Raw genomic sequence first — 113,937 nt, 5'->3', positions numbered from 1 at the left:
TGGGTTAATTGGGGTTATAGCGGTTCCTATTTATAAGCTATGTACACGACAGAAATCTTAACAGCCAGTGGAACTGTTCAAACTTGTCCTGAATGTTGAGCAGGACGTGGCAGATGAAGTCGAAGCCATGACGGAAGAAAGTCTTGAGGGGTCTGCCGATAGTTTTTTAAAAGGGATGGGCTGTTGATGAGTTCGCGACATGGAGGCTATATAGAGGGTTAGAGAAAATAAAGAGGTGAGTATGGATAGACGCATGAAGAAGGTAGTGCTGTGGGTAATAATAACAACAGCAGTAGTAGGATTAGCTGCTTACGTAATAATAAACATAATAGCTGAGATTGGTGAATCTGTGGGCTGGGTTCCTATAGTTGTTGGGATAGGGGTGATAACCGGTATAGTTATTTGGAGGAAGGTGGTGAAAAGGAAAAGACGCCGTGAAAAATTAATGAATAAATATAGGGATGAAGAACTAGTAAAAGAACTTATGAATGGAAGTTTCTGGAAAGGTCAGACATATGATCAGCTAATAGATTCTCTTGGAAATCCAGGGGAAGTAGAAGAAAGAATTGAAGAAGGAATTATAAAAACTAAAAAGAAGGAGATATGGAAATATGATAAACAAGGTGGCAACAAATACGGTTTGAGTATTACATTGGAAAATGGTGTTGTAGTGAGGTGGGATAAAAAGACATAGTATAGCCTAGGTTTTGACCCTGATGAGGCGCTGACCTTTGGCCGGGCAGTGGCCGGCCTTAACTCCTACTCCAAAGCAAGCGGCTCGGATTATTCGAGCCTGCTCCCGAGGAGGTCAAGGAAAAGTGCCGCCGGATGCACAAAGAAGAAGCCATCAAGATTGATCTATTAAACCCGCCAAGCAGACCCATGAAGGCATCCGGGCGTTGAGCAAAGATAAGCCGATCAATCTGGAGAGCGTACAGCGGTATCTGGAAAAAAAGTTCGACGATGCGCTTGATGATGCCTATAAGGCTATGAGGGATTTCGCCAGGTCGATGGACACCACCCGTCTTGCCGAGGTGGCCTATAAGCTCTATGAGAAGTTCCGCCCGGATATCCCAGAGGGCAAAAAGGGCTGGGGCGCGGAAGGCACATTGAGCATCGACGAAATAAAGCTTTGGGGGTGTACAAATAACTGTGTAACTGGTGATCTGTAATTAACAACAAGGAGAAAGCACTGATGACCAGTATTGAAAAAAAGACCGATGAGTTGCTGGATGAACTTCTGAAGGAGTGCAATAGCCCGAAAGAGGTTCTGGGCGAGCATGGGTTATTGAAGCAGCTGAGCAAGCGCTTGGTGGAGCGGGTTTTGGAGGCTGAGCTGACTGAGCACCTAGGGTACGCGCCCCATGCTCAGGAAGGTCGGGGCAGTGGCAACAGCCGCAACGGCAAGAGCAAGAAGCGGGTTCAGAGCGAGGCGGGGCAATTGGAAATCGAGGTGCCACGGGACCGCAATGGGAATTTTGAGCCGCAATTGGTCAAGAAACGTCAGCGTCGGCTGGAGGGCTTTGATGAGAAGGTGCTAGCGCTGTATGCCCGGGGGCTCTCGACCCGAGAGATTGAGGCGCAGCTGGAAGAGCTCTATGGGGTGGAGGTCTCCCCGGCGCTGATTTCCCAGGTGACCGATGCGGTGTTGGAGGAGGTGCGGGCCTGGCAAAGCCGGCCCCTATCGGCCGTCTATCCCATCCTATATTTTGATGCCTTGTTTGTGAAATCACGCCAGGAGGGCATGGTGAAAACGAAAGCAGTGTACTTAGCCCTGGGGGTCAATCTAGAGGGAGAGAAAGAGCTGTTAGGGATGTGGATGAGTGAAAACGAAGGGGCTAAATTCTGGCTGTCGGTATTCAATGAGCTGAAAAACCGGGGGGTCGAGGATTGCTTTATTGCCTGCGTGGACGGGCTCAAGGGCCTGCCTGAGGCCATCGAGGCGGTGTTTCCACAGGCCCAGGTTCAGCTGTGCATCGTGCACAAGGTGCGCGGCTCGCTGAAGTATGTCCCCTGGAAACAGCGCCGGGCCGTGGCGGCCGACCTGCGGGCCATCTATGGCGCCGCGACCCTGGCCGAGGCCGAACAGGCCCTAGAGCGCTTCTCAGCGCGTTGGGATGAGACATATCCGGCCATCAGCCCCAGCTGGCGGGCCGATTGGTCACGGCTGACGGTCTTCTTTGATTACCCACCCCAGATCCGGCGAGCCATTTATACCACCAACGCCATCGAATCCTTGAACTATTCACTACGAAAAGTCTTGAAAAACCGGGGCGCTTTCCCCACGGATGAAGCCATTTTCAAGGTGCTCTATCTGGCCCTGAACAATATCACCAAAAAATGGACTCAACCCATTCGGGACTGGAAGGCCGCCCTCAATCAATTCGTCATCCTCTTCGCTGAGCGGATGCCCAAGTGAAAATTAGTTACACAAAAAACTTGACACCCTCGCATGAACTCTTGAATAGTCTCGCACTCAGAAAGCGAGGCTGCGCCATTTTCAATTGCCGTGCGTACTGGTAAGTGTATTTAGGCGCGCCGGACTTATCCCCGCTAGAGGTCACCACCACATCCTTGACGCCCACATCCACCCCAATCGCATTCTTGCGGGTAGGCAGCGCCGTAATCTCCACCTCGCAGGCCATGCTGACGAAATAACGGCCAGCGGGGTCTTTACTCACTGTCACCATTTTAGGGATACCGCCCACATTCCGAGACCACTTGATCTTCAGTGCCCCAAGCTTGGGCAGTTTCAACCGTTGGTTTTCGGCGTTGAAGTTCTTCGCCACATGGCGTTGATCGAGTTGATAGCGTACCGATTGAGTCTGATGACGCTTCTTAAATCGTGGGTATTTCGCTCGACCGGCAAAGAAATGCTTAAAGGCTGTATCTTGGTCTCGCAATTTCTGGGTATGGCAACCGGCGGTGGCTTCACTCAGCCAGGGGCACGCCGTCTTTTTAAGTACCGTCAATTGGCGACTGAGGCTTATCGTATTCAGCGACTCGCCATCCTCTTTATACGCCTTCGTTCGGGCCTCCAACGCCCAATTCCACACATAGCGAGCATGGCCGAATTCAATAGCCAATTGCCGCTTTTGCTGGGGCGTTGGGTAAAACCTGAATTTGTAGGCCCGTTGCGTTACCATATCCCAATCGTAATACAACAGGGCTTTAACAGCAATGGCAAGGGAATATTTAAATGTACGGGTTGATGCCGATCTCAAAAAGCAACTTCAAAAGTTGGCTAAGAGGGAAAACCGAACGCTATCAAACTTGGTTGAAACCGTGCTGGGCAACTACGCGAAACGCAAGTCATCCTGACCCTCGCGCTCGCGGCTCCGCAAGCTGCGCACTCTCGCTGGGGGGGCGTCGCACTTCCTTGTGCTCCTTCAATGCATTCTGAAAATGGACCCCCATTCGATGGCAGAAAAGATGAGGAAAGGCTCGCCGATTAACAAACAAACTTCCCTGCTCCCCCAGGAACGCATTGATTGGTTGACCAAGCCCATTGCCCGATTCTTGCGCATCGAGTCCATGGCGGGTTTGGTGCTTCTACTGTTTACCCTGTCGGCGTTGGTGCTATCCAACTCCTTATGGAGCCATCCTTTCCTAGAGGTTTGGGAAACGCCGGTGGGTCTTCAGATCGGCCCATTGGAATTCACCCGTTCGCTGCGTGAATGGATCAACGACGCTTTAATGACCCTGTTCTTTTTTCTTGTCGCCCTGGAACTCAAACGGGAACTGGTGTTTGGCGAATTGCGCAATCCACGTCTGGCCGCGCTGTCTATTATGGCGGCCTTGGGTGGTATGCTCGTGCCTGCTCTCTTCTACTTGATGCTCCAGTTAGGCCAACCCGGCCAGAATGGTTGGGGCACGGTGATGGCCACCGACACCGCCTTTGTCATCGGTTGTCTGGCGCTGTTAGGGTCGCGCATTCCCCAGAGTCTGCGAGTGTTCATGCTGTCCCTGGCCATTATTGACGATATCGGCGCTATTCTGGTGGTAGCTATTGGCTACAGTAGTCACATCAGTTGGAAGGCGCTCGCTCTAGCTGCCATGGGTATCGTTATCGTGCGCGCCATAGCGCTGCTCGGCGTCCGTAGCATGGCGATCTATTTTATAGGGGGAGGGTTGATCTGGATCGCAGTGGATATCTCCGGGATCCATGCCACCGTGACCGGCATCATCCTCGGCTTAATGGCGCCGACCCGCAGATGGGTGAGCGACGAGCGTTTGCATGCCATTTTGGATCGCGTGGAGGCGTATCCACCCGGCGATCACTGGAGTGGTGACTCTGAGGATCGCAAGGCATTACGAATGGCGGAGGTTGCGGCGCGTGAAGCGCTGTCGCCAGTTGAGCGGCTTGAGATGATATTGCACCCCTGGGTTGGATTCGTGATCATGCCGCTTTTTGCATTTGCCAATGCTGGAGTGCCCCTCGCTTTCGCCGGGTTGGAAAACGCCGTCACCCTGGCTGTATTTGTGGGATTCGCGCTGGGCAAACCGCTAGGAGTCTTGATCTTCAGTTGGCTGGCTGTGCACACGGGCATGGCGATACGTCCTCCGGATCTCAACTGGGTGTTGCTGACTGCCGGTGGCCTCCTCGCAGGCATCGGCTTCACGATGGCGCTGTTTATTGCCAACCTGGCTTTCAGCCCCAGTCTCATCAACGCCGCCAAAATAGGCATTTTGTCCGCCTCGGTTTTTTCTGCGCTGGCGGGTATTGTGCTGTTGAGCACCTGGTCTGCTCGTAGAAAGTAGCCTCACTAAGATAGAATAGAAACGAGCAGAGAGTGAGGTGAATGATGGCAAAACAAAAGTACACCCCGGAGCTCAAGCAAGGAGCGGTTGAGCGGATTCCCGCTAGCACTGGATTGAGGCGTCATTGTTCACGGGGCCATGGCGCGCCATTTCCTTCTATTCGGCCTTGAGGTAGAAAGATTATCCCTACGCGCCATGGTATGAATAAACTTCCAATGAAAGCCTAACCCTATTAGTACCGCCAGGTGAAATAACTCGTGTGGCCCCAAGATCTCACGAAGAAAAAGCGGCTGCCCAGCAAATTCTAAAATGGCGCCTACGGTGTAGGCCAAGCCTCCAACGAGTAATGGCTTGATGAAGGCGCTGCCTTTTCGATACCAGAGTATCCCTACAGAGACCGCTCCAAGCCACCCGAGGCCCAAAAACAAGGCTAGCCCCCACCCTTCTGGAAAGGAAGTAAAAAACATATTTTTAAGGGTTAGGGCCGTTATCGCGATCAGCCACACCAGCAGCAGCCACCCCCAGCGCATAACCCCTTGGAACAACATTTGGTGGATAGGAGTCATTGTGCCCACGATTAAAATAAATATTGCCGAATGATCAAGTCGCTGCAAAATGCTCCCTTTGGGAGATAGCCCATGATAGATCCCACTTACAGAGAGCATAAACACACTGGCCAAAGCGAAAACCCCCAATGCCATCAATTTCGGAAGATTTCCCCAGCCTAATCTCAATAGAGGAAAGGACAATAACAAAAACACGCCAGCGCCCAGCAGATGGCTTAAAGCACTAAAGGGTTCATTGAACCCGGAGATTAAATCGGTCTCATTCATGCGTTTTACCTGAGGAAGCTCTGAATAACGAATGCTGCTTTGCCTCCTAGACTTTAATGAAGTTCCTGGAGATAAACGGCAGGTGACCCGCGGCAATGTGAAGTGGCTAGACTATCTTAAGCACCCTTATAGAAGGAAGGAGCGTACAAAAGATTATAAACCCAGCTTATAGCTGTAGTATAAACGATAGTATAAACGATAAAATTTTTATAAAGAGGAATACCCCCAATGAGTCTAGACGAAGACAACGTAACAAGGGCTACAGAGGTCGCAAAGGCTGAGGAACTTCTACCAGCCTGGTTTATTGAGAGGATGATGAACGACACGTGGTTTTTTGGCGTTCTGCTGGATACCGGGCAGATGCTAGGAATTGAGCACATTAATAAGGTAAGGCAGGCTGCCAACGGTGATGTATGGATTGACGTTGAGATGCTTGAACATAGGCAGTTCCGCGTCGAATATTTGCCTGATTCCTGGAAGGGGGTTAAGCTTCTCTGCTCGCCAACCTCCAGGACAGACACTTCAATAAATACGCGCCATATTGTGGCCGTCTTCGATCTAGCAGACACCTCGATCTGGCAAATACCTAAAGAAGAGAGTCAGTGATCGGCGAACCCAAGGCAGGGAAGTCGTGATAAAGTTACAGGACTATAAACGATGGAACCCCAGCTGGGAAACTGGGGCTTTATCCAGGGCTAACGCATGAAATTTTGAGAAGCGGCGTTATTCAATCGGTTACACAAGATCACCAATTTTGAGGTAGGCTGACAATCAACTAACTTGGTTAGCTTTTTTGTTTTATGAGAATTAGTGAGCAGCGGTGAGTTTTCCCTGCATAATCCACCCTAAAAGAATTTTCCAACGGCTTCCGAGGTCTCATTTAAACGAGAAATGCTATTTCCTTCACTGCTCGAAAGGAGCGGCGGTGGATAGGACAGGGACCTAACTTTTCCAGGGCAGCCAAATGGGCCCGGGTCGGATAGCCTTTGTGAGTGCCAAAACCATAACCGGGATAACGTTTCTCCAATGCAACCATCTCCGCATCCCGGGCCACTTTGGCCACGATGGAGGCGGCGGCGATAGCCATAACCTTTTGGTCTCCCTTGACCACGGCCCGCACCGGGCAGGCGGCAGGGGGACAGTGCTTGCCATCCACGAGAACCAGGGAGGGGGCCTCTGAAAGGGCCGCAACGGCCCGCTCCATGGCTAGCAGGCTGGCCCAAAAGATATTGAGCTGTTCGATCTCTTCTACTTCAGCCCGCCCTAAGGCCCAGGCCACAGCCTGGGCTTGAATGAGTGCGGCTAAACGCTCCCGCGCCAGAGGCGTCAACTGCTTGGAGTCCTTCACTCCGGCGATGGGGTGCCCCGGATCCAGAATCACCGCCGCGGCGACAACCGGACCGGCTAAGGGACCCCGGCCCACCTCGTCCACGCCAGCAATCCATCCTTGGACTTCCCTTTGAAGAGTCCCTTTGTCTCCCATTTCGCTCCCTGCAAAAGAGTCAAGTGACATATTCCACCACTTCCAGGCCAAAACCCGCCAGTCCGTGCATCCGCCGGGGGGCGCCCATGACCTGCATCTTTCGTATCCCCAAATCGGTCAGAATCTGGGCGCCGACTCCATAGGTCCGCAAGTCGCTGGAGGGCTCCTGCCGGGGCAGGCGCACCCCTTGATCCTCCAACTGATAGTCTTGAATGCGCTGCATCAGATCCCTAGGAGACTCCTGCCGGCGGAGGATCACCACCACCCCGGTACCCGCCTGCGCAATGCGATTCATGGCATCATTCAGGGGCCAGCCGCAATCGCCACGCCGTACTTGGAGAATATCGCAAAGGGTATCGGCCATGTGAACCCGCACCAAGGTGGGCTCTTCCGGATGGAGTTCCCCCTTGACCAAGGCCAGATGGAGTTGCTGATCCACTAGATCCTGGTAGGCCAAAAGACGGAACAGCCCCTGTTCCGTGGGCAAGGCGCACTCCGCCACCCGGGCCACAGACCGCTCATGCTCCAGACGATAACGAATCAGATCGGCAATAGTGCCCAATTTCAAGCCGTGGCGCTCGGCAAAGACTTCCAGATCCGGGCGACGGGCCATGGTCCCATCTTCATTGAGGATTTCAACAATCACCGCCGCCGGTTCAAGACCCGCCAGTCGCGCCAAATCACAGCCCGCCTCGGTGTGGCCAGCCCGGGTGAGCACGCCCCCCGGCCGGGCCATGAGGGGAAAAATATGGCCCGGTTGGATCAGATCCTCGGGTCTAGCCTCCGGGGCCACCGCCACTTGCACGGTCCGGGCTCGATCCGCGGCGGAAATACCTGTAGTGACCCCCGTTGCCGCCTCAATGGAAAGGGTAAAATTGGTACTGTGTTTGGCGTTGCTATCTGACACCATCAAGGGCAGCCGCAATTGGCGGCAGCGCTCCTCGGTCAGGGTCAAACAAATCAGCCCCCGTCCATAGCGGGCCATAAAGTTAATATCCGGGGCTTTCACTTGGGAGGCCGCCATGATCAGATCCCCCTCATTCTCCCGGTCCTCATCGTCCATCAGGATCACCATCTTTCCTTCCCGGAGATCCTGGATGATGGCTTCTATTTCGCTTAAAGGCATAATCAATTACTTGCTAAAACCGTAACGGGCCAGAAAGGCCTCATCGAGACTTGGCCGGGTGGTGGCGGCCGAGTCACCCAGTAATAAACGCTCCAAATAACGGGCCAAAAGGTCCACCTCCAAATTCACCTCCCGTCCCGGACGGTATTCATTCAAGGTGGTGGCTTGCAGGGTATGGGGAATAATATTGACCTCAAAGAGATTTCCCTTCACCCCGTTGACAGTCAAGCTCACACCATCGACCCCAATGGAGCCTTTCTCGGCGATGTACTTGGCAAGGCCTGCCGGGGCGCGGATAGAAAAACGCACACTTTCTCCCACTGAGGTGCGCTCGACCACCCTCCCTACGCCATCACAGTGGCCACTGGTCAAATGTCCGCCGAGATGATCTTTGAGGGTCAGGGCCGGTTCCAGATTGACCCCCTCGCCAGGCTGCAACTTCCCCAATACGGTGCGAGACAGGGTCTCTTGGGAAACATCAAAGTCAAAAACCTGGTTGGCGAGCCGAGCCACCGTCAAGCAGACCCCACTGACCGCAATACTATCCCCAATACCGACCTCCGCAAGATCCAGTTTACCGCTATCGATGCGAAGGGCGGCCTCACTCCCCTTGCGTTGCAATGCCACTACCGTCCCAACCGCCCTGATGATCCCGGTAAACATGGTTTTCTCTACCTACCTCTTATGAATTTCAATTCCAATTTTTAGCTGGGGACATAACTCACCCTTTAGGGAGTATTTTGGCCACTAGCCGCCAATCCCGGCCGACTGCCCGTATTTCTTTGATGTCTACCTGAATACAATCCTCCATGGTCTGGATACCGGGCAGCCGCAACAACCCTAAAGAGGCCTCCCCCATCAATTTGGGGGCGATATACAGTACGAGTTCATCCATTAAACCAGCCTGGAGCAGCGACCCTGCCAGCCGCGCACCACACTCCACATGGAGTTCATTGATTTCCCGTGCGGCCAGAACGGCCATCAGGGCCTTAAGATCCAACCCCTCGGAAGCCACCGGAAGGCTGATCACTTCCGCGCCCTTAGAGCGTAAAGACTCCGCTTTCGGCTGCTCCCCATCGGCACAGGCAATCAGTACCGGCCCCGGCAGCGAGAGCAACCGGGCCTTCTCCGAAATAGCCAATTTCCGGTCCAATATGACTCGCCAAGGTTGGCGGTCAAACCCCGGTGGCACCTCATTTTGCAATTCTTCATAGCGGACGTTGAGGGCAGGATCATCTCCAATGACAGTCCCTATCCCCGTCAAAATCGCTGAACTGCGGGCGCGCCACCGTTGCACATCACGACGGGCAGGGGGAGCGGTAATCCAACGGCTCTCTCCAGAAGCCAGCGCTGTAGCTCCATCCAAACTCATGGCCAACTTACAGCGCACCCAGGGACGGCCTTGAACCAGACGTTGCACAAACCCAGGGTTAAGGGCCTGGGCTTCTTCCTGAAGCAATCCGTATTCCACTTGGAGACCGGCCTCCCTAAGCTGCGCTAGCCCCTGGCCGGCAACTTTGGGATTAGGATCTCGCATGGCGGCAACCACTCGAACAACGCCTGCTTCAATGAGTGCCTCAGTGCAGGGAGGGGTTCGACCCCGATGACAGCAGGGCTCTAAGGTGACATAACAGGTGGCCCCCCGAGCCCGGACATCCGCCTGGCGCAAGGCATTGACTTCCGCGTGGGCATCGCCGGCCCATTGATGCCAGCCCTCCCCCACGATCTCGCCGGCACGCACCAAGACACAACCCACCCGGGGATTAGGGTCAGTGGTGAATAAACCCCGCCAGGCCAGCTTCAGAGCCCGGGCCATGTACGCTCTATCGTTCACCTGCTCCACGCCAAAGGCAAAAGTCTTAACGTGGATATTGCACTAGAAAAGCCGCTGATTGCCACTACAATAAAAGCAAAGTCCCCACTCTTTGTCCTGGCGTAAGGTCATCGTTAGAGGAAGATGGAAAAATAGCCCTGCTAGTCCGATTTATTCACCAGAGATTTCTCGTCGAGGAGCAAAGATAACTGGGCGGCCTTTTCCGCCGGTGACAGCGCTTGCTCCAAGCGTTCAATTTCTTCCCGAAAAGCCTGAACGTCTTGAAAGCGGCGATAAACCGAAGCAAAGCGGACATAAGCCACCTCATCCAAGTGGCGTAATTCATCCATGACCCACTCGCCCAGCACCTGAGAGTCTAACTCCCGCTCACCGCTCGCCCGCAAACGGCGCACAATACGGCGGATAGCGGCCTCCACCCTCTCGGTGCCGACGGGACGTTTTTCCACCGCCCGGAGGACACCGGCCCGCAGTTTGCCTTCCTGAAACGGCTCCCGAGTCCCGTTGCGCTTGATGATGCGGGGCAGGGCGAGTTCTGGAGTCTCGTAGGTCGTAAAGCGCTCACTACACACCTGGCATTCCCGGCGGCGACGGATGGCATCGCCCTCATTGGCGAGACGGGAATCGATGACCTTGGTGTCTCCTGCCCCGCAAAAGGGACAATGCATCGCTGCCTTAGCCTCTAACCATAGACCGGAAAGCGAGCGCAGAGGGCCAATACCTTCTCTTTCGTGTTCGCAATTACGGTCTCATTTTCGATATCATCCAGCACGTCGCAAATCCACCCTGCCACCTCCTGGACTTCCGCCTCCTTAAAACCGCGGGTAGTCATCGCCGGGCTCCCAATACGAATTCCACTGGTCACGAATGGAGACTGGGGATCGTTGGGGACCGTGTTTTTATTCACGGTGATATTAGCCCGCCCCAAGGCCGCATCCGCAGCCTTGCCGGTAAGGCCCTTATCAATGAGATCCACTAAAAATAGGTGGCTGTCTGTACCCCCGGAAACAATTTTATAGCCCCGCGACTGGATACTTTCCGCCATTGTCTGGGCATTGCGAACAACTTGCCGCTGATAATCCTTAAATGCCGGCTCCATGGCCTCTTTAAAGGCCACCGCCTTAGCCGCGATGATATGCATTAAAGGTCCTCCCTGCATGCCGGGGAAAACCTTGGAATTGAGTTTTTTCTCAATCTCGGGATTGGCCTTGGCCAAAATCAGCCCCGAGCGGGGACCCCGTAAGGTTTTATGGGTCGTGCTGGTAGTCACATCGGCAATTTGAACCGGGTTAGGATAAATCCCCGCTGCAATCATCCCCGCCACATGGGCAATATCCGCTAAAAGGTAAGCTCCCACCGAGTCGGCAATCTCCCGAAAACGTTGCCAATCAACAATTCGGGAGTAAGCAGTAAAACCGGCAATGATAATTTTAGGTCGGTGGGCCTTCGCCAACCGCTCGACTTCATCATAATCGATAAGGCCCGTGTCCGTATCCACCCCGAACTGGACCGCGTTAAAGACTTGGCCTGAAAAATTGACCTTAGCGCCATGGGTCAGGTGTCCGCCATGGGCAAGGCTCATCCCCATGAGCGTATCCCCCGGCTCGAGTAGAGCCAGGCAGGCAGCGGCATTGGCCTGGGATCCCGAATGGGGCTGGACATTGGCGTAATCGGCTCCAAACAGCACTTTAACCCGTTCAATGGCTAACCGCTCCGCCACATCCACATATTCACAACCCCCATAATACCGCTTGCCGGGATAGCCTTCCGCATACTTGTTGGTCAATACAGACCCCTGGGCTTCCAAGACCCGAGGACTGACATAATTCTCCGAAGCAATCAATTCGATATGCTCTTCCTGCCGCCGTGCTTCATTGGCAAGGGCGACCTCGAGCTCTTCATCGTAACCGGCAATACGCATCTCTTTGCTGTACATGGACTGTCCTAGTGCTGCAATTTCTAGATAAAGCCTCTCATTTTAACGTACTTTTAGGGAAAATAACGACGCTGAATCGGCCTTCCTCTCCCCTTAGCCCCGCCCATCTCCCCCGACTAGAGGCTAAGATAATGGACGCTGAATAGGTCTTGCGGATCGGTCCAAACCCGCCGCGGCTGAAACCCCGCCGAGCTTGCCAGTTGTTGGAACTCTTCAATGGTGTACTTATAGGAATTCTCGGTATGGAGGGTTTCTCCAGCTTGGAACTCGAAGACTTGGCCGCTCACCGTCACCGCCTGTTTTTTCCGGCTGACCAGGTGCATTTCTACCCGCCCCTCGGCCGCATTGTAAAGGGCATGATGTTCAAAACTGGCCAGGTCAAAATTCCCCTCCAGTTCCCGGTTAATGCGCTGCAAGAGGTTCAAATTGAAAGCCGCCGTAATACCTTGGCTATCGTTATAAGCGGCATTGAGCAACGCAATCTCCTTCTTTAAATCCACACCGATGAGCAGCCCACTCCCCGATCCTAGCAGGGTTGCTATCCGTTCTAGGAATTGGCGAGCTTCTTCTGGCTCGAAGTTGCCAATACTCGAGCCGGGAAAGAAGCCCCCATTGGGCTTGCCGGCAAACCCCTCGGGTAACACCAAGGGGCGGGTATAGTCGGCGCAAATGGCATGAACGGCCACCAGGGGATACTCCTCGGCCAACTCTCTAGCAGAATCAAAAAGATGTTCCCGGGAGATATCAATGGGCAAATAAGCTGCTGGCTGCAACGCATTAAGAAGCAGCCGAATCTTGAGGCTACTGCCACTGCCAAACTCCACCAGGACACTACCCTCGCCCATATACTCGGCCATTTCTGCCCCATATTGCTTCAGCAGCCCGATTTCTGTACGGGTAGGATAATATTCGGGCAATTGACAGATGGCATCGAAAAGGCGAGAGCCGGTCTGATCATAAAAATACTTAGGGGGAATCCGCCGCTGGTTCTTGACCAATCCAGAGAGAACATCTTCCCGGAACCGGACTGGTTCCGGCCGGTAATCGTGGAAAACAGGTTCCCGCGGCGTTTGGTTAGAGAGCAACGATTTCATGTATCATCCGCCAATCGAAGGCCCGTGAATTGCCAGCGGGCATAGGGGGGGAAGAAATTCCGGTAAGAAGCACGTAGATGGTCACGGGAACTCACGCAGGATCCACCTCGTAACACCATTTGGTTGCACATAAACTTGCCATTGTACTCACCGATGGCGCCCTCGGAGGGACGGTAGCCGGGGTAGGGCGCATAGGGACTTGCCGTCCACTCCCACACATCCCCAAACATTTGCACGGGGGCATTCTCTGCCGAGGGTGCAGGCAGCGGCTGTAAGGCCCCTGAATCCAAGAAGTTGCCTTGGCATGGCAGGGTCCGTGCCGCCACTTCCCATTCAGCTTCCGTAGGCAGCCGATAGCCAGCCCAACGGGCATAGGCATCCGCTTCATAGTAACTAAGGTGACAAACCGGAGCGTCTTTCTGAACAGGCTGCATCCCATTAAGAGTCATCTGCCACCAATCCTCATCCCGCTGTTCCCAATAGAGGGGGGCCTGCCAACCCTGTTGGCGTACCGCAGACCAACCATCGGAGAGCCAATAGCGAGGCTCTTCATACCCCCCTGCTTCCATAAACGCCAAATACTCCCCGTTGGTCACAAGGCGAGAGGCCAAGCGGAAATCGCGCAGGTAAACCTGGTGGTTCGGCCCTTCATTGTCGTAGGCAAAACCTTTGCCCCCATGCCCCAGGGCATGTTGTCCTCCTTCATACTCATACCATTCCAAATTCCCACTTTCTCCGACCCCCCGAGGTTTAGGGATAGCCGGCTCCTGGTAGACAGGACGGAGGGGGTTAAGGGCAAAGATATGTTTAAGATCAGTTAGGAGCAGCTCCTGGTGCTGCTGTTCATGGTGAAGTCCCAGTTCAACCAGAGGAGCGAGGGTTGCCCATTCCTCTGGCTCCAAATTTTCTGCTAGGCGCGCCATCTCCCTATCCACGTGGCGGCGATACTCATACACCTCAGCCACCGTGGGACGGGACAACAACCCCCGCTGGGGACGAGGCCAAAACTGTCCCACGGTCTCGTAGTAGGAGTTGAATAAATAGCCATAAGCGGGATGGAAGGGTTGATAGTCCTTTAATTGGGGGATCAAAATAAAGTTTTCGAAAAACCAGCTACTATGGGCCAAATGCCACTTAGGTGGACTCACATCCGGCATGGTCTGAATCACATAGTCCTCGCTCTCCAAGGGCTGGCATAGGGTTTCACTGAGCTGACGCACCTGCCGGTAGCGCCGCATGAGGTGGGCATACTTCTCCCCAATGTTCTGTTCTCTTTCTTTTAATTCAACTGCATCCTGGCGCGGTCTCATGGTCTCTCTCCCAGGCCATTCGAATTGACTACGGGTAGGAGTGTAATCCATGGCGTCCCAGGCCGCAAAAATTGCTTTGAAGGAGTGCATGGACGCACGACGCCCCCCTAGCGAGAGTGCGAAGTGAAGTGAAGCGGAGCGTCGAGCGCGAGGGCCGATTACTTGCGTTTTGCCATCAATTCGCGTTTCGCGTAGTTGGCGAGCACCGTTTCGACCAGGTTCGACAGGGTTCGGTTTTCTCTTTTCGCTAATTCCTGTAATTGCCGCTTCAGCTCTGAGTCGATGCGGACATTCAGCATTTCTCTTGCCATTGACGTGACCATTCATTTGCAATACTATCGCATTATGGTAACACAACGGGCCTACAAATTCAGGTTTTACCCCACACCCCAGCAAAAGCGGCAATTGGCCATTGAATTCGGCCATGCCCGCTATGTGTGAAATTGGGCGTTGGAGACCCGAACGAAGGCGTATCAAGAGCAGGGCGAGTCGCTGAACACTATCTGTCTTAGCCGCCAATTGACGGCACTGAAAAAGACGGCGTGCCCCTGGCTGAGTGAAGCCACCGCCAGTTGCCATACCCAAAAGCCGATTGACCAAGCCAAGGCGTTCAAGCATTTCTTTGCGGGCCGGGCGAAATACCCACGATTTAAGAAACGCCACCAAACGCAATCGGTACGCTACCAACTGGACCAACGCCATGTAGAAAAGAACTTTAACGCTGAAAGTAAGTTTTTGAAGCTGCCCAAACTCGGGGCGCTTAAGCTCAAGTGGTCCCGGAATGTGGGGGGTCTCCCCAAAATGGTCACGGTCAGCAAAGACCCCGCTGGCCGTTATTTCGTCAGCATGGCCTGCGAGGTAGCCGTTCTCCCCTTGCCTGTGCGAAGGAACGCGATTGGCGTGGATGTGGGCGTCAAGGATTGGGCGTCGAGGATGTGGTCATCACCTCCGAGGGGTATAAGTCCGGCGCGCCCAAATACACCGACCACTATGCCCGGCAATTGAAACGGGCGCAGCGTCGATTGAGCAAGAAGAGAAAAGGCGCTCAGCGTCGCCGCCGGCAGCAGCAGCGCGTAGCCCGCATTCATGCCCGGATAGCCGATAGCCGCCGGGATTTTCTGCACCAGCAATCCTCCAAGCTGATTAACGAGAACCCAGTAATCTGTCTGGAGGATTTGAACATCAAAGGGATGTTGAGAAATCGTCGCCTGAGTAAAGCCGTTGCGGATTGCAGGCTGTATGAACTCAGGCGGCAAATTGAATATAAAGCCGCATGGTATGGCCGAGAAGTGTTTATCGTGGACCGTTGGGCGCCCACCAGCAAGACGTGCTCTGGGTACACGGCACAGCGCAAGAGTCCATGCCGCTCAAAGTTCGCGAGTGGACCTGTAGCTGTGGCGCTACCCACGACCGGGACATTAACGCGGCCAAAAATGTGTTGAGGTTGGGTACGGCGGGGAGCGCCGGAACCGATAAAGCGCGTGGAGAGGTAAAGACCCCAAGGGCCGTGGCCTAGCCACCGCCTGAGGACCGCGAGGAAACGCGAATTTGTCAGGCTGACAAGGTGAGGAGGGACCGAGCCGTAGTCAGTCATGGCGAAACTCCAAAGCCATTGGAAGCCAGGCAGCGAATAGCGCTAAAATGATTGCCATGCTCCTTCTAGAGAAAATTGCCGAGGCCCGCATTGCAGAGGCCATAGAACGGGGAGAGCTGGATAATCTCCCTGGCCAAGGGCGGCCATTACGCCTTGATGATGACCGGCTAGTGCCCGAATCCCTACGCGCCGCCTACCGGATATTAAAAAACGCGGGCTATCTCCCCCCCGAGCTAGAGCCCCGCCGAGAGATCCGAACCATTGAACAGCTATTAGCCACCACCGAAGATGAAACTGAGCGCCGAGAGGCCCGGAAAAAGCTTAGCTATTTACTGGGAAAAATAGCGGCCCTTCGAGGGACCTCTAGTCATCTTCAAACAGAGCAATACTATTACGAAAAGCTTATGCAGCGTCTGCAGGAGGGAAACAAAGATGAGTGAGAATAAAAATATTGAATTAGAACGTCATCCATCCCCAGAACGCTTAGAACAGCTAGGAGTGACCTCATGGCCTACCTGGGAATGTGGGATTTCTACTTTTCCCTGGCATTATGACAGCACCGAAATCGGTTATTTCCTGGAAGGAACGGTGACCGTCACCCCGGAAGGTGGCGAACCACTCCAGGTAAGCCAGGGGGATTTGGTCACATTTCCCGCGGGGATGTCCTGCACCTGGGAAGTCCATCACCCCGTCAAAAAACACTATACCTTCAAGTAACCGTTATTTTGTATCTTTTCCAGGGGGGTAAAGAGACGAGGGAAAGAAAGTTACATTGCTATCGGCATCGCTGGCTTCGGTGATTTTGTTGACTCCCTCCTTATCCACTTCATCAATGCGCAAGACCGCATGAAGGGGAATATAGGTTCGTTTTACCCCGGCAAACTCCGTCTTCAAATGTTCCTCAGAAGGGTCGACCACCACTGCCGATTTTTCCCCGAAGATGATTTCGCCAAGCTCGACAAATCCATACATGGCGCTTTGCCCCACCTCACGGGCAAACAGCTCGTAGATCTTGCCTTGACTAATAAATTTGATTCTATAAACTCGTTTTTTAGCCACTGACTGCAACACCCCCACTTAACAAAACTTGACTCCATCGCCCACCTGGCCGTGAACACCGCTTCGCCGATGACATGATGTCAAATGCAAACTAACGGCTAACGACTGCTGGCCAGTTTACCAACGGGCGCTCTTCCTCTCAATGTAATTGAGGAATTTCCGTACCCGTACTAGCCCTAGCCAGGAACGAAATTTCATGAGCTTATGAGCCATAGAGTATCGTACCGAAAGCGACGGCATTCTTCAGAATTTGGCTGAGGGAGTCGATATAGCAACCATAGTTCATCACTAAAGTGAGGCGCACAAAAGGCATATGCAAGGCGTATTCCTTGATCGAGACACTGTCCACCCCACCGATATTGATTTCTCACCTCTGGAAAAGGTCATCCCCCAGTGGAAGTATTACGGGACCAGTTCCACCACTAGCGAGATCATCGACCGCATTCGGCAGGCCACGGTGGTGGTGACCAACAAAGCCATTCTAACGGGCGCCATTCTCAAACAGGCCCCCCATCTACAATTGGTCTGCATCGCCGCCACGGGAACCAACAATGTGGACCTGGAAGCCGCCCGCCGCCTTGGGATTGCCGTCTGCAATGTCCGAGGCTATTGCACCGCCTCCGTAGCCGAGCATGTCTTTGCGCTGATTTTGGCGCTCACCCGCCGTCTTGCGGCAACTACCCACGCGGCAACCAGCGGCGCCTGGCAACACAGTCCCCACTTTACGGTACCGGACTTCCCCTGCCGGGAGCTTTCAGGAAAAACCTTTGGGATCATCGGTTACGGTGAGCTAGGCCGGGCAGTAGCCCGGATCGCCACCGCCTTTGGGATGACCGTGTTGGTGGCGCAACGACCGAATACGCCCAATGGCCCCGGTCGCATTCCCCTCAAAGAACTACTCCCCCTAGTGGATATCCTCAGTCTCCATTGCCCCCTGACCTCGGAAACTACCGGATTAATCGACCGGGAAGAATTGGCTTTAATGCGTTCTGATGCGCTTCTCATTAATACCGCCCGGGGCGGGATCGTGAATGAACAAGCCCTCGCTGATGCCCTCCGCGAAGGACAGTTGGGAGGAGCCGGGGTGGATGTTTTAAGCCAAGAACCCCCGCCACAAGACAATCCTTTGCTAGCGCCGGATATTCCCAATCTGCTGCTGACTCCCCATGTGGCTTGGAGCAGTCGCGAGGCACGCCAGCACCTTCTCCAGCAGGTGGCTAAAAATATTCGGAGTTTTCTCGACGGCGAACCCTGTAATCTCGTGAGCTGATATTAATCCTAGAAGTTATTGACTAAAATATAATATTATTAAACGCCAAAATAGTGCGACTGCACCTCTTGGTTTTCAACAGGTTAGCTCGGCTAGCTGATGCCGGCCGTTCCCCAGCCACCGCCTTCCTGAGGCTCATCCATGACCCGTGACGAGAAACGACGGCAGAAGAAACTCGCCAAGAAAGCAGCCAAACGCAAGACCAAGCCTGCCGGTAGGCGACACGAACCCCTTGCCCGAGGGTCGGAGCCGCTTCAGATTATAAGCTATGAGATCACCGATGAGCCTATGCCTGGGCCTGCTTACGAGCGGTTACCCAAGTCAGTCAAGGATCAGCTTGACAGGATCTACCACGAGGTGCTGTTACAAAAGCCCAAGGAGGCCATCGCCATCCTGCAACCGCTCATCGAGCAATACCCCGATGTGCCTCAGCTCTATAATTGTCTCCATAGCGCCTATCAGGTGCTTGGCGACCGGGGCAATGCTCAACGGATGCTCAAGGAGACCCTGGAGCGTTTTCCCGATTACCTGTTCGGCCGCATCGCCTATGCCACCGACTGCCTGCAGCAGGGTGAACCGGAAAAGGTGCCCGAGATTTTCGACGGCCACTATGAACTCAAGCTCCTCTACCCCAAGCGCAAGCTTTTCCATATCTCCGAGGTACGGGGTTTCTACTCTGTGATGGCGTGGTACTTCCATACCCAGGGGGAAACCAGCCGCGCCGAAACCTATTACGAGCTGATGCGGCAACTCGATCCCGACCACCGCAACACCCGGTTCATCAAGCGACTGCTCTACCCATAGCGGCTTAATACATAGAAATATTTGCGTGCATTCGCGGCTAAAAGCCAAACTCCCCTAGCCTGAATTTTTTACCACCAAGCTACATGATTTCTTTGTGCTCTTTGTGCCTTTGTGGTGATCTCATGAATTATCCAAGCTAGCTTCCCCATTCACGGTAATTCAGCAAGAAATCCCGCAGGAATTGCAATAACTCAGAGGCTCAACGGCTAGGGTGCAGCAAAAAACTCCCGCGCCGCCACACAATCCTTCTCGATTTGCTGGCGCAAGGCAGAAAGGGATTCAAAGCGCTGTTCGGGTCGCAGTTGGCGCAGAAAAGTCACCTGGACATAACGACCATAAATATCCCCCTCAAAATCCAACAGATGGACCTCTAAGAGGGCACGGCGACCGCCGATGGTAGGTCGCACCCCCACATTGGCGACCCCCGGCAATGGCGCTGCTGCTAACCCCTGGACCGCTACTGCAAAGACTCCCGTAAAGGGCGTCCGGCGCCGATGCAAACCAATATTGGCAGTCGGAAACCCCAATGTTCGGCCCCGTTTGTCGCCCTCAACAATGCGCCCACTCATATGGTAAGGGCGTCCCAGGAATTTTTCTGCCTGGGCTAAATCGCCACGGGTCAAAGCTTCACGGATGCGGGTGCTGCTAACCCGTTCCCCCTCCAGGCAAAGGGTAGGCATGGTGGCAACTTCAAAACCATAATGCTCCCCCGCCCTTTGCAGCAGGTTCAAGTCGCCGCAGCGGTCACGCCCAAAACGAAAATCCTCGCCGACAATCAAATAGCGGAGTCCCAGCTTTTCCACCAGCACAATTCGAATAAAATCATCGGCCTCCATCCCGGCAAGGGCATGATCAAAGCGAAGACACAGCACCCAGTCCAACGGCTGACAGCGGAGGGCTTGGATTTTTTCCCGAAAGCGGGTCAATCTTGCGGGGGCACCCTCTGGCGTAAAGAATTCTTCAGGGGACGGCTCGAAAGTAATGAGCAGTGATGGCCGCTGGAACTCTGCCGCTTTGGCGGCCAATCGTCCGAGTACGGCCTGATGGCCCAAGTGAATCCCATCAAAGTTACCGATGGTGGCAACTCCGCCTCGATGGCAGGGTTGCAGGTTATATAAGCCCCTGATGAGCTTGCTCATAGCACGGTCTCAATCACCAAAATGCATATAGCGTAGCCTCTTGCCCGTAATCAGGTCTAGCAGGACAAAATAAGGTTGACCCATTGGTTGACCCCTAACCTAGTCTAGGTTAGATTGGAAAGTTTGCCTCATAGATACTTTCTAAGTCATGACAAAGCGTAATAAACTTGACTTTGAAGCCGCCCTTGCCGAGCTAGAAGCACTGGTCTCACGCATGGAACAAGGCGATGTCAACCTGGAAGAGTCCCTGCGACTGTATGAACGGGGAGTCAAACTCTCTCATCATTGCCAAGAGGCGCTGCGTAATGCTGAACAGAAGATCCAGATATTGCAGCAAAAACAGGGAAAAGAACAAATAAGCGACTTCCCCAGCGAGGAATAGCATGTCATCCACCGATGATTGGATCGGCGCTTTGCAGGCGCGTACTGAACGGGCTCTAGAACAGGTTCTCCCGCCAGCGGACAAACCGCCGAAACGGTTGCATGAGGCAATGCGTTATGCGGTCCTTGGAGGAGGCAAACGGCTTCGACCGTTGCTGGTCTACAGCACAGGCATGGCCCTTGGTGCCTCTGAAGCGGTTCTTGATGCTCCAGCAAGCGCGGTAGAACTCATCCACGCTTATTCCCTGGTCCACGACGACCTGCCTAGCATGGATAATGATGACTTGCGGCGGGGGCGTCCCACCTGCCATAAGGCCTTTGACGAAGCCACCGCCCTGCTAGTGGGGGATGCGCTTCAGTCTCTGGCTTTCCGCATCCTGGCAGATTCCACCTCTGGGCTTCCAGCCAGCAATCAAATCAAAATGCTGATGCTATTGGCGGAGGCGGCCAGCTCCCGTGGAATGGCGGGAGGTCAAGCCATTGACTTGGAATCGGTAGGTCAACTTTTAACGCTTGCTGAACTGGAAACCATGCATCGGCTCAAAACAGGGGCGCTGATTCGCGCCAGTGTTCTGCTCGGTGCCTGGTGCCATCCCACGATTGATCCCCATACATTGGAAAATCTCGACCGTTTTGCCCAATGTATTGGACTGGCTTTCCAGATCCAGGATGATGTCCTTGACGTGGAAAGCGATACCGCCACCCTAGGCAAGCCCCAGGGTTCAGATAGGGCCCGGGATAAACCGACCTATCCCTCCTTGCTTGGTTTACCCCAGGCCAAAGCCAAAGCCCAAAGCCTGCTGGAACAGGCCCACCAAGCCTTACGGGCAGTGGATGCCCCCACGGAACACTTAGAATGGTTGGCGGATTTCGTGGTCCAACGTCGCCACTAACCACTTCTATTTTGTCAGGATACTAATATCCTAGTACAATGGTCAGGATTAGCGATGGCAGCAACTTATACTCTTAAAATCCTTACTGATTTTGCCTCGGCCCACACCTTGCGTGACTATCCGGGGGAATGTCGCCGTATGCATGGACATAACTGGAAACTAGAAGTAGAGGTCACGGCCCAAGCCTTGGATCAACAGGGCATGGCCATGGACTTTAAAGCAATCAAAGAAAGCGCCCGGAACTTATGTGCTCAACTCGACCATCGTTATCTAAACGATATTCCCCCCTTTGACCAGATCAATCCTACCGCTGAGAATTTGGCGGCTTTCTTTTACCGTGGCTTAAGCGAAAAGCTTAATAATGAGCGGGCACAAGTGAGCGCCATTACCCTATGGGAGACCGAGCGCGCCTGCGTGCGTTATACAGAGGACCAACAACAATGAACCCAATCGCCCCGGCAGTAGAGCGTCCCATTGAGGACGTACAAGCAAAGGCTGATAAGCGGCAAATTGCGATTAATAAGGTGGGAATTAAAGATATTCGCCATCCCGTGCGGGTGAGGGACCGCAGCGGTGGAGAACAGCATACCGTGGCAAATTTCAACATGTATGTAGACTTACCCCACCATTTCAAAGGGACGCACATGTCTCGCTTCGTGGAAATTCTAAATCAGCATGAACATGAGATTACCGTGCAGTCCTTTAAGGAAATGTTGCAGGAAATGGCCCACCGGCTCCAAGCCGAGTCCGGTCATATTGAGATGAGCTTTCCCTATTTCGTAACCAAGGAAGCCCCCATCTCAAAGGTGCAGAGTTTGATGGACTATCAGGTCACTTTTATCGGTGAGATTAAGGGGAATAAGCCTCAAATGACCGTCAAAGTGGTGGTCCCCGTCACCAGCCTCTGCCCTTGCTCCAAACAAATTTCTGACTATGGAGCCCACAACCAGCGCTCCCACGTGACTATCACTGTGCGGGTAGAGCGCTTTGTCTGGATTGAAGATATCATTGATTGGGTAGAGGAAGAAGCGTCCTGTGAAATCTATGGCCTGCTCAAGCGCCCAGATGAAAAATATGTCACCGAGCGCGCCTATGATAACCCCAAGTTTGTGGAAGACATGGTGCGTGATATCGCCGCGCGCCTCAACCAAGATGATCGAATTTCTGCCTATATGGTAGAGTCTGAAAATTTTGAATCCATTCATAACCATTCCGCCTATGCGATGATCGAGCGGGATAAGCAGCTTAACCCCTAGGGCAAAATAAAGGGGGGGCATCTGAAACTAGACGTTGGCGGCAAAAACGCCGACGTTACGGTCGCACCTGCCCCAATCCAAGGGGGGATCTCTAAATGGAAACCGCTATAATCTTCTACCCTATTTGGATTAACCTCAACCACTTTTTCCCCTCCATAAATGGGTCCTGCGAAACTGGAGGCTGTATTACCATCTCCCCCCTTATTCTCCATACCCATTTAACCTCAGAAAACAGAGGGCAAAGCTGCCTTAGAAATACCCATTGAGTATTCATAAGAGCGTTGGTGTTGAACGACGCTGCCTGGTAGTCTTTCCTCGCGGCCACCCATTGGTTGCACTTGATGGAAGACATTTTGTTTACATTCTTAAATCGATTGCGGGATGATTGTAGAATAAGCCCGTCAACCCCCCCTGGCTGAAGTCAGAGGCTTGGGAAACCCGCAAGCCAAGCGGGCCAATCGAGACTAAACGGTTGACTAGACAGAAAGCTGAACGAACTGCCCGTGGCAGGGCAAGCGATACCGGGAATGCCCTCCTAGTTTCCGGTCCCTCGGTTCGTCAGCATCGAAGGGAAGTAGATACTCGAAAGAGGTTTATTACATGTTTGTTCCGGTTGTAGATCAAGATAACAAACCGCTGATGCCAACAAAACCTAGTCGCGCTAGGCGGTGGATTAAAGAAGGCAAAGCCACGTCGTTTTGGAGGAGAACGCGCTTCCTCCCCTGTTTGAAACCAGAGGTTTCTGGCGCGTGAAGTTCTATGAATAGGCCCAAGGTTGTTGTTGGTTTATCCGGAGGTGTGGATTCCTCTGTTGCTGCCCTACAACTACAACATCAAGGCTACCCCATAAGCGGCCTTTTTATGAAAAACTGGGTGGATTTCGCCGACGAATCCGAATGCACCATTGCCCAAGATAGGGAAGACGCCCACGCTGTTACCTCCTTACTCGGCATCTCCCTCCATGAAGCCAACTTTGCAATGGAATATTGGGACCAGGTATTTCGATATTTTCTCGATGAATACCGCCTAGGACGTACCCCCAACCCGGATATCCTCTGTAACCGGGAAATAAAGTTCAAAGCCTTCCTTAACCACGCCTTGGAACTTGGCAACCCCCTCATCGCTACGGGCCATTATGCCCGTATTGAGCAAAAGGAAGGGCGCTACCGTCTCCTTAAAGGACGGGATAAGAATAAGGATCAAAGCTACTTTCTGTATACTTTGGGACAAAAACAACTCTCCCACACTTTGTTTCCGCTAGGAGAGTTGGAAAAACCACAAGTCCGCCGAATTGCCGCCGGGGCGAACCTTCCTAATCATAATAAAAAAGATAGCACCGGGATCTGCTTTATTGGTGAGCGCCGCTTTAAGGAGTTTCTCGGCCGTTACCTCCCTGCCCAACCGGGTGAAATGCGCACCCCCCAAGGGGAGTTGATTGGGAAACACGACGGGCTTATGTACTACACCTTAGGACAACGACGTGGGCTAGGCATTGGCGGCCGTAAAAATAGCAACGGCGCTCCCTGGTTTGTCGTGGGCAAAGATTTGCCACGGAACACCCTCTATGTAGCCCAAGGTGGGGATCATCCCTGGCTGAAAAGTCAAACCCTTGAGGCCAACCAGTTGCATTGGGTAGCCGGTCAACCTCCATCCCTGCCCTATCTCTGTGCTGCCAAAACTCGCTATCGCCAAGCCGACCAACCCTGCACTCTCACAAAAATAACCAATGGTCGTATCAAAGTCGTCTTTGACTCGCCACAATACGCCGTTACTCCAGGACAAGCCGTCGTTTTCTATCGGCGCGACGAATGTCTTGGTGGAGGCACAATCACTACCACGGACGCACCGGGGATACAATTATGAGCAACGTTTGGCATAATCGAACGCTAGCTTTGGCTGGCATACTCCAAGCTCTACACTCAGTTCAACAGATTGCCCGCCACGGCAATGCTCCCACTGATGCAATCGCCACCAACTTGGCCAGTGTCTTTAAGATGAATCCGAAAACCGCAGAAGAGGTCTACGGCAACATCGAAGGACTCTCTATTGGATTGCGGCTCCTAAGCCAGCAGCTTGATAGAAAGCGCTACCGTACCGACCCTGAATTGCTGCGTTACCTCATCAATATCATGTATTTGGAGCAACGCCTAAGAAAACGGCCAAAAATCCTAGCGCAGATTGCAGATAAAATTAAACACATTGAGCAGGAAACGGAGGATTTTTCCCCCACTCATCCTGACGTTATTGCGCGCCTTGCGGACACCTACGTCAACACTATCAGCACGCTAACTCCGCGAATCCAAATTCGAGGTGAAGAAACCCACCTCCGGCAGCCGGAGAATATTGAGCGGGTGCGTGCATTGCTGCTAGCGGGAATCCGATCAGCCGTTCTCTGGCGGCAAATGGGAGGTAATCGCCTTCATTTGTTGTTCCACAACCGGCAGTTGTTATACGAAACCCACATGCTCCTCAAGCGTCTACCCGAAGCAGGCGCAGCCTAGGCAAAAAGCTTTAAAAGTGAGTTTCGCCTAACCACAAAATTTTACCAAAATGCGCGTAAAGCCTTGCCCCATGCGGGCAGGGAGTGTCAGATGTTCACTGGCCAGCCCCTGGAAGGCAGTGCTTTGAAGCCGCCTTCCATGCTGCGGGGCTATGCCAATAACAGAGCCAGTGCTCAACCAGGGCGCTGGTACTCTTTGGCCCGTTCCCCAGCACCGAGAATCACAATTTCCACACGGCGATTTCGCTGGCGACCCGCCGCCGTATCATTAGGCGCCACAGGATAAGCCTCACCATAACCACGGGCCACGATGCGCTCTGGCGAAATCCCATTGTTCATGAGAAATTTATAAACTGAATCGGCACGCCGTTGCGAAAGCTCCTGATTATAAACCGCCGAACCGGTACTATCCGTATGACCCTCAATTACCACTTCCCGGTCCGGATACTCTTTCAAGAAAGTCACCAGGCGAAACAAATTTTGCATCCCCCCAGGGGTTAATTCGGCGCGGTCGACCTCAAATAAAATATCCCCCAGGGTAAGCACGTATCCGCGCTTGGTCTTCTCAGCATCAAGTTCAGCAAGTCTCTGTTCAAGTTCCCGCGTCCGAGCTTCCGCCATCTTGGCTTGCTCCCTAGCCTGCCTTGCCTCAAGCTCGCGCACCTCCATTAGCATCTGCTGGCGCTCCTGACCGAGGTTCTTGATCTCAGCCTGAGCGGCTTTCTCTGCCGCCGCCACTTCCGCAATGGCAGCGCGCCGCTGCGCTAAATAGGCAAGATGTTCTACTTCTTCTGTGCTCTCATCCTTCTCCCAAGCTACCTGGGCCCGCTGTAAAGCCTCCTTGGCTTCATCTAATCTTACTGGAACATATTGAGTAACATTGGGGTCAGTTTGCACCTGCTCAACAGCGGCCTCCGCACGTTCCAGATCAACTGGCTTTGTAGGGGGAGCACAGGCGGCAATTAAAAGCCCTAAAGAGAGGCTTAGCACGAATACGCCCTTGTTTAACCAGCTCTTGGAAAAAGAGATCATCATCCTCTTACCTCCTGCCCATCACCAATCAAGAACTGCCGCTACGCTTGTTTAATTCACGGCGCAGAATTTCAATGCTCTTGCGCAGTTCTTCCACACCTTGGCGTTGAATCTCTGCCTGGGCTTTAGCCTCCGCAAGTTGGGCATCCACAAGAGCCTGCTCGGCAAGGCGGCGTGCCTTCTCATAGTCCTCCTCCGCCATTGCACTTTCAGCCGCCTTGAGCTTTTTACGGGCACTGCGCAGCTCTGCGGGGGCATACTGGGAAGCCTCTGCCTCTTGGGCTTCGCTTACAGCAAACGTTGCCTCTGCAACTTCTCCACGGGGTGGCGGTATGCTTGCGCAACTGCTCAGCCCCCCTAAACCCGTTGTAGCCACCAAGATACCTAGTAACTTTATTGAGCTTGTTTGTGGTAGGAGCATCGCTTGTTCTCCTCTAGTCAGTGTAAGTCATCCTCATCCACCGCCTTTCCGTGAAGCGATGTGATATAAATAACTCATAAATAAAGGATAGCTCACACTGCCCACTAAAGAGAGAGAAGTTGAAATATAGGGATATTTCAAGTGAAGTTTATCGCCAGGAAGCATTTTGCAGCACCACCCGGAGACGTACTTCCATCAGACCCTACCTTGCCTACTACCAACAGCCGGCGCCCAATGGGGCAGGCAGCTTAGCCTATCCGCCATGGCAAGATCATGCCGAAAGCAGCCGTATCACCGCCCGGGCCGCGTTGGCACTGGACTGTGGGTTTTGGCCCGTGACCAGGTTGCCGTCCACCACCACGTTATCCTGCCAGTTCGCTGCAGGCAGAAACTCCGCCCCCAACTCACGCAGCCGACTCTCCAGAAGAAACGGCATGTGTCGGTCGAGCTCCACAGCCCGCTCTTCCTGGTCGGTAAAGGACGTCACCTTACGCCCCTTTACCACCGGTGTGCCGTCCCCCAGGGATGCACCCACCAAGCACGCTGGACCGTGACAGACCGATGCCAGTACCTTATCGGCCTGCACGAACTCTGCCACCCACCGCTGCACATCAGCGTTATCCGGCAAATCAAACATAGTCCCATGACCACCGCAGAAGAAGGCGGCGTCGAAATCAGCGACCCGCAGGTTTGAGTCTAACCTGCGGGTCCCTTTAAGCGCCGCCCGGGCCGCCTCATTAGCCGCAGTGGCTTCGTATTCTTCCAGACTGCGCGGATCGATAGGCGCGTCTCCACCCTTGGGACTGGCAACCGTGATGGCATAACCTTGATTGCGAAATAGGGTATAGGGCACCGAGAACTCCTCAAACCATAAGCCCGTGGGATGTTCTCTATCGATAGCATCGTGGCTCGTGACGACCATGAGAATCGATTTATGTTGCGACATATTGTCCCCCTGTGACTGTAGGCCTCACAGAAATACCCCCTGCTCTAGCAGGCCCGTGAGCGGTTGAACGTATGTTGGGTTGTTGGGCTGTTTATGGACTATAGAGGACAGCCCGCAAATTATCGAATAATTTTTGGGTCACGGGCAGGAGGTGATGCTCACCTTACCTGGTTCATACCGAACACCGAAGTAATGTTTTGATCTTATTTCCTTTTGATAGAACGGAGGCTCGTATATGCATTAGGCGAACATCGCTCAGCCAATGCCGCCCGAACCTCCTCGATACTAAACGCAGGTCTATGTAAATGAATTACCGCATGGCAGTTTGGGCAAACTGGACGAAGATCCTTTACCGGGTCAACGGTATATTCTTCACCAATTTCCGAAAGCGGACGAAGATGGTGTACATGAATAAAGCCTTCCGCAAATTCACCGTAAGCTTCACCGAATGAAAAATCGCATACAAAGCATCTCGCGCCGTAGTGCTGAATACATAAATCTCGCGCCTTTTGATCACGCTCATATGCATTTACAGTAACAGTCTTTCTTAAGCCTTCTCGAAAAACCCTACTTTCTTCCTCTTCATCAGGGTAAAGGATTACGGATTCCCTCATCAACTCGCTTAACCGGATTTTTTTACGCCGCTTCTGCACCGTATCACGATCGCTTGCGATGGGAAATCGAAGAATTTTCTCTGACGCCTGAGCAAATGACTCCCATAGGAAGGTAACTCCAATCAAGTGTGGGACAGGATTCAGCGACACAGAATGGAGCCAAACCAGCGGCTGCTCCGACCTTTGAGTAGATTTTACCGGTTGATATTCGACGCCATCAATTTTTGGTAGCTCTTGATCGACCAACAACCAGACACCCTGATCTACTCCTGAACGCTGGATCGCTGCAAGGTAAATCCCCCCAACAACAAGGCTAATTCCTGACGGATGTACACCAAACCAAGCGCGATCCAGGCAACGGGTATTTTCAAAGGCGCATTCAAAAAATGCGACAACGCTATTTGTTAACTCTGGTGTTATATTTCGGCGAGGATGTAACCATCGCCGCACTTCCGTTCTCCAATCTAAAATGCTCATAGGACTCTATGGTACAGTTTACTTTCACCTTTATTGTTTTAGTTCTATATCTCTCTAGCCCAAATTCCTCGATACATTCGCAAGAGATAATTCAGGGAATTATCAATAATCCAAAGCAACCTTTTATAACCACTTACAACCACGAAAGATAGGTTTCACAGAAAATGGGGGGAGGCAGCCGGGCATTTAACTCCTCGGCGCATTGTTTATCCCCACCACGCCTGACCCTTTCATTCTCATTTAGTCTGAGAAATAGATTTAATTCCTCCCTAACAAGGCCATAAAAACGCCTTTAATCCACTGAAGCGGTTTGCTCGATTGCCTGCTGATATTCCTCCATCTCGTTAAAATTGAGATAGCGGTAAATATCAGCCGCCACAGGTTTGAGACTTTTCACCTGGGCCAGATATTCTTTCACTGTGGGCAAACGCCCTAAAATGGAAGTCACCGCCGCCACTTCCGCCGAGGCCAAATACACATTGGCATCTCGACCCATCCGGTTGGGGAAATTACGAGTCGAGGTGGACACCACGGTGGCGCCGTCCATCACCCGGGCCTGGTTGCCCATGCACAAGGAGCAACCGGGCATTTCGGTACGGGCGCCGGCCTTGCCGAAAATACTGTAGTAGCCCTCTTCCATCAATTGGTGGGCATCCATTTTGGTGGGGGGGGCGATCCAAAGGCGGGAAGGAATTCGGCCCGAATCCTCCAGGATCTTGCCTGCCGCCCGGTAGTGGCCAATGTTGGTCATACAGGAACCAATGAACACTTCATCCACTTCATCGCCTGCCACCGCCGACAGGGGCCGAACATCATCGGGATCGTTAGGGCAAGCCAACAGCGGCTCGGTAATTTCATTCATGTCAATCTCAATAACTTCCGCATACTCGGCATCCGCATCCGCCTCCAATAGGGTTGGATTCTTAAGCCAGTCTTCCATGGCAGCGATACGCCTGGCGAGAGTGCGCTGGTCTTCATAGCCCTGGGCAATCATCCAATTCAGCAGGGTGATATTGGATTTCAGAAACTCAATAATAGGCTCTTTGTCCAGCTTCACGGTGCAACCATTGGCGGAACGCTCCGCTGAGGCATCGGCAAATTCAAAAGCCTGCTCCACTTTAAGTTTCGGCAACCCCTCGATTTCTAAGACCCGGCCACTAAAGACATTTTTTTTGCCTGCTTTAGCCACCGTCAGCAAGCCCCGTTGGATAGCCACATAGGGGATGGCATGGACCAGATCCCGCAAGGTGATCCCCGGCTGAATTTCCCCTTTGAAACGGACTAAAACCGACTCTGGCATATCCAGGGGCATCACCCCCAGGGCAGCGGCAAAAGCCACTAGGCCGGAGCCGGCGGGAAAACTAATCCCAATGGGAAAACGGGTATGGGAATCCCCACCGGTACCCACCGTATCCGGAAGAATCATCCGATTGAGCCAGGAGTGGATGATGCCGTCACCGGGACGCAGCGTGACCCCCCCGCGGGTGGCCATAAAATCCGGCAATTCGTGTTGCAGGGTCACATCCACCGGTTTGGGATAGGCGGCAGTGTGACAGAAGCTTTGCATCACTAGATCGGCGGAAAACCCCAGGCAAGCCAACTCCTTGAGTTCATCCCGGGTCATGGCGCCGGTGGTATCTTGGGAACCCACGGTGGTCATTTTGGGCTCACAATAGGTGCCTGGGCGCACCCCCTCAACCCCACAAGCCCGGCCCACCATTTTCTGGGCCAGGGTATAGCCTTTCTCACTATCGGTAGGCGCCACTGGCCGGATAAACCAAGAAGAAGGCTCCAGTCCCAGCGCCTCCCGGGTTTTATCGGTTAAGCCACGCCCAATGATTAGGGGAATCCGGCCACCGGCACGGACTTCATCGGGCAAGGTGCTGGGACGAAGTTTAAAGCGGGAAAGTTCTTCGCCCGCCTCACTGAGAATGACTCCCTCAAAGGGGCGAATTCGAATAATATCACCGGTGTTGAGGCCACTCACGTCACACTCAATAGGTAGAGCACCGGAATCTTCAGCGGTGTTGAAAAAGATCGGGGCAATCTTGCCTCCCAAGATCACGCTGCCTTGGCGTTTATTGGGCACGAAGGGAATCTCTTGGCCCATGTGCCAAAGGATAGAGTTGATGGCGGACTTACGGGAGGAACCAGTGCCCACCACGTCACCAACAAAGGCCAGGGGGAGCCCCTGAGCTTTCAAATCGGCAATGACTGATAATGCCTCAGGCATCTTGTTGACTAACATTGCTTTGGCATGGAGGGGAATATCCGGGCGGCTCCAGGCTTCCTGGGCAGGTGAAAGGTCATCGGTATTGGTCTCACCAGGAACCTTAAAGACGACTACCTTGATCTCCTCTGCCAGTCCAGGACGACGCGTAAACCATTCGGCCTCAGCCCAGGAGTCCACGACCTGCTTGGCGTATTCATTGCTCTTTGCTTTTTCCAACACATCATGATAGTGGTCATAGACCAAAAGCGTATTCGCCAACGCCTTAGCAGCCACCGCCGCGGTGGCTTCATCCTCCAGAAGGTCAATCAGCGGCTCGATATTGTAGCCCCCCAACATGGTGCCGAGCAGCTCTGTGGCCTGAACCCGGTCGATAAGAGGGCAGGCGGTTTCACCTTTGGCTACAGCCGCCAGAAATCCGGCCTTGACGTAAGCAGCTTGATCCACTCCTGGTGGTACCCGCTGCACTAAAAGTTCCTTCAAAAAGTCTTCCTCGCCTTGGGGCGGATTTTTCAAAAGTTCTACTAACTCCGCAACTTGCGTAGCATTTAACGGCAACGGTGGTAACCCTTCTGATTCCCGTTCGGCGACATGTTTACGATAAGCTGTAAGCACTTTTTTCACCTTTTACTGTTGAAGATCTTGTTGGTAATTTTACCTTATTTATAATTTTATGCGGTTGTAGATGCTCTTTGCAGCCATCCGGGGGCTTGAAGGGTGAATGGGTGGCTCAATCAGCCTCAGTCCTTTTGGAGTTATATTTGGATAGGAGCTATCCCTAGGGAAATACCGGCGAACACACGGGGTATAGAACGTTTGATATTAAAACTCAGGCGGGGAAGATTCCGGCTCACTGGAAGTAAATATCCGGCGAATCCGTTTTGGCTTGAGCAGAATCCCCTGCAAATCATAGTGTTGCGCTTTTAAAAAAGGGGCTAACCGAACTGGAAAGACTTTCGATAAGGGGGCAAAGAGGGAAGAAGAAGCTGTCCGTAAACCTAACTATTGCCCCTTAAACGGCGCATAAAACCATAAATCCCGCCTTGCTTTTGACCTGCGGTCACCAATTCTGGAGCGCTTTCAATTTCTATATTGGTTTCCAAGAACCCCACCACAGAGCAAGCATTGATAAAATTCACTGCCTTCTTCTTGGAAACACCTGTATCAGCGACAATCGTGGCCAGATTAGCCGCCTGCTTGGTCATAAAAGCAGCTAACCGCATTTCATCCAAGCTATGCCGGAGCACACCCAGGTTAGGCCACTGCTTTAGCTTGAGCAGGTCCTCCTCCCCCCAATCCGGTAGCGGCCGTCCCGCAGACCCTTCGAGGGCGGCTAGCCAAAGGAGACTCTGCAGGGAGCGCCCCTCCATACTTTCTGAGGTGATCTGTTGGGTCAGCAATTCTTTGGTGATCACTTCAACCGTGATATGAGACGATATGCTTCCGCAAAGTCTGCGCAAACATGCCTCGCTATCTTGGTGGAAATATTCCCAATCTTTGGGTTCGACGTATAAGGGCAAACTATCCTGGTACTGAAATTGTACCGGCTGTTTTTCTTCGATTACCGAAAGAAGCAGACCAAGAAAATGGTCCGCAGGATTAAAAACCGTGTCAATGAGCCTTCTCCCGAACTTATTTTTAGTAACGGCAGAGGCCGGGGCTATTTTTCGTGATTCTGGTTCTGATCCTCTCACTGTCGTCAATAAATCAACCAAGTATTGATACCGGTAAGGTTTTTTTAGGTAATATTTGACGGCTTCCGTGGGACCCTGTCGCGAGCACCATACCCGTATTGATTCTCGTGTTAGGCCTTGATTAGCATTCCAGGCTGACCGGCCGGCTTCGGTATCCACGTCAAACAGCACCACATTCGCCCGCTCCCCTTCTACGAGGGACCAACTTTGGCGGGTCCGCGAATTCACAAGTTCCAGCAAAGATCGCAGCACCATAAGATCTCTGTGCTCAAATCCGTGCGCTGACAGACAATAGGAGCTATTTTTGTTCACAAGCCTCTCATGCAGTTCGAACCATTTGCAGACACTATGCTGTGAGAATAATCGACCGAGAGAGCTGAAAGTTTAAATACTTCTTTGGACGATGGTGGTAAAGCTAGGCTTAATCTTTCCTCGGCTAGGTTATAATGTTTTTTTGTCTTCTTAATGTAAAAGTCCCATGGATTATTCATCGCTAACCGCTCTTTCTCCCATTGATGGCCGTTACGCCAGTAAAGTGGACACCCTTCGCCCAATTTTCAGCGAATACGGATTGCTGCGCTACCGGGTAGTGGTGGAAATACGGTGGTTGCAGCTATTAAGCGCCTGCCCTGATATCCCTGAAGTTCCCCAGCTAAGCGATGAAGCCGAAACCTTCCTGATTGCCATTATGGACAATTTTTCAGAAGAAGATGCTCAACGTATCAAGGATATCGAAGCCACTACCAATCACGATGTCAAAGCGGTGGAGTATTTCTTAAAAGAAAAAGTGAAGGGCCACTCGGAACTAGAGTCAGTCGGTGAGTTTATTCATTTTGCTTGCACCTCTGAAGACATCAACAATATGGCCTATGCCCTCATGCTGAAGGATGCCCGGGAAAAGGTGCTCCTTCCCCAAATGGAAGCGCTGATCGCCGCCATCCGAACCCTGGCCCATCGCTATCAGCATATCCCCATGATCTCTCGCACCCATGGCCAACCCGCTTCTCCAACCACCTTAGGGAAGGAAATGGCCAATTTCGTCCATCGCCTGGAGAGACAACGCCACCATACGGAAAAAGTTCTCCTTTATGGCAAAATGAACGGGGCCGTCGGCAATTACAATGCCCATCTAGCCGCTTACCCGAACATTGACTGGCCCTTTATAGCCCATGCCTTCGTTACCCAATTGGGCCTGCGTTGGAATAAATACACCACCCAGATTGAACCCCATGACTATATGGCTGAACTCTTTCAGGCCATGGTGCGCTTTAATTCGGTGCTCCTGGATTTTTGTCGGGATATCTGGGGTTATATTGCTCTAGGGTACTTTCGACAAAAGACAGTGGAAGGGGAAGTCGGCTCTTCTACCATGCCTCACAAAGTCAACCCCATCGACTTTGAGAATGCCGAGGGCAACCTGGGGATAGGAAATGCCCTTTTTGAGCACTTGGCCGGGAAACTGCCTATCTCCCGCTGGCAGCGGGATCTATCCGATTCCACCGTGCTGCGAAATCTAGGGGTCGGATTTGCCCACTCCTTGATTGCCTATCATTCCGCCCTTAAAGGAATCGGCAAATTAGAAGCTGATGAGGGACGGATGAATAGCGATTTGGAAGCCAGTTGGGAAATACTCTCGGAGGCCGTCCAAACCGTGATGCGCCGTTACGGAATCCCGCAGCCCTATGAGAAGCTCAAGGCCTTTACCCGAGGGCAGCATATTGACCGGGACAGTCTCCGGGCATTTATCGAAAGCTTGGACTTGCCGATAGAAGCTAAACAGCAACTGTTGGCGCTGACCCCGCAAACCTATACGGGCCATGCGAGGCAGCAGGCAAAAGAAGTGTAAGAGCCCAACTTGAAGGACTCTAAGTATTGGCTTTCACGAGGAGGTGACCATCGGCTTTATGGAAAAGGGCCTGTTTAGCCCCCTGAAAAAAATCCTCTCTGGGTTGCTTCTAGGACTGCTTCTTAATGCCCTTCCCTCTTGGAGTCAGAGTGAAGAGCTTGCCATCCTCCCCTTAAAGCATCGAATACCAGAGGAGGTGCTCCCCACGTTACGCCCTTTTCTAGCCGAGGGTGCCGCCATCCAAGCGGACAACAATCTTATTATTGTCCGCACCACTCAGGAGAATCTGGAACAACTCAAAACTATCCTAGCCCAAGTGGATAGGCCCTTGCAGCAACTGTTGATCACCGTCAAGCAGTTAAGCACCCGCGAGGCGGCTCGCTTTCGCGCCCACATTGAGATACCTCAGTCTAACCAATCCAGGGCTCGCATAGCGGGAACGGGGACCCGGGATCAAAGAAGTGACACCCAGCAGGTGCGGATATTGGAAGGACAAGCCGCCTTGCTACAAACGGGCCAATCCATTCCCCTAGCCGATAGGGTCTGGCTACTCCAAGGGGGGCGGCTACTCACTCAAAACTCAATCCGTTATCGAGATGTGGTCAGCGGATTTGAAGTGCTTCCTCGCACCAATGGGAACAGAGTCACCCTGGAAATTCGACCCTATCAAGCCAACCTCAGCGGGCAGGGCGGGGGCCGCATTGGGATGCAAACATTAGTCACCCAAGTCTCGATCCCCTTCGGGCAGTGGTTTGAATTGGGCGGCGCTGATGGAACCCGCCAACAACAAGGGATCGGAACCGTCTACGGAACCCACAGCCGCACAGAGGAGCTACGCCATATTTTTATCCGCGTGGATAAGGCGCAATAAATATCCCTCTTTGTTTAAAGAGACAGCTTTTTTAGGGCGTCGATGCGCAAGCGAAGCGCGTTGAGCTTAATAAAACCTTCTGCATCCTGCTGGTTGTAGGCGCCAGCATCTTCCTCAAAGGTGGCAATCTCAGGGGCAAAGAGGCTGTCAGTCTTCGATTGACGACCGACTACCGTAACATTGCCCTTATATAGCTTGAGGCGGACGGTGCCGTTAACCGTGGCTTGAGAAGCATCAATAAGCTGCTGCAGCAAGGATCGCTCTGGAGACCACCAGTAACCATTGTAAATGAGGCTGGCATAACGGGGCATCAGCTCATCCTTCAGATGAGCCACTTCCCGGTCTAAAGTCAACGACTCCATCGCCCGGTGGGCTTTGAGCATGATCGTCCCCCCCGGGGTCTCATAACAACCACGGGATTTCATCCCCACATAACGGTTCTCCACCAAATCCAGGCGGCCAATTCCATTCTCCCCGCCAAGGCGATTGAGCATCTCCAGTACTTTGGCAGGGCTTAGGACCTCACCATTAATGGCCACGATATCGCCACAACGGTAATCCAACTCCAAGTAAGTGGGTTCATTAGGAGCTGCTTCGGGGGAAACGGTCCAGCGCCACATGGCTTCCTCAGGCTCGAACCAGGGATCTTCCAGAGGGCCCCCTTCATAGGAAATGTGCAGCAGATTGGCATCCATGGAGTAAGGAGAGCGGGTCCCCCGCTTGCCTTCTACCGGAATGTCATGGGTCTCCGCATAAGTCAGCAACTTCTCCCGTGAAGTGAGATCCCACTCCCGCCAGGGGGCGATAACTTGGATATCAGGGCGCAAGGCATAGGCACCCAATTCAAAGCGTACCTGGTCATTTCCTTTACCGGTGGCACCATGGGCGATGGCATCCGCGCTGGTTTCGCTGGCAATCTCCGCCAAACGCTTGGCAATGAGGGGGCGAGCAATGGACGTTCCGAGCAAGTACTCTCCCTCATAGAGGGTGTTGGCCCGAAACATGGGGAACACATAATCCCGGGCAAATTCCTCGCACAGTTCCTCAACGTAGATCTCCTTGACCCCTAGCGCCTCTGCTTTAGCACGCGCGGGCGCCACTTCCTCCCCCTGACCGATATCCGCGGTGAAGGTCACCACTTCACAGCCATAGGTCTCCCGTAGCCACTTCAAAATCACGGAGGTATCTAGCCCTCCTGAATAAGCCAACACGACTTTTTTAATCGTTGACATGGAGTCCTCTACGCTAAAACAAAAATGTCTAATAAAAAGTGAGGTTTCGCTACTATCGCCGTTGGGTGCGGCGCAAGCGCGAAAGTAATCGCCGGGCCATTTCCCCAAACAACTCGGTCTGGGTCGGATGAGGATGAATAGCGCGGGCGACTTGCTCCAAGGTCATCTTCCCCGTCACCATCATGACCGCTTCCCCAATCAAGGTATCAGCGTGATCCGCCAAGAAATGGACTCCAATAATCCGGTGACTGGCCTTATCCGCCACAATCTTGATGAGGCCTTCAGTTTCATTATTGATCATCGCTTTGGCATCAATGCGGATAGGCATTTTCACTTCCGCCGCATCCACTCCCCTTTCCTTGGCCTGGGCCACTGACAGGCCCACGAAAGCCGCTTGGGGACGGGTAAAAATCACCCCGCAATCCTTCTCCAATTCATAGGCATGGGGCTCGCCTAAAATGGTGGCCGCCGCCACCCGCCCTTGTTGCCCCGCGGTATGGGCCAGCATCAACCCCCCAATGACATCCCCCACCGCAAAGATATGGGATTTAGAGGTAGTGCATTGGGCATCCACTTGAATCACGCCGTTTGCTATGGCCACACCCGCTTGGTCCAGGGCCAAGGGTTCCAAGTTAGGCCGTTTCCCGGTGGCCATAAGAACATAGTCCACTTCCAGACGGTGGCTGGTGCCCTCTGAATCATCAAAGGCCACCTGCATCGCTCCCGGCTGACCACTGATGGCCTGGACCTTGGCGGAGCTCTGCACGGTAAGCCGGGGATCGGCATTGAGGATTTCCGCTAATAACTTACCAACCTCCGGCTCGACCTCAGCCAGCAATCGCTCCTGGGCCTCCAGCAATAGGACTTCGGTTCCAAAATCCTGGAAAATTTGGGCCATTTCCACGCCAATGGCACCGCCGCCAATGACGGCCAAGCGCTCAGGGACACGCTCTAGTCCCCAGACCGTATCAGAGGTTAATACCCCACCGGCCTGCACACCTTCTTGAGCGCCGGGAATAGGAGGGATAAAAGGCGGTGCGCCGGTGGCAATCACCGCTCCCGCAAAACTTATCCTTTGCCCTTGGGAATCTGGCTGAGTAGGCTGGGTGCGGGCAAAAGGGTCTTCACTGTTGCCGCTGGTATCCACCACCAGGTGATGTTCATCAGCAAAACGGGCATGCCCCTGGATGAATTTGATTTTCATCCCCTTATCGGTCTTCAAGGCCATCTCGCCCCGGGACTGGAGCACATGGCGGCGAGTTGCCTCAAGCGCTTTCCAGTTCAACGCAGCAGGCGTGGTGCCGCCTACCCCCAAATGGGAATCGTGGGCCCGGTCACGAATGCGATCGGCGGCTGCACGCCAGGTCTTAGAAGGGATGCAACCACGCCACAAACACTCTCCACCAGGGAAAGGGGAATCATTAATTAGGGCCACTTTAATACCGTGCTCAGCCAATTCTCGAGCACAGTCCTCCCCACCAGGTCCCCCTCCAATCACCACCACATCGTAATCCCAGTCTCCCTCCAAAGGCAAAGCTTCCTTGGCCGTCGAGGGGGAAGCACTCCCCCCGCTGATCCAGGTTTCTGGGGACTCCACCCGCTCCTTAAAGGTGTTTAAAAACCGAGCGGCATCAGCGCCATTGACAATCCGATGGTCGGCAGTGATGGTCACCGGCATCCCCTGAGAGCCGGTCGTAGCAATCGCTAAAATGGCGGAAGTCCCCGGTGAGGGGATGGCGTCAAAATAGGCTACCCCCAGCATTCCCATATTGGAAATCACAAAGGTTGGATTGGAGTATTCTTCCGGCTTTAACCGTTTAATCCGTGCCCGCTCCACCAGATCCGCCCAGCTAGCGCTGAGTTCGGCAAGATTACGATTAGAGGTATCCCGCAATACCGGCACCACCAAGCCCATACCCTCTGTGGCTACTGCTAACCCCACATCGACCTGTTCCCGCTCCAGAATGCGGTCCTCGTGCTGATAAACGCTATTGATCTTAGGGTGTTCCTCAACCGCTAAAGCCGCCGCTTTGGCCAGGGCTACGGTCACCGAGCTGCCCTGTTCCTTAGCTGCTGCCACCAGGCGGGAGGGATCCACATAGACCGTTGCCCGAAACAGGGGCATAGAAAGGGAGTACTCCATATTATGGGCAATCGCCTTTTCCATGCTGTCCATAGGGCGCCCCGTGCCCGGAACCTCGAAAATCCGGCGGGTCATTCCCCTTGCCCCCTGCCCACTGACCACATCGGCCGCGACGATCACCCCATCCGGACCACTGCCTTTCATTCCCGCAAGGTCAATAGCATGAGCGCCAGCGAGCTGCCTGGCGTAAGGAGTAGCGCGGGTATGACTGGGGTGCGGTGCTGGAGTTGCCCCTCCTGGCATGGCCGGGATCTTGGTCTTAGGCTTTGAAGTGCCGGCAGGCTCAAACTTAGGTCTCTCCTCCGCTTCAGGCGCTGGCTGGGGACTAGCGCTGGCCTCAGTTTTTTCAACTTGCTCAGCCTCCGCTACCAGGTAAGCAATAGGCTCGCCCACTGCCGCGACCCCATCTACAGGCAACTGAGGTCCAGAAAGGTAACCTTCGCGGAACACTTCCACATCCATGATGGCCTTATCGGTTTCCACTGTAGCCACCACCGTACCACGCTCGATAAATTCACCAATCTCTTTTTCCCAAGAAACCAGCACCCCCTCGGTCATGGTATCCGAGAGTTGAGGCATCTTGATGACATAGGGCTCAGCCATAAAATCCAAACCTAGTTATCTTGTTGCTAAACCTTTCCCAATACTTTGAGAGCCCCCTGGTAGACGTCTTTGGCATCAGGAATCGCCGACTTCTCCAGGTTATAGTTATAAGGTACCGGGACATCCGCTGCATGCACCCGTACCGGCTGGGCATCCAAAGCAAAGAAACAGTCTTCAATAATTCCGGTAATTACTTCACTGCCCACGCCCACTGGGGCTTCATCTTCCTCAGCCACCAGAACCCGGTGGGTTTTTTCTATGGAACGGCGAATGGTTTCCCGGTCGATGGGCTTCAGGGAACGTAAATCGATCACTTCGGCACTAATGCCTTCCTGAGCTAGCTTATCCGCTGCAGACAGGCACCAATGCACACTATAGTTGTAACCAATCAGAGTAATGTCTGTTCCTTCGCGAATGACCTCCGCACCTTCCAAGGGCCGAAAAACCTCCTCATCGGGCACTTCCCCTTTGAGGTTATACATACTCTCGTGCTCAATGAAGATCACCGGATCATTACAGCGCACCGCAGATTTAAGCATGCCGTAGGCATCCAAGGGAGTGCTGGGCGTGACCACTCGCAGACCCGGCGTCCCCATAAACAACCTAGCCAACCGCGCCGAATGTTGAGCCGCAAGCTGGTGGGCCGTTCCGCCGGGGGTCCGCATCACAATGGGGCACTGGGCCCGGCCCCCGGACATATAGCGGATCTTGGCAGCCGCATTGATGAGGGTATCCAGCGCCAGCAAAGCAAAATTAATGGACATGATCTCAATAATGGGACGCATTCCCGCCATCGAGGCCCCAATCCCAATGCCAGTATAGGAGTTCTCGGAAATCGGGGTATCGACAATCCGCTCCTCCCCATATTTGTCGTAGAGACCAAGGGTAACCTTGTAGGTACCCCCCGCCACTCCAATATCCTCCCCCATGGCAATGACCATAGGATCATTAGCCAGTTCTTCATCGTGGGCGCGACGCAACGCCTCCCAGTAAGCCAGCTCAGCCATGCCCCCCTCCTTGTGCCTCTAGCGGCCCGATCCAACGGGGATCGGGGTTATCTTCCAAAACATACTTCGTCAACTCTTCTACTTTCGGTTCAGGGCTTTCTTCCGCAAACTTGACAATGTCGTTATCGATTTCATCCTGAACCGCCTGCTCCATCGCCTTAAATTCCTCCTCCGTTAACTCGCCCGCCTCAATTAACCGCTGAGCGAGGATCTGAATGGGGTCCTGTTGCATCCACTCCGCCACCTCTTCCTTACTGCGGTAGGCCCCGGCATCCGACATCGAGTGACCCCGGTAACGGTAGGTCAACAATTCTAGGAAATAAGGCCCGGCACCGCTACGCACATGGTCTACAGCGGATTGGGTCGCTTCCATAACCACTTCGATATCCTGGCCATAATGCTGACTCGCCGGGATGTTATAAGCAGCAAGGCGCTTGTATTGATCAATTATCGGCGTTGATCGCTGGATAGCGGTACCAATGGCGTAGAGGTTATTTTCACACACAAACAATACCGGCAATTTCCATAGGGCGGCCATGTTCATGGTTTCATGGAAAGTGCCTTGGTTGTTGGCACCATCTCCAAGAAAACAAACGGCGATTCGCCCTTCCTTCTGGTGCTTACAAGCCAAAGCCAACCCTGCGGCAAGGGGGAATGGTTGCCCCACCAAGGCATAGCCCCCCATGAAATGCACACTAGGATCAAAGATATGCATTGACCCTCCTCGACCTTTGGAACTCCCCGTTTCTTTGCCATATAGCTCGGCCATCACCTCCCGCGCACGAGCTCCCGTTTTGATGGCGTGGATATGATCCCGGTAACCCGTGATGACATAATCAAAGCCTATCCCGCGCTCCGCTTGGATGACTTCAAGTACTCCCGTTGCCACCGCCTCCTGTCCCGAATAGAGATGCAGAAAACCACCAATCTTACGCTCCATGTAGGCCTCAAACGTGCGGTCCTCGAAGCGCCGGAAGAAAACCATCTCCCGCAGCAACCGTTTACGATCAATCTTACTCATGTCCCCTCTGCGTATAGTCCGCAATCTGGAAAAATTTTCTTAAGAATTGGGCAGCCAGTCCGCTGACAAAGCTGCATATGATCGCTTTTTTTATGTTAACGGGTCAAGTTATTGCCACTTTTTCGAGCTAGACGCCCCCTCTTGCCCTCCTGAAAATGGGAAAGCTTCTGCGGTGAAAATGGCAGAAATACTCGCATTATTTCTCCTCTATGAGGGCATAATCTTCCCTTTAACTTGCTTCTAGCATGGCAAGCTCTGCTTCAGAAAACCCCGCTTGTAACCGCGCTTCACGATATAAGGGTCCACGAGTTTCGCCCTTGAAATAGCCGTTAATCAAATTTTGAAAGGTTTTCTCGGAGTCAAGTTTACGAAGCTTGCAGAGGTAACGAAACCACTGGGAACCCACTGCCACATGGCCTACCTCATCGCGCAAGATAATTTCAAGGATGAATGTTGCCCGTAAATCACCCACTTGCCGCAATCGTTCCATCATGCCAGGGGTGACATCCAACCCCCGAGCCTCTAATACTCTAGGAACGAGGGCCATACGTACAAGGGGATCATGGGCAGTCTTTTGGGCCATCTCCCAAAGCCCATCATGGGCTGGAAAATCCCCATACTCATAGCCCAAGGAATGCAAATGCTCCTGTAGTAAACAAAAATGATAGGCCTCTTCCAAAGCTACCTGCACCCAGTCGTCATAAAACGCCCTGGGTAAATGGTTAAAGCGGCAAACCGCATCCCACGCCAAATTAATCGCATTAAATTCAATATGGGTAATGGCATGAATCAACGCCGCGCGCCCCGCCACTGAGGTGAGCTTGCGACGGGGCAATTCCCGCGGGGCCACTAAAGGGGGGCGTAGCGGCCGGCCGGGGATATCAGGCAAGCTACTGCTTGTAGAGCCCACTCCCAGGCACCCAGCTTTCCAAAGCTGTGCCACATCGCAAGTCACTTTAACTTTTTCTTCCGGATCGCAAACCTTGAGGCAATGCAAAGCCGCATCACCAAGAGATAACTTTTCCCATACCAGAGACATGGTATCCACTTTTACCCTACACCATACCGCCACTTTAACTCGCTTCTCTTCTTAAGAGAGAGTATCATTTCTTTTAGCCTACCCGCCGCACTACTAGATTACGGTTTTATCCTCAGCTATTAAGGTGTTTGCGGGAATCTACTAAATCTTTGTATCACTAGCGACAAAAATGATGACACGACCCAGTGCTTTTAGCTATGAAGATCTCTTGCGATGTGGTCGCGGTGAGATGTTCGGCCCCGGGAATGCTCAACTGCCTATGCCCCCTATGCTAATGTTTGATCGCATTACTCACATTAGCGATGAGGGAGGTGCTTTTGGCAAGGGAGAAATTACCGCTGAAATGGAAATCAAACCTGACCTGTGGTTTTTTGATTGCCATTTCCCTGGCGACCCCGTTATGCCAGGCTGTTTAGGCTTGGATGCAATGTGGCAGCTCTTAGGCTTCTACCTTGCCTGGCGAGGCGGTCCTGGTCACGGCCGTGCATTAGGCTCGGGGGAAGTCAAATTCACCGGCCAAGTCACCCCTAAAAACAAGCTGGTTACCTACCGCATTGATCTCAAACGCGTTATTATGCGCAAATTGGTTATGGGTATCGCCGATGGCATGATGGCGGTAGATGGCCGTGAAATTTACTTGGCCAAAGATCTTCGGGTTGGCCTGTTCATCTCAACGGAGACATTTTGATATTTTTTCCTATGAAGTTGTCAAAAAATAGCTAATAAGTTTGAACATTATCACGGTCCCATCGCGCAATTTACATTCTGTGATGCATGACACGCCATCTCCTGTAGTACAGAGCTATAAAAGTCAGTACCAATTGAGGCCACAAGATTTACTGACTTCCACTGCAGGTATCCACGATGGCGACAAACGTCCATTATTTGCCCCAAGGGGCCAATAAGCAAGCACAACTTCCAACTCAGCAAATTGTTGATCGGCTTTGCTCCCAGAGTCTTGAGCAGTTTAAGCTTCTTATCGACGATACCTTCGGAGCGATTGATGATACCCTTTTCAAGCGCGCCGAAAAGGCGGCAAATAATAGCGAACAATCCACTTACCTAGACGACATGCGCCTAGTGCGCATGGAACGCACAGTTATCGAACGCGCCTTTCTTAATGATATCAGTCACCGCTTTAATAAACTGCTCGAGCAACCCTATTATTCTCCGCCAGCAGAACCCATAGGGCCTCCCCCCACCGTTCATGATGGACTCTCGCTGGTAGAGGATAGCCAACTAGAAGAAACCTTGGCCCTTAGCAGCATGGTCGCTAGGGCGCGAACCCGTTTCTCCCTTCCCTTATCTCAGCTAGAAACTCGTCTCGCTTTCCTCATTGGCCTGACTAAAATCGACTATCAAGCCAATCCCGTCGACCCTGAAATCATCGCCAATGCATTTGATAAAGCTGCTCGAGATCTGGAGCTATCTGTTGAAAACAAACTCATTATTTATAAGCTCTTTGATAAGCATCTGATGAGTGATGTTGGCGAGCTCTGTGAAAAGCTGAATCGCCTTCTCATAGATGCCAATGTACTAGCGGAATTCGGTCAAACCCCTTGGTTCCACCATCGAAACCAGAGAGCGGAATCAACAGACAACGCCCCTCCGGCTAATAACCCTAGCCAGGATTCCCCTCTCACCTCATCAGTGAATCCAGATATGGATTCCGCTGATTTATTTCAATTAATGCAACAGTTGCTGAATGCTTCCGCCCCCTTAAAAGGCATGCAGCACACCACCCCATCGGTACTTGAGGAATCCCTACAGGAATCCAAGCCGGTTTGGAGTGCGGAAAAATTAGTGAACGCTTTATCCGCCATCCAAAACAATGCCAAAAAGGAAGAAGGCGTAACCCTAGAGAAAATTTCTCATCTTGAAAAAGATTCTCTCAAACAACAACTTGTTGGCGTTTTTCAGCAGTCTTCCCCTGAAGAAAAGCCAGCAAACATTGGCCGTAGCGAAGACAATGTCATCGATATTATCGGTATGTTGTTCGATTTCATTCTTGATGACCAAGGAATACCCGATACCATTAAAGCACTGATTGGCCGACTTCAGATTCCAATGCTCAAGGTCGGTATCCTGGACAAAACCTTCTTTAGCAAAAAGCAACATCCGGCACGAATACTATTAAATGACCTAGCAAGGGCAGGGACAGGCTGGAATGAAGATGACCCCCTAACCCAGCAAGAACTCTATACCCAAATGCAGCATATCGTTAACCGCATCCTCAATGAATTCAATGACGATATTTCAATTTTTGTAGAGCTTCAAAAGGAGTTCAGCACATTCCTTAGCACAGAACAAACTAAGGTAAATATTATTGAAGAACGAACTCGACAAGCCGAGGAAGGAAAGTCTCGAGTTGCTGAAGCCCGTGCCCAAATACAAAAAGAGATAGAGACTCGTGCCCAAGAGAATAGACTACCTGAAGCGATGACGGCTTTACTCCATCAAGTTTGGTCTAAAATTCCGCTTCTCGCTTATCTCAGGGAAGGGCCCACCAGCCACGACTGGCAGCAAACTATCGCTACCCTTGATAAACTAGTTTGGACATTAGTTCCTAAACGCACAGAGGAAGAAAGAAAAAAACTTCTAACGACTATACCGGGTTTATTACAGGAACTGCGCCAGGGCTTTAATCAAGTTCAGTGCAATCCGATGGATACCCTACGATTTTTCAAAACCCTAGAAAGCTGCCATATTAACTGTATCCGGGCCTCATCTAACCACGGCTCCCAGGATCTCAAGAAACAGGCAGCCGCAGTAGAAAAATCCGAGCAGCTCATCCCCGGTGCGCACCAATCAAAGCCAACCGCATCTGCTGAAAATCAGTCTAAACCTCATTCTAGTCAGCGGACACTCCCCCCCTCCCCTGAAAAAGATCAATACTTACAAAAACTAGAGTCCGCACCTCTTGGAAGCTGGTTCTTGTTTACAAATGCCGAAGGACAAAAACACCGTGCTAAGCTCTCCATCCGAATTGCCGGAGGTGGCAACTACGTTTTTGTGAACCGTGCAGGTATCAAGGTATCGGAACACTCACCTTCCGCTCTTGTAGAAGGGATGAGCCAGGGTCGTGTCAAAATCCTGGCTGATGATCTTATCTTAGACCGTGCCTTGGAATCTGTTTTAGAAAGTCTGCGTCAAATGCACGATAATTTGCTATAAGGAGACCTTAGTTTACGGGCTCGACTGAGTGCTGCCCGCTAAATAAGCTGGAATCTGCTCCAGCTTCCAAATATCAGCATTATATTCCTTGATGGTCCGATCGGTAGAAAACCGACCACTTGCTGCAGTGTTGAGGATAGCCATGCGAGTCCAATGTTCTTGATCCCGGTAGGCTTCCGCAACTCGACGTTGCGTATCGATATAGCTCCGAAAATCAGCGATTGTCAGCCATGGATCATGGGGACTACGCAATGAATGTAGGATAGGGTCAAAGATTCCCGGCTCGAACTGATTAAAATGGCCACATTCCAGCAGGTGCATTACCCGTTGCAGCTCTTCATCACCTGCAATAATAGCATTAGGATCATAATGATGGCGCGCTGCTTCTACCTCTTCCGCTTTTAGCCCGAATAAAAAGAAATTCTCGTTTCCCACCTCCTCAAGAATTTCGATATTAGCACCATCTAAAGTTCCAATGGTGATAGCGCCATTCATCATAAACTTCATATTACCGGTCCCGGAGGCTTCCTTGCCGGCGGTAGAAATTTGCTCTGAGAGATCGGCACCGGGGCAAATAATTTCCATCGCTGAGACCCCATAGTTGGGGAGAAAGAAGACTTTAAGGGCCTCGTCTGCTTTCGGATCATGGTTGACTACATCAGCAACATTATTAATTAATTTAATAATTAATTTCGCCATCCAGTAACCCGGCGCGGCCTTTCCACTAATCAAGACACAACGAGGAACCCATCCCTCCATATCGCCCCGCTTGATCCGGTCGTAGAGGTGAATAATATGCAAGACATTCAGCAGCTGCCGCTTGTATTCATGGATACGCTTCACTTGCACATCGAATAAAAAATGAGTGTCGATCTGGATGCCATGCTGTGCCTTAAGTGCCAGCAACCGTTTCTTGTTTACATGTTTAATACTGCGCCACCGGGCTCGAAACTCTGGATTTTCCGCATGGAGAGAAAGACGTCGCAGTTGGCTTAAATCGGTGGTCCACCCATCACCAATGGTCTCAGTAATGAGATGGGCTAAATCCGGATTGCATTTGGCCAACCAACGGCGTGGGGTCACTCCGTTAGTCTTATTATTAAATTTCTGTGGCCAAAGTTGATAAAAATCATGAAATAGCCCATGTTTTAGCAAACGGGTATGCAAAGCAGCCACCCCATTAACTGAGAAACTAGCAACGATGGCAAGGTGGGCCATGCGCACCTGTGGGTTCTCTCCCTCCTCTATGATAGACATCCGCGCTTGCCGGTCGGTATCTCCTGGCCAACAACGGGCGACTTCAATTAAAAAACGCGCATTAATTTCATAAATAATTTCCAAAAGGCGGGGTAGCAGTGAGCCAAACATGCTCACCGGCCATTTCTCCAAAGCTTCCGGCAATAGGGTATGATTAGTATAGGCCACGGTGTGACTGGTAATTTCCCAAGCCTTGTCCCAGCCTAATCCATGCTCATCCATCAGCAAGCGCATCAACTCCGGCACCACGCTAGTAGGATGGGTATCGTTAAGTTGAAAACGATTTTTCTCGGCAAACTGGCTAAAATCCTCGCCATAACGCCGCACCCAATCGCGAAGAATATCTTGCAGACTTGCTGAAGTCAGGAAATATTGCTGGCGCAGGCGTGTTTCCTTACCCAGTTCCATCGCATCGTTAGGATAAAGCACCATGGTGATATTTTCGGCAGCATTCTTTGCCGCGACAGATTCTGGATATCTCCCCGCGTTGAATTCGCCTAGATCAAACACATCCGTAGCTTCAGCTTTCCACAACCGCAAAGTATTGACCGTGCCATTGTGATAACCTGGAATAGGAATATCATAGGGCACAGCCAGAACATCATGGCTGTCAACCCAACGCACACGCCAGCCTCCATGGCCGTCATCCACGTGTTCAGTGCGCCCACCAAATTTGATTCTTTGGGTGTATTCCGGTCTTTCTAATTCCCAGGGGTTGCCATCCCGGAGCCAATGGTCGGGTTCTTCTACTTGATAGCCATTGTTAAATTCCTGACGGAACATCCCGTACTCATAGCGCAAACCATAGCCTATGACGGGAAGCTGCAAAGTAGCACAGCTATCCAAGAAGCAAGCCGCCAGGCGTCCCAACCCCCCATTGCCGAGGCCAGCATCATGCTCTAACTCTGCCAATTCCTCTAAATTTAGGCCATACTTTTCCAAGGCCCCATTCATCTCATCCTCAAGACCTAAATTAAGCATGGCATTACCTAAGCAACGCCCTAACAGGTACTCCATGGAAAGATAGTAGGTGCGGGAACAGTTGCTCTCATCATAGGCACGATTAGTGCTTTTCCAGCGCTCCATCAATCGGTCGCGGATTGTGAGCGCTAGAGCAAAATACAGGTAGTGTTTCGATACGCAGCTTTCGTCACGTCCCAGAAAGCGGCCAAAATAGCCCTTGTAATCATTGGCTAAACCTTCCCTATCCATGCTGAGTGGGGGTAATTCTGTAAGCTTGGATGGGGGTATTATGTTGCATACGTACCGAGTTGGCATGGCGTATTGCCCTCATGATACTAAAAGAGAAAATTAACTCCGGCAGCCGCTCCCCTTTCTGTTGTCTAAAAACCAGGCATCCAACAACTAAAGAGTTTGGCCACCAACCCGCAATATAAGTTCCTCGACAAAAGCTTTGAGGTATTAGAGCGAGGGGGTGGTGTGGAGCCAGGGGACAGGGATGTCCCCACAAACCCTTTTTTCAGGGAGGAAAAACGGGTTTGCAAAGCACTACCCCCTCGCTCCTAAACATCCCCATATTTTATTCATAGGTGCTTAGACATTACTGGAAAAGAAGTATATTCACTGATTTGCCGGAAGCAAATCGGGATATTCGGAGGATGCCCACAGGGGGCGCGCCAAGGAGGGCGCGCCTCAAGGCTATTCGTTTCCAATTGCTTTGATGCTCAAACGAACCCGGCCTTGCTTATCGACTTCTAAGACCTTAACACGAATAATGTCCCCTTCAGACAATTTATCGCTCACGTTTTTCACTCGCTCGTCCGAAATCTGGGAAATATGGAGCAAACCGTCTTTGCCAGGCAGAATAGTGACAAAGGCTCCAAAATCCATCAGTCGAGAAACTCGGCCCTCATAGATCTTGCCTACTTCCACATCGGAGACAATCTCCTCCACTCGACGCCGGGCCTCTTGGCCATCGGCCTTATCAGAGGAGAAAATTTTCACCGTTCCATCGTCCGTAATGTCAATGGTGGTACCGGTTTCCTCGGTAAGTGCCCGGATAGTCGCTCCCCCCTTACCGATCACATCACGGATCTTTTCTGGATTAATTTTGAATACAATCATGCGCGGAGCATATTCGGACATCTCCTGACGTGGCGCAGAGATGACCTCATTCATTTTCTGAAGAATATGGAGACGGCCTTCACGGGCCTGAGACAAGGCGGTGCGCATGATTTCCTCGGTAATGCCGTCAATTTTGATATCCATTTGCAAGGCGGTGACTCCTTTCCCGGTACCGGCCACCTTAAAATCCATATCCCCTAGATGATCTTCATCGCCGAGAATATCACTCAAGACAGCAAACTGATCCCTTTCTTTGATAAGTCCCATAGCGATGCCTGCAACTGGCTCAGTAATGGGAACCCCTGCATCCATTAGGGAGAGGCTGGTACCACACACCGTCGCCATGGAACTAGAACCATTGGATTCCGTAATCTCAGAAACCACTCGAATAACATAAGGAAAACTTTCTTCATCGGGCACCACCGCATTTAAACTACGCTTAGCTAAGCGTCCATGGCCGATTTCACGACGCTTAGGGGCTCCCACAAAACCTGTTTCGCCAACACAATAGGGAGGGAAATTATAATGCAGCATAAAACGCTCGCGACGTTCCCCCTCTATGGCATCAATCACTTGGGCATCACGTTCAGTCCCCAAGGTCGTCGCCACTAAAGACTGGGTCTCACCCCGGGTAAACAGAGCTGAACCATGGGCTCGAGGTAGCAATCCTGTCATAATATTAATAGGCCGGACTGACTTGGTATCGCGACCGTCGATACGCTCCCCTCCAGCCAGAATTTGCTCCCGCACTAAACGCTTTTCTAAGGCACTGACGGCCTCCAATACCTGCTCTTTGCTCCATTGGGGATCTTCTTCCGGCACCAAGCGCTCGACGATAAAACTACGCGCCTCGGCCAAGGAGGCTTGGCGATCTTGTTTCGAGCGCACTTGGTAAGCCTCTTGCAAGCGGGCCTCTCCACAATCCCAGACAGCTGACATCAAGTCTTCATCTTCCACCGGAGTCGACCAATCCCAGGGAGCTTTTCCAGCTTCCTCCGCTAATTCTCGAATGGCCTGGATCACCGCTTGCATTTCTTGGTGACCAAAGATGACGGATCCCAGCATAATTTCCTCGGGCAGCTCTCGAGCCTCCGACTCGACCATCAACACCGCCTTTTCCGTTCCTGCGACCACCAAATCAAGAGCGGATTTTTCCATTTGGCTCAAGGTTGGATTGAGTACATATCGACCATCGATATACCCCACTCGAGCTGCTGCAATCGGCGTGGTAAAGGGAATTCCAGAGAGTGCTAAGGCAGCAGAAGCACCAATGAGAGAAGGAATGTCTGGATCGTTCTCACCATCTGAGGAAATGACAGTCGCAATGACTTGAACCTCATTGGTGAAGCCCTTCGGAAATAAGGGCCGCAGCGGGCGGTCAATCAGTCGAGAAGTTAGCGTTTCCTTCTCGGTAGGCCTTCCCTCACGCTTAAAAAACCCTCCCGGAATTTTGCCGGCAGCATAGGTCCTTTCCTGGTAATTAACCGTCAGCGGAAAGAAATCACGACCCTCGATCGCTTCTTTCACTCCTACTGCCGTCACCAGTACAGCTGTTTCACCATAATGGACTACAACAGCCCCTGTGGCCTGCCGCGCAATACAACCGGTCTCAAGAACTAAGGAGCGATCACCGTATTCGATTACCTTTCTAATGGGGGTCACATTTATTTCCTTACACTGGATAGCTAGGGAAGGGGGACAGCCAACCACCGAGTGGCCTCATCTACAGAGCAGTGGCGCAACTGCGGCGGCGATATTTCGGTTCTGATAGCGTGAAAACTACGACAGCTAGCGACGTAGCCCAAGTCTGCTAATCAGTTCACGATAACGATCTAGATCTTTTTTCTTCAGATAGTCCAACAGCTTACGGCGTTGGCCCACCGCCCGCAACAACCCTTGGCGTGAGTGGTGGTCATGGGTGTGCTGTTTGAAATGACCAGAGAGTTGATCGATGCGCTGGGATAACAAGGCCACCTGCACCTCCGGCGAACCGGTATCGTTAACGGAGCACTGATACTCCCTAATAACTTGCGATTTTTTTTCACTGCTTAAGGGCATATTTTCATTCCTCGATTTCGGCTTTTAGCTAATGCCAACTGTTTGGCTAATCAACTTTAAATTTTACTAATAAAAGAGATCTCCCAACAATAATAAGTCGTCTGTAATAAGCCTCTGATCATGGGGGATCAGCCGCTCTGGGTGAACACTAGGCGGCGTGGAGCAATACGACCATCTTCCATAATCTGCCCGACTCCAAAAAACCCCTTGTCGCGCTCTATCAGGCGAACCCAACCTTTATGGGGGGCCTTTGGAACCCGTACTGATTGTCCTTGCCGCAGGTAATAAGCCAAATCAGCAATTAAGTCTACCGCAGGCCAATCAGAGAGGACTTGTTCCAGAGGCAGCAACAGTGCGCTGAGCTGCTCAGCATCTGTCTTGGCCAGCATTTCTAGATGCTCCAGGGAGGTCATTCCTGGGGCATTGAAACAACCCACTTGGGTACGGCGCAACGCCGTAACATGGGCACCGCATCCAAGTGCTCGGCCAATATCCTCAGCTAAGGTGCGGATATAAGTCCCCTTAGAACAAAAAACCTCAAAACTGAGTTGCTCGTTGGCCAATGCTGTCAATTCAATGGCGTGGATAGTTATCCGGCGGGGTTCACGCTCTACCTCAATGCCTTGGCGAGCAAGCTTATAAAGTGGCTGACCCTGGCGTTTAATTGCCGAATACATGGGAGGCACCTGCTCCTGGGGACCAGCAAAACTGGCTAAAACTTTTGCCGCCTCTTTCGTATCTAGCTCCTTGACTGGATGAGTTTCTATAATCTCACCGTCCGCATCCCCGGTGGTCGTTACTACCCCTAGGCGACATGTCACCTGATAACGTTTATCAGCTTCTAGTAAAAATCCCGATAGCTTCGTCGCTTCCCCCAAACAAATCGGCAATAACCCACTTGCAAGGGGATCTAGGCTACCGGTATGCCCTGCCTTACGGGCTTGATAGATTCGCTTGACTCGTTGCAAAGCACTATTGGAGGTAATACCCACTGGCTTATCCAGCAGGAACAGGCCATGGACATTTTGCCCTTGAAATCGGCGTCGCTTCCTCATATCCAGTGTATATTCCTGCCCATTAACTTAGGGGCATTATTCACTCGAGTTTCCTGATCTGCCACCTGATTGTTTTCGAACCGCTTCATCAATAAGCGCGCTTAGGTGCCTACCGCGCTCAATGGAATCATCATAAACAAACCGCAGGCGAGGTATAGCTCGCAACTCTACCCGCTGGCTTAAACCATGTTGGAGAAATCCAGCGGCTTTATTGAGAACCGCTAACTGCTGCTGAATATTTTTTTCTCCCCCGAGGAAAGTGACGTAGACCTTGGCCTGCCTAAGATCTGGCGACACCCCCACATGAGAGACAGTAACCAACTTGACTCGAGGATCCTTTAACTCCTCTTGAATCAGTTGAGCTAATTCTCGTTGCAACAATTCGCCGATGCGACGGGTACGAGAAAATTCCTGACTCATGCCAACTCGCTATAAAGTAGGCTCTATTTTGATTCTTTCATAGACCTCAATGTGATCACCCACTTTGACATCTCTATAATCCTTGACGCCAATACCACACTCGGTGCCCGATCGAACCTCTTGGACATCTTCTTTAAAGCGACGCAAGGATTCTAGTTGGCCCTCGAAGATAACGACATTATCACGCAATACACGGATAGGATTATGGCGACGCACCACACCTTCAACCACCAAACAACCTGCAATGGCGCCAAACTTGGGTGAGCGGAACACATCATCCACCCGAGCCAAACCGATAATTTCCTCCCGATATTCGGGCTCCAGCATACCGGTTAAAGCCCCTCTGACTTCATCGATGGCGTTATAGATCACACTATAATAATGCAGATCAACCCCTTTCTCCGCAATTGAACGACGAGCTGTTGCATCAGCCCGGACGTTAAAGCCGATAAGGATGGCATTAGAGGCGACTGCCAGATTAACATCTGTCTCGTTAATACCCCCTACGCCAGCAGCGACCACTTTAACTTTTGCCTTGTCAGTAGACAGCTTAATCAGAGATTCAGAAAGGGCCTCAGCCGATCCTTGCACATCAGCTTTAATCACCAGATTAAGAGTTCTAACCTCGCCCTCTTCCATTTCACTGAACATATTCTCTAGCTTAGCCGACTGCTGTCGCGCTAGCTTAGCTTCACGCTCTTTAGCTTGGCGAAGCCCTGCAATCTCCCGGGCTTTACGCTCATCCGACACGACTATTGCTTCATCACCGGCGTTGGGTGTTCCTGACAAACCGAGGATTTCTACCGGCGTCGAAGGTCCTGCCTCGGCTATTTCCTGACCCGTTTCAGTAAGCATGGCACGAACTCGGCCCGTCTCTACTCCGCTAAGAAGGATATCCCCCTTATACAGGGTACCGCTTTGTACCAAAATGGTAGCTACCGGACCCCGCCCTTTATCCAACCGGGATTCGATCACAACCCCGCGGGCGGCTCCCTCAGGGGAGGCCTTCAGTTCCATGATTTCCGCCTGAAGCAAAATGGCCTCAATCAGTTCATCAATCCCTTCCCCTGTCTTAGCGGAAACATTGACGAACTGAGTTTCCCCTCCCCATTCCTCAGGGATCACATCGTGATTAGTCAGCTCTTGTTTAACTCGATCGGGATCAGCATCAGGGCGATCGATCTTATTGACCGCTACCACCAACGGCGCTCCTGCTGCACCCGCATGTTGAATCGCTTCTACGGTCTGTGGCATAACGCCATCGTCCGCAGCAACCACTAGAATCACCACATCGGTCACTTTAGCTCCACGGGCGCGCATGGCAGTAAAAGCCGCGTGACCTGGAGTATCGATAAAAGTAATTTCACCTTTATCCGAATGGACCTTATAAGCACCAATATGCTGGGTAATCCCCCCTGCTTCACCCGAGGCAACCTTGGCTCGCCGGATATAGTCGAGTAGCGAAGTTTTACCGTGATCCACATGGCCCATAATCGTAACCACAGCGGCCCGTGACACTTGCTTACTGACTTCCTGTTCAGCTTGGGTCAACTCTAATTCAAGCGCATTTTCTTGCAAGAGTTTAGGTTTATGCCCCATCTCCTCCACGACAATCGTGGCTGTATCCTGATCCAAGGCTTGATTAATCGTCGCCATAATACCCAGTTTCATGAGGACCTTAATGACCTCGGCTGCCTTCACAGACATCTTTTGGGCTAACTCGGCAACGGTAATGGTCTCGGGTATCGATACTTCGCGCACAATAGGAGCCGTGGGTTTTTCAAAACCATGCTTAGGTGTAGGTGCCGCCGTCTTTTGGGAGCGGAGCTTTTTACGCTTACTAGGCTTACCCGGAGTGATGTGCAATTCCTTGCGGCCAAACTTGGTTCTCCGCTGCTCTTGCTCAAGTTCCCGATCTCCAGAGCGGGAGCGGGAACGGGGTTTCGCTTTCCGTCCAGCGGGTTTTTCGGCCCTAGCTTTTTCAGGCTCAACAGTAGGCTTTGACTTTCGCTCTTCCTCCGCATGGCGCTTGGCTTCTTCCTCAGCGCGACGCTTAGCCTCTTCCTCAGCATGGCGCTTGGCTTCTTCCTCAGCGCGACGCTTAGCCTCTTCCTCGGCATGGCGCTTGGCCTCTTCCTCCGCATGGCGCTTAGCCTCTTCCTCAGCACGACGCTTGGCTTCTTCCTCCGCATGGCGCTTGGCTTCTTCTTCAGCGATAAGCCGTGCTTCTCGTTCTTGCTGAGCACGAAGGGATGCTTGCTCTTGAAGCGCCTGCTCCTCTTCTTGTCGACGACGCTCCGCCTGAACCTCAGCTAGACGCTTTTGCTCCTGCTCCAATATCACGCTGCGCTTAATATAAGTGCGCTTTTTACGTACCTCAACATTAACTGTCTTGGAGCGGCCACCACCGGCATTAACCTGAATCTCACTATGACTCCGGCGCTTTAAGGTAATCTTTTTAGGTGTTGCAGCATCCACACTGGCACCGTGACTATGTCTCAAATACCTTAGCAACTGCAATTTTTGCGCCTCTGTGATCGCCGCATCCTCGCAGTCAACACCAATACCCGCTTCACGTAGCTGCTCAAGCAAGCGGCCGACAGGGGTGCCGACTACATGGGCAAGTTGTCGTACGGTTACATCACTCATTGCCGTTCCTCCGTTCCTTCACCCTCCTGCTCGCTAGCAAACCAGGACTCCCGTGCCGCCATGATGAGGCGAGCAGCCTTCTCCTTATCCATTCCTTCAATTTCCATTAGGTCGTCCACCGACTGCTCAGCCAAGTCGTCTTTGGTTACAATGCCTTTGCTAGCCAATATGCCGGCCAATTCATAGTCAATTTCTTCCATGTCCAACAATTCCTGGTCCGGCTGCATGGTTTCAATAGTTTCTTCATTAGCAATCGCTCGTGTGAGCAGAACATCACGGGCTCGATTGCGCAGCTCCTGAACAATTTGGGAGTCAAACTCTTCAACCGCAAGGATCTCCTGTTCCGGCACATAGGCCACTTCCTCAATGCTGGAAAAACCTTCGTGCACCAGAATAGCCGCCACCTCCTCATCTACATCCAACTGTTCCATAAACATTTGCTGAAGTGCTTTTGCTTCGGCCTCACCCTTCTCGCCCGCTTCTTCTTCAGTCATGACGTTGAGTTCCCAACCAGTCAACTGGCTGGCCAAACGTATATTTTGCCCTCCACGACCAATAGCCTGAGATAGATTTCCCTCAGCTACGGCCACATCCATGCTATGGCTTTCCTCATCCACCACGATGGAGGCAACCTCCGCCGGTGCCATAGCATTAATTACAAAATGAGCAGGGTCTTCGTCCCAAAGCACAATATCTACCCGCTCGCCAGCAAGTTCATTTGACACAGCCTGGACCCTAGAACCCCGCATGCCCACACAGGCACCTACAGGGTCAATACGTGCTTCATTGGTCTTCACGGCAATCTTAGCCCGAAGTCCGGGATCCCGGGCGGCGCCCTTAATCTCAATGCGATTCTCGTTAATTTCAGGAACTTCTAACTTAAACAATTCGATCAAAAGCTCCGGAGCAGTCCGGCTAAGCACTAGCTGAGGACCTCGCCCTTCAGTTCGTACTTCCTTAAGATAGCCTCGTAGTCGATCTCCCGGTCTGATTGCCTCGCGAGGTATCATTTCCTCCTGGGGAATAATCCCCTCGGCATTATCTCCCAGGTCCAAAATCACGTTACCACGGTCGGTGCGTTTGACCACACCCATGACCATTTCTCCAACCCGGTCCTTGTAGGCGGCCACAACCTTAGCCCGCTCCGCCTCCCGCACCTTTTGCACGATCACCTGTTTAGCGGTTTGAGCAGCGATACGCCCAAAAGCGATCGATTCCATGGGCTCCTCTATAAAGCCGCCCACTTCAATATTGGGATCACGCTTGAGTGCTTCGCCTAAGCATATCTGGCGCTGAGGTGCTTCTAGTTCCGCTTCATCCTCCACAACCTCCCAAGTCCGAAAAGATTGGTAGTCCCCCGTTGCCCGGTCAATGGCAACCCGCACCGCAATATCCTCTTGGTAACGCTTGCGAGTCGCCATTGCCAAGGCCGCTTCTATGGCCTGGAAAATGACTTCCTTACCTACGCCTTTTTCATTAGAAACAGCGTCTACTACCATCAGGATTTCTTTATTCATTGCCGCCCTCAAGCTAGATCCATCCCCAACACATCCCTCAGAGTTTAGAGTTCCGGTATTAATCGAGCTTTTCTAATACCCTCTAATGGCAACTCAAATTCTTCGCCTTCCGCTAAAATCACCACACAATTGCCACGCATTCCTCTAAGTAGACCTTTAAACCTGCGGCGCCCGTTTAGCGGCTCACTTAATGTGATAGAGACCTCTGCGCCGGCAAAGCGCTTGAAGTGCTCTTCCGTAAACAACGGCCGGTCCAGTCCGGGGGAAGAAATTTCTAGTGTATAGGGTGACGCCATGGGCTCCTCTACATCGAGTAGAGCACTAACTTGATGACTCACTCGCTCGCAGTCGTCCACCGTCACCCCTAAAGGAGTATCAATGTATATCCGCAAAAGGACCCCTTTACCTATCGATAGGCGCTCCACGCCTACCAACTCATAGCCAAGGGCGGTCACAACCGGCTCCACTAATTTGCTAATTCGCTCGTCGCCCCACATACTGACAGAAACAAAAAAAGGGCCAATGGCCCAGTTTAATAAATAGGTACCTCTCAGATTGCGAGCGCCATATACGACAAAACCCCGATTTCGGGGTTTTGCTATTTAAATTTGGTAGCGGGGGCAGGATTTGAACCTGCGACCTTCGGGTTATGAGCCCGACGAGCTGCCAGACTGCTCCACCCCGCATCTGCAACCTCGATATCCCTTTATGATATCTAATAGATAGAACGCTTTCAAGCTAAGCTGCTCTGATTGGAGTTTCATCGTGACTGATTTTATCCATTCAACATTTCATCAGTCCGACAAATTCGCGTTTCTCAGCAGTCCTTGGCGAAGAGGAAGCTTGGCCTCGGGGCCTTTACCACTCCACGCGCTTTGACTCCGGCCCTCCCGACCCTAGGCTCCGCGAGCAGACAAATCGTAGCGCGAATTTGAGGCTGAAACAAGTTTTGATTTCCACCCTCGCGCTCGGCGCGCCGTTTCACTTCGCGACCTCGCTAGGGAGGCGTTTACCATCCCTGGAAGACTCCAAGACACCTTCTAACCGAGGAATTTTTAAATAGCGTTACTCCGTTATCCTTGGCTAAATGGTAACATAATATTTTTGGGTATATCCAAACTAAAAATGATAAATCCGGATCTCAACCAACTCCAACCTTATCCCTTCGAGCGCTTAGCCCAACTGTTCAAGGGGACCGCGCCACCATCTTCGAAATCCCCCCTGGCCCTTTCCATCGGCGAGCCTAAGCACGCCACACCCGGCTTGATCGTTGAAGCAGTCATCAGTCACCTCCATGGCTTAGCGACTTATCCCACCACCCGAGGGACGGCAGCCTTTCGAGAAACCATCGCTGCCTGGCTCACTGGGCGGTTTCATTTGCCTGCCGGGGCGGTCGACCCTGAACGCCATATCCTCCCGGTTAATGGAACCCGAGAAGCCCTGTTCGCCATTGCCCAGTGCACGATCGATCCCAGCAAGGCCCCTTTGGTGGTCATGCCTAACCCCTTTTACCAAATCTACGAAGGGGCGGCATTGCTCGCCGGTGCTCAACCCTATTATGTTAACTGTACCGCCGAAAATCATTTTATCCCCGATTATCGTGCCGTACCCCAACAGGTGTGGCAACGCTGTCAACTCCTCTATCTCTGCTCACCGGGTAACCCCACCGGGGCAATCTTAGACTTAGAAACGTTGACCGAGCTTATTGAACTGGCTCAGCGTTTTGATTTTATTATCGCTGCGGATGAATGCTATTCTGAAATCTACTTTGACGAGAACGCCCTTCCACCAGGTCTATTGCAGGCAGCGGCCCAAAGTGGCTTGAATGATTTCCATCGCTGCCTGGTCTTTCATAGTCTCTCCAAACGCTCCAACGCGCCTGGGCTGCGTTCAGGTTTTGTGGCCGGTGATAGCCAGCTCATCGGGCAATTCTTGCGCTACCGCACCTATCATGGTTGCGCCATGCCCCCCCCAACCCAAGCGGCCAGTATCGCTGCTTGGAATGACGAGCACCATGTGGTAGAAAACCGCCACCGCTACCGGGAAAAATTTGCTGCCGTCCTTGATGTTCTAGGTTCTGCCCTGCCTCTCTCTCCTCCCATGGCAGGATTTTATCTCTGGCCGGAAACCCCGATTCCTGACACTGATTTTGCCCGCAGACTATACCAGCAGGAAAATGTCCTGGTATTGCCTGGGCGCTTCCTAGCCCGAGAAGCCAACGGGGCTAATCCAGGAGAGCAACGAATCCGTTTGGCCCTCGTCGCCCCCCTTGATGAATGCGTTGAAGCCGCGTGGCGGATCAGAAATTTTATCAATGCGATTTAAATGATTAATAATGGAGTAGCTCATGAGTGACATCCACACAATTATTGAAGAAGCCTTCGAGCGCCGCGCTGAGATTAACCCTCGCAAAGCGGAAACCCTGGTTAAGGATGCGGTAGAAGAAGCCTTACATCGGCTGGATACGGGTGAAGCTAGGGTAGCAGAAAAGCAAAACGGCGAATGGGTGGTGAATGAGTGGCTTAAAAAAGCGGTCCTGCTCTCGTTCCGTTTGTCGGATAATGTTTTTGTAAAAGGGGGCTATACCAATTACTTTGATAAGGTCCCCTCCAAGTATGCCGATTATAGCTCCCGGGACTTTCGTCAGGATGGAGTCCGGGTCGTACCGCCTGCTTCCGTTCGCAAGGGCGCCTTCATTGCACCCAGCGTGGTGCTGATGCCTTCCTATGTCAACATCGGGGCCTATGTGGACCAGGGCACCATGGTGGATACCTGGGCCACCGTAGGCTCTTGCGCCCAAATTGGGAAAAATGTTCATCTTTCTGGAGGAGTAGGCATTGGGGGAGTGCTAGAACCCCTGCAAGCCAAACCCACCATTATCGAAGATAATTGCTTCATAGGGGCCCGCTCCGAAATTGTGGAGGGCGTTATTGTAGAAGAAGGTTCGGTGATTTCCATGGGGGTATTTATTGGCCAAAGCACCAAGATTTACAACCGGGAAACGGACGAAATCAGCTATGGTCGTGTTCCCGCCGGCTCAGTGGTGGTGCCTGGCAATTTGCCTTCTCAAGATGGTAAATACAGTCTTTATTGTGCGGTTATCGCGAAACGAGTCGATGAAAAAACTCGCAGCAAAGTAGGCATCAACGAGTTGCTGCGGAATATTTAACCTAGAACCCCCTATGTCCGCTACCCTAGAACTTGCAAAAAAACTGATTGCTTGCGCCTCGATTACCCCCCAGGATGCCGGCTGCCAGCCCCTTCTGGCTGAACGCCTCAAGGCCCTTGGGTTCCGGGGTGAACGGCTACCCTTTGGTGAGGTAGAAAATATCTGGTTGCGGCGGGGGCAGAAACCACCGTTGTTTGTGTTTGCTGGCCACACCGATGTGGTCCCGCCTGGACCAGCAGAACAATGGTTGAGTGATCCTTTTACGCCTGAGCTCCGGGATGAAATGCTGTATGGTCGCGGCGCTGCCGATATGAAAGGCAGCCTGGCCGCTATGGTCACCGCCAGCGAGCGCTTTATTAGTGCCCACCCGGATCACTTAGGGTCCATCGCTTTTCTTCTCACCAGCGATGAAGAAGGCCGGGCAGTCAATGGGACCGTCAAGGTTGTGGAAACCCTGGAAGCCCGGGGTGAAAAAATCGATTACTGCCTAGTAGGAGAACCCACTAGCCGGGAGCGGGTGGGGGATATGGTCAAAAATGGCCGACGGGGCTCCCTTAGTGGCCGCCTGCTTGTGCGCGGAACCCAAGGCCACGTGGCCTATCCCCATCTGGCCGACAACCCCATCCATAGTCTGGCACCGGTGCTGGTAACCCTATGCACTAAAGAATGGGATCGGGGCAACGAAGATTTTCCCCCCACCACCTTTCAAGTCTCAAACATTCATGGGGGAACAGGGGCAACTAATGTCATTCCGGGAGAGGTGGAAGTTTTATTTAATTTCCGCTATTCCACGGAAGTAACCCACCAACAGCTACAACAACAGGTGGAGGCAATCCTGTCCCAGCAAAATCTAAATTATGAATTAGAGTGGACCCTCTCTGGCAAACCTTTCCGCACAGCGCCAGGCAACTTGATGACCGCAGTCTCCCAAGCGATAGGGGATATCACCGGTCTTGAAACAGAATTTTCCACGACCGGTGGTACTTCAGATGGAAGATTTATCGCCCCCACAGGGGCCCAGGTGGTGGAGCTGGGACCTGTCAACGCCACTATTCATAAAGTCAACGAATGCGTTGCGGTCGCTGATCTAGAGAAACTCTCGCAAGTTTACAGCCGCCTATTGGAAATATTACTTACAGAATGATCCCTAAGATTATTCCCTGAGCGTCTCATCAGGAGATTCTATTGCTCCCTCATGGAAGGCTTCAATTTCCAACAATAGATCGTTCCTGCAGATATCCCCCTGGAGAAACAAGGTGGGCACACCACCACCGAGGCGTTGTTGCAGGCGTTGGGCGATGGACGCCCTGTCCACGCCCTGCCGCAAATAAACCTTCAATAAGCTAAGCTCGTTGAGGGCTTGAATTTTTAATCCATGTAAGCAGCGGGCGTTTTCCGCCAGTGCTTGCAAGTTATTGAGGATCTCATCAAGCTGGGCCGAAGGATTCCCCACATGCCGGGTTTCGTGTCCCACAATACTGGCCGTCCCGGAAATATAGAGATGGGCCTTGCTCCCCCAAGATTTTAAGGTGGCCCGGGAGAAGGAAGGGCTGCGAGGGGCATAACGAGGGGGATAATGGAAGGCACTGACCTGACGCGGATTTTCTATCCGAACACCGGGTTCAAGCGCGGCCAAAAAATAAATCAGCCCCTGGGAAGTACGGGTTCCCATGGCAGTAGCCGCCACCAGGTGGTGCTCAAAGTTCGGGGTCGTTTCCAGGATTCGGTGACGCCCTAAGCAAAAGGCCCGATAGCGTTCCAACCCCTCCTCTTCCCGGTGAATATCCGGCAGATAATTCCATGTCCGTAGCAAATAAGGATAGCCGAGACGCTGCTGACAAGCCAGAATTGAGCGGTAGGCATGATAAGTGGCCTGCTCCATCCCTGGAACACGTCCCTCTTCGAAGGGTAAACAACCAAACAACACCGCATCCGTCCGGCTGTACCGGATCTCCCCTTCATAGCCCGTCTCCGGTGCACAGGGGGCACGCCAAACTTCTAGGGTGGACCCCCCACCCAGTTCCGGCAGTTCCACGGCCACTAGACGCGGATCCCTTCCTTCGATCTCTTGGCCAAAGGAAATGAGCGCCAAGAGACCTTCTTCCTTTAGCAGGGTTGGGAGACACGCCGTATTTTCGTAGCTCACCTGGAACGGAGAGGCGTGCAAACCGGAAACCCGCTGCTGGCAACTGTTTCCCATTATGGCTTGGAAGGGCAAATACTAGACAGATTACCAAACTGCCCGGGCCGCTCTGATAGCGACCCCTGGCTCAATATCGGCTCCCAGGTCATGGAGCACAGCTTCCAGGGCACCCAGGAAAACCAGGACATTGCGTGGATTAGAGCCATAACCCATCAGCCCGACACGCCAAATTTTTCCCGCCATTTCACCTAATCCCGCACCAATTTCCAGCCCATATTCTTGCAGCAGCCGAGTCCGCACTGTAGTATCGTCAATGCCTTCAGGAATCGCAATTGCGTTAAGCTGAGGGAGGCGCTCCTCTTCCTTAACGACGAACCGTAATCCCATCGCTTCAATACCCGCGCCCAGCGCTTGATGGTTGCGCTGATGCCGCTCCCAGGCTTTTTCCAATCCTTCTTCTTGCAACAGCACCAAAGCCTCATGCAGTCCATAGAGGGCATTTATCGGCGCAGTGTGGTGATAAGCCCGTTTGCCGCCCCCTCCCCAGTAGCCCATCACCAGATTCAAATCAAGAAACCAGCTTTGTACTTTAGTCTGCCGAGTCCGGATCCGCTCAGCAGCACGCTCACTAAAGCTTACCGGCGACAACCCCGGCGTACAGGAAAGGCATTTTTGACTCCCAGAGTAAACCGCATCAATACCCCACTCATCCACTTTCAGGGGGCTACCTCCCAGAGAGGTCACCGTGTCCACTATGGTCAAACAATCATTACGGTGGGCGATTTCCACCAGCGTTTTTACATCAGAACAGGCACCGGTGGAAGTTTCCGCATGGACAAAAGCCACTACCTTGGCGTCTGGATGGGATTTAAGGGTCTCCTCAAGCTTATGGGGGTCCACTGCCGCTCCCCAGGGATCCTGGACCAGGATAGGGACAGCGCCGCAACGCTCGGCATTTTCCTTCATCCGCCCACCAAATACGCCATTTTGGCAGATAATTACCTTATCGCCAGGCTCTAGCAAATTCACAAAGCAGGTTTCCATTCCTGCACTGCCCGGCGCAGAAACAGAGAAAGTCAATTCGTTTTTGGTTTGAAAGGCATATTGTAATAGGCCCTTCATCTCATCCATCATGGCAATAAAAATGGGATCCAAATGGCCGATAGTGGGCCGGGACATGGCTTCAAGAATGCGTGGATTCACATCCGAGGGCCCCGGCCCCATGAGGATACGGACAGGGGGATGAAAGGAAGTGATGGACATGGACTCTCCTCTAGAAATAATAGTCACTACGGATTGGGTTAAGTCAGCGGTATCCTCGGGGACCAGCAATAATCAGCCTCTAACCTGAATAATTCATGAGATCACCACAAAGACACAAAGAGCACAAAAAAATCAAAAGCTTAAGTATATAGATAAAATAGTTGGCTTCATGAGCAACGAGCATCTCCATCAGTTTCTCCCAACCGAGTGAGATTCCTTCACCTTCGTGTCCTTTGTGTCTGTGTGGTAAAAAATCCAGGCTGGCCGATCCTCGATACTGGAAAACAGCAGCGGTGGCAAAGCCAATGAGTCCCCTACCTCAAAAAAATTACCCTACTCCTCATGCATAATGGGCACGATAGTCTACCGATGATGGCTATAAATACCAAGTCGGCCCTGCCGTCACCCCCTATTTCTTTTAGGACGGAAAGGAATCCTTTTGTGTAACCCCTTGAAATTGACGATGTTCGTCAATTTCAAGCACGAGATCGGCCCGCCCCGGCATCTCCTCCAGCAGGTACTCCGTCAACCGTTGAAAATGCATAATAAAGCGTCGAAGTTCCGGCATACTCATCGCACGCCGACCCGCTCTACCTACCCACCCCTGCCGAAGTGCCTGCGCAAGTTGCTGTTCTTGCTCCAATCGCTGAGTATAAACTACCTTAAACTCGGGTATCTTAAGAAAGAGTAACCCATCTAGCAAACCGAACAATCTGCTATACTGGTTCCCCAATACCTGGTTGACATAACCCCGCCACACTTTCTTAAGGTCCTCCTCCGCCTCCAGAGCATTCACTGGCCTTGCTAAACGCTGCTCAGGCTCAGGCTTAGCTCCTACACACCATCCCTCGAATAAAATAACATCCGGCTTTCCCTGAAAGGTGGGCCACTCTTCCCGCGGCAGGGGATCATCCAACCCCTTATCAAAAACCGGTAATGGCGTCGAAGCCTCTTGGTTCGCCCCTTGCAGGAACTTTAAAATTTCAATGGCCAAGGGTACATCGTGAGTGCCAGGCACTCCTCGGGTAATCAATAGGGGGTGGACTTGGTCCGCCAAATGTTGGCGCTCGGCCCGGCTAAGATAAAAATCATCAATGGACAAAATCGCCACCCGCTGACTAAAACCGGCCTCAAGAATAACCTGAAGTAAACTGCACAGGGTGGACTTCCCGGACCCCTGAGCCCCATTTACCCCCAGTACGAATACTTCCTTTGAAATTCTTTCCCCTTGCGCCACCACCCATTGAGCCAAGGGGAGATAAACCCGCCATAGCAGTTCTAGCGGCGGCGCCAACTGCAACTGCTGACATCTGGCCTCAAAAGCCGAATAAACTAACGGTAATAGCTGGCACTTGGTCTCCAACCTCTGGGTATAGGAAGATTCGGATACGCCCCAAAACCGGTCCGTACAGATTTCCAACTGCTCGAGGACATGGCGGGCGCGGGCATCAAGAGTCCCCATCCTTTTGCCTTTCCCCACCAGGCGAAGAATGCTAGAGATCGAATAATCCATGCTCATCTGCTCAGACATACTTAGTCCAGCTATAGTAAGATGCTATGATTTAGGCTTGGAAGTGGATTGTCATACAGGAACCTAAAGTTTGCCATCATCAACTCAAGAAACTCTTGCCCCTGGCATCCCCAAGGGAGATCTCATCAAAGAATTCGGCACTTTTCTCCCTCCAGAAGCTATCCTCTCTGAGGAGGAGGATTTGTCCCCCTATGAATGCGATGGACTGTCTGCCTATCGCGCCCTTCCCTGGCTGGCAGTACTACCGGAAACCGTTGAACAGGCCCAAAAAATCCTCCAGATTTGCCATGCTTGGGATATTCCCGTGGTGGCACGAGGTGCGGGTACCGGCCTTTCCGGTGGTGCCTTACCCTTACAAAACGGTGTTCTGCTAAGCCTTGCTAAATTTAACAAGATCCTTGCCATCGACCCTATCAACCGCACGGCCCGCGTGCAACCGGGGGTGCGGAACCTTGCCATTTCTGAAGCCGCTGAGCCCGATGGTCTCTATTATGCCCCTGATCCTTCCTCCCAAATTGCCTGCACCATTGGGGGCAACGTGGCGGAAAATTCCGGCGGCGTCCACTGCCTCAAATATGGGCTTACTGTCCATAATATATTGGCCCTAAAAATCCTGACCATGGATGGAGAACAGATTTCACTGGGTGGAGAAACCCTGGACTCCCCAGGCTATGATCTGCTGGCCCTGATGACAGGGTCAGAAGGGTTGCTCGGAGTCATTGTCGAGGTCACGGTAAAGCTTTTGCCCCTTCCCGAGCGCGCTCAGGTGGTTCTGGCGACCTTTGACGAGGTAGCCAAGGCGAGCGCCGCCGTAGGGGGGATTATTAGCGCGGGAATTATCCCCGCAGGGCTGGAAATGATGGATCACCTGGCTATCCGGGCTGCCGAGGACTTTGTCCATGCAGGCTATCCTCGGGATGCGGCCGCCATTCTACTTTGTGAGTTGGACGGCACCAATGCGGAGGTTTCCCAACAGATCTATCAGGTCCGCAAATTATTACTGGACTATGGCGCCGTAAAAATCCGGACTGCCCAGGATAAGCAGGAACGGGCAAAACTATGGAAGGGGCGTAAGGCCGCTTTCCCAGCAGTCGGCCGCCTGGCACCCGATTATTATTGCATGGACGGCACCATTCCCCGCAAACGCTTACCCCAAGTCTTAGGACGCATCACCGAACTCTCTCAAGAGTTTAACCTACCCGTGGCTAACGTCTTCCATGCCGGTGACGGGAACTTGCACCCTCTCATTCTCTACGATGCCAATCAGCCCGGCGAGCTGGAGCGAGCCGAGCAGCTTGGTGCCCAAATCCTAGAACTTTGCGTTGCCGTGGGTGGCACAATTACGGGTGAGCACGGAGTAGGGATAGAAAAGATCAATCAAATGTGCGTCCAATTTGGTACTACCGAACTGCAACAATTTCATGCCCTCAAAGTAGCCTTTGACCCCAAAGGCCTGCTCAATCCCGGGAAAGCCATTCCCACTTTACAGCGCTGTGCCGAATTTGGCGCCATGCATGTTCACCAGGGCAAGCTCCCCTTCCCCGAACTGGACAGATTCTGACGGCCCGAGCCTTGGCCTTCAGTAGCCAAGACCACGCCGGAAACGGCCCTAAGGTCTTATTCCGGCCTACCTTTTGCAGCTAACCCTGATTAGAGACTCCGTGGGGAACATGACCCGTGGTCACGTGACGGCTGGCGGATTCACAATGGCCCTGCTGGTCATCAAAAAAAATATCGGCGCCAAAGGCCTTCAGGAAGTCTCCCTTCTCCAGTCCACCAAGGAATAAAGCCTCGTCAATGCGAATATCCCAGGCCCGTAAAGTGCGGATCACCCGCTCGTGGGCCGGCGCCCCCCGTGCCGTGACAAGGGCCGTCCGGATAGGTGATTTCTCTGGGGGGTATTCCCGTTGAATTCGCTGTAGCGCTGCCAAAAAATTACGGAATGGCCCTCCTGAAAGAGGCTGCCGGGCTGAGGCTTGCTCACTGGTTTGAAAAGCAGCCAAACCTTGTTCCTTGAAAATCCGCTCGGCATCATCGGAAAATAGGACAGCATCGCCGTCAAAGGCAATCCGCAGTTGTTCTGAATAGACATTGAGACTAGCCTTGGAGCGCACAATAGTGGCCGCCGCTACCCCTGCCTCCAGAGCTTTTTTGACATCATCAGGATCGGCAGAAAGAAACAAATGGGCACCGAATGCGGAAACATAACGATAGGGGCTTTCCCCTGAGGTAAAGGCTGCCCGGGTCACCTCAAGCTTATGGTGTTGAATGGAATTAAACACCCGAAGACCCGTATCTGCATTGTTTCGCGACAGCAAGATGACCTCCACTCGTGGTTGGTCGGGGCGCCCTTGGTTAAGGGCCAACAGCTTCCGTACCAAGGGGAAAGCCACCCCCGGCTCCAAAAGCACCTCTTCCCGCTCAATCTGATACTGACAGTACGAATCGGTCCCCTGTTCCTCAAAGACCCGATGACTTTCATCCAGATCGAACAAGGCCCGTGAAGAGATAGCAATGACGAGTTTGTCGCCCAGTGTGGTGGACATAACCTTTGAACCCAATCAGACTCTTTGAGTTCGCTGCTTACGGGTCGCAATTATCGGCTTATCTGCTTTCGCCGACCGGGCTCCTGCCCGGTTGCGCCCTGCGCGTTTCCTGCTTCATCGGAGTTCCTATTGTCCCAGGCTGTCCCTGGTATCGTCAGGAGGCTGTGCCCCTCCACAGGCCTTACTTTCCGTGCCCACCACGGTAGCCAAAATGGATGTGCCGGTCGGGTTTTACATTATGGCCGGTCTTCTGATAACAACCATAAGGCCTCCTTATGGAGGCCACACCCTAGCCTGGAGTCGAGTCTACCGATTGGAGTTTCGCCATGACTGATTTCAATTTTGTTCCTACAAAATTTCATCAATCTGGAGAATTCGCGGTTCCTCGCGGTCCTCGACGAAGGGGTGACCTTGGTCTTGGGGTCTTTACCGCTCCTCGCGCTTTCACTTCGGGTGCTCCCCACCCTAGGCTCCGAGAGCAAAAAAATCATAGCGCCAATTCATGGTAAAACGCAACTCATGTGACCCTCGCGCTCGACCCACCGTTTCACTTCGCGACCTCGCTGGCGGGTCGCCTAATATCCATGTGAGGCTCCAAAGTCGATGGTGCTTACCCTTTGGGGTTGAACCGGCGTGATATAGAATTTAAGTTAATTATCCAAGTTTTTTTCGGCCATGAATAGACCTTCACTGCCATCCTCGTCCAAACTTAAGAATCAGCCCAACGGCCGGCAGCTAATAGCTATGATGAATATACTTCTGGCCGCATTCTTACTTATGTCCTGTACCCTGGAGCGATCTGAAATGCTAGGCATCCACAATAATAAATTGTCCCCCTGCCCGAGCAACCCCAATTGTGTGTGCAGCGATTCACACGATGAAAAACATTACATCGAGCCCTATCGACTCAAAGTTGAACCCCACCAAGGATGGGAGGCACTGAAAGAAGTGATCAGCTCATTACCCCGGACAAGGATTATTTCAGTTTCTAGCCATTATCTGCACACAGAAGCCAGAAGCCGCATTTTCCGTTTTGTCGATGACCTGGAGTTTCAGCTGCGCCCCCAGCAACGGATTATCGCTGTTCGTTCAGCCGCCCGTCTGGGATACTACGATTTTGGGGTTAATCGAAGTCGAATTGAGGAAATACGCCACAAACTCCGCATCCGGGAAGTCCTACAGTCAGCTGTAGAATCACAATAGCCCAGGTTAAGGCCATGGGAGAGCACGAGGTTCACAAAAACGCCAGCAAGCAGCAATTACGCGCCTTCATGCAGGCCATCCTGAGTGATCTTCGCGCCCTTGAAGTCATGGTTGAGGGCCATCTGTTCGAAGGGGGCATCACCCGCATCGGGGCGGAGCAGGAAATGTTTCTCATTGATGGGGAAACTCATGCCGCGCCCACTGCGGCCGAATTACTCACCCATCTTTCCGATCCCCGCTTTAAGACGGAATTGGCCCGCTTTAATTTGGAATTCAACCTAGATCCCCAGCCCCTCAGCGGAGGGTTCCTGCACCAGCTCGAGGAAGAATTAACGGCAGGCCTCCATAAAGCCGAGGAAGCGGCCGCCACTGTCAATACCCAGATCCTACTCACGGGGATACTACCGACCTTGCGCCATGAAGATATCGGGCCAGACATGCTTACTCCCGACGCCCGCTACCAACGGATCGATGATTCAGTTTTTCAGACCCATCCACAACCGGTACCCGTGTTCATTGATGGACCGGACCAGTACGAGGGAACCCATGACAGTGTGGCCTTAGAAGGGGCGAACATCAGTTTGCAACTGCATTGGCAAGTGGAACCTGAAAACGCAGCCTACTGCTACAATCTAGCACAGCTTATCAGCGCTCCCTTGCTTGCGGCTGCGGTTAACTCGCCAGTACTCTTTGGCCACCGGCTTTGGCAGGAAACCCGAATAGCCCTTTTCGAACGGGCCTTGGATACCCGAAGCGGCCCGCAACTCACTCGCGGGATGCCCTCCCGGATCAGCTTTGGAAGCGCCTGGGTCCAAGAGTCGATCCTGGAAATCTTCCAAGATAACGCCGCCCGGTATCCTATTATCATGACCCGCAAACCAGACCCTAATCCCCTTAAGTTGCTCGAACAGGGAATCATCCCTAAATTATCCGCCTTGACCCTTCACAGCGGCACAGTCTGGCGTTGGAACCGGCCCTGCTATGGAATCCTTGAAGGCAAACCCCATCTGCGCATTGAAAACCGGGTATTGCCGGCAGGCCCCACTCTCTTGGATGAAGTGGCCAACGCCGCCCTTTTCTATGGACTAATGCTAGGGCTCGCGGAGGAATACCAGGACTTTACCTCCCGATTACCCTTCCATGAAGCGAGAGCAAACTTCTTGGCGGCCGCCCAACAAGGTCTTGATGCCCGCTTGACCTGGCTTGACGGCCGGGTCATCCGGGCGCGCAGCTTGCTGTTGGAGGAACTTATCCCCAAAGCCCGACGGGGGCTTACTCAGGTGGGCGTGCCTTCTGAGGATCTTGAAAGATACTTAGGCACGCTTAATGCCCGCGTTCGCAAAGGCCAGACAGGGGCCCGTTGGTTGCTGAATGGGCTGGCACAGAACCCTCATCAAGACCCAACAACCCTATTGCACCATGCCGTTTTGGCAATGCTCCACTATCAGCAACAGGGCGTGCCGGTGCATCGATGGGCGCCTTTAGTAGTGGCAGGCCGGACTGAAGCGGCCCGCCTTCCCCACACGGTTAGCGATATCATGGTTCAAAACCTTTTTACCGTTCGCCCTGATGATGTCATTGATCTTGCGAGTCGCATCATGGACTGGAAGCATGTGCGGCATATCCCGGTGGAAACGGAAAAGGGTAAATTGGTTGGACTTCTCACCATTCACGAGCTATTACATGCCCATGATATCCTGTCTACACAGGACTCCCCCCGCCCCATTCCTGTGGCTGAAATGATGAATCCAGAACCGATTACTATCCCTCCTGATATGCCCATCCTAGAAGCAATGCAACTTATGCTTGCCTCCGATACCGGTTCTCTATTGGTCGTGAATCGTACTCAATTGTTAGGGATCGTCACCGAGCAGGATCTAGTCCGCGCAGCATATCAGTTACTCACTACTATCTCCTGACCATTCTATACCGAAAAATTACGCCGGGAAAATATTATGGAAATGGGCGAAATGCTTCTGATTGGTACCCTAATTTTTATTGTTATTGTGGCAATCGTGCTAATTTATGCCTGGTTTTCCCTTAATGGACTTATAAAAGCCGCCATTGAAAGATATGGTTCCCAGGTTACCCAAACCAAGATACAAGTCTCTAGGGTTAAAATTGCGCCTACTGCCGGCGGAGGTTCCATATCCCATTTCACCATTAGCAATCCGCCGGGATTTTCTGGTGCTAACGCCATTACCTTAGATACCATCAGTATCAAAATTGACACCGCCACCCTCACTCAAAATCCCATCATCCTGAGCGAGGTTGTTATCCACTCACCACAAGTACTTTTTGAAATTAATCCGCCTGGTAAATCCAATATTAGCGTCTTGAGAAAAAATATCGTGACCAGGAGTCAGTTTACCCCACCAAAATTGAAACAAACCGGTAAAAAAGAGATCAAATTAGTGATTCGACGGTTAATCGTGGAAGATGGCCAAATTCAGGCAAGGATTACTGGCCTAAAAGGACCTCAATTGGGGGGGAAATTGCCACAGTTTGAATTAAGAGACATTGGTGATAAAGCCGGTGGTCTCTCCCCCAGAGAAATGGCGGAAAAGGTCATGGCAGTGATTATCAACCCAATCGATTCAGCAGCTTCTGGACTCCGGGCAAAAACAGAAGAATATCTAAGCAATGCTTTTAAGGAAATTGGGAAAATAACAGGTCAAAAAAGTAAAACTAGGGCTGGGTGATAAATGGCCAATCGGAAAAAACATTCTCGAATCGTTTCTTCCCTTGCAGGGGTTGTTCCCTGAGTAGTTGACCGGTTTGGGCATCAAAGATTAATTTTCCCTCGTAAACCACCTTCTTGCCTGCACGACCGCCTGCATACTGGGTTTCTAAGAGCACAATTTGGCTGGGTATTCCCTCTTCTGAAATCTCCATTTCGTCCACCGCTTTAGCTTCAGCAAGCAAATAACCATCGCTACCATAAGCTCTTGCAGAAGAGGGAATATTAAACTTGGCAAGGGGGCCAATGCGGCTGTAACGAATGGTATATTCCGAGCGACCACTCTCAAAATCAACCCCGCAGGATAAAATGAGCCCTGAAAGAGGTATACAGAGGAGGAGTACTGCATACAAAATGCGCCTGCGTAACATCTTAAGTCCCCCCTTCCCTTTGGGCCTGTCAACGAGCAGGGCACCTTAGGCGTTTATTTAACCGCTAGCTTCAGGACTGCGGGCAGCAAGGATTATAAGGGATTAGCTTGTAGCCACTTCTGTAATTAAACAGGATAACAGATACCCACTTGGCTGGGTCCCTAATTCCAGGGCCTACCCCCTTTTATAATAAAGGTAGTAAAGAAAGCTTCTATAATCAGTGATGAACCGTCAGCAAAAGCAGACGGCTTCTTGCGGCACGCTCGCGCTAATGCGCCACGTTAAGCCACACAGGCTCCATCCGAGCCTGGCCACGCGCCAAGATATTTCTGGCCGCGTTGACATCTCTTTGCAGAGACAAACCGCATTCGGGGCATCTGTGCTGGCGCACGGAGAGCGCCTTTCGCACGACTGCTCCGCAGCCGGAGCACGCTTGCGATGTGCCTTGCGGAGGAACTTCGACAAACACCGACCCGGCGCTTTCAGCCTTGGCACGGAGTATGTTCAGAAACTGGCTCCAGCCAGCATCCGAAATCGACCGACTCAATCGGCGGTTCCTGACCATGTTTTTTACGGTCAGGCTTTCCGCCGCGATGAAAGCGTATCGACTCACGAAATCGCGGGCCACCTTGTGGTGGTGGTCCCGTCTTTTGTTGGACACTCGGGCGTGTATCGAGCGCAGCTTGGAAACCGCTTTACCTCGGTTTCGGCTGCCTTTTTTCTTACGCGAAACAGCGCGCCCAACAACGCGCAGCCGGCGCAATGCTTCTTTTTGGTAGCGCGGATTATCGACCTGCTCGCCTTGATCGGTGGACAGGAAATGCTCCAATCCAACATCAATACCGACAGCCGTATCTTCAGTCCGAGGCGGTGGCGCATCACCGATTTCGCAACTGGCGATGACGAACCACTTTCCGGCTTCAATCTTGATCTGTACGGTTTTGATCGTGCCTTGCGCAGGGCGATGTTGGCGTACCCTAACCACGCCAATGTGCTGAAGGCGCAGTTTGCCATCGAGCAACCGCGCGCCGTCGCCGTGCGCCGGGTATGTCCAGCTATCGAAGCGACCACGCGCCTTGAAGCGCGGATAACCGGGTTTATCGCCTGTCTTAATGCGCCGAAAAAATGCCTGAAACGCCTTGTCGAGGCGCCGCATCGTTGCCTGGGCAGAGGAGAAATTGAGCCTAGCGTACCAGTCGTTCGCGCCGCGGGCGGATTTAAACCAAGCCGATTGCTGCGTGTACTTCACGCTTTCTTGAGCTGTTTCGTAGCGCTCTTTTCGTTGAGCAAGACACTCGTTATACAGGCGTCGGTGCGTTTCAAGCATGATCTCAAGCTCACGCACCTGGGCGGTGTTCGGATACAGTCGGTATTTGAATGCTTTAATCAACTACTTTCCCGTTTGGTTTTCAATGTAGCGGCGAACGCTCTCTTCGGATACGTGGCCCACCGTGCCAGCGTAGTAACTGCGACTCCAGAGGGTCGGCAAACGGCTACGCAAAACTGGAAATTCGGAACGCAAGATACGACTGCTTCGACCTTTAAAGCGATTGACTATCTCGGCAACGCACCAGCGAGGGTCGGATTCGACGAACAGGTGTACGTGGTCCGGCATGATCTCCATCGCATGCACTGTCATTTCAAATTCGTTTGCGACTTCGCGTATCAACTGATCAAGACGTTTAGCGACGCCATCAACCAACACGCTGCGACGGTATTTGGGGCACCAGACCAAGTGATATTTGAGAGCGAAAACCGCCCCAGAATTCTTGGCGTAACGAGACATGCCATTAATTATACGCCCGGCAGACATATACTAGCAACAACCAAACGGAGGGCCGCGCTTCCTCTGCCACCTAAAGTCGGCACTCCCCGCGCGGTGTAATTTATGGAAGTTGACGGTCTCAAAACACAACGCTGCGATCCCGTTCGGCGACTGCCTTAATGTAATCTGGCATCCCTTTAATCGTGGCGCCTTTGACTAGGTCCTCTTCGGCAATCTGACGGGCTACTGCACAAGCACCGCAGACCCAAATCGGAACATCCAGAGATTGAATCGTCACGAGCAATTCCTTAAGCGGGGTTAGATTTACCCCGGTGATATGATCGGCCGTCCCTTTTCGAGCCAAGGTAACCGCTTCATTCCATAACCAGAGAATTACCTCATGACCTTCTTCCTTTGCCACCTTAGCGGCCATAAACGGCAAAGTGGCCATCGTCGGGTCATCGGTACCTCGGCTACCAGAGATAATAAATGTCGCCACTACTATTCTCCTAAAGTTAACTGCGCCAGCTTATAATAATGACTATCTAGAAGGCGGGACCCGAAAAAGCAAGAGACCATGACCTATTAACTATTTTCCACCACAATATTTGGGAACTTGGTGCTATAGTCTTTACCTTGCAACGAGAGCTTAGCCGCGACTCGGCGAGCAATATCCCGATAGATCTGAGCGATACGTCCCTCCGGATCGGTGACGACGCTGGGATGGCCATTGTCGGCGTCTTCACGGATACGCTTATCCAGGGGGAGCTGTCCCAAAAGAGTGACCCCGTACTGGGCTGCCATACGCTCTCCCCCCCCTTCACCGAAGATGGGCTCTTCATGCCCACACTGGCTACAGATATGGATGCTCATGTTTTCCACGATTCCCAACACGGGCACATTGACCTTCTCAAACATCTTGAGGCCCTTACGGGCATCCAAAAGTGCGATATCTTGGGGCGTAGTGACAATCACCGCACCGCTGACAGGCACCCGCTGAGCCAAAGTAAGTTGGGTATCCCCCGTCCCTGGCGGCAAGTCCACCACCAAATAGTCCAAATCCCGCCAGTTAGTGTCCTGCAGCATCTGTTGCAGGGCTGAAGTCACCATGGGACCCCGCCAAATCATGGGTTCTTCCTCGTCGATGAGAAACCCGATGGACATGGCCTGAATCCCATAGTTCATCAAGGGCTCAATAGACTTGCCATCCCGGGATTCGGGGCGGCGCTGAACACCCAGCATCCGGGGCTGGCTGGGGCCATAAATATCGGCATCTAACACCCCCACCGAGGCACCTTCCGCCGCCAAGGCCAAAGCCAAATTGACGGCCGTCGTGGATTTGCCCACCCCTCCCTTGCCAGAAGCCACCGCAATCACATTCTTGATGGTCGGATAGGGCTTCACTCCCTGTTGGACTTTATGGGCAGCCACTTCCCAACTGACGTCCACCTGGGTATGGGTCACACCGTCTAAAGAAGCCGTTGCTTTTTGAATAGCCGCCACCAGTTCCGGAATATAACCCTTGGCGGGAAATCCGAGCTTAATCTTCAAATCGATCCTATCACCCTCAATAGCAATGGAATCCACTGCTTTCGCAGAGACCAGGTCCTGTTCCAGGTAGGGGTCGTGGTAGCTCTTTAGGGTCTCTTCGACCTGGGCTTGAGTGACCATAATATATTCTCCAAAGCACTTTTAGCTTTTATAGCCGATCCCTGATTGACAAAATGGATAGGGATGGATTAATTCTTGAGTATTTTACTATAGTACTCCTTGGACGTCATATCCACAGGGTGATAGCGTAGACTTAGCAAAACTGGTACCTTATAAAGTTTTTTAACCCCCCATTTTAGAATTTATTTATGCCGCGCAGGATACTCGTTACCAGTGCCCTTCCTTACGCCAACGGCCCACTCCACCTTGGCCACTTAGTGGAGTACATCCAAACTGACATCTGGGTGCGTTTCCAACGAATACGTAGCCATGAATGTTATTACGTCTGCGCTGATGATGCTCATGGCACGCCTATTATGCTGCGGGCCCAACAAGAGGGAATCACTCCCGAAGCCTTGATTGAACAATGCGGCCGGGAACATCGTGCCGACTTTGCCGACTTTGCCGTCAGCTTCGATAACTACTACAGTACCCATTCGCCAGAAAACCGCGCCCTCTCGGAAACGATTTATCTTCGTAACCGGGACAAGGGACATATCACCACCCGCACCGTTCGACAGGCCTATGATCCCATCAAGGGGATGTTTCTGCCGGATCGGTTTATTCGCGGCACCTGTCCCCGCTGCGGGGCTCCCGATCAATACGGCGATAGTTGTGAGGCCTGCGGGGCGACCTATACCCCCACTGAATTGAAAGATGCTATCTCGGTGCTCTCGGGAACGCCCCCCGTAGAGCGGGAATCGGAGCATTATTTCTTCAAGCTTAAAGACTTCGAACCTTTGCTGAAGGCCTGGACCCAGGGGGGCCACCTTCAGCATGAAATGGCCAACAAGTTAAATGAATGGTTTGAGGCCGGACTGCAGGACTGGGATATCTCCCGCGATGCCCCCTACTTTGGCTTCCCGATCCCTGATGCCACCGACAAATATTTCTATGTTTGGCTCGATGCGCCGATCGGCTATCTGGCCAGCTTCAAGTACCTGTGCGACCGCAATGGGCTTGATTTTGACGCCTTTATGGCCCCGGACAGTACCACCGAGCTTTACCATTTCATTGGCAAGGATATCCTCTATTTCCATGCTCTGTTCTGGCCCGCCATGCTTCATGGAGCTGACTTTCGCTTGCCCACGGCCATCTTTGCCCATGGCTTTTTGACGGTCAATGGCCAGAAAATGTCTAAATCCCGGGGAACCTTTATCAAGGCGCACACTTATCTCAACCATTTGAACCCAGAGTACCTGCGTTATTACTTTGCCGCCAAACTAGGCAGCGGGATTGAGGATTTAGACCTTAATTTCGAAGATTTCACCGCTCGGGTCAATGCCGATCTGGTCGGTAAGGTGGTGAATATTGCCAGTCGTTGCGCGGGCTTTATTAATAAACACTTTCACAGCCGCCTTGCAAACCACTTAACCAAGGAAGCGCTATTTCAGGAGTTTGCAGCAGCCGCTGACCGCTTGGCCCAATACTACGAAAATCGGGAATTTGGCCACGCCATGCGAGAAATCATGGCGCTTGCCGACCAGGCCAACCGCTATATTGACGACCGTCAGCCCTGGGTGGCCATCAAAGAGCCGGGGCGAGAACAGGAAGTCCAAGAGGTTTGCACCCTCGGCCTCAACCTCTTCCGACAGTTAATGGTCTACCTCAAACCGGTCTTGCCGATGATGGCGGAAAAAGCCGAAGAGTTTCTCAATTGCCGCCCACTGGTTTGGTCCGATGCCGGTACGCCCTTGCTCAACCATACCCTTAACCGTTTTCAACCCCTGATGACCCGTGTGGAAAAAACCAGGATAGAGGCCATGATCGAGGACTCCAAAGAACATCTGGAAAAGAAGGCAAACCCTGCTCAAGCAAATGGCCCCTTGGCTGAGAATCCCATTGCTGAAATCATTCAGTTTGAGGATTTTGCCAAACTTGATTTGCGGGTGGCCCGAATCCTCAAGGCAGAACAGGTGGAAGGAGCCGATAAACTCCTACGCCTAGAGCTGGATTTGGGGGGTGAAACTCGCCAGGTCTTTGCCGGGATCAAGGCCGCTTACGCACCGGAAAACTTGGTCGGCCGTCTCACAATCATGGTGGCCAATTTGGCTCCGCGAAAAATGCGCTTTGGGATCTCCGAAGGCATGGTCCTAGCAGCCGGCCCGGGGGGTAAAGAAATTTATCTGCTCAATCCGGATGAAGGCGCACAACCCGGAATGCGGGTCAAATAGCCTCAAAGCCTTCCCATGACCGAGTATGCTCTGATTCTAGTCAGCACAGTGCTGGTCAATAATTTTGTGCTGGTGAAATTTTTAGGTCTCTGCCCCTTTATGGGCGTCTCCCGGAAACTGGAAACCGCAATAGGGATGGGGCTAGCCACGACTTTCGTGCTCACCCTCTCTTCGGTATGCAGCTATTTGCTCAACCAATATCTATTGGCGCCCTTAGGGATTGAATATCTGCGTACCATCGCCTTTATCCTGACCATCGCCTTTGTCGTACAGTTTACGGAAATGGTGGTCCATAAAACCAGCCCGCTCTTATATCAAGTATTAGGGATTTTTCTCCCTCTGATTACCACCAACTGCGCAGTGCTGGGAGTGGCTTTGCTGAACATCCAGCACCAACAGGGATTCTTACCCTCGGCCCTCTACGGCTTTGGGGCTGCCCTGGGCTTTTCCCTGGTATTGGTCTTATTTGCGGCCCTGCGGGAACGAATTGCGGCAGCGGAAGTGCCCCGCCCTTTTCAGGGACCAGCCATTGGGCTGATTACCGCCGGGCTGATGTCCATGGCCTTTATGGGCTTTTCCGGATTGGTCAAAGGATAATCCTATGCTAGTTGCAATTTTGGCGTTGTCCGCGCTGGCGGCACTATTTGGCCTCCTTTTAGGGTATGCCAACCTGCGCTTTAAAGTAGATGGCGATCCGGTAGTGGATCAGATCGACGCCCTCCTGCCCCAGACCCAATGCGGTCAGTGCAGCTATCCCGGCTGTCGCCCCTATGCTCAAGCCATTGCTGCTGAGGAAGCGGATATCAACCGTTGTCCTCCAGGAGGAGAGGCGACCATCATCGCCCTAGCGGATTTACTAGGGCGCGATCCCAAACCCCTGGACTCGGAGCAGGAAGAAAAACCCAAGGCGCTGGCGGTAATTGATGAAAATCGCTGCATCGGCTGCACCCTCTGTATCCAGGCTTGCCCGGTGGATGCCATCCTGGGTGCGGCCAAGCAACTCCATACCGTGATCGCGGCTGAATGCACGGGCTGTGAGCTGTGCGTCGCCCCCTGCCCAGTGGACTGTATTGAGATGGTTCCCCTCACCCCTGATCTAGGCAGCTGGAAGTGGCCATTCCCGGAAGTCATAGAACCGCCGTTACCCATTGCCCTCCAACAGCAAAAGGCAAAGGCGAATAAACCTCTTTTGCCTGAAGTTAGCGACTTTCAGGGAGAAGAGGCTTCATGAAAAAACGTCGGCTTTGGTCATTCCCTGGCGGCCTGAAACTACCCGACCACAAAAGCCCCTCTACCCAAGCGCCGATTGCCCCAGCAGCGCTGCCAAAACAACTGGTGTTGCCTTTGCAACAGCACATTGGCGAGCCGGCGGAGCCAGTGGTTAACCTCGGTGAGCGGGTGCTTAAGGGCCAAGTCATTGCCACCGCCCAGGGCTACCTCAGTGCCCCCGTGCATGCCTCAAGTTCCGGCCAAGTGGTGGCCATTGACAACCTGCCGATTCCCCACCCTTCTGGTCTGAACGCCCCTTGCATCGTCATCGAGACCGATGGCGAGGACGCCTGGAGCGAACGCCAGCGGGTGGAAAATTATCAGCAACTCGATCCTAGCCAGCTGCGCAACTTGATCCGCCAAGCGGGGATCGTGGGACTAGGGGGAGCGGGTTTCCCCACCTTTATCAAACTCAATCCCGGTCCCGAACCCCGGGTTGAGACCCTGATTCTCAACGGCGCTGAGTGTGAACCCTATATTACCTGCGATGATCTGCTCATGCGGGAGCGGGCCGAGGAGATCATCCAAGGGATTAGAATCATGGGCCATGCCCTCCACGTCCATCATTGCCTCATCGGCATTGAAGACAACAAGTCTGAAGCCTACCGCGCTTTGGCGGCCGCAGCGACTGAGGGAATCGAAGTGGTATCAATTCCAACCCGCTACCCTACGGGAGGCGAGAAACAGCTCATTAAGGTCTTAACCGGCCAGGAGGTCCCAAGCAACGGTCTCCCCATTGATGTCGGGGTTGTCTGTCACAATGTGGGCACTGCGGTCGCCGTCCATCGAGCCATAAATGTAGGGGAACCCCTAATCTCCCGAATCGTGACTGTCACCGGCAGCGCCGTGGCTCGCCCCCGCAACCTGGAAGTCCTGTTGGGAACCCCCATCCGCCATCTGTTAACCCAGTGTGATACAGATATTGACCGCATCGACCGCCTGATCATGGGGGGCCCCATGATGGGCTTCACCCTCCACCATGACGCAGCGCCGGTTATCAAAACCACCAACTGCCTGCTAGCGGGCCTTCAGGAAAGAGTCCGGCAGCCCCCGGTGATGCCCTGCATTCGTTGTGGCGCTTGTGGGGAGGTTTGCCCAGTGCAGCTCCTGCCCCAACAGCTCTACTGGCATGCTCGGGCCAAAGAATTGGATAAACTACAGGATTACCATCTTTTTGATTGTATTGAATGTGGTTGTTGTGACTATGTTTGCCCTAGCCACATTCCCTTAGTTCATTATTATCGTTACGCCAAAAGTGAAATCTGGGCCCAAGAACAGGAGCGGGAGAAAGCGGATTTGGCCCGCCAGCGGCATGAATTTAGGCGCCAACGGCGGGAACGGGAACAACAAGAAAGGGCAGCCCGGCAGCAAGCCAAAAAAGCCGCTGTGGCCCCCTCGGCCAGCAAGACGGACAAGCAGGCGGCCATTCAAGCCGCAGTAGAACGGGCCCGGGCCAAACGGACCGCCCAGAACAAGGCTGTGGACGAAACGCCGCCCTCTCAATAGGGCCACTGATATCCCAGAATACCAACATTCACCCATGCCGTTTCAATTTTTCAGCTCGCCCCACCTACATCAGGGAAAAGGCATTTCCCAGCTCATGTTCCAAGTGATTTATGCCCTGGTGCCGGCCATCGCCCTCTATGTGGGATATTTCGGTTACGGAGTCCTCATCAATATCGCCCTTGCCGTCACCGCTGCTTTGGCTACCGAAACGCTCATGTTGGTAGCCCGGCAGCAACCCCTCACCCCCTTTTTGACCGATGGCAGCGCGGTGGTGACGGCCGTTCTGCTCGCTCTTTGCCTCCCCCCCCTGAGTCCCTGGTGGGTGCCCGTCATCGGCACTGCGTTTGCCCTTATCTTTGCCAAGCATCTCTATGGGGGCCTGGGCTACAACCCCTTCAATCCCGCCATGGTCGGCTATGTACTATTGCTGATTTCCTTTCCCAAGGAAATGACCACCTGGCTACCCGTACAGGAGTTAGCTGCCCAACCTTTAAGTCTGAAAGAGAGTCTAACCTGGGTATTCACCGGTACCCCTGCTCAAGGAACAACAATCGATGCCCTCTCAGGGGCAACCCCCCTGGACTACACCAAAACTCAATTGGGGCTCGGTCAACCCATGGCGGAAATCCGCACCCACCCCCTGTTTGGCATGCTGGGAGGCAAGGGTTGGGAGTGGATCAATATGGGGTTTCTCCTGGGGGGCCTATGGCTCCTCTATAAGCGGGTAATTAGCTGGCATATTCCCTTTGCCATGGTGGGTAGCTTGCTGACCCTGGCCCTGCTCTTCCAATGGCTGGAACCTGCCACCCACCCTTCTGCCCTGTTCCACCTTGTCAGTGGCGGCACCCTGCTGGGGGTCTTTTTCATTGCCACCGATCCGGTCACTGCCGCGGCCACCCCCCGGGGCCGTTTGCTTTATGGGGCCGGCATCGGTTGTCTGACCTATATCATTCGCACTTGGGGAGGTTACCCGGATGGGGTGGCCTTTGCCGTCCTGCTCATGAATATGGCGGTTCCCCTCATTGATTATTACACCCCGCCGCGGGTCTTTGGCCAAAACCGGCGCCCGTGATAGGGAATCGCCCAATGCTCCGAGTCGGCTTGCTGCTCGGCCTCTTTGCGGTAGCGGGGACCGGCATCGTGGCTATCACCGAAGCCCTGACCCGGGAGCAGATTGCGGCCAATGAACGGGCGGCCTTACGGCAGGCCATTGCAGCAGTCCTGCCTAGTACGGCCTACAATAACCCTATTCTAGAAGACACGTTCCAAGTGAGCGACCCCCTGCTGGGAACGGAGAAGCCCATACTGGCTTACCGAGCCCGTCGGGATAGTCAACCGGTGGCGGTGATCCTCACACCCGTGGCACCGGAGGGTTATAATGGGGCGATTAAGCTGCTGGTGGGAATCCACTACGACGGCAGCCTGGCGGGGGTAAGGGTCCTCTCCCATAAGGAAACCCCTGGGCTGGGGGATGAGATCGAGGAAGGAAAGTCTGAGTGGATCTTGGGTTTTAGGAACCGCTCCCTCGGCAATCCCCCTGAATCGAAGTGGCAAGTCAAGCGAGACGGTGGCGCCTTCGATCAGTTCACCGGGGCCACCATCACTCCCCGGGCCATCGTCAAAGCAGTCCGCAACACCCTGAAGTATTTCGAGAATCACCGAGATAAACTCTTTGCCCAAGAGGAGGAACGCTTCCATGGCAGCCCCCGTTAGCTATGGTCAAATCAGCCAAGAAGGACTATGGAACAATAATGTCGCGTTGGTGCAGTTACTGGGACTCTGTCCCCTACTGGCGGTCACCGGAACGGTAATCAACGGCCTGGGTCTGGGGCTGGCCACTCTGCTGACCTTGGTGGCCTCCAACAGCCTGGTGGCCCTTATTCGTCATTGGGTCCCCACGGAAGTGCGCCTGCCGGTGTTCGTGCTGATCATCGCCTCCATCGTGACCACCATCGAATTGTTGATGAATGCCTATTTCTATGATTTATATAAAGTTCTGGGTATTTTTATTCCGCTGATCGTCACCAATTGCGCCATCATTGGCCGCGCCGAAGCCTTCGCCTCTCGGCAAAAGGTGGGTCGGGCTTTTGCCGATGGCCTCATGATGGGCCTGGGCTTTACCCTGGTGCTGGTGCTTTTGGGTGGCTTGCGGGAAGCCCTAGGCCAGGGAACCTTGCTGGACCAGGCCCATCTCATGTTCGGTGAAGCCGCCCGCGATTTGAAATTGACCCTCATGGAAGACTATCGGGGCTTTCTCATGGCCGTGCTGCCACCGGGTGCTTTTATTGGCCTCGGGCTTTTGATCGCCCTGAAAAATGCCATCGACCACCGGCTTGCACAACGGGCTGCAACCCGAAAAAGCCGCGCCGCCCAACCTGCAGGTATCTTGCCCGAGCGCATTTAAAAAACCATTCCTGCCATGAAAAATAGCGCAGAAATTCATGAAATATTCTCCCGCTTCCAAGCGGCCAACCCTAAACCCACCACGGAGCTGAAGCACCATACTCCCTTTGAACTTCTCGTTGCCGTCATCTTGTCCGCCCAAGCCACGGATAAAGGGGTCAATAAAGCCACCGCCAAGCTTTTTCCGGTGGCCAATACCCCCCAGGCCATCCTGGATCTGGGAGAAGAAGGCTTAAAGGGTTACATCAAGACCATCGGCCTATTCAACAGCAAAGCGAAGAATATCCTCCAGACCTGCCATCTTCTGTTAGAATGGCATGATGGCCGAGTGCCTAATGATCGGGCCGCTTTAGAAGCCCTGCCCGGGGTAGGACGAAAGACCGCTAATGTCATGCTCAACACCGCTTTCGGCCAACCGGTCATTGCCGTCGATACCCACATTTTCCGGGTGGCCAACCGCATCGGCCTGGCCCCGGGTAAAACGCCGCGCCAGGTGGAGGACATACTGACCCGGGTGATCCCCGATGAATTTAAGCACGATGCCCACCACTGGCTCATTCTCCATGGCCGCTATGTGTGCACCGCCCGCAATCCTCGCTGCCAAGACTGTTTAATCAACGACCTTTGCGACTATTATCAAAAGATAGTCAAGGCGGAATCCCCTGGATTGAAGAAAACAGCGAGCTAAATGATGTACAGTCAAGATCGGCAACAGATGCGGCAAATCTTCCTCGTAGTGCGGGAAAAGCAGCAGGCGAGAGAACCCCTCTCCCCCATGGAAGCCATCATTGGGCAAGTCATCGACCAGCACCCTGAGTATCATCCCTTGCTAGACCGCAAGGAATCCTTGGAACAAGAGTTTTCCGGTCAAAATGGACAAGAAAATCCTTTTCTGCACATGGCGTTACATATCTCGCTCCAGGAACAAATCAACGTGGATCGTCCCCCCGGCATTCGGGGCATCTACCAAACTTTAGCCTCCCGCCTCCCCGATCTCCATCAGGCGGAACATCGGATGATGGAGTGCCTAGCTCAGACCCTCTGGGATGCCCAGGATAGCGGGACCCCCCCCTCGGAAGAGGCCTATTTGAACTGCTTGCGGCGTTTGCTGTAATGGGCTCAATAGCTTAGAGTGACGACCATGCCTGTTCCCTTACCAGAACCGTAAATATTCGGTGAGCCCGTCTCCCTGAAGAGCGGACCTACGATGAACAGACGATCATCCTTAGGGAGGGAAAGCATCAATGGGTATTCCATCCGCCTGCTTTCCGCACTCATGCGTCGATCTCTCGCGTGTGGTCACGCAGCCAAGCAGCGAAGGTGGCTTCATCTATATCGCCCGCGGCAAGCGCCCTCATCGTATACGTGGCTTTGTCTTCCGGGGCCGTAAGACGCAGGCCGTTGCGCGCCAGAAAGAGATAAGCCGCCATGAAGGCCGTGTGCTTATTACCGTCCACAAAGGGAGGGCTCCGGACGATCCCAGCCGCATAGGCAGCGGCCAGCGCGCACACATCCGGATCGTCGTAAGCCGCTAAATGCTTACGTGTCATCCGCTATAAAAAGCCCTGATGTTGATAAGGATTTCCTGAACCTGTACTCCTGCTGTCAGCTACGGCTTAACCGTTTCCTGCTGCAGACGTTCCTCTGGTCATACAGCTTACGGGCATTGATCCAGCTGTGTTTGTTCACGTATCCTGAATACTGCCTTGGAGCCTCACATGGATGTTAGGCGCCCCCTAGCAAGGTTGCGAAGTGAAACGGCGCGCCGAGCGCGAGGGCCACATGAGTTGCGTTTTGCCATGAATTGGCGCTATGATTTTTTTGCTCTCGGAGCCTAGGGTGGGGAGCACCCGAAGTGAAAGCGCGAGGAGCGGTAAAGACCCCAAGACCAAGGTCACCCCTTCGTCGAGGACCGCGAGGAACCGCGAATTCTCCAGATTGATGAAGTTTTGTAGGAACAAAATTGAAATCAGTCATGGCGAAACTCCAAAGAACACAGAATTGAAACTATTCGATGGAGGCAATGGCGTTGTCAAAATCCGGCCCGGTGAAACAGCCGTTTTTAAAGTAATCCTGCCGGACAGGAATGGGCGGTGACCCGGACCATCTTCACCCTCACGAGCGGGCGCTCAGGAACGGGTTTTCTTTGTGGGCTCCTGCGGCGGAACACCCGCCAATGCGTCGTATTCCACGAGCCTTTCTTTGACTGGGGTAATCCGACGATGTTCGGCCGGCCAATCTATGACCGCTGTATCGGCGATGTGGAAGCGGTAAGAAAGCAGTTATTGAGGAAGCAACAGCGCATTCGCCGGTACGCGCCGCACGTCTACATCGAAACGAGTCATGCCTTCCTGAAGTCCTACTGGGACCTGGCGCCGGAGTTCTTTCCCCAGATGCAGCTCGTTGCGCCTGATGCGCAACCCCCTTGAGGTCGCGCGCAGCGAGGCGAACCGGGAGGCTTTCTTGCATCGCTACCGATTCCCGTTGCGTAATACCAATTTAATCAAAGAATGCAATTTATTAAGGCTTCAAGTGCTTGTTTAGACTGCATCTATACAATGCAAAATTACATGAAATTGGTATTACGCTGGCTGTGAATGGAGTCGCTGGCTTCGCACTTAAAGAATTAAAATCCACGTGAATACCCTCGCAGGGTGACGGCGAAAGTCGTCCGCTGCATTAAGGGTGGGGGAAAGGTCCTATCTATAATGACCCCTCTTTCCCTTGCTAACCGCCCATGCCTGGGGCGTTTGTTTCTCTTAAAACAGGCTTTCCGGTAGAGACCGCCTGCAGGATAATCTCCACGGCCTGATCCACCCCTCCTGCGCGCTGAATGGCCGCTTGGAACCTAAGGGCATGCTTTCGGTAAGAATCGTGGGTCAGCACCTGGGCAATGGCCTGACGCAGCCGGGGGACACGCAGGCGTTTCAGGGGGACCCTGACCCCCGCGCCGGTCCACGCTACCCGTGCCGCCACGCCAGGCTGATCGTTGGCAATGGGAATGGCGACCAGCGGCACCCCATTGCTTAAGGATTCTAAGGTGGTGTTCATACCGGCATGGGTGATCGTCAGCGCGGCCCGTTGGAGCAGTTCTAATTGGGGCGCATAGCCGACCACCAGCGGCGAACCCGGTAGGGCCGGCAAGGCTTCAGGAGGGACTGAACCGCCGAGAGAAATCACCAATTGGGCATCGAGACCCTCACAGGCGGCGGCAATTTGCTGAAAAACCCCCTTAAAGCGGCCGAGCACCGTGCCCATGGAAGCGTAAATCAGCGGTTGTCCCGTCAGTTTCTCCCATGGGAAAGGTACCGGCTCCCGGCTTCCTGAAGAGTGATAGGGTCCTGTGAAATGGAACCAGGGGGGCAATTGCTGCCGGGGAAATTCCAATTCAGCCGGTTGTTGACTGATTTGCGCCAGTTGAGAATAGGCCTCATTGGGATGGGAAAGGGGGGGTAAATTCCAGGTGCGGCGATATTCAGCCACGACTTCAGTGAGGGGTTGGGTCACGCGACTGAGCAGCCCATAGCCTAGTCGGTTGCGTAGCTGAGCCCACCACGCCGGATGATAGTTCCAGGAGGTATTAAAAGGCGGAATGCTCGGCTCTCGATTGAGCACCACACCACTGCAGAGGGTAATAAAGGGAAGGTTTAAAAAATCCGCGACCGTGCCCCCTCCTCGCGAGAATTGGTCAACCAGCAGCGCGTCTATCCCTGCGGCTTTAATCACTGCCGGGGCTTCCCGCAAGAGCAGGGCAGCATCTTGTTGAAAGACCGCAACCGCATAGCGAAGCGCCGCCCGCCCACTTAAAGTGCTCGCTTGAGCGGTGAGCTCAGCTATGGCCCCCGCGGGTCTTTCCGTTTCGCCAATAGGCCGAAATTCCAAGCCTGCCGCACGCGTGGGGGGCTCGGCATCAAGTAGGCCCACCAGGGTCACGCGATGGCCGCGCTTTTGCAGCGCTTGCCCCAGAGGGAGCAGCGTATTGAGATGGCCCGTCAAAGCGGGGCAAAGCAGACCAAAATGCGTCATCGGGAAATCCTTTAAAAGTCAGCGTAGAAAAGGGAAGGAAGGGGGATAGTTTGAAATTTATTCATGCGATTACCCCTGCGTGAAAATAGTAGCGCATTGTCAAAAACGCAGCCAAACTGACTGTGGTTGAATGCTCTGGGGCCGAAAAGGGCCAGCTCGAGCCGCCTTGCACTATTCAAAAAGGTAGTCCTGCATTATGAGTGATAATCAGGATCGGGTTGTTGGGCAAAGGGTCGCATTATAATGGTGGACAAAATACCAAATAGCGCCGACATGGTTTTCTAATTTCTTGGAGAAAGAGAGTGCTTTTCTGACTAAACGCGAAACACGCTGTCTGAGCGTACAATTAAAGCGTTCAATGTGGCTTGTTTGTCCCGTTTCTTTGCCCACGCTGCGATGGCGTGGCCCTGGGAAGATAGCCTCATAGGCTTCCCAAAAATCGGTGTAACTTACGGCCCGCTGCCGATAAACGGCGGGTAAGGACTGCCATAATCCTTGTGCCCCTGTTTGACTCCGATCGCCGATATAAACCCCCACAACTTCTTGGGTGTCCCTATCGAACGCTAACCACACCCATTGTTTATTGCCCTTTCTGGCGACAAACGACCAAAGCTCATCGCACTCAAGGGTTAAACGAGCTCTGGACTTTTTTTTATCTCCACTCGCCGCGGTGTATGCGCATATTTATCGTTCACATAATATTGCAACCAGCGCTCTGAAACGCCCGTGACTCGGACAATCCCTGCCAGCGGAATTCTCTCTAAGAGCAATTTATCAATCAGCTCTTTCGTCTCTTGAGTAATGGAGCAATTCTTGGGGTCCTCCACGAATTGCCGACCGCAGACTTTGCATAAAAATTTGGGTGTCCCGACCCCATTACTCCCATTTTTGACAATATGAGTACCACCGCATCGGGGACAGTTCATGGCTATCTCCTTGAGAAATCTATACATACATAATATAAATATAGCGCATAATCACTCAATATGCAGCACTACCTTCAAAAAGATACAAGCAGACCCCTCTCCAAGGCGAATTAATATTAACGGCTGCCGCTGAATTCGGGTTGGTGAGTAGCGCTTACAATAATGACAGCTTCGTTGTAACTGGGCCAAGTGCAGCGTGACTGCACCGTTGCAGCTCCAAATTCAATATCGCTGTGCGGATGTCGGACCCGCGCCAACACTCTGCACCCCTATTGTCTGTAGAAGTGCATCAGTATCCCGTTTATCCAGCCCGGCCCTCACCCGAAGATTCCTCTATTATTTTTTGACTTCAACTGGTTATCCGGTCTCTGGAGGCGGGTTCCCAATTGGGTATGGATATTGCCAAAAGAACTAAAGGCGGTGTCACAGTCACCCGCTGGCGACGTGATCCATCTCGGGGACTGCTATTGGGTCCCACAAATCGCATCAACTGCAGTATTGGAGGAATTGATACCAATTTAGTTAAAGAATGCAATTTATTGAGGCTTCAAGTGGTTGTTTAGACTGAATCTATAGAATGCAAAATTACATGAAATTGGTATGAAATGTCAAAAATCGCCATCAGAGACCTAGTCATCGAACTGGATGCACAGGCACGGAGTAATGTACGTGGAAAGGGTCCCAATTCCGACGGCCCGAAGGTGCCGGACGGCCCCTACAACCCCAACGACAAGGATTTGTTGCTGATATCACACAATACGAATAGCTGGCTCCAGGCCTGCTACAATACACCGGGCTGCGAACCACCGGGGAGACAGGCCAAGAATCTGGCTAACATATCAGTTGGTATCGGATTTACAGGGGTACCATAAAGCGACTCTGCCTATGAGGACAACCCGACGACGCACCTAGGAGGTACCCCCCGTCGCCGTGTTTGACGCAGAGTAGATACAGCAGCTGTAGGACCGGAAGGAGGGTCGCACCCAGATTGCTCTGACTTCTCCCGGCCCTGTCGGGCGAGGGTTGTTGGATCACTCCAAGAACTTTCCTCGTTCAACACGCCTTCCCTAGGCGACAACGCCTGTTGTCGCCCCCGTTCCAGTGGCTCCAGAGGCTAACCCCGCCAGCCCGGCGGTTTTGATATTGATCGCCGCTGCGATGTCGCGGTCATGGACAGTCCCGCACGAGGGACAGCGCCATTCACGCACCTCCAGCGGCAGCGTTTCGTTGATATGTCCGCACCCTGGGGTGGGGCAACGCTTGGAGCTGGGAAACCCGCGGTCGATCTCGACTACGGTTCGCCCTACCCACTGCGCCTTGTACTTCAGTTGACGGACAAACTCACCCCAATGGGCATCGGCTATGTGCTTGGCAAGCCGGGGGTGTTTGATCATGTTCTTCACCGCCAGAGATTCAACGCACACGACTTGGTTTTCGTTGATCAGTGTGCGGGTCGCCTTGTGGGTGGCGTCCCTACGGCAGTCAGCTATTTTGGTGTGCACACGGGCCACCTTCAGCCGCAGTTTGTTGCGGTTACGGGAACCTTTGCGCTTCTTCGCCAGCTTACGCTGCAGATAGGCCAGCTTCGCTTCGTACTGCTCGGTGTACTTGGGATTGCCGGATTTGAATCCGTCGCTAGTGACGAACAAGTCTTTCAGACCCAGATCGATGCCGACCGTCTTGTTGACCACCGGCATCGGTTCGGACTCGAATTCACACAGCATGGACACAAAATAGCGTCCCGCTGCGTCCTTAGAAATCGTGATAGCGGAGGGCTCTGACGGCAGACCGTCCTTGAAGCTCCAGTGGATATTCAACGGTTCGCTCGACTTGGCGATGAACAGGTGGCCGTCCTTGAACCGGAACGCGGCTTTGGTCAGTCGGATTGACTGGCCCCGATGCTTGGATTTGAAACGCGGATACCCCGCTCGCTTCTCCCAGAAGGGCTTGAAAGCCTGCTGCTGATCGCGCAGCAACTGCTGGAAAATAACGCTGGAAACCTCATTCAGCCAAGAAAAGTCCTGCTTGAGTTGGACAAGCCTTTTTTCCAGCGCCGAATGGGGAATGACTTCGCCGTTCTGATAGAACGCATCGGTACGATGCTTGAGCGTGCTGTTCCAAACAAAACGCGCACAGCCGAACGAACGCGCCAGCAGTTCGGCTTGTTCAGCTGTGGGATAGAATCGTTCCTGGTACGCCCTCTTCGTCATATTTGTATTTTACAAAAATCAGAGAATCCTGTAAAGCCGCTTCGCGGCTTGCGCTTATATCACCGCCCGATTGGGCGATGCTTTACGCGCTATTGGGTAAGAATACACACTAAGCATCAACGTTGAGATCAAGCTGCAGCTGTAGGGTCCCCAAGATTCTTTTCCGGTCAAGCCTATACTCGCCGTAGAGTACATCGGGTTATTTCCCCCGGTTGAGCCACCGGGCCCAGGCGGGCTGCGGCGGTGATTGAGACTCCGTAAGCTTCTCGGTGAGTTGCCGCCGCTCTTTCGCTTCCTCCGCAAGCCGGTGTTTCAGATCCCGGTTCTTTTTCTGCGCCTGCTCTAAGGCTTGGCGAAGTTGCTGGTTTTCCTCTTCCAACGGCGCAGCAAGCGCCTCTATCAACCGCTGTCGTTCGTTAGCCTCCTGTTCCATCAGGTGTTTCCATTCTTGATAGCGTTCTTGGGCTTGCGCGGCCTGGTGCTGAAGTTGCTGCCGAAGCTGTTGGATTTCCTGCGCTAGCGGTTCCAGGGGGTTTTCCGGCGAGGCCTCCGCTGAGCGTGGAGACGCGTCTGGTGAAGGCTCAGAATAAGAAGAAGTCACCGGCTCACCCTCCTGAGGGAACACCTGAAACAGATCCGCCGAGTCGATTTGCCATTGACCCTGTTCGCCTTTCTGGACGGGCAACTGCTCAGCTTGGATGGCCTTGGCAATGGCGTCTTTACTTTTCCCGGTTTCTTTAGCGGCTTGCTCCAGGGTAAGATACATGGCCTTTTGACCCCTCCGTGCGGGTTCCATTTTTCTTCAACCGCCAAACGGTTTGTGCCTAAGGCCAGATAAGCCAGCCTCATGCGCTCCTACGTGATAAAGAGCCTTATCTCCAATCAGTGAATCAAAGAAAGGCGTCACTAGTAACCAGTATAGTATTTTTGCATTGGAAAACAATGTTTTCCAACATCCCTTAGCTGCCCCCTGTGGCTGTTTATCGCACGAATCGTTGCCGACCCTCTAGTTGGCACATCGCCGCTATGACTATGGGTCTGGGGGTACGCTCCGGGCTGAATATCGTCAATGGCCTGGTTAGATTGGGCGTCGAGATCGAGGTATTGGAGGTTCATTCCTCCTGCATTCAGCCTGGCTCGCCACTGCGACAGATCCTGGGCATTGAGGCAATGCACAACACCGTCATAGGGACAGGCGATCTGCTCAATGCCACGCTCGGGTCACTTCACTGCCGGGCCATGTCTGCCACGGCTTGTGCCAGGGCGGCGGTCAGCCGCGTCATGGTCTCGTAGTCCAGTGTTGGGTATGTGTCGCTCGGGCCGTGGTAGTGGGGGTTGCGGAAATTGGCCGTGTCCGTGAGCATCAGGGCCGGGTAGCCCATCTCCCAGAAGGCCCAGTGGTCCGAGCGCCGGATGGCTTCCAGCAGTTCCGGCGCGGCCAGGCCTTCCGAGGGGACCGTGGCGTGTTCGCGAAAGGCCTCAATGGCGTCCCGCACCAGTTGCCGGGAAGCCGTGTTGCCCACGAATGCCACGAAATTCCCCGTGTCCGGGTAGAGGTAGCCGAGGGGCGGCGGGTAGTGCTGGCTGTCGCGTTCCCCGGTGTAGTAGCCCAGCATCTCCAGGGAGATCATGCCCACGATGTTCTCGCCGTCCGCGCGGGTCTGTCGGGCGTAATTCAGGCTGCCCATGGCTTGGGTGCCGAAGAAGGGGGCCTCTTCGTTGGCGAAGGCGACCAGGTGAATGGTCCGGTCGGGCTTCGCGCCATGCAGCAGCCGCGCCAGCTCCAGCAGGACGGCAACCCCGGAGGCATTGTCGTCCGCGCCGGGGCTGCCGCGGACCGTGTCGTAGTGGGCGCCGATGACCAGTGATTCGTCCTGCAGGCGGTCTCCCCGCAGCGTTACCTCGATATTGTCGAATAGTCTCTCACGGGTCTGAACGGCGTGCCTGACCGGTTCGTAGCCAATGTTCCGAAACGTCTGTTCGATGTAGACCGCCGCGTTCAGCGTGTTATGGGGTTCCCAGTAGTGCCGCTCGCCAATCTGGTGGGACAGAACCCTGACATGCTCCCGGAGGCGGTCACGTAACGCCTTCTCTTCGCTCGCCAACGGCGGCGGCATGCCACGGTAAGATTGGCCCGGCATGTGGAACACGACCATGTAGATGCCCCCGAGCAGTACAACCAGGGCGAGGATCACGGCCACCACGACGAGGCCCTTTCCTGGCGACATATCAACCTCCTCGGTGAATATGATTTTTCGGAGGAAAAATTGCAAGATTCGGCGGGAATCAAACCGCCTAAATGGGTGCGAAGTTGGGGGGATACAAGCGGGTCCCCATCCTTCTACCCATCAGCAATTTATGAAAAATTCATAGAACCAACCCTCTGCTACGGCTTTGTGGCATATCCTGTTCCACAAAGGGTTCGAATTCTGAAGTGGAGAACCCCAGGGCACACATCATGGGTTCCGCTTCAACGAACCGTTTAGCCAAACAAGCAATGGCCATGTTAGGCTATTCAAGATTGTAGCGCAGAATCTCTGTTTGGAACCCTCCTGCTAAATACGGTACTTTTCACCTCCTTATCTTGAATTGTTTCGCGGGTGCGAGAAAAGAAAATGAGTCGAGCTTTAACCCTTCCTCTACTCGTCCGGGAAGCTGCCGCTTCTGAAGAGTCCGACGGCGCCTTACCGATTCGTCGGGAGCGAATCGGGACATCCGAAGGATGCCCTCAGGGGGCGCGCCAGGGAGGGCGCGCATCAACACTCCAGCACCAGCGCTATATCGAAGCGGCTACGGCGGAGAATACCCGGCGGGCCTACCGCTCGGCGATTCGCCATTTCGAGCGTTGGGGCGGCCGCTTGCCGGCGGAGGCCCCTACGGTGAGGGTTTACTGTCAAACCAGCAAACCATCCGAGCGTTCTTCCCCTTCCTCGGTATGTGAGAACACTCATTGCGGATGGGTAACGGAATAGGCCTTGCGTTTTTTCCTCTGTTGCAGCGCTTTCTCCCAATCAGAGATCTTCATTTCCAAAAAGCTTTTCAGGCCCTCCGGGCGGCACAGCCTCCTTTGCAAGCACGATGTAAGGCACAAAGGCCGCTAAAAGAGGAGGCGACGATAAGATTGATTTGTCCTATATAGGTGCCGGTCGCTTCCGCACGGTCGAAGGCGACTGTTCCATCCAAGCCTGCCCCCTGTTGTCCCGGTAGGGCTAATTCTTTGAGCGTTTGCCCCGTCTGGAGGGTCACCACAGAAATGTACCCCAAGCCACTGGCACCAGGATTGCCGTATCCATCGGAATGAGATGGAAAGGGGCCGACCGCACCTTTGACGATTTCGGTGAGCGACAAAGCCGATGGCGATTTTTGAGGTATCGCCGTTGCACCAGGGGTGTCATACCAATTTTATGTGATTTTGCATTGTATAGATGCAGCCTAAACAACCACTTGAGGCCTTAATAAATTGCATTCTTTGATTAAATTGGTATCACTTTGAGCGAAAGTGGAGGAGGAGAAAGTTATCACTCCATACAGTATGAGCAGTCTCGCTCTGAAAGCCATTTCAGTATGCGCCCTCGGGGGTTCGGAGATAGCCCATCTTATTCCCATGGATTTTCCAAATGCTTCAGGATCTGTTCCGGATCCAGGACCGTGCCGCCTTTGACTATCCGGTAGATTTGGCGGGTGTGGCGAATGTCCTCCAGGGGATCGGCCTCTAGGAGGAGGAGATCCGCGAGTTTGCCGGTCTCGATCGTCCCCAGTTCGGACTCCCGCCCCATCACTTGGGCCCCGCCTTGGGTGGCCGCAACCAGGATTTCCAATGGGGATAACTTGGCCTGGGCCATGAGTTCCAGTTCTCGGTGCAGTGCCGGTCCATGGAGGGTGCCGATATTGCCCGCATCCGTGCCGGCGGCAATGGTCACCCCCTGTTCCTGAAGGTGCTTGAGGTTGTGGCCCATCAGCGGGGGAAGGGAAAAGGAGGACAAGGCACCCAGCCAGCCTCGCCAGGGCTGAAGTTTGGCCAGATCATTGAAAGTGGCGATCACTTGGGGGTCGCCCATACGTTGCTCGATGGGGGAAAGCTCAATGTCCTGTCCCAAAACTTCCCGGTAGCCTTCTTGAACCATGAACGTGGTAATGTAGGAGACCCCGCGCGCCTTTAGGCGTTGAATCAGCGCGGGATCGACCGCCTTATCCTCAATGCTATGGACCAGAATATCCGCACCCACCTCCACCGCCGCCCGGGCCATTTCCCGCTGAGTGGCATGCACGGCCACCCGTTTTCCCTGGGCATGGCTTTCCTCGATGGCGGCCTGGACCCAGGCCTCCTTGGCCTGTAGGATAGACGCATAAATTGCCCTGTTTCATGGGGGGCATCCTTCATTTTCGATAGCATCGAAAACCTCACGGATACTTTGTTCACTTACGATTACCCTTACTTTTCGTCGAATCACTTGGCAGCCTAGATAGAATAGAGAGAGCACGCGCCGATGTTTTATCGAATTGGCCTGAAACTGATAATGTAATTGTTGCCGCTCTGTCAGCCAACCCACGGCCCAGGCCACCATGCCTGCCAAAGCCGCAATCAACAGCAACACCTCAATGCGGTGCGGGTCACGACTATAGGCCAGATTAAAACTGAAGCCATAGGCTGGACTTTTCAAATCCCGGAACCCTTCTTCAATCTGCATCCGCGTACGATAGAGTTTCACCACGCGCTTGGCCGATTGACGACCGCACAAGGAGCTGGCCAACAACCACGGCTCCTTCGCCGCCAGACGGTATTCGGCTATCGACTTGCCATGCCGACCCCGGGCTTTTCCTTTGAACAAATAGAACCTACTCTTTAACGGGTTCTTACGACACATCTCTACCGCTCCGAGTGCCTTCGCTCGGCCACTGGCTTGCGCCCATAATTCTCGGCAGGGCCGCCATTCCCGCTCCCCCACCGGTCGGTAGGATTTTCGCCCCCGGATCCGGCCTACGTAATCCCAGCCATAACTCACAATTTGCTTAAACCAGGGATTATGAAATCCGGCGTCCGTGATAATCACGGGCCGACTCGCCGCCGGTAACAACGCCTTGAGCGTCTTTAAAAAAGCTCGCTGCACGCGCTCATTCCCCTGCTGCGATTGCGCATGGACCGTCTCATACAGGGTCAACGCCCGTCCCGGCGCCACTAATGCTGCCCGCAATACATACAAGTCTGTGTTCGGTAGATGACTCCAATCTACCAGTATCCACGGCCGCCGTTTGTTTCCCACCAGCTGCTTGACTAACGCCTCATACACCGCTTTGCTTTGGGCTTGGACGTACTTATTCCCCATAAATCGGTCCGACCGCCGTATCCCACTGCGCTCTTGAATCGGTAACTTCAATGACCGACCCAGCTGGGTTACCGATAACCGCTTCGTCTCCAAGACCGTCTCCACCAACAACACCAACGTCCACAAGCGTTTTAAATGCATGATCTCCGACAACATCCGGTGTAAAATCTTCTTCACAGGCACGGGAACAACCTCTCTTCGGTTTTTAATCGTGACCCGTATGAGATCAGATGTCTCCGTGCCTGTCTACTCCTTCTATTCTTGCAACCGCTTGTTTCTTAATTAAACAATTCCCTTTTATCCGTCTATACCTCAGCTCCTTGGCCATGAGGGACTGGCTCGGGCGCTGGACCAGCCACAGTTTGATGAGATCCGGCTGGTGAGGGAGGAGTCGACGGACTGCCGCCCGGGCCTGTTGCGGCGAGTGCACTTTGATGAGGGGAGGATCGTCCAGGTCAAAGACTGCCGGTTTATAGCCGGAGAGAAGCGGCCCGGCCACGGCTACCCGCGGGGCCAGAAGACTTTCTTGGGCCCATTGGCGAACCTCGAAGGTCCACAGCGGCCCCCCCATATCCACCACCGAGGTCACCCCGCTGGCCAAGTAACGGGCTAAGGTTTGGGGAAGCCGCTCCCGAATCCAAGCCATCTCCTGGGAATAGGGACGTTCAGCCCGTAAATCGATGATGTCCGGCCGGGTGTAGAGCCCCCCTGATTGAAAGAAGTGGACATGGGCATCAATAAGCCCCGGGATGATCCACTTGCCACGGGCATCAATCACTTGGGTGTCCTTGGGGAGGTCGATTTCACTGCTTGGGCCAACGGCAGTAATGCGTTCCCCCGCTACCAGCACCGTGCCATCAGGGATAGGCGGGGCGCCCGTGCCATCCATCACCGTGCCCCCGGTGAAGGCGATGAGGCGCTCTGCGTGGGTCGGGGCAGCGATGCAAACTCCAAACAACCATCCCAATAAGAGGGCCACTTTTGGCAAAGAAGCCCTATTCTCGGACGTGGTTAAGGCGTTCATGGAAGAGGTGACCCTGAGCTCGCTTTTCAGAAAGTGATACTCAATTATAGGCAACCCACTCGAGGTTACTCTGCGAAGAGTTCCTGCAACACGCTCAGCGTTTCAGTCAACGTCTTGTGGCTTACCATGCCCAGCCGTTTGACCAGCCGACGCTGGTCAAGAGTCCGGATCTGATCCAGCAGGATCAGCCCCTGCTTGCCTCCAAACGTGACCGGTACCCGAAACGGCGCCGGTCGGCTGCCGGTCGTCATCGGTGCGACAATCACTGTTCGCAAATAGTCGTGCATCTCAGCAGGCGAAACCACGACGCACGGGCGCGTCTTCTGGATCTCGCTGCCCACCGTCGGATCGAGTGCGGCCAACCAGATCTCACCGCGGATCACCACACCAGAGGTTCATCGTCTTCATTGGCGAACTCGGGCCAAACCAAGCCATCGTCTCCGACGTCAGCCAGCTTTTGACTGGCTTCCGCCCAGCCCTCGCGGGACTTCTTGGCTGGCTTGCGGAGCACGAGGGCGTCGCCTTCGACCACCATTTCGATCTCACCTTCAAGGCCGAGCTGCGCTAACAGGGGCTTGGGGATGATCACGCCTTGGGAGTTACCCATTTTCCGAATTACCGTTCTCATGTGATTTACTATTTACCATAATGTGTAATGGCACGCGTATGCCCTTCAGTATGTAATCACAATGTTATTACGTGGGTATCAATTCGGCAACTTTTATCACCTATCACCGCTGGCAACGCCCATCATGATGCTATACTCGCCCTAGGGCACAGTCCGGAAAATCAGACTGTTCGCCTGATCGAATCAGGGTAGCCTTCCGGCGAAGTCGATGCCTTAAAGACCTGTGTGCCAAAGCCGGTATTCAACCCGGCGATAGGGTGGAAAATTTCGAGTATGAAGACCGAATCACCGTGATTAAAAAGGAGCGAGGTACGAGCGTGGGGGTGTTAAAATATCTAAAAGGCGATGCCTCGGTGACCGATGAGAAAGCCCTGCAAGACACTTTGGAATACCCACACCCGAGAACACGTAAACACCGCACCGCGTAATCGGGATCGACACCCCTGTCTTGTGGCGCCAGGTGTGGGGTGATGACAAAACCCAATTCAGGAGCCCCATGAACTCCATCCACCGCCGCATAACTCCCCTGGGCCGCTGGACACCGGTGGTCTTCTATCTCCTGACCGTCCTGTCCTGGTTCATTGAAGGGATGCGGGCCGGAGCCGAACTGTGGCTGGTGTTCTGGACCCTGCCCGCGCTGGGGCTCTACCTGTGGCGCACCCGCCCAAGGTCCTCATGAACCCCGATTTCACCGCCCTGCTGGTCTCCGGCATTATCTTCAGCCTCCTGGTGCTGGGTTTCCTGGCCTGGCGGTTTGGAAGGGCCAATATGGGGGTGTTTGTGATCGTGGCGGGCTTGTTCCCGGCGGTGATGGACTTTCTGTCCTCGTTCGCGGCCCACAACTATGAATACCCTGGCCAATCCCGGTTGTGGGTGTTCACCTACATCTTCTTCGGCTGGATGGCGGTGTGCGGGATCTGCCTGCTCCTCGCCGAAGGGATACTGGCCCGCGCCAATGAAGACTTGCTGAGTGCGCCCCGATTGAGGTGGCAGGCGCCCTTGGTTACCGGCGTGATTGCGGTTGGGCTGGATTTGTTCATCGATCCCATCGCTGTGGCCGCCGGCTATTGGGTGTGGCTCGTGCCGGGGGAAATCTATTACGGAATCCCCTTGCTCAACTTCGTGGGTTGGTTCGTGTTGATGCTATTGGCCCCCCTAGCCTGGATACTCATCGCGCGACGCACGGCCTGGGGGGATGGGCGCAAGCTCCTGATGGCCTTCATCGCCCTGGTGCCCCTAGGCCTGGCCGCCACCGTGCTGTCGCTAGTGCTCAATGGGATCATCGCCATGATGGGGTGGCAGTGAGGGTCGGGGCATTTGAAACCCCTCAGTGGCCTGTCAATTCGTGCTGGCATGCTTACCTCGGATTCTAAGGGCTATGAGCCCGCAGGTGTTGCCCCGCCGCTTTGACGGTCCCGTTGCCATAGAGGTCAGTGTACAGCGTATGCTTTGGCGCCTTTTCATCAAATTCCTGAGAAAGGGCCTCCTGCCGCACAGCCATATAGCGGTCATAACGGCCTTGTAATTCTTCCAGTTGCGCCTCCCTGCCCCCTGCATCCACCCGCAGGTCCCAGATCCGACCCTGGCCTTCTTTTTTGCCGTGTTCCGGGCCGCCAACATATTCGTAGGGGATAAGCTCCTGAATTTTATCAAAGCCCCATTCCTTGAGCTTACCGTGCAGGTGCCCTGCAGCCATGGAAAGAGAGACATATTGGAAGACGCCATCAATTTCCAAGCGTGTCCAGTAGTCTCTGGGCGTATCGACCGACCTACCGTGCACTTTGAAGCGCCCCCCCCGAGGGGTGCTGGTAACTGAGCTAAACGCCTTCATCGACTGGTTCAACCAAAGCCGCGAAGATGCCACCCTTGACCCTTTGCTGCGCGCCGCTCTCTATCATTTCTGGTTGCTCACCCTGCACCCCTTTGATGACGGCAATGGTCGCATTACCCGCGCCCTGACGGATCGGGCACTGGCCCAGGCCGATGGCTAAAGCTGTATCGAGAAACTGCCCGGCGGTGGCAGAAACACCCGCTATCAAATGAGGTATTCCGATTAGGGCGTTAACTAAGCGGGATAAGCACCCATTATCATCCTATGTCACAAATGAGGAGTCCGATGGTCCATAATAGGAATTCTCGATAAATGCCGTGCCTGTCTAGCTCCAAAAAAAAGAGGATGAAAGCCTATGACAAGTTCTTCTATTTCTGGTACCGGCTTGGGTCTGCGCCGCAGTTTCTTGGATGAATTTGCCGCTTTGCCTGAGGCGCCGGTGGACTTTCTGGAGATAGCCCCGGAGAACTGGATTGGCGTCGGCGGTCCCCTGGGCCGTAAGTTTCGGGCACTGACCGAGCGCTACCCTTTCATCTGCCATGGGCTCTCCCTTTCCATCGGCAGCCCAGCTCCATTGGACGAAAACTTTCTTTGGCGTCTCAAACAATTCCTCAACCAGCACCACATTCACCTCTATAGCGAACACTTAAGTTACTGCTCCGATGAGGGTCACCTTTACGACTTGATGCCGATTCCCTTTACGGAAGAAGCGGTACGCTATGTGGCGGGTCGAATTCGTCGGGTTCAGGAGATCCTAGAGCGGCGTTTGGTGATTGAAAACGTCTCTTATTATGCGGCTCCAGGCCAGGAGCTGAGGGAGATCGACTTTATCAACGCGGTGCTGGAAGAAGCCGACTGCGGTTTGCTGCTGGATGTGAACAACATCTATGTGAATAGCGTCAATCATGGCTACGACCCGGAGGAATTCCTCCATGCCCTCCCTTCCGATCGGATTGCCTATATTCACGTGGCGGGCCACTACCAAGAAGCTACGGACCTTCTCATTGACACCCATGGGGCTCAGGTCATCCATCCGGTATGGGAATTGCTCAACCAGGCCTGCATGCATTTTGGAGTCTTCCCCACCCTCCTGGAACGGGACTTCAATCTTCCTCCTCTTGAGGACTTATTCCAAGAAATCGCCCTTATCCGAGAAATTCAACAAAAATGGAGCGATGTTTCCGATGCCCCCCGCCAAATCGCCTGAAATGCCGGAATTCATGCGCCGGCAATATGCATTTGCCGCCCATATTCGCGATCCGGAGAAAAACCCGCCTCCAGAGGACGTAACAGACCGGCGGATGGCAGTCTACCGGGAGTTATTCTTTAACAATCTGGAGGGGTTTCTTGCCAACAACTTCCCGGTGCTCCGCTCCCTCCTAGAGGACCAAGCATGGCATTACTTAGTGCGAGACTTTTATGCCCGCCATCGCGCCCAAACCCCGCTTTTCCACGAGATTTCAAGGGAATTTTTACTCTACTTGGAGACCGAGAGAACAACGTCTGGCGATCCCCCTTTCCTGGGGGAATTGGCCCATTATGAGTGGATAGAACTAGCCCTTTCCCTCTCTGACCTAGAACCCTCCGGGGATATCGATCCGGAAGGGGATCTATTGGAGGGTTTGCCCGTCATCTCGCCCCTGGCCTGGCCCTTGCGCTATCGCTTTCCCGTCCACCGGATTAGCCGCGATTACCAACCTATCGAACCCGAGGCTCAGCCTACTTTCCTGGTGGTCTATCGGGACCCCCACGACCAAGTGGCCTTCATGGAACTCAACCCCGTCACGGCGCGTCTCCTGGAGCTAATCTCCAAGGAAGAAGTCAATTCCGGGCGGGAAACCCTAGTGCAGATTGCCCACGAACTGCAACACCCAAACTTGGAGCAAATCATTGGGGGAGGACAGCAAACCCTAACAGGATTACGGACCCGCCATATCCTGCTCGGTACCCGGAAATCCTAGGGCGCAAACCCTACAATGCCTCAAACATCTATTCAATTTTCACTGAGCCTGGTATCCTTAATTCGTATTGCTTAGGCCATTTTTAAAGCCCTCTTGATGATTTTTGAAAGAACGTGCCTTTTACACATGCTTTAAATGAATGGGCGCAGAAAGATTTAGGAATAAAATGGGAAGAGAGCTTAGACGCGTTGTTATTACTGGACTGGGTATTGTCTCCAGCATTGGCAACAACAAAGCAGAAGTCGTTAAATCCTTAAAAACCGGCCGTTCAGGGATCGAGTTCCACCAAGAGTATGCGGATCTGGGGCTACGCAGCCAGATTCATGGCTCGGTGGACATCGATATTGAAGCCCTCATCGACCGCAAAATTCGCCGCTTCATGGGAGACGGCGCGGCCTATAATTATCTTGCCATGGAGCAGGCTATCGCTGACGCCGAACTCGCCTCAAATCGGGTGTCTCATCCCCGTACGGGTCTCATCATGGGCTCGGGCGGTCCGTCCACCAAGAATCTGGTGTTGGCGGCGGATACCCTGCGGGAAAAAGGCATTCGCCGAGTGGGACCTTATATGGTCCCGAGAACCATGTGCAGCACCAACTCCGCTTGTCTGGCAACCCCCTTCAAAATCAAAGGCATCAATTATTCCATCAGTTCCGCTTGCTCTACCAGCGCCCACTGCATCGGCAACGGGGTGGAACAGATTCAACTTGGCAAACAGGACATTATTTTTGCCGGCGGCGGCGAGGAACTCCACTGGACCCTGACCATGTTGTTTGACGCCATGGGGGCCTTGTCTTCAAAATTCAACGAGACCCCTCACCAAGCCTCTCGCCCCTATGATAGACACCGTGACGGTTTCGTCATTGCCGGCGGCGGCGGTGTGGTCGTGCTTGAAGACTTGGAGCACGCCCAAGCCCGGGGGGCGAAAATTTACGCTGAAGTAGTGGGCTATGGTGCCACCTCTGATGGTTACGACATGGTCGCCCCCTCTGGTGAAGGAGCGGTGCGCTGTATGGAGCAGGCGCTAGCCACCATTGATGGCCCTGTGGATTACATCAATGCCCATGGAACCAGCACTCCCGCAGGCGATATTAAAGAGCTAGAAGCTATCCAAGAAGTTTTTGCGGATCGGGAAGGGGGTATCCCCACCATCAGCTCGACCAAATCCTTAACCGGACACGCCCTCGGCGCTGCCGGAGTCAATGAGGTCATCTATTCGCTACTGATGATGGAGCATGGCTTTATTGCCGCCTCGGCCAATCTTGATGAGATTGATCCAGGCGCAGGGGAATTCCCCATTGCCAGAGAGCGCATTGATAGGGTGCAACCTGAGACCGTAATGTCCAACAGCTTTGGCTTCGGCGGCACCAATGCCTGCCTGGTATTAGGACGTTTTCGCGATTAACTTCGCTGCACACCTTTCGAATCCGCCGGCTTTCTGGTTTTTTTGAATCCCTTGCCAGAGACCAAACTGTCTTAGGCATTTAATTTATGCTCACTCCTCACGCCAGGCCAACTCCATATTGTCAAGCAATGGCTGAACCAGATACTGCATCGCCGTCCGCTCGCCGGTTTTAATCATCACCTCTGCCGGCATGCCAGGATAGAGCTGTCGTTCACCGAGTCGCGCCACTTCCTCGTCAGTGACCATGATGCGCGCCAAATAGTAGGGTTGTCCGGAACGCGGATCAACGATCCGGTCTGCGGAAATATAGATCACCTCCCCGGAGATGGTCGGCGTCGTCCAATGTTTGAAGGCAGTTAAACGGATAGCGGCATCCTGTCCGAGTGCGATATTGTCGATGTCCGCCGGTTGCACCTGCGCCTCGATGATTAGCCGGTCGTCAGTCGGGACAAGCTCTAGAATTGTGTCTCCTGCCCGGATGACGCCACCTACGGTATGGACCTCCATACCTACCACCACGCCGCTTTCGGGTGCCCTAACCTCAATGTGATCGAGCACGTGCCGGGCGGCGCCAAGCCGCTCCTCAAGGTCGGCGATCTGGGTCTGGATCGAGCGCAATTCGTCGACCACCTTTTCCCGAAAATCCCACTGTAGCTGGATGATCTGCAGCTTGGTCTCGCCAATCGCTGTCTTGGCCTGGGCAATCTCGGAGATATGCTCGCCGCGTTCACCTTCCAGGCTCGACGCCTCCCGTTCGAGGGCCAGCAGCCGAGTACGTTCGGTATAGCCCTTTTTTAAAAGATTCCTCAATCCATGGATTTCTTCCTTGATCAATGCGATCTGGCGCTCCTTAGCCTTCTGCTGGGCCTGGATACCAGTAATGTTGTCTTTAAGTTGGACAATGCGATTTTTAAGGATAGAGATCTCGCCTTGCAGCAAGCTTCGCCTGGCCTCGAAGAGGGCCTCCTGCCCGCTCAGGATCTCAGCCACCTTAGCCTCCATGTTTCTAGCCAGCAGGTCATCCGCAAAGGCAATCTGGGGCCGATCATGCCGCTCTGCTAGCAGCCGCGCCCCTATGGCCCGCGCCGCGTCATACTCGGCCTGGAGGATGGCAAGATTAGCCCGCGGGCGAGTCTCATCGAGGCGGATGAGAATGTCGCCAGCCCGAACAGGATCCCCATCACGCACCAAAAGTTCCTTGACGATCCCCCCTTCCAGGTGCTTTCTCCTTGTTGTTAATTACAGATCACCAGTTACACAGTTATTTGTACACCCCCATTTTGGAAGCCTATGAGGCTATCTTCCCAGGGCCACGCCATCGCAGCGTGGGCAAAGAAACGGGACAAACAAGCCACATTGAACGCTTTAATTGTACGCTCAGACAGCGTGTGTCGCGTTTAGTCAGAAAAGCACTCTCTTTCTCTAAGAAATTAGAAAACCATGTCGGCGCTATTTGGTATTTTGTCCTCCATTATAATGCGACCCTTTGCCCAACAACCCGATCCTGATTATCACTCACAATGCAGGACTACCAAAAAATCAGGAATAACTCGCTTGAGATTAACCAATTTTTCTTTGGCGAGAACAATGTTGGCGGCTTCATCAATATTTTCGAGGATATTTTTGATGGGAGCGGTAATCTAATCGGAACGAAATCCGTCGTGGCCGACAATCTGCCGCCAGTGTTCTTTGATCTCTCTGGCTCGTCCACCTTTGGGCCGCAATCGTTGATATCCGTTGAGAAGACCATCCTTATCAGCGGTGATGATCCAGGCGATATGGTGAGCCTTGATGGGTTTACTCAGCGGTTCTCGCAGGTTCCTGAACCCACCACCCTTACCCTCCTGGGGATCGGCCTCGCGGGACTTGGAGTTGTAAAGCGGCGCAGGATTCGGGTCTGAAGTTTTAATAATTATTGGCCATAATATAGAGTTAGAGATATACCTGCTATGTCGAATAAGAATAATTGATACTAATAAATGGCGAGAGTAAACACGCTCAGACTCGCTCTCAGCCTAATGGGAGTGTTGATCGCCCTGGGCGCTGGAGGCTATTACCTATGGCAACAGGAGCGACAACCCCAAGATCGATTAGTGCTCTACGGCAATGTCGATATCCGGGAAGTCAACTTGGGCTTTAACGTCTTTGGCCGAGTTGAGTACATGTTAATGGAAGAAGGGGATGAAGTCGCCCCAGGACAAAGGCTTGCCGTCCTTGAACGGGATCGCTTCATCAATAGGGTAGCCGCGGCCCGTGCCAAGCTTGAAAGGCAACGGGCGGTGGTTAAAGAACTGGAAACAGGAAGCCGACCAGAAGAAATCAAAAAGGCCCGAGCCGAACAAGAAGCTGCCGAGGTAGCGCTTAGAAATGCCCAGAGAATCTATGAACGCCGTTTAACTTTGGTCCATACCGAGGCCGTTTCCGAGGAAACCGTCGATGATGCCCGTGAGGTCCGGGACCGGGCCGCGGCTAATCTCGAAGCCGCCCGCCAGGTATTCCAATTGGCTATTGAAGGGCCGCGCCAAGAAGATATCGAGGCCGCCCGGGCGGAGGCACAAGCCCTTGAGGCAGAACTGGCCTTGGCCCAAGAAGACCTGAAGGACACCGAAATTTATGCGCCTGCGGCGGGAACCATCCGGGTTCGGATCCTAGAGCCGGGGGCCATCGTGGCTGCTGGTGAACCGGTCTATACCCTTGCTCTTAAAAACCCTGTATGGGTACGGGCTTATGTCTCAGAGCCTGATTTGGGACGCATTTACCCCGGCATGCCGGTGGAAGTTTTCACCGATAGCCGCCCTAAGCACCCCTACCAGGGCCAAGTTGGCTTTATTTCACCCACCGCCGAATTCACCCCCAAAACCGTTCAGACCCCAGAGGTGCGGACCAGTCTTGTCTATCGCATTCGGGTCATCATTGCCAACCCGGACTATGGGCTACACCAAGGGATGCCGGTTACCCTGATCATTCCTTTGCAAAACCATCTAGAGGACAACCCCTAGGGAATGGCGAACCCAGTGGTCGAAATCAAGGAGGTCACCAAGACCTTCACCACGACCACCGGCCCCTCGACGGCGATCGCCGATTTGAGTGCGACCATTTCAGAGGCTCAAATCACCAGTCTGGTAGGACCCGATGGGGCGGGCAAAACCACACTTATGCGATTAATGGCGGGGCTACTGCTGCCTTCCCAAGGAACCCTGCAGGTACTAGGCCAAGACACCGCCCACTCGATGGCCGAACTTCGCCAACAGATTGGCTACATGCCCCAAAGTTTTGGTCTCTACGAAGAACTCACGGTGCAGGAAAATCTCAACCTTTATGCTGACTTACAGGATCTAGGCGGTAGCGAGCGGAGGCAACGATTTAAGGAACTACTGCGCTTTACGGGGCTAGAACCCTTCCAAACCCGACCCGCCGGCAAACTTTCCGGGGGTATGAGACAAAAATTGGGCCTTGCCAGTACTTTGCTCCGTCCGCCCCGCCTACTATTGCTCGATGAACCCAGTGTAGGCGTTGATCCTCTCTCACGCCGGGAACTCTGGGACATTGTCCGCACTCTGGTCGAGCAAGGCATGACCGTCCTATGGAGCACCGCCTATTTGGATGAGGCAGAACGCAGTGATGGGATCTTAGTCCTTGACCACGGCCGAAAAATCTACGAAGGAACGCCCCAGGAGTTCATCACACCGATGGAGGGCCGAAGTTTTATCTTGTCTGCCCCCCAGGATAATCTACACCATCTCCAGCGCCAGGCGCTAGCACAAGGCCACATTATTGATGCGGTGTTGCGCGGTCAAACATTACGCCTGGTGACGGTGGAAGGGGGGGGAAAAAACCGCTTGGAAGATCTTATTGGAAAAGAAGGGAAAAACCAGAAAACAAAGATTAAGGCCGTCAAGCCACGCCTGGAAGATGCTTATGTGGCCGCTCTCCAACCCCAACGGAAAAAAGGCCTCATGGAAAGCAAAATTGAATTGGCCGCACACTATACCGCCCAAAAATTTGAGCAAGTTCCTATCCAGGCTAAGGCCCTCACCCGCCGCTTTGGCTCCTTCACCGCCGTCGATAGGGTAAGCTTTTCCGTTCAGCGGGGTGAGGTCTTCGGCCTACTTGGCCCCAATGGGGCTGGCAAATCTACCATTTTTAAAATGCTCTCTGGCCTTTTACCATCCACTGATGGGGAGGCTCTAGTGGCCGGCATTGACTTGCGCCGTGCCGCCGCAGTGGCACGCAGCCGCATCGGTTACATGGCCCAGCATTTTTCCCTCTATTCAGCCCTGACCGTAGACCAAAATCTGCGCTTTTTTAGCGGGGTCTATGGGCTTAAGGGTCGTCAACGCCAGCAACAAATAAACGCTTTCTCCGAGACACTCGGCCTCGACTCATTTGCCGACCAGACCAGCGGTTCACTGCCTCTGGGCTATAAACAGCGGCTTTCTCTGGCCTGCGCCATCATGCATGAACCGGAGATCCTCTTTTTAGATGAACCCACTTCCGGGGTGGATCCCCTCACCCGGCGTGAGTTCTGGCTTCGGATCAATGAAATGGCCGAGCGGGGAGTCACTATCCTGGTCACCACTCACTTCATGGAGGAAGCAGAATACTGTAACCGGCTCGCTATTATCTACGAAGGGCAATTGGTCGCCCTGGGCTCCCCCGATGAACTTAAGCAAGAATATAAACCCCCAGAGCACCCCGAACCCAGCATTGAGGAGGCTTTTATCCACTTGATTGAAGAACGGCAACAAGACTAACCTAGATTTTTTACCACCAAGACACAAAGAACACGAAGGGGGAAAGAATCTTAGTCAGTGGGGAGAAACTGATGAAGATGATCATTGCTAATGAAGCAAATTCTTTTAATCTATTTAACTTTTTGATTCTTTTGTACTCTTTGTGCCTTTGTGGTGATCCCATGAGTTATCTGGGCTAACCTCATGCCCAAACAATCCTCCCTTCCTTCGAGACCTTCTCCCTATCTCAGTTTAAAACGGCTGCAAGGGCTTGTTATCAAGGAAACCCGGCAAATTCTGCGCGATCCCAGTAGCATTGGCATTGCCTTTGTCCTCCCCACAATCCTGTTATTTCTCTTTGGCTATGGCGTCTCCCTGGATGCCAAGCATGTCCAGGTCGCCCTGGTGGTAGAACAGACCACTGAGGCAACCACCAGCTTTACCGCTTCTTTTATGGGCTCAGAGTACTTCGAGCCGCTTCTCCTGCCTCAGCGCCAGACTGCCGAGAAGGCCCTACTCGCAGGAAAAGTGCAAGGGATGGTGGTACTTCGTGAAAACTTTGCAGAACAAATCCATAAAAAGGAAGGGGCGCCGATCCAGGTCATTGTGGATGGCACCGATGCCAATACTGGCCGCCAAATCCTCGGTTATGTGCGCCGAGTCTGGCGCGACTGGTTAGAGCTCCATGCTCGCAACCAAGGTCTCACTTTCCAGCAACCCGTTAACCAGGAGTTCCGAATCTGGTTCAATCCGGAGGTCCGCAGTCAGAACTTTTTGGTTCCCGGCTTAATTGCTATCATCATGACCCTCACGGGAGCCCTGCTCACTTCCTTGTTAGTGGCCCGAGAATACGATCGGGGCACTATTGAAGCCCTCATGGTGACCCCGGCGACTGCCGACGAGCTGCTCCTGGGTAAGCTGATTCCCACCTTTTTCCTAGGGATGGGAGGCATGGCCCTTTCCCTGGCCATGGGGGTAGGATTGTTCGAGGTCCCCTTTCGCGGTTCCCTGTGGGTGCTTTTCTTCACGGCCGCCCTTTTTATGTTCGCGACCCTAGGGATGGGATTACTCATCTCGACCTTGGCCAAGGACCAGTTCGTGGCCGGTCAGATTGCGATCATGGTCACTTTTCTCCCGGCTTTCTTGCTCTCAGGCTTTATTTTCAATTTGGCTAGCACACCAGCATGGATTCAGGCGGTTTCCTATCTCATCGCCGCCCGTTATTTCATTGAGATTCTTAAGACTTTGTTTCTGGTGGGTAATGTCTGGGACATTATTCTCCCTAACGGGGCCGCCCTCTTTTTAATGGCCAGCGTTTTGCTTACCCTCAGCCGGATACTCACCCATAAGCGTTTGGAGTAGCGCCGCCATGTGGGGACGAATCAAGGCACTGATTGTGAAAGAGTTTTTGTCGACTCTAAAGGATAAAAGAAGTCGTGCGGTGATCATGGCTTTGCCCTTTTTCCAGTTGATGGTTTTCCCTTATGCCACCACTCTGGACGTGACCTATATCCGGCTGGCTGTCTTGAATAAAGATAGTGGCACTTTGGGACGGGATCTGGCAGCACGCTTTACTGCAGGACGGGGTTTTAAGCTGGTGGCGACTTTAACCCATGATGCCGAAATCACTCAGTTCATTAATACCGGTGATGTGGATTTTGTCCTTCATATTGGCGAAAACTTTTCCCAGGATTTGAAACAAAGTCGCGCTGCCCCGGTGCAGTTGATTGTGGATGGGCGCAACTCCAACACAGCTTTAATTCTCCTGGATTACGCTGGTCAAATTATTGCTGATTTTAATCGGGAACTGGCTACCCAACCTTTACCGTCCCATCTGGTGGAACGGGCTTGGTTCAACCCGAACCTTTTAAGCCTTTGGTCTGTGCTGCCGGGTTTTCTCGCTATTATCACCTTGGTGGCCACCCTCTCCATTACCGGTTTCGCCGTAGCTCGGGAAAAAGAAGTGGGAACTTTCCAACAGCTCCTGGTGACCCCCTTGCATCCCCTCGAGATCGTGATTGGCAAAACCGTGCCCGCTCTGGTTATCGGCCTGGCAGAAAGCGTGATTATTCTTCTGGTGTCGGTCTATTGGTATGGGGTCCCCCTCATTGGAAATTTGCTACTGCTGTACCTGGGCCTTTTTTTCTTTCTGCTTTCCAGTATTGGGACCGGATTGATGATCTCCTCCCTTGCAAGAACTCAACAGCAAGCTTTACTGGGGGCTTTTTTTTTCATTGTCCCCACCGTGATCCTTTCAGGCTTTGCTACCCCCATTGCCAACATGCCTGAATGGATTCAGGCTTTAACTTATCTCAACCCCATGCGTTACTTTCTAGCAATTTCCCGAGGTATTTTCCTCAAGGATGCCCCGGCTGAATTTGTTTTTGCTCAAATCTGGCCGATGGCTCTCATCGCCCTCGCCGCTTTGTTTCTTGCTGCCTGGCTATTTCGTCGTCGGCTTTATTGAAAAAAATCATAACTCCAACTTTATCGTTTTTCATTCATATGTCTTCTGCTCAAAATACCCTCACAGCAACCTTTGTGGTTTACCTGCTCGCTATGCTATTGCTTGGCCTGCTGGCCTACGTCCGGACCCGGGATTTATCCGACTATATCCTTGGTGGCCGGAAACTCGGAAGTTGGACCACCGCCCTAAGTGCAGGCGCCTCTGACATGAGCGGTTGGCTGCTTTTAGGACTGCCTGGCTATGCTTACCTTCACGGCTTGGAAGCCCTGTGGATTGCCCTGGGATTATGGCTTGGAACCTATGGTAACTGGCGCTTGATTGCTTCCCGTTTACGGGCCTATTCCCTGGCCGCCGGGGATTCCTTGACCTTGCCAGAGTTTTTGGCCCAACGCTTTCATGATCGCCATCACCTGCTACGTACCGTCGCTGCGATTTTTATCCTGATTTTTTTCTTGCTTTATACCAGTGCGGGCTTGGTGGCGGGGGGCAAGCTATTTAACGCCGTCTTCGGCTTGCCTTACACGTGGGCCGTGGCCGCCGGTGCCCTGGCTATTATGAGCTACACCTTCGTCGGTGGGTTTCTTGCCGTGTCCTGGACCGACCTGGTGCAGGGCCTGTTGATGCTGTTTGCCCTTCTTATCGTACCTATCGTCGCTGTAATTCATTTGGGGGGTTGGAATGCAACCGTGGCCAGCATTGACCCTGAGCTGCTTCACCTCTTCGTAGCAGCCACGGGGGAACCCCTAGGGGTTATTGCTATCCTCTCCCTGCTAGGATGGGGTTTAGGGTATTTTGGCCAACCCCACATTCAAGCCCGTTTCATGGCCATTCACTCCATCAACGCCGTGCCCCAGGCCCGGCGGATCGCTATTGGCTGGGTGACCCTAACCTTAAGCGGGGCCCTATTGGTAGGAATTACCGGGGTTCCCTTCTTAAATCCACCCCTCTCCGAAATAGACAGCGAGAAAGTATTCATTGAGATGGTCAGCGCCCTCTTCCATCCCCTACCTGCCGGAATACTGCTGGCCGCGATCCTAGCGGCCATCATGAGCACCGCTGATTCCCAACTGTTGGTCTGCTCGGCGGTACTTACCGATGATTTTTATAAAGCCCTCATACGCCGCAATGCCAGCGTCCGGGAATTGGTTTATGTGGGCCGTGCCACAGTGGCTGTCATCGCTTCCCTGGCATTATGGCTCGCCCTCGATCCAGAGAGTCAGGTTTTGGAACTGGTGGCCTATGCCTGGGCCGGTTTTGGTGCCGCCTTTGGACCCACCCTCCTGATGGCGCTTTACTGGAAACGAATGACTCGACAAGGGGCGCTGGCAGGAATTATCGCTGGCGGGGTCACCGTGTTGCTATGGAAACAGTTGGAAGGGGGGATTTTTGATCTCTACGAACTGGTCCCCGGCTTTATTACATCGGCTTTCGCCATTGTCGGGATAAGCTTGTTGAACGCAGCCCCTGAACCCGAAGTTGAAAGGGAATTTAAGGCCATTGTTGGAAGTTCAGCTACCCCTTCGGTGCAAGTCATTGGCTCCAAGAAATATATTAAATAGAGAATTCGGAAGATTTCATTTCTCACTCCATAATCGCGCTGAAGAAGCTACCTGCCATTATGCCTAAACCACTAATTGGGGAAAATCTTCTGGAAAGTGGGTACTACGGCCCAATAAATAACCGATAAAGAGCAAAATGAGAATAGCTGCTTTTCTTCGACTAAGGACCTCATTATGCAATAAAAAGAAGTATAAAAGTATTGCCGTAGCAACTTTTACAGGCAAATCATAGTAAATGATTGGATCAGGCACTGTATAACGGGAAACTAACGCCCCCAAGCCTATTCCCAGCAAAAAGTTAGTAATATTGCTACCAATAAGGACACCTGCAGAAATTTCTTGATGCCCTTTGAAAATCGAAAGGAATGCAATAGTAAGTTCCGGAAGGGCTGCGGCGATACCGAGCAGAAGAATACCTAACAAAGAAGCGCTGATAGACAATAGATCTACCAATCTGTTCGCCGAGTCAACGACCTGATCGGCGGCCACCGCCATCACCCCAAAAGAAAGGACAATGAGGAGACTTTGCTTGAGGACGGGTTGTTGCCTCTTATCGGCCTCCTGAAATACCATTTCCTGGGTTAGCTGTTGATGTTGTGCTAAATAAAGGAGGTAAGCACCATAAACCGTCACCAGAATAAATCCCTCGATTCGGTCTATTTCACCATCCACAGAAAAGAACCATACCAATACGGAGGTGCCTACAAGCACCCCTACCTTAGCAATCAGAAGTTGCCGCATTATCACGATAGTTCCAACGAGGCTAATGAGAGGGAGAGAAAAGTTTTGCTCAAAAATTGTAGCACCAGTATTAGCGCCTACTACTAATCCAGAGAACCTATCCATTGTCTCTGGCTGTTGTAGGATTCTCGCGCTACCTGCCAGATGAGTCATGATCTCTGGAATGCTTGTTCCCACTGATAAAATCGTAAGACCTATAAAGCTGCCAGATACCTGGAAATGCTCTGACAAGCCGATGGCATTTCGGGTAATGACCTCGGCTAAACCAAGAATAAGGGCTATTCCTACAATAATAGTAAGAAATTCAGTAGTCATTTAAGTGAAAGCTTTGATGGAGGGACTACTAGCTAGCTTTAAGACACCACAATTTACACCTCTCATAGGAAACTACTCACACTTTTCGCTTTTATTAAAAATTGGATATCAGACTAACTAATTAAGGTTTATCTAAAACGTAGGTGTGGGGGCAACCCGAGGCCGCGACTTATTCGAACAAGCTCGAAAGACGGCACCCTATCCTAGACCCAGCCCTGCTGCGGGCGGGCTGTTTTGACCGCCAAGTTCTTGAGTTGGATCATAAAATTGCATATTCCTATCGAGAAGCAGTAACATAGGAGCACAAGGAGGTACCCATAAACCTTAATTTTACGGACATAAATTGAGTTTTCGCCATCTACCAGCCCGTCCTACGCTAAACTAAGGTGCATGACTGCACTTGCTAAATGCAGTTTAGTCAATAACCAAACTTGATCTATTTTCTTTTGTCCTATACACTATAACACTCACCATTTAGCCATAGCGTCAAGAATGTCAGCAATCGGGATCGTTATGATGTTGCCATTTACGTTATGAATGCTGTCTATCTCCTTTCGAGGTAGTTTGTTCAAAACCATAGTTTTACGGGATCCGAACATTACTACTGAAAAACTTCTTCATCAGTCACAGGTAACTGAAGGAGGTTGGTATGAAATCCCAGCCTGACTACAGTAACAAATGTCTTGAATTGAAAACCTCATTGTAAATTAAGTCGATAATCAAAATTAATCTGTTATAAACCCAAGCATAAATTCGCAACCTATATACCTTTACATATCTATATAGCTTAAATATCGATGCTAACTCTCTATTCGTTGGCATCTCAGCACTTGTGAAAGTGCTCTTAGAGTTAGGAAAAGGAGCTATCCTTTGTTTCGTCATCCAAGCATTCAAGATGCACCCAAGATTTGGAGGCTAGTAAAAGAGTCCGGCATACTCGACTTAAATTCAACATACTGTTATCTCATTTTATGTAAACATTTTGCAGATACCTGCTTAATTGCTGATGATAACAATGAGTTACTTGCCTTCGTAACAGGATATCGTCTACCGGCCTCTCAAAATTCGCTATTTATATGGCAAATAGCAGTCGCTGAACAAGCCCGAGGGCGGGGACTTGCATTATCTGCACTCAAGGAGCTTTTGCGGCGCAACGCACACCATAATGTGTCATTTTTAGAAACAACAGTTAGCCCATCCAACACCGCCTCGCGCGCACTTTTTATGTCGTTGGCCCGAGACTTAAACACTGAACTAGTTGAAATGCCTGGCTTCGATGAGTCCTTATTTCCGACAGGAAATCATGAATCAGAACCATTTATTCGCCTTGGCCCATTTGATGTAAAAAATCTCAGGTAAATATTGCCTTAATCATTAATGAGTCATCAATATTTTTAGCTTAATTTAATTCACTATTAACCAAGATTTACTATCAGCAAGGTACAGCGTTATGAGAATTTTTGAACAACTAGAATCGGAAGTTCGTGGATATGTACGTTCCTTTCCTGTCATGTTCGACACGGCAAAAGGCTCCCTTCTCTATGATGAGCAAGGGAATGAGTATATCGATTTTTTTGCCGGTGCGGGTACGCTCAATTATGGCCACAATAACCCCATTATTTCCAAAGCGTTACTAAAATATATAGAGCGTGATGGAATTATGCATGGGCTAGATAAAGCTACTGTGGCCAAGAGAACATTTTTACAAAAATTCTATGATACGATTCTATCTCCCCGCAACCTCGAATATAAAGTACAGTTCACGGGACCCACGGGAACTAACGCCGTAGAAACGGCATTAAAACTAGCCCGTATGATCAAGCGGCGCTCGAATGTGATTGCCTTCACCAATGGCTATCATGGTCTGACCATGGGTTCGCTTGCCGTCACTGGAAACACCTTCTATCGTGATGAATCCTATGGTATTCGGAATAACTCGGCCTTTATGCCTTTCGATGGCTACTTTGGGCCAGATGTGGACACCATTGAATATTTCCGTCGCTTTTTAGAAGATGCCAGTAGCGGAGTCGATCTTCCGGCAGCCGTTATTCTGGAAACTGTTCAAGCAGAAGGAGGAATAAACGTTGCCAGCAATGAGTGGCTACAGCAATTAGAACAACTTTGCCGCGAGTTCGATATTCTTCTTATTATCGATGACATTCAAGTAGGGAACGGTCGCACCGGTACCTTTTTTAGTTTCGAACGGGCTGGCATCACCCCAGATATGGTAACCCTATCGAAATCCATCGGTGGCGGACTCCCCTTGGCATTGTTATTAATGCGCCCAGAACTGGATCAATGGCAACCAGGCGAACATACGGGAACCTTCCGTG

113 protein-coding genes, 1 tRNA gene and 2 pseudogenes (2 of these 116 running past the window's edge) are annotated in these 113,937 nt (G+C 52.8%); 58 read left to right on the top strand and 58 right to left on the bottom strand.

Translation table 11 applies throughout. The features are described from left to right. The 4 genes from NHAL_RS13690 to NHAL_RS13675 all read left to right on the top strand — a co-directional run. Positions 1-8: the 3' portion of a Uma2 family endonuclease gene (locus tag NHAL_RS13690; protein WP_013033745.1), read on the top strand. The gene continues 550 nt to the left of window position 1, outside the view; 8 of the gene's 558 nt are visible here — the last part of the coding sequence; the start codon falls outside the window, past its left edge; its stop codon occupies positions 6-8. Positions 9-253: 245 nt separating this feature from the next. Further along, the gene (locus NHAL_RS13685) at positions 254-694 is read left to right on the top strand and encodes a hypothetical protein (RefSeq protein ID WP_157862569.1); all 441 of its coding nucleotides are present in this window, start codon (positions 254-256) and stop codon (positions 692-694) included. Between the two features lie 205 nt (positions 695-899). After that, positions 900-1,172, top strand: coding sequence for a hypothetical protein (locus tag NHAL_RS13680; protein WP_013033743.1), 273 nt, complete (start codon positions 900-902; stop codon positions 1,170-1,172). Between the two features lie 23 nt (positions 1,173-1,195). Then, positions 1,196-2,419 (top strand): IS256 family transposase, encoded by a 1,224-nt coding sequence (locus NHAL_RS13675; protein WP_013031487.1) that lies wholly within the window; start codon positions 1,196-1,198, stop codon positions 2,417-2,419. Positions 2,420-2,426: 7 nt separating this feature from the next. On the opposite strand, the gene NHAL_RS13670 is transcribed toward NHAL_RS13675, so the two are convergent. Next, complete coding sequence (locus tag NHAL_RS13670) at positions 2,427-3,224, bottom strand: RNA-guided endonuclease InsQ/TnpB family protein (protein WP_238985357.1); 798 nt, start codon at positions 3,222-3,224, stop codon at positions 2,427-2,429. Here NHAL_RS13670 and NHAL_RS22510 point away from each other — a divergent pair. Both NHAL_RS22510 and nhaA read left to right on the top strand, forming a co-directional pair. Then, positions 3,181-3,321 (top strand): ribbon-helix-helix protein, CopG family, encoded by a 141-nt coding sequence (locus NHAL_RS22510; protein WP_013033741.1) that lies wholly within the window; start codon positions 3,181-3,183, stop codon positions 3,319-3,321. The genes NHAL_RS13670 and NHAL_RS22510 overlap by 44 nt on opposite strands. A gap of 99 nt (positions 3,322-3,420) precedes the next feature. Then, positions 3,421-4,761 (top strand): Na+/H+ antiporter NhaA, encoded by a 1,341-nt coding sequence (gene nhaA / locus NHAL_RS13665; protein ID WP_013033740.1) that lies wholly within the window; start codon positions 3,421-3,423, stop codon positions 4,759-4,761. A gap of 128 nt (positions 4,762-4,889) precedes the next feature. On the opposite strand, the gene trhA is transcribed toward nhaA, so the two are convergent. Further along, entirely contained in the window at positions 4,890-5,594 is a 705-nt protein-coding gene (gene trhA, locus NHAL_RS13660) for a PAQR family membrane homeostasis protein TrhA (protein WP_013033739.1), read from the bottom strand. A gap of 228 nt (positions 5,595-5,822) precedes the next feature. On the opposite strand from trhA, the gene NHAL_RS13655 reads away from it, so the two are divergent. Next, positions 5,823-6,200 (top strand): hypothetical protein, encoded by a 378-nt coding sequence (locus tag NHAL_RS13655; protein WP_013033737.1) that lies wholly within the window; start codon positions 5,823-5,825, stop codon positions 6,198-6,200. Between the two features lie 274 nt (positions 6,201-6,474). Here NHAL_RS13655 and rnhB read toward each other — a convergent pair whose 3' ends face one another. The 9 genes from rnhB to NHAL_RS13610 form a co-directional block, all read right to left on the bottom strand. Beyond that, positions 6,475-7,077 (bottom strand): ribonuclease HII, encoded by a 603-nt coding sequence (gene rnhB / locus NHAL_RS13650; protein ID WP_013033736.1) that lies wholly within the window; start codon positions 7,075-7,077, stop codon positions 6,475-6,477. A 19-nt stretch (positions 7,078-7,096) separates the two neighbouring features. Beyond that, positions 7,097-8,203, bottom strand: a complete 1,107-nt coding sequence (ribBA, locus tag NHAL_RS13645) for a bifunctional 3,4-dihydroxy-2-butanone-4-phosphate synthase/GTP cyclohydrolase II (protein ID WP_013033735.1) — start codon at positions 8,201-8,203, stop codon at positions 7,097-7,099. 6 nt (positions 8,204-8,209) lie between these two features. Beyond that, positions 8,210-8,866, bottom strand: a complete 657-nt coding sequence (locus tag NHAL_RS13640; RefSeq protein ID WP_013033734.1) for a riboflavin synthase — start codon at positions 8,864-8,866, stop codon at positions 8,210-8,212. 58 nt (positions 8,867-8,924) lie between these two features. Beyond that, positions 8,925-10,046 carry a bifunctional diaminohydroxyphosphoribosylaminopyrimidine deaminase/5-amino-6-(5-phosphoribosylamino)uracil reductase RibD gene (gene ribD, locus NHAL_RS13635; RefSeq protein ID WP_013033733.1) on the bottom strand — a complete coding sequence of 374 codons (1,122 nt, stop codon included), beginning with the start codon at positions 10,044-10,046 and terminating at the stop codon, positions 8,925-8,927. 131 nt (positions 10,047-10,177) lie between these two features. Further along, a complete protein-coding gene (gene nrdR, locus NHAL_RS13630) occupies positions 10,178-10,702 on the bottom strand; it encodes a transcriptional regulator NrdR (protein ID WP_013033732.1) in 525 nt (174 codons plus the stop codon). A 14-nt stretch (positions 10,703-10,716) separates the two neighbouring features. Further along, the gene (gene glyA / locus NHAL_RS13625; protein ID WP_013033731.1) at positions 10,717-11,970 is read right to left on the bottom strand and encodes a serine hydroxymethyltransferase; all 1,254 of its coding nucleotides are present in this window, start codon (positions 11,968-11,970) and stop codon (positions 10,717-10,719) included. Positions 11,971-12,086: 116 nt separating this feature from the next. Continuing rightward, on the bottom strand, positions 12,087-13,064 hold the full coding sequence (gene egtD / locus NHAL_RS13620) for an L-histidine N(alpha)-methyltransferase (RefSeq protein ID WP_013033730.1): 978 nt from the start codon (positions 13,062-13,064) through the stop codon (positions 12,087-12,089). Beyond that, on the bottom strand, positions 13,061-14,374 hold the full coding sequence (gene egtB / locus NHAL_RS13615; RefSeq protein ID WP_013033729.1) for an ergothioneine biosynthesis protein EgtB: 1,314 nt from the start codon (positions 14,372-14,374) through the stop codon (positions 13,061-13,063). The genes egtD and egtB overlap by 4 nt, the downstream gene beginning before the upstream one ends. Before the next feature lie 158 nt (positions 14,375-14,532). Then, positions 14,533-14,685, bottom strand: a complete 153-nt coding sequence (locus NHAL_RS13610) for a ribbon-helix-helix protein, CopG family (protein ID WP_041355745.1) — start codon at positions 14,683-14,685, stop codon at positions 14,533-14,535. Positions 14,686-14,719: 34 nt separating this feature from the next. On the opposite strand from NHAL_RS13610, the pseudogene NHAL_RS13605 reads away from it, so the two are divergent. The 3 genes and pseudogenes from NHAL_RS13605 (at position 14,720) to NHAL_RS13595 (ending at position 16,685) form a co-directional block, all read left to right on the top strand. Continuing rightward, positions 14,720-15,890: pseudogene (locus NHAL_RS13605) on the top strand (RNA-guided endonuclease TnpB family protein). A gap of 125 nt (positions 15,891-16,015) precedes the next feature. Then, positions 16,016-16,408 (top strand): DnaJ family domain-containing protein, encoded by a 393-nt coding sequence (locus NHAL_RS13600; RefSeq protein WP_013033728.1) that lies wholly within the window; start codon positions 16,016-16,018, stop codon positions 16,406-16,408. After that, positions 16,401-16,685, top strand: a complete 285-nt coding sequence (locus tag NHAL_RS13595; RefSeq protein ID WP_013033727.1) for a cupin domain-containing protein — start codon at positions 16,401-16,403, stop codon at positions 16,683-16,685. The genes NHAL_RS13600 and NHAL_RS13595 overlap by 8 nt, the downstream gene beginning before the upstream one ends. 3 nt (positions 16,686-16,688) lie before the next feature. Here NHAL_RS13595 and NHAL_RS13590 read toward each other — a convergent pair whose 3' ends face one another. Beyond that, positions 16,689-17,027 carry a DUF1820 family protein gene (locus NHAL_RS13590; protein WP_041355742.1) on the bottom strand — a complete coding sequence of 113 codons (339 nt, stop codon included), beginning with the start codon at positions 17,025-17,027 and terminating at the stop codon, positions 16,689-16,691. A 313-nt stretch (positions 17,028-17,340) separates the two neighbouring features. On the opposite strand from NHAL_RS13590, the gene NHAL_RS13585 reads away from it, so the two are divergent. Both NHAL_RS13585 and NHAL_RS13580 read left to right on the top strand, forming a co-directional pair. After that, positions 17,341-18,297 (top strand): 2-hydroxyacid dehydrogenase, encoded by a 957-nt coding sequence (locus NHAL_RS13585; RefSeq protein ID WP_013033725.1) that lies wholly within the window; start codon positions 17,341-17,343, stop codon positions 18,295-18,297. 141 nt (positions 18,298-18,438) lie between these two features. Next, positions 18,439-19,101 carry a tetratricopeptide repeat protein gene (locus NHAL_RS13580; RefSeq protein WP_013033724.1) on the top strand — a complete coding sequence of 221 codons (663 nt, stop codon included), beginning with the start codon at positions 18,439-18,441 and terminating at the stop codon, positions 19,099-19,101. Positions 19,102-19,307: 206 nt separating this feature from the next. On the opposite strand, the gene ribF is transcribed toward NHAL_RS13580, so the two are convergent. Further along, on the bottom strand, positions 19,308-20,240 hold the full coding sequence (ribF, locus tag NHAL_RS13575) for a bifunctional riboflavin kinase/FAD synthetase (RefSeq protein WP_013033723.1): 933 nt from the start codon (positions 20,238-20,240) through the stop codon (positions 19,308-19,310). A gap of 148 nt (positions 20,241-20,388) precedes the next feature. Here ribF and NHAL_RS13570 point away from each other — a divergent pair, with 148 nt between their 5' ends. The 7 genes from NHAL_RS13570 to hflD all read left to right on the top strand — a co-directional run bounded on the left by NHAL_RS13570 (position 20,389) and on the right by hflD (position 25,271). Then, complete coding sequence (locus tag NHAL_RS13570; RefSeq protein ID WP_013033722.1) at positions 20,389-20,622, top strand: exodeoxyribonuclease VII small subunit; 234 nt, start codon at positions 20,389-20,391, stop codon at positions 20,620-20,622. Position 20,623: 1 nt separating this feature from the next. Then, a complete protein-coding gene (ispA, locus tag NHAL_RS13565; protein ID WP_013033721.1) occupies positions 20,624-21,514 on the top strand; it encodes a (2E,6E)-farnesyl diphosphate synthase in 891 nt (296 codons plus the stop codon). A 54-nt stretch (positions 21,515-21,568) separates the two neighbouring features. After that, the gene (gene queD / locus NHAL_RS13560; protein ID WP_013033720.1) at positions 21,569-21,958 is read left to right on the top strand and encodes a 6-carboxytetrahydropterin synthase QueD; all 390 of its coding nucleotides are present in this window, start codon (positions 21,569-21,571) and stop codon (positions 21,956-21,958) included. Beyond that, positions 21,955-22,770: a GTP cyclohydrolase FolE2 gene (folE2, locus tag NHAL_RS13555; RefSeq protein WP_013033719.1), complete on the top strand. Its 816-nt coding sequence runs from the start codon at positions 21,955-21,957 to the stop codon at positions 22,768-22,770. Before queD ends, folE2 begins: the two co-directional genes overlap by 4 nt. A gap of 600 nt (positions 22,771-23,370) precedes the next feature. Next, positions 23,371-23,523: an RRXRR domain-containing protein gene (locus tag NHAL_RS22505; protein WP_083761406.1), complete on the top strand. Its 153-nt coding sequence runs from the start codon at positions 23,371-23,373 to the stop codon at positions 23,521-23,523. A gap of 6 nt (positions 23,524-23,529) precedes the next feature. After that, entirely contained in the window at positions 23,530-24,633 is a 1,104-nt protein-coding gene (gene mnmA, locus NHAL_RS13545) for a tRNA 2-thiouridine(34) synthase MnmA (RefSeq protein WP_013033717.1), read from the top strand. After that, on the top strand, positions 24,630-25,271 hold the full coding sequence (hflD, locus tag NHAL_RS13540; protein WP_013033716.1) for a high frequency lysogenization protein HflD: 642 nt from the start codon (positions 24,630-24,632) through the stop codon (positions 25,269-25,271). Before mnmA ends, hflD begins: the two co-directional genes overlap by 4 nt. Positions 25,272-25,444: 173 nt before the next feature. Here the strand turns inward: hflD and NHAL_RS13535 are convergent, their stop codons facing one another. The 6 genes from NHAL_RS13535 to NHAL_RS13510 all read right to left on the bottom strand — a co-directional run bounded on the left by NHAL_RS13535 (position 25,445) and on the right by NHAL_RS13510 (position 32,939). After that, positions 25,445-26,305 carry an OmpA family protein gene (locus NHAL_RS13535; RefSeq protein WP_013033715.1) on the bottom strand — a complete coding sequence of 287 codons (861 nt, stop codon included), beginning with the start codon at positions 26,303-26,305 and terminating at the stop codon, positions 25,445-25,447. 25 nt (positions 26,306-26,330) lie between these two features. Further along, positions 26,331-26,723: a DUF4398 domain-containing protein gene (locus NHAL_RS13530; protein ID WP_013033714.1), complete on the bottom strand. Its 393-nt coding sequence runs from the start codon at positions 26,721-26,723 to the stop codon at positions 26,331-26,333. A gap of 271 nt (positions 26,724-26,994) precedes the next feature. Next, positions 26,995-27,669 (bottom strand): type 1 glutamine amidotransferase domain-containing protein, encoded by a 675-nt coding sequence (locus NHAL_RS13525; protein WP_013033713.1) that lies wholly within the window; start codon positions 27,667-27,669, stop codon positions 26,995-26,997. Positions 27,670-27,872: 203 nt separating this feature from the next. Further along, complete coding sequence (locus NHAL_RS21645; RefSeq protein WP_013033712.1) at positions 27,873-28,760, bottom strand: HNH endonuclease; 888 nt, start codon at positions 28,758-28,760, stop codon at positions 27,873-27,875. A 292-nt stretch (positions 28,761-29,052) separates the two neighbouring features. Next, the gene (gene acnB / locus NHAL_RS13515) at positions 29,053-31,605 is read right to left on the bottom strand and encodes a bifunctional aconitate hydratase 2/2-methylisocitrate dehydratase (protein WP_013033711.1); all 2,553 of its coding nucleotides are present in this window, start codon (positions 31,603-31,605) and stop codon (positions 29,053-29,055) included. Between the two features lie 383 nt (positions 31,606-31,988). Beyond that, positions 31,989-32,939, bottom strand: coding sequence for a hypothetical protein (locus NHAL_RS13510; protein WP_013033710.1), 951 nt, complete (start codon positions 32,937-32,939; stop codon positions 31,989-31,991). Positions 32,940-33,162: 223 nt separating this feature from the next. On the opposite strand from NHAL_RS13510, the gene purB reads away from it, so the two are divergent. Continuing rightward, a complete protein-coding gene (purB, locus tag NHAL_RS13505) occupies positions 33,163-34,530 on the top strand; it encodes an adenylosuccinate lyase (RefSeq protein ID WP_013033709.1) in 1,368 nt (455 codons plus the stop codon). Between the two features lie 43 nt (positions 34,531-34,573). Beyond that, the gene (locus NHAL_RS13500; protein ID WP_238985356.1) at positions 34,574-35,401 is read left to right on the top strand and encodes a secretin N-terminal domain-containing protein; all 828 of its coding nucleotides are present in this window, start codon (positions 34,574-34,576) and stop codon (positions 35,399-35,401) included. 14 nt (positions 35,402-35,415) lie between these two features. On the opposite strand, the gene NHAL_RS13495 is transcribed toward NHAL_RS13500, so the two are convergent. The 5 genes from NHAL_RS13495 to NHAL_RS13475 form a co-directional block, all read right to left on the bottom strand. Continuing rightward, positions 35,416-36,633 (bottom strand): argininosuccinate synthase, encoded by a 1,218-nt coding sequence (locus NHAL_RS13495; RefSeq protein WP_013033707.1) that lies wholly within the window; start codon positions 36,631-36,633, stop codon positions 35,416-35,418. Between the two features lie 52 nt (positions 36,634-36,685). After that, entirely contained in the window at positions 36,686-39,379 is a 2,694-nt protein-coding gene (locus NHAL_RS13490) for an FAD-dependent oxidoreductase (protein WP_013033706.1), read from the bottom strand. Between the two features lie 26 nt (positions 39,380-39,405). Beyond that, entirely contained in the window at positions 39,406-40,386 is a 981-nt protein-coding gene (locus tag NHAL_RS13485) for an alpha-ketoacid dehydrogenase subunit beta (protein ID WP_013033705.1), read from the bottom strand. Beyond that, on the bottom strand, positions 40,379-41,407 hold the full coding sequence (gene pdhA / locus NHAL_RS13480; RefSeq protein WP_013033704.1) for a pyruvate dehydrogenase (acetyl-transferring) E1 component subunit alpha: 1,029 nt from the start codon (positions 41,405-41,407) through the stop codon (positions 40,379-40,381). Before pdhA ends, NHAL_RS13485 begins: the two co-directional genes overlap by 8 nt. A gap of 229 nt (positions 41,408-41,636) precedes the next feature. Next, positions 41,637-42,446 carry a ferritin-like domain-containing protein gene (locus tag NHAL_RS13475; RefSeq protein WP_013033703.1) on the bottom strand — a complete coding sequence of 270 codons (810 nt, stop codon included), beginning with the start codon at positions 42,444-42,446 and terminating at the stop codon, positions 41,637-41,639. Between the two features lie 172 nt (positions 42,447-42,618). Between NHAL_RS13475 and fabA the strand changes: the two genes are divergently transcribed. Then, positions 42,619-43,134 carry a 3-hydroxyacyl-[acyl-carrier-protein] dehydratase FabA gene (fabA, locus tag NHAL_RS13470; protein WP_041355735.1) on the top strand — a complete coding sequence of 172 codons (516 nt, stop codon included), beginning with the start codon at positions 42,619-42,621 and terminating at the stop codon, positions 43,132-43,134. Positions 43,135-43,310: 176 nt separating this feature from the next. Beyond that, a complete protein-coding gene (locus NHAL_RS13465; protein WP_013033701.1) occupies positions 43,311-45,620 on the top strand; it encodes a DUF1631 domain-containing protein in 2,310 nt (769 codons plus the stop codon). 12 nt (positions 45,621-45,632) lie between these two features. Here NHAL_RS13465 and NHAL_RS13460 read toward each other — a convergent pair whose 3' ends face one another. From NHAL_RS13460 to NHAL_RS13420, 9 genes are all read right to left on the bottom strand, one after another. Then, complete coding sequence (locus NHAL_RS13460; RefSeq protein WP_013033700.1) at positions 45,633-48,155, bottom strand: glycogen/starch/alpha-glucan phosphorylase; 2,523 nt, start codon at positions 48,153-48,155, stop codon at positions 45,633-45,635. 381 nt (positions 48,156-48,536) lie between these two features. Then, positions 48,537-50,624: a polyribonucleotide nucleotidyltransferase gene (gene pnp / locus NHAL_RS13455; protein ID WP_041354993.1), complete on the bottom strand. Its 2,088-nt coding sequence runs from the start codon at positions 50,622-50,624 to the stop codon at positions 48,537-48,539. 126 nt (positions 50,625-50,750) lie between these two features. Beyond that, positions 50,751-51,020 (bottom strand): 30S ribosomal protein S15, encoded by a 270-nt coding sequence (rpsO, locus tag NHAL_RS13450; RefSeq protein ID WP_013033698.1) that lies wholly within the window; start codon positions 51,018-51,020, stop codon positions 50,751-50,753. 128 nt (positions 51,021-51,148) lie between these two features. After that, the gene (truB, locus tag NHAL_RS13445) at positions 51,149-52,075 is read right to left on the bottom strand and encodes a tRNA pseudouridine(55) synthase TruB (protein WP_013033697.1); all 927 of its coding nucleotides are present in this window, start codon (positions 52,073-52,075) and stop codon (positions 51,149-51,151) included. 36 nt (positions 52,076-52,111) lie between these two features. Beyond that, complete coding sequence (gene rbfA, locus NHAL_RS13440) at positions 52,112-52,495, bottom strand: 30S ribosome-binding factor RbfA (RefSeq protein WP_013033696.1); 384 nt, start codon at positions 52,493-52,495, stop codon at positions 52,112-52,114. A gap of 9 nt (positions 52,496-52,504) precedes the next feature. Beyond that, positions 52,505-55,144, bottom strand: a complete 2,640-nt coding sequence (gene infB / locus NHAL_RS13435) for a translation initiation factor IF-2 (protein ID WP_013033695.1) — start codon at positions 55,142-55,144, stop codon at positions 52,505-52,507. Further along, positions 55,141-56,661, bottom strand: a complete 1,521-nt coding sequence (gene nusA / locus NHAL_RS13430) for a transcription termination factor NusA (protein ID WP_013033694.1) — start codon at positions 56,659-56,661, stop codon at positions 55,141-55,143. The genes infB and nusA overlap by 4 nt, the downstream gene beginning before the upstream one ends. 44 nt (positions 56,662-56,705) lie before the next feature. Further along, positions 56,706-57,158 (bottom strand): ribosome maturation factor RimP, encoded by a 453-nt coding sequence (gene rimP, locus NHAL_RS13425; protein ID WP_013033693.1) that lies wholly within the window; start codon positions 57,156-57,158, stop codon positions 56,706-56,708. A gap of 112 nt (positions 57,159-57,270) precedes the next feature. Beyond that, a tRNA-Met gene (locus NHAL_RS13420) sits at positions 57,271-57,347 on the bottom strand. A gap of 439 nt (positions 57,348-57,786) precedes the next feature. Here NHAL_RS13420 and dapC point away from each other — a divergent pair. The 3 genes from dapC to dapE are packed head-to-tail and all read left to right on the top strand — an operon-like array spanning position 57,787 to position 60,974. Further along, entirely contained in the window at positions 57,787-58,986 is a 1,200-nt protein-coding gene (dapC, locus tag NHAL_RS13415; protein WP_013033692.1) for a succinyldiaminopimelate transaminase, read from the top strand. 22 nt (positions 58,987-59,008) lie between these two features. Continuing rightward, a complete protein-coding gene (gene dapD, locus NHAL_RS13410; protein ID WP_013033691.1) occupies positions 59,009-59,830 on the top strand; it encodes a 2,3,4,5-tetrahydropyridine-2,6-dicarboxylate N-succinyltransferase in 822 nt (273 codons plus the stop codon). A 13-nt stretch (positions 59,831-59,843) separates the two neighbouring features. Then, positions 59,844-60,974: a succinyl-diaminopimelate desuccinylase gene (gene dapE, locus NHAL_RS13405; protein ID WP_013033690.1), complete on the top strand. Its 1,131-nt coding sequence runs from the start codon at positions 59,844-59,846 to the stop codon at positions 60,972-60,974. 9 nt (positions 60,975-60,983) lie between these two features. On the opposite strand, the gene NHAL_RS13400 is transcribed toward dapE, so the two are convergent. From NHAL_RS13400 to NHAL_RS13390, 3 genes are all read right to left on the bottom strand, one after another. Beyond that, a complete protein-coding gene (locus tag NHAL_RS13400; protein ID WP_013033689.1) occupies positions 60,984-62,030 on the bottom strand; it encodes a chorismate transformation FkbO/Hyg5 family protein in 1,047 nt (348 codons plus the stop codon). Between the two features lie 30 nt (positions 62,031-62,060). Continuing rightward, positions 62,061-63,236, bottom strand: a complete 1,176-nt coding sequence (locus NHAL_RS13395) for a pyridoxal-phosphate-dependent aminotransferase family protein (RefSeq protein WP_013033688.1) — start codon at positions 63,234-63,236, stop codon at positions 62,061-62,063. 418 nt (positions 63,237-63,654) lie between these two features. Further along, positions 63,655-64,767, bottom strand: a complete 1,113-nt coding sequence (locus NHAL_RS13390; protein WP_013033686.1) for a kinase — start codon at positions 64,765-64,767, stop codon at positions 63,655-63,657. A 70-nt stretch (positions 64,768-64,837) separates the two neighbouring features. On the opposite strand from NHAL_RS13390, the gene NHAL_RS13385 reads away from it, so the two are divergent. After that, positions 64,838-66,328, top strand: coding sequence for an FAD-linked oxidase C-terminal domain-containing protein (locus NHAL_RS13385; protein WP_013033685.1), 1,491 nt, complete (start codon positions 64,838-64,840; stop codon positions 66,326-66,328). 79 nt (positions 66,329-66,407) lie between these two features. On the opposite strand, the gene NHAL_RS13380 is transcribed toward NHAL_RS13385, so the two are convergent. Beyond that, positions 66,408-67,313, bottom strand: coding sequence for a 5'-nucleotidase (locus tag NHAL_RS13380; RefSeq protein ID WP_013033684.1), 906 nt, complete (start codon positions 67,311-67,313; stop codon positions 66,408-66,410). Between the two features lie 744 nt (positions 67,314-68,057). Between NHAL_RS13380 and NHAL_RS13370 the strand changes: the two genes are divergently transcribed. The 3 genes from NHAL_RS13370 to NHAL_RS13360 are packed head-to-tail and all read left to right on the top strand — an operon-like array spanning position 68,058 to position 71,218. Beyond that, positions 68,058-68,516: a DUF1499 domain-containing protein gene (locus NHAL_RS13370; protein ID WP_013033683.1), complete on the top strand. Its 459-nt coding sequence runs from the start codon at positions 68,058-68,060 to the stop codon at positions 68,514-68,516. A gap of 14 nt (positions 68,517-68,530) precedes the next feature. Further along, positions 68,531-70,435: a CBS domain-containing protein gene (locus NHAL_RS13365; RefSeq protein ID WP_013033682.1), complete on the top strand. Its 1,905-nt coding sequence runs from the start codon at positions 68,531-68,533 to the stop codon at positions 70,433-70,435. Positions 70,436-70,471: 36 nt separating this feature from the next. Beyond that, a complete protein-coding gene (locus NHAL_RS13360) occupies positions 70,472-71,218 on the top strand; it encodes a DUF748 domain-containing protein (protein ID WP_013033681.1) in 747 nt (248 codons plus the stop codon). Here NHAL_RS13360 and NHAL_RS22010 read toward each other — a convergent pair. The 5 genes from NHAL_RS22010 to apbC form a co-directional block, all read right to left on the bottom strand. Continuing rightward, on the bottom strand, positions 71,205-71,627 hold the full coding sequence (locus NHAL_RS22010; protein ID WP_013033680.1) for a hypothetical protein: 423 nt from the start codon (positions 71,625-71,627) through the stop codon (positions 71,205-71,207). The two genes, NHAL_RS13360 and NHAL_RS22010, sit on opposite strands and share 14 nt — an antisense overlap. Positions 71,628-71,895: 268 nt before the next feature. Next, a complete protein-coding gene (locus tag NHAL_RS20580) occupies positions 71,896-73,017 on the bottom strand; it encodes an RNA-guided endonuclease InsQ/TnpB family protein (RefSeq protein WP_013033679.1) in 1,122 nt (373 codons plus the stop codon). Then, on the bottom strand, positions 73,018-73,413 hold the full coding sequence (gene tnpA / locus NHAL_RS20575; protein WP_157862538.1) for an IS200/IS605 family transposase: 396 nt from the start codon (positions 73,411-73,413) through the stop codon (positions 73,018-73,020). It abuts the gene before it with no gap. 118 nt (positions 73,414-73,531) lie between these two features. Continuing rightward, positions 73,532-73,891 (bottom strand): DsrE family protein, encoded by a 360-nt coding sequence (locus tag NHAL_RS13345; protein ID WP_013033678.1) that lies wholly within the window; start codon positions 73,889-73,891, stop codon positions 73,532-73,534. 86 nt (positions 73,892-73,977) lie between these two features. Next, positions 73,978-75,063, bottom strand: a complete 1,086-nt coding sequence (gene apbC / locus NHAL_RS13340; RefSeq protein WP_013033677.1) for an iron-sulfur cluster carrier protein ApbC — start codon at positions 75,061-75,063, stop codon at positions 73,978-73,980. A 188-nt stretch (positions 75,064-75,251) separates the two neighbouring features. Between apbC and metG the strand changes: the two genes are divergently transcribed. From metG to NHAL_RS13295, 9 genes are read left to right on the top strand one after another with little or no spacing between them, the layout of a single operon-like run. Beyond that, positions 75,252-77,276, top strand: coding sequence for a methionine--tRNA ligase (metG, locus tag NHAL_RS13335; RefSeq protein ID WP_013033676.1), 2,025 nt, complete (start codon positions 75,252-75,254; stop codon positions 77,274-77,276). 15 nt (positions 77,277-77,291) lie between these two features. Beyond that, the gene (rsxA, locus tag NHAL_RS13330; protein ID WP_013033675.1) at positions 77,292-77,873 is read left to right on the top strand and encodes an electron transport complex subunit RsxA; all 582 of its coding nucleotides are present in this window, start codon (positions 77,292-77,294) and stop codon (positions 77,871-77,873) included. A gap of 4 nt (positions 77,874-77,877) precedes the next feature. Further along, positions 77,878-78,507: an electron transport complex subunit RsxB gene (gene rsxB, locus NHAL_RS13325; RefSeq protein WP_013033674.1), complete on the top strand. Its 630-nt coding sequence runs from the start codon at positions 77,878-77,880 to the stop codon at positions 78,505-78,507. Continuing rightward, positions 78,504-80,051, top strand: coding sequence for an electron transport complex subunit RsxC (gene rsxC, locus NHAL_RS13320; RefSeq protein ID WP_013033673.1), 1,548 nt, complete (start codon positions 78,504-78,506; stop codon positions 80,049-80,051). Before rsxB ends, rsxC begins: the two co-directional genes overlap by 4 nt. 34 nt (positions 80,052-80,085) lie before the next feature. Then, the gene (gene rsxD, locus NHAL_RS13315; RefSeq protein ID WP_013033672.1) at positions 80,086-81,123 is read left to right on the top strand and encodes an electron transport complex subunit RsxD; all 1,038 of its coding nucleotides are present in this window, start codon (positions 80,086-80,088) and stop codon (positions 81,121-81,123) included. A gap of 14 nt (positions 81,124-81,137) precedes the next feature. Then, a complete protein-coding gene (rsxG, locus tag NHAL_RS13310) occupies positions 81,138-81,764 on the top strand; it encodes an electron transport complex subunit RsxG (RefSeq protein ID WP_013033671.1) in 627 nt (208 codons plus the stop codon). Continuing rightward, a complete protein-coding gene (locus NHAL_RS13305) occupies positions 81,748-82,455 on the top strand; it encodes an electron transport complex subunit E (protein WP_013033670.1) in 708 nt (235 codons plus the stop codon). Before rsxG ends, NHAL_RS13305 begins: the two co-directional genes overlap by 17 nt. A 15-nt stretch (positions 82,456-82,470) precedes the next feature. Continuing rightward, entirely contained in the window at positions 82,471-83,142 is a 672-nt protein-coding gene (nth, locus tag NHAL_RS13300; RefSeq protein WP_013033669.1) for an endonuclease III, read from the top strand. Continuing rightward, positions 83,143-83,568 carry a DUF1841 family protein gene (locus tag NHAL_RS13295; RefSeq protein WP_238985355.1) on the top strand — a complete coding sequence of 142 codons (426 nt, stop codon included), beginning with the start codon at positions 83,143-83,145 and terminating at the stop codon, positions 83,566-83,568. It abuts the gene before it with no gap. Positions 83,569-83,728: 160 nt separating this feature from the next. Here the strand turns inward: NHAL_RS13295 and NHAL_RS13290 are convergent, their stop codons facing one another. After that, positions 83,729-84,004, bottom strand: a complete 276-nt coding sequence (locus NHAL_RS13290; RefSeq protein WP_041354984.1) for a type II toxin-antitoxin system death-on-curing family toxin — start codon at positions 84,002-84,004, stop codon at positions 83,729-83,731. Between the two features lie 543 nt (positions 84,005-84,547). On the opposite strand from NHAL_RS13290, the gene NHAL_RS13280 reads away from it, so the two are divergent. Then, complete coding sequence (locus NHAL_RS13280; protein ID WP_041354980.1) at positions 84,548-84,883, top strand: hypothetical protein; 336 nt, start codon at positions 84,548-84,550, stop codon at positions 84,881-84,883. 298 nt (positions 84,884-85,181) lie between these two features. Here NHAL_RS13280 and NHAL_RS13275 read toward each other — a convergent pair whose 3' ends face one another. From NHAL_RS13275 to NHAL_RS13250, 4 genes are all read right to left on the bottom strand, one after another. Beyond that, on the bottom strand, positions 85,182-86,480 hold the full coding sequence (locus NHAL_RS13275; RefSeq protein ID WP_013033665.1) for a glycosyltransferase: 1,299 nt from the start codon (positions 86,478-86,480) through the stop codon (positions 85,182-85,184). Between the two features lie 207 nt (positions 86,481-86,687). After that, positions 86,688-87,406, bottom strand: a protein-coding gene (locus NHAL_RS20565; protein WP_420804776.1) for an IS1 family transposase whose coding sequence is annotated in 2 segments (ribosomal slippage) — positions 86,688-87,136 and positions 87,136-87,406 — 720 coding nt in all. Because the reading frame shifts where the segments join, the coding sequence is not laid out codon by codon here. 1,067 nt (positions 87,407-88,473) lie between these two features. Next, a complete protein-coding gene (locus tag NHAL_RS13255; protein ID WP_013033664.1) occupies positions 88,474-89,616 on the bottom strand; it encodes an RNA-guided endonuclease InsQ/TnpB family protein in 1,143 nt (380 codons plus the stop codon). 199 nt (positions 89,617-89,815) lie between these two features. Next, positions 89,816-90,412, bottom strand: coding sequence for a hypothetical protein (locus NHAL_RS13250; protein WP_157862568.1), 597 nt, complete (start codon positions 90,410-90,412; stop codon positions 89,816-89,818). A 176-nt stretch (positions 90,413-90,588) separates the two neighbouring features. On the opposite strand from NHAL_RS13250, the gene NHAL_RS21235 reads away from it, so the two are divergent. After that, positions 90,589-90,909 carry a hypothetical protein gene (locus tag NHAL_RS21235; RefSeq protein WP_157862567.1) on the top strand — a complete coding sequence of 107 codons (321 nt, stop codon included), beginning with the start codon at positions 90,589-90,591 and terminating at the stop codon, positions 90,907-90,909. On the opposite strand, the gene NHAL_RS13240 is transcribed toward NHAL_RS21235, so the two are convergent. Together NHAL_RS13240 and NHAL_RS21230 are read right to left on the bottom strand one after the other, a co-directional pair. Further along, the gene (locus NHAL_RS13240; RefSeq protein ID WP_013033662.1) at positions 90,843-91,844 is read right to left on the bottom strand and encodes a M20/M25/M40 family metallo-hydrolase; all 1,002 of its coding nucleotides are present in this window, start codon (positions 91,842-91,844) and stop codon (positions 90,843-90,845) included. The genes NHAL_RS21235 and NHAL_RS13240 overlap by 67 nt on opposite strands. Before the next feature lie 139 nt (positions 91,845-91,983). Then, a complete protein-coding gene (locus NHAL_RS21230; protein WP_013033661.1) occupies positions 91,984-92,121 on the bottom strand; it encodes a hypothetical protein in 138 nt (45 codons plus the stop codon). A 110-nt stretch (positions 92,122-92,231) separates the two neighbouring features. Here NHAL_RS21230 and NHAL_RS13235 point away from each other — a divergent pair, with 110 nt between their 5' ends. Next, positions 92,232-92,588: a hypothetical protein gene (locus NHAL_RS13235; RefSeq protein WP_041354974.1), complete on the top strand. Its 357-nt coding sequence runs from the start codon at positions 92,232-92,234 to the stop codon at positions 92,586-92,588. 67 nt (positions 92,589-92,655) lie between these two features. On the opposite strand, the gene NHAL_RS13230 is transcribed toward NHAL_RS13235, so the two are convergent. The 6 genes from NHAL_RS13230 to NHAL_RS13205 form a co-directional block, all read right to left on the bottom strand. Continuing rightward, positions 92,656-92,964 (bottom strand): histidine decarboxylase, pyruvoyl type, encoded by a 309-nt coding sequence (locus NHAL_RS13230; protein WP_041354972.1) that lies wholly within the window; start codon positions 92,962-92,964, stop codon positions 92,656-92,658. A gap of 248 nt (positions 92,965-93,212) precedes the next feature. Next, positions 93,213-93,956 carry an amidohydrolase family protein gene (locus NHAL_RS13225; RefSeq protein WP_275261120.1) on the bottom strand — a complete coding sequence of 248 codons (744 nt, stop codon included), beginning with the start codon at positions 93,954-93,956 and terminating at the stop codon, positions 93,213-93,215. Between the two features lie 21 nt (positions 93,957-93,977). After that, positions 93,978-95,117: an IS4 family transposase gene (locus NHAL_RS13220; protein WP_238985334.1), complete on the bottom strand. Its 1,140-nt coding sequence runs from the start codon at positions 95,115-95,117 to the stop codon at positions 93,978-93,980. A 49-nt stretch (positions 95,118-95,166) separates the two neighbouring features. Next, complete coding sequence (locus tag NHAL_RS13215) at positions 95,167-95,964, bottom strand: amidohydrolase family protein (protein ID WP_049780651.1); 798 nt, start codon at positions 95,962-95,964, stop codon at positions 95,167-95,169. 65 nt (positions 95,965-96,029) lie between these two features. Next, the gene (locus NHAL_RS13210) at positions 96,030-96,350 is read right to left on the bottom strand and encodes a type II toxin-antitoxin system PemK/MazF family toxin (protein ID WP_041354970.1); all 321 of its coding nucleotides are present in this window, start codon (positions 96,348-96,350) and stop codon (positions 96,030-96,032) included. After that, positions 96,344-96,571: an AbrB/MazE/SpoVT family DNA-binding domain-containing protein gene (locus tag NHAL_RS13205; protein ID WP_013033659.1), complete on the bottom strand. Its 228-nt coding sequence runs from the start codon at positions 96,569-96,571 to the stop codon at positions 96,344-96,346. The genes NHAL_RS13210 and NHAL_RS13205 overlap by 7 nt, the downstream gene beginning before the upstream one ends. Before the next feature lie 278 nt (positions 96,572-96,849). Here NHAL_RS13205 and NHAL_RS21225 point away from each other — a divergent pair, with 278 nt between their 5' ends. From NHAL_RS21225 to NHAL_RS19875, 3 genes are all read left to right on the top strand, one after another. Beyond that, positions 96,850-97,020, top strand: a complete 171-nt coding sequence (locus tag NHAL_RS21225) for a hypothetical protein (RefSeq protein WP_157862566.1) — start codon at positions 96,850-96,852, stop codon at positions 97,018-97,020. A 68-nt stretch (positions 97,021-97,088) separates the two neighbouring features. Next, a complete protein-coding gene (locus NHAL_RS13200; protein WP_013033658.1) occupies positions 97,089-97,271 on the top strand; it encodes a hypothetical protein in 183 nt (60 codons plus the stop codon). Continuing rightward, the gene (locus NHAL_RS19875) at positions 97,268-97,897 is read left to right on the top strand and encodes a carotenoid biosynthesis protein (protein ID WP_013033657.1); all 630 of its coding nucleotides are present in this window, start codon (positions 97,268-97,270) and stop codon (positions 97,895-97,897) included. Before NHAL_RS13200 ends, NHAL_RS19875 begins: the two co-directional genes overlap by 4 nt. A 64-nt stretch (positions 97,898-97,961) precedes the next feature. On the opposite strand, the gene NHAL_RS21640 is transcribed toward NHAL_RS19875, so the two are convergent. After that, entirely contained in the window at positions 97,962-98,372 is a 411-nt protein-coding gene (locus tag NHAL_RS21640; protein WP_203434322.1) for a hypothetical protein, read from the bottom strand. Between the two features lie 22 nt (positions 98,373-98,394). Between NHAL_RS21640 and NHAL_RS21635 the strand changes: the two genes are divergently transcribed. From NHAL_RS21635 to fabB, 4 genes are all read left to right on the top strand, one after another. Then, complete coding sequence (locus NHAL_RS21635) at positions 98,395-98,583, top strand: Fic family protein (RefSeq protein ID WP_041354964.1); 189 nt, start codon at positions 98,395-98,397, stop codon at positions 98,581-98,583. 195 nt (positions 98,584-98,778) lie between these two features. Continuing rightward, positions 98,779-99,630 (top strand): HvfB family MNIO-type RiPP peptide maturase, encoded by an 852-nt coding sequence (locus tag NHAL_RS13180; protein ID WP_013033654.1) that lies wholly within the window; start codon positions 98,779-98,781, stop codon positions 99,628-99,630. Beyond that, complete coding sequence (locus NHAL_RS13175; protein ID WP_013033653.1) at positions 99,608-100,384, top strand: HvfC family RiPP maturation protein; 777 nt, start codon at positions 99,608-99,610, stop codon at positions 100,382-100,384. Before NHAL_RS13180 ends, NHAL_RS13175 begins: the two co-directional genes overlap by 23 nt. Before the next feature lie 166 nt (positions 100,385-100,550). Then, positions 100,551-101,789, top strand: a complete 1,239-nt coding sequence (fabB, locus tag NHAL_RS13170; RefSeq protein ID WP_013033652.1) for a beta-ketoacyl-ACP synthase I — start codon at positions 100,551-100,553, stop codon at positions 101,787-101,789. Positions 101,790-101,879: 90 nt separating this feature from the next. Here fabB and NHAL_RS13165 read toward each other — a convergent pair whose 3' ends face one another. After that, positions 101,880-103,007: an HlyD family type I secretion periplasmic adaptor subunit gene (locus tag NHAL_RS13165; protein ID WP_083761402.1), complete on the bottom strand. Its 1,128-nt coding sequence runs from the start codon at positions 103,005-103,007 to the stop codon at positions 101,880-101,882. A 50-nt stretch (positions 103,008-103,057) separates the two neighbouring features. Between NHAL_RS13165 and NHAL_RS20550 the strand changes: the two are divergent. The 7 genes and pseudogenes from NHAL_RS20550 to putP form a co-directional block, all read left to right on the top strand. Further along, a pseudogene (locus tag NHAL_RS20550) lies at positions 103,058-103,297 on the top strand (IS1 family transposase); the annotation flags it as partial. A 12-nt stretch (positions 103,298-103,309) separates the two neighbouring features. Next, positions 103,310-103,690: a PEP-CTERM sorting domain-containing protein gene (locus tag NHAL_RS13160; RefSeq protein ID WP_013033651.1), complete on the top strand. Its 381-nt coding sequence runs from the start codon at positions 103,310-103,312 to the stop codon at positions 103,688-103,690. Between the two features lie 78 nt (positions 103,691-103,768). Beyond that, complete coding sequence (gene hlyD, locus NHAL_RS13155; RefSeq protein ID WP_041354961.1) at positions 103,769-104,788, top strand: secretion protein HlyD; 1,020 nt, start codon at positions 103,769-103,771, stop codon at positions 104,786-104,788. Between the two features lie 3 nt (positions 104,789-104,791). Continuing rightward, positions 104,792-106,543 carry an ATP-binding cassette domain-containing protein gene (locus NHAL_RS13150; RefSeq protein ID WP_013033649.1) on the top strand — a complete coding sequence of 584 codons (1,752 nt, stop codon included), beginning with the start codon at positions 104,792-104,794 and terminating at the stop codon, positions 106,541-106,543. Positions 106,544-106,726: 183 nt separating this feature from the next. Next, positions 106,727-107,884 carry an ABC transporter permease gene (locus NHAL_RS13145; RefSeq protein ID WP_013033647.1) on the top strand — a complete coding sequence of 386 codons (1,158 nt, stop codon included), beginning with the start codon at positions 106,727-106,729 and terminating at the stop codon, positions 107,882-107,884. A 7-nt stretch (positions 107,885-107,891) separates the two neighbouring features. Beyond that, positions 107,892-108,989, top strand: a complete 1,098-nt coding sequence (locus tag NHAL_RS13140) for an ABC transporter permease (RefSeq protein ID WP_013033646.1) — start codon at positions 107,892-107,894, stop codon at positions 108,987-108,989. 38 nt (positions 108,990-109,027) lie between these two features. Next, complete coding sequence (gene putP, locus NHAL_RS13135; protein ID WP_013033645.1) at positions 109,028-110,548, top strand: sodium/proline symporter PutP; 1,521 nt, start codon at positions 109,028-109,030, stop codon at positions 110,546-110,548. A gap of 63 nt (positions 110,549-110,611) precedes the next feature. Here the strand turns inward: putP and NHAL_RS13130 are convergent, their stop codons facing one another. Next, the gene (locus NHAL_RS13130) at positions 110,612-111,604 is read right to left on the bottom strand and encodes a sodium:calcium antiporter (RefSeq protein ID WP_013033644.1); all 993 of its coding nucleotides are present in this window, start codon (positions 111,602-111,604) and stop codon (positions 110,612-110,614) included. An 870-nt stretch (positions 111,605-112,474) separates the two neighbouring features. Between NHAL_RS13130 and ectA the strand changes: the two genes are divergently transcribed. Together ectA and ectB are read left to right on the top strand one after the other, a co-directional pair. Beyond that, positions 112,475-112,963: a diaminobutyrate acetyltransferase gene (ectA, locus tag NHAL_RS20545; protein ID WP_013033643.1), complete on the top strand. Its 489-nt coding sequence runs from the start codon at positions 112,475-112,477 to the stop codon at positions 112,961-112,963. A 91-nt stretch (positions 112,964-113,054) separates the two neighbouring features. Next, positions 113,055-113,937 carry the 5' portion of a diaminobutyrate--2-oxoglutarate transaminase gene (gene ectB / locus NHAL_RS13125; RefSeq protein WP_013033642.1) on the top strand. 452 nt of this gene lie beyond the right edge of the window, so 883 of the gene's 1,335 nt are visible here — the first part of the coding sequence; it begins with the start codon at positions 113,055-113,057; its stop codon lies beyond the right edge, outside the window.

The organism is Nitrosococcus halophilus Nc 4 (genome assembly GCF_000024725.1).
In the GTDB taxonomy this organism is placed as follows: domain Bacteria; phylum Pseudomonadota; class Gammaproteobacteria; order Nitrosococcales; family Nitrosococcaceae; genus Nitrosococcus; species Nitrosococcus halophilus.
Note: the sequence above shows the minus strand (reverse complement) of the source record. Positions and strands in the feature narration are given on the sequence as shown.

What these genes read in the sequence shown, in the direction of transcription:
- NHAL_RS13150 (WP_013033649.1), top strand. Translation starts at nt 104,792, where the DNA reads ATGGCGAACCCAGTGGTCGAAATCAAGGAGGTCACCAAGACCTTCACC.
- NHAL_RS13180 (WP_013033654.1), top strand. Translation starts at nt 98,779, where the DNA reads ATGACAAGTTCTTCTATTTCTGGTACCGGCTTGGGTCTGCGCCGCAGT.
- rsxC (WP_013033673.1), top strand. Translation starts at nt 78,504, where the DNA reads ATGAAAAAACGTCGGCTTTGGTCATTCCCTGGCGGCCTGAAACTACCC.
- NHAL_RS13535 (WP_013033715.1), bottom strand. Translation starts at nt 26,305, where the DNA reads ATGATGATCTCTTTTTCCAAGAGCTGGTTAAACAAGGGCGTATTCGTG.
- NHAL_RS13600 (WP_013033728.1), top strand. Translation starts at nt 16,016, where the DNA reads ATGATTGCCATGCTCCTTCTAGAGAAAATTGCCGAGGCCCGCATTGCA.
- purB (WP_013033709.1), top strand. Translation starts at nt 33,163, where the DNA reads ATGGATTATTCATCGCTAACCGCTCTTTCTCCCATTGATGGCCGTTAC.
- NHAL_RS13365 (WP_013033682.1), top strand. Translation starts at nt 68,531, where the DNA reads ATGGGAGAGCACGAGGTTCACAAAAACGCCAGCAAGCAGCAATTACGC.
- ribF (WP_013033723.1), bottom strand. Translation starts at nt 20,240, where the DNA reads ATGAGCAAGCTCATCAGGGGCTTATATAACCTGCAACCCTGCCATCGA.
- NHAL_RS13390 (WP_013033686.1), bottom strand. Translation starts at nt 64,767, where the DNA reads ATGTCTGAGCAGATGAGCATGGATTATTCGATCTCTAGCATTCTTCGC.
- NHAL_RS13370 (WP_013033683.1), top strand. Translation starts at nt 68,058, where the DNA reads ATGATGAATATACTTCTGGCCGCATTCTTACTTATGTCCTGTACCCTG.
- NHAL_RS13395 (WP_013033688.1), bottom strand. Translation starts at nt 63,236, where the DNA reads ATGTCCATCACTTCCTTTCATCCCCCTGTCCGTATCCTCATGGGGCCG.
- truB (WP_013033697.1), bottom strand. Translation starts at nt 52,075, where the DNA reads ATGAGGAAGCGACGCCGATTTCAAGGGCAAAATGTCCATGGCCTGTTC.
- dapD (WP_013033691.1), top strand. Translation starts at nt 59,009, where the DNA reads ATGAGTGACATCCACACAATTATTGAAGAAGCCTTCGAGCGCCGCGCT.
- NHAL_RS13685 (WP_157862569.1), top strand. Translation starts at nt 254, where the DNA reads ATGAAGAAGGTAGTGCTGTGGGTAATAATAACAACAGCAGTAGTAGGA.
- rsxB (WP_013033674.1), top strand. Translation starts at nt 77,878, where the DNA reads ATGCTAGTTGCAATTTTGGCGTTGTCCGCGCTGGCGGCACTATTTGGC.
- fabA (WP_041355735.1), top strand. Translation starts at nt 42,619, where the DNA reads ATGACACGACCCAGTGCTTTTAGCTATGAAGATCTCTTGCGATGTGGT.
- NHAL_RS13130 (WP_013033644.1), bottom strand. Translation starts at nt 111,604, where the DNA reads ATGACTACTGAATTTCTTACTATTATTGTAGGAATAGCCCTTATTCTT.
- NHAL_RS13290 (WP_041354984.1), bottom strand. Translation starts at nt 84,004, where the DNA reads ATGACACGTAAGCATTTAGCGGCTTACGACGATCCGGATGTGTGCGCG.
- nth (WP_013033669.1), top strand. Translation starts at nt 82,471, where the DNA reads ATGAAAAATAGCGCAGAAATTCATGAAATATTCTCCCGCTTCCAAGCG.
- egtB (WP_013033729.1), bottom strand. Translation starts at nt 14,374, where the DNA reads ATGAGACCGCGCCAGGATGCAGTTGAATTAAAAGAAAGAGAACAGAAC.
- NHAL_RS13200 (WP_013033658.1), top strand. Translation starts at nt 97,089, where the DNA reads ATGAACTCCATCCACCGCCGCATAACTCCCCTGGGCCGCTGGACACCG.
- tnpA (WP_157862538.1), bottom strand. Translation starts at nt 73,413, where the DNA reads ATGTCTCGTTACGCCAAGAATTCTGGGGCGGTTTTCGCTCTCAAATAT.
- dapE (WP_013033690.1), top strand. Translation starts at nt 59,844, where the DNA reads ATGTCCGCTACCCTAGAACTTGCAAAAAAACTGATTGCTTGCGCCTCG.
- NHAL_RS21645 (WP_013033712.1), bottom strand. Translation starts at nt 28,760, where the DNA reads ATGAGCATTTTAGATTGGAGAACGGAAGTGCGGCGATGGTTACATCCT.
- nrdR (WP_013033732.1), bottom strand. Translation starts at nt 10,702, where the DNA reads ATGCATTGTCCCTTTTGCGGGGCAGGAGACACCAAGGTCATCGATTCC.
- NHAL_RS19875 (WP_013033657.1), top strand. Translation starts at nt 97,268, where the DNA reads ATGAACCCCGATTTCACCGCCCTGCTGGTCTCCGGCATTATCTTCAGC.
- NHAL_RS13655 (WP_013033737.1), top strand. Translation starts at nt 5,823, where the DNA reads ATGAGTCTAGACGAAGACAACGTAACAAGGGCTACAGAGGTCGCAAAG.
- NHAL_RS13570 (WP_013033722.1), top strand. Translation starts at nt 20,389, where the DNA reads ATGACAAAGCGTAATAAACTTGACTTTGAAGCCGCCCTTGCCGAGCTA.
- NHAL_RS13295 (WP_238985355.1), top strand. Translation starts at nt 83,143, where the DNA reads ATGATGTACAGTCAAGATCGGCAACAGATGCGGCAAATCTTCCTCGTA.
- rsxD (WP_013033672.1), top strand. Translation starts at nt 80,086, where the DNA reads ATGCCGTTTCAATTTTTCAGCTCGCCCCACCTACATCAGGGAAAAGGC.
- NHAL_RS13490 (WP_013033706.1), bottom strand. Translation starts at nt 39,379, where the DNA reads ATGGCTGAGCCCTATGTCATCAAGATGCCTCAACTCTCGGATACCATG.
- NHAL_RS13465 (WP_013033701.1), top strand. Translation starts at nt 43,311, where the DNA reads ATGGCGACAAACGTCCATTATTTGCCCCAAGGGGCCAATAAGCAAGCA.
- NHAL_RS22010 (WP_013033680.1), bottom strand. Translation starts at nt 71,627, where the DNA reads ATGTTACGCAGGCGCATTTTGTATGCAGTACTCCTCCTCTGTATACCT.
- NHAL_RS13610 (WP_041355745.1), bottom strand. Translation starts at nt 14,685, where the DNA reads ATGGCAAGAGAAATGCTGAATGTCCGCATCGACTCAGAGCTGAAGCGG.
- NHAL_RS13675 (WP_013031487.1), top strand. Translation starts at nt 1,196, where the DNA reads ATGACCAGTATTGAAAAAAAGACCGATGAGTTGCTGGATGAACTTCTG.
- NHAL_RS13205 (WP_013033659.1), bottom strand. Translation starts at nt 96,571, where the DNA reads ATGGGTAACTCCCAAGGCGTGATCATCCCCAAGCCCCTGTTAGCGCAG.
- NHAL_RS13595 (WP_013033727.1), top strand. Translation starts at nt 16,401, where the DNA reads ATGAGTGAGAATAAAAATATTGAATTAGAACGTCATCCATCCCCAGAA.
- NHAL_RS13360 (WP_013033681.1), top strand. Translation starts at nt 70,472, where the DNA reads ATGGAAATGGGCGAAATGCTTCTGATTGGTACCCTAATTTTTATTGTT.
- rbfA (WP_013033696.1), bottom strand. Translation starts at nt 52,495, where the DNA reads ATGAGTCAGGAATTTTCTCGTACCCGTCGCATCGGCGAATTGTTGCAA.
- NHAL_RS22510 (WP_013033741.1), top strand. Translation starts at nt 3,181, where the DNA reads ATGGCAAGGGAATATTTAAATGTACGGGTTGATGCCGATCTCAAAAAG.
- NHAL_RS13495 (WP_013033707.1), bottom strand. Translation starts at nt 36,633, where the DNA reads ATGTCAACGATTAAAAAAGTCGTGTTGGCTTATTCAGGAGGGCTAGAT.
- rsxA (WP_013033675.1), top strand. Translation starts at nt 77,292, where the DNA reads ATGACCGAGTATGCTCTGATTCTAGTCAGCACAGTGCTGGTCAATAAT.
- NHAL_RS13510 (WP_013033710.1), bottom strand. Translation starts at nt 32,939, where the DNA reads ATGGTGCTGCGATCTTTGCTGGAACTTGTGAATTCGCGGACCCGCCAA.
- NHAL_RS13175 (WP_013033653.1), top strand. Translation starts at nt 99,608, where the DNA reads ATGCCCCCCGCCAAATCGCCTGAAATGCCGGAATTCATGCGCCGGCAA.
- NHAL_RS13235 (WP_041354974.1), top strand. Translation starts at nt 92,232, where the DNA reads ATGAGTCGAGCTTTAACCCTTCCTCTACTCGTCCGGGAAGCTGCCGCT.
- queD (WP_013033720.1), top strand. Translation starts at nt 21,569, where the DNA reads ATGGCAGCAACTTATACTCTTAAAATCCTTACTGATTTTGCCTCGGCC.
- NHAL_RS13475 (WP_013033703.1), bottom strand. Translation starts at nt 42,446, where the DNA reads ATGTCTCTGGTATGGGAAAAGTTATCTCTTGGTGATGCGGCTTTGCAT.
- folE2 (WP_013033719.1), top strand. Translation starts at nt 21,955, where the DNA reads ATGAACCCAATCGCCCCGGCAGTAGAGCGTCCCATTGAGGACGTACAA.
- NHAL_RS13145 (WP_013033647.1), top strand. Translation starts at nt 106,727, where the DNA reads ATGCCCAAACAATCCTCCCTTCCTTCGAGACCTTCTCCCTATCTCAGT.
- nhaA (WP_013033740.1), top strand. Translation starts at nt 3,421, where the DNA reads ATGGCAGAAAAGATGAGGAAAGGCTCGCCGATTAACAAACAAACTTCC.
- NHAL_RS13380 (WP_013033684.1), bottom strand. Translation starts at nt 67,313, where the DNA reads ATGTCCACCACACTGGGCGACAAACTCGTCATTGCTATCTCTTCACGG.
- rnhB (WP_013033736.1), bottom strand. Translation starts at nt 7,077, where the DNA reads ATGGGAGACAAAGGGACTCTTCAAAGGGAAGTCCAAGGATGGATTGCT.
- hlyD (WP_041354961.1), top strand. Translation starts at nt 103,769, where the DNA reads ATGGCGAGAGTAAACACGCTCAGACTCGCTCTCAGCCTAATGGGAGTG.
- nusA (WP_013033694.1), bottom strand. Translation starts at nt 56,661, where the DNA reads ATGAATAAAGAAATCCTGATGGTAGTAGACGCTGTTTCTAATGAAAAA.
- NHAL_RS13580 (WP_013033724.1), top strand. Translation starts at nt 18,439, where the DNA reads ATGACCCGTGACGAGAAACGACGGCAGAAGAAACTCGCCAAGAAAGCA.
- dapC (WP_013033692.1), top strand. Translation starts at nt 57,787, where the DNA reads ATGATAAATCCGGATCTCAACCAACTCCAACCTTATCCCTTCGAGCGC.
- NHAL_RS13160 (WP_013033651.1), top strand. Translation starts at nt 103,310, where the DNA reads ATGCAGGACTACCAAAAAATCAGGAATAACTCGCTTGAGATTAACCAA.
- NHAL_RS13305 (WP_013033670.1), top strand. Translation starts at nt 81,748, where the DNA reads ATGGCAGCCCCCGTTAGCTATGGTCAAATCAGCCAAGAAGGACTATGG.
- NHAL_RS13460 (WP_013033700.1), bottom strand. Translation starts at nt 48,155, where the DNA reads ATGCCAACTCGGTACGTATGCAACATAATACCCCCATCCAAGCTTACA.
- NHAL_RS13250 (WP_157862568.1), bottom strand. Translation starts at nt 90,412, where the DNA reads ATGGAACCCGCACGGAGGGGTCAAAAGGCCATGTATCTTACCCTGGAG.
- NHAL_RS13640 (WP_013033734.1), bottom strand. Translation starts at nt 8,866, where the DNA reads ATGTTTACCGGGATCATCAGGGCGGTTGGGACGGTAGTGGCATTGCAA.
- NHAL_RS22505 (WP_083761406.1), top strand. Translation starts at nt 23,371, where the DNA reads ATGTTTGTTCCGGTTGTAGATCAAGATAACAAACCGCTGATGCCAACA.
- NHAL_RS13215 (WP_049780651.1), bottom strand. Translation starts at nt 95,964, where the DNA reads ATGAACGCCTTAACCACGTCCGAGAATAGGGCTTCTTTGCCAAAAGTG.
- trhA (WP_013033739.1), bottom strand. Translation starts at nt 5,594, where the DNA reads ATGAATGAGACCGATTTAATCTCCGGGTTCAATGAACCCTTTAGTGCT.
- NHAL_RS21230 (WP_013033661.1), bottom strand. Translation starts at nt 92,121, where the DNA reads ATGGCCATTGCTTGTTTGGCTAAACGGTTCGTTGAAGCGGAACCCATG.
- apbC (WP_013033677.1), bottom strand. Translation starts at nt 75,063, where the DNA reads ATGGTCACTCAAGCCCAGGTCGAAGAGACCCTAAAGAGCTACCACGAC.
- egtD (WP_013033730.1), bottom strand. Translation starts at nt 13,064, where the DNA reads ATGAAATCGTTGCTCTCTAACCAAACGCCGCGGGAACCTGTTTTCCAC.
- rimP (WP_013033693.1), bottom strand. Translation starts at nt 57,158, where the DNA reads ATGTGGGGCGACGAGCGAATTAGCAAATTAGTGGAGCCGGTTGTGACC.
- ispA (WP_013033721.1), top strand. Translation starts at nt 20,624, where the DNA reads ATGTCATCCACCGATGATTGGATCGGCGCTTTGCAGGCGCGTACTGAA.
- fabB (WP_013033652.1), top strand. Translation starts at nt 100,551, where the DNA reads ATGGGAAGAGAGCTTAGACGCGTTGTTATTACTGGACTGGGTATTGTC.
- rpsO (WP_013033698.1), bottom strand. Translation starts at nt 51,020, where the DNA reads ATGCCCTTAAGCAGTGAAAAAAAATCGCAAGTTATTAGGGAGTATCAG.
- pdhA (WP_013033704.1), bottom strand. Translation starts at nt 41,407, where the DNA reads ATGAGTAAGATTGATCGTAAACGGTTGCTGCGGGAGATGGTTTTCTTC.
- ribBA (WP_013033735.1), bottom strand. Translation starts at nt 8,203, where the DNA reads ATGCCTTTAAGCGAAATAGAAGCCATCATCCAGGATCTCCGGGAAGGA.
- mnmA (WP_013033717.1), top strand. Translation starts at nt 23,530, where the DNA reads ATGAATAGGCCCAAGGTTGTTGTTGGTTTATCCGGAGGTGTGGATTCC.
- NHAL_RS13585 (WP_013033725.1), top strand. Translation starts at nt 17,341, where the DNA reads ATGCAAGGCGTATTCCTTGATCGAGACACTGTCCACCCCACCGATATT.
- metG (WP_013033676.1), top strand. Translation starts at nt 75,252, where the DNA reads ATGCCGCGCAGGATACTCGTTACCAGTGCCCTTCCTTACGCCAACGGC.
- NHAL_RS13400 (WP_013033689.1), bottom strand. Translation starts at nt 62,030, where the DNA reads ATGGGAAACAGTTGCCAGCAGCGGGTTTCCGGTTTGCACGCCTCTCCG.
- NHAL_RS13240 (WP_013033662.1), bottom strand. Translation starts at nt 91,844, where the DNA reads ATGTCGCCAGGAAAGGGCCTCGTCGTGGTGGCCGTGATCCTCGCCCTG.
- NHAL_RS13485 (WP_013033705.1), bottom strand. Translation starts at nt 40,386, where the DNA reads ATGGCTGAGCTGGCTTACTGGGAGGCGTTGCGTCGCGCCCACGATGAA.
- glyA (WP_013033731.1), bottom strand. Translation starts at nt 11,970, where the DNA reads ATGTACAGCAAAGAGATGCGTATTGCCGGTTACGATGAAGAGCTCGAG.
- rsxG (WP_013033671.1), top strand. Translation starts at nt 81,138, where the DNA reads ATGCTCCGAGTCGGCTTGCTGCTCGGCCTCTTTGCGGTAGCGGGGACC.
- NHAL_RS13275 (WP_013033665.1), bottom strand. Translation starts at nt 86,480, where the DNA reads ATGACGCATTTTGGTCTGCTTTGCCCCGCTTTGACGGGCCATCTCAAT.
- hflD (WP_013033716.1), top strand. Translation starts at nt 24,630, where the DNA reads ATGAGCAACGTTTGGCATAATCGAACGCTAGCTTTGGCTGGCATACTC.
- NHAL_RS13530 (WP_013033714.1), bottom strand. Translation starts at nt 26,723, where the DNA reads ATGCTCCTACCACAAACAAGCTCAATAAAGTTACTAGGTATCTTGGTG.
- putP (WP_013033645.1), top strand. Translation starts at nt 109,028, where the DNA reads ATGTCTTCTGCTCAAAATACCCTCACAGCAACCTTTGTGGTTTACCTG.
- infB (WP_013033695.1), bottom strand. Translation starts at nt 55,144, where the DNA reads ATGAGTGATGTAACCGTACGACAACTTGCCCATGTAGTCGGCACCCCT.
- NHAL_RS13525 (WP_013033713.1), bottom strand. Translation starts at nt 27,669, where the DNA reads ATGTCGCAACATAAATCGATTCTCATGGTCGTCACGAGCCACGATGCT.
- NHAL_RS13255 (WP_013033664.1), bottom strand. Translation starts at nt 89,616, where the DNA reads ATGACGAAGAGGGCGTACCAGGAACGATTCTATCCCACAGCTGAACAA.
- NHAL_RS13140 (WP_013033646.1), top strand. Translation starts at nt 107,892, where the DNA reads ATGTGGGGACGAATCAAGGCACTGATTGTGAAAGAGTTTTTGTCGACT.